92 protein-coding genes and 2 tRNA genes (2 of these 94 running past the window's edge) are annotated in these 115,343 nt (G+C 69.2%); 61 read left to right on the top strand and 33 right to left on the bottom strand.

Annotated elements, in window-relative coordinates:
• Together CAL15_RS11705 and CAL15_RS11700 are read right to left on the bottom strand one after the other, a co-directional pair.
• Positions 1-84, bottom strand: partial view of a Bug family tripartite tricarboxylate transporter substrate binding protein gene (locus CAL15_RS11705; protein WP_086078748.1) — the start only. 900 nt of this gene lie to the left of the window's left edge; only the first 84 of its 984 coding nucleotides appear in the window; the start codon lies at positions 82-84; its stop codon lies off the left edge, out of view.
• Positions 85-169: 85 nt separating this feature from the next.
• Complete coding sequence (locus tag CAL15_RS11700; RefSeq protein ID WP_086078747.1) at positions 170-2,038, bottom strand: putative bifunctional diguanylate cyclase/phosphodiesterase; 1,869 nt, start codon at positions 2,036-2,038, stop codon at positions 170-172.
• A gap of 315 nt (positions 2,039-2,353) precedes the next feature.
• On the opposite strand from CAL15_RS11700, the gene CAL15_RS11695 reads away from it, so the two are divergent.
• The 7 genes from CAL15_RS11695 to otsA all read left to right on the top strand — a co-directional run bounded on the left by CAL15_RS11695 (position 2,354) and on the right by otsA (position 9,390).
• Positions 2,354-2,776 (top strand): HIT family protein, encoded by a 423-nt coding sequence (locus CAL15_RS11695; RefSeq protein WP_086078746.1) that lies wholly within the window; start codon positions 2,354-2,356, stop codon positions 2,774-2,776.
• 332 nt (positions 2,777-3,108) lie between these two features.
• The gene (gene ppk2, locus CAL15_RS11690; protein WP_086078745.1) at positions 3,109-4,020 is read left to right on the top strand and encodes a polyphosphate kinase 2; all 912 of its coding nucleotides are present in this window, start codon (positions 3,109-3,111) and stop codon (positions 4,018-4,020) included.
• Between the two features lie 93 nt (positions 4,021-4,113).
• The gene (locus CAL15_RS11685; RefSeq protein WP_086078744.1) at positions 4,114-4,752 is read left to right on the top strand and encodes a diguanylate cyclase; all 639 of its coding nucleotides are present in this window, start codon (positions 4,114-4,116) and stop codon (positions 4,750-4,752) included.
• Between the two features lie 168 nt (positions 4,753-4,920).
• Positions 4,921-5,238, top strand: coding sequence for a co-chaperone GroES (locus tag CAL15_RS11680; protein ID WP_086078743.1), 318 nt, complete (start codon positions 4,921-4,923; stop codon positions 5,236-5,238).
• A gap of 23 nt (positions 5,239-5,261) precedes the next feature.
• Entirely contained in the window at positions 5,262-6,884 is a 1,623-nt protein-coding gene (groL, locus tag CAL15_RS11675; protein WP_086078742.1) for a chaperonin GroEL, read from the top strand.
• 191 nt (positions 6,885-7,075) lie between these two features.
• On the top strand, positions 7,076-7,882 hold the full coding sequence (gene otsB / locus CAL15_RS11670; protein WP_086078741.1) for a trehalose-phosphatase: 807 nt from the start codon (positions 7,076-7,078) through the stop codon (positions 7,880-7,882).
• Positions 7,883-7,962: 80 nt separating this feature from the next.
• Positions 7,963-9,390, top strand: coding sequence for an alpha,alpha-trehalose-phosphate synthase (UDP-forming) (otsA, locus tag CAL15_RS11665; protein WP_086078740.1), 1,428 nt, complete (start codon positions 7,963-7,965; stop codon positions 9,388-9,390).
• Between the two features lie 67 nt (positions 9,391-9,457).
• Here the strand turns inward: otsA and CAL15_RS11660 are convergent, their stop codons facing one another.
• The 3 genes from CAL15_RS11660 to CAL15_RS11650 all read right to left on the bottom strand — a co-directional run bounded on the left by CAL15_RS11660 (position 9,458) and on the right by CAL15_RS11650 (position 11,638).
• Positions 9,458-10,504, bottom strand: a complete 1,047-nt coding sequence (locus tag CAL15_RS11660) for an NADP(H)-dependent aldo-keto reductase (RefSeq protein WP_086078739.1) — start codon at positions 10,502-10,504, stop codon at positions 9,458-9,460.
• Between the two features lie 176 nt (positions 10,505-10,680).
• Complete coding sequence (locus CAL15_RS11655; RefSeq protein ID WP_086078738.1) at positions 10,681-11,160, bottom strand: hypothetical protein; 480 nt, start codon at positions 11,158-11,160, stop codon at positions 10,681-10,683.
• Positions 11,161-11,386: 226 nt separating this feature from the next.
• Positions 11,387-11,638: a hypothetical protein gene (locus tag CAL15_RS11650; protein WP_086078737.1), complete on the bottom strand. Its 252-nt coding sequence runs from the start codon at positions 11,636-11,638 to the stop codon at positions 11,387-11,389.
• Between the two features lie 255 nt (positions 11,639-11,893).
• On the opposite strand from CAL15_RS11650, the gene CAL15_RS11645 reads away from it, so the two are divergent.
• The 3 genes from CAL15_RS11645 (at position 11,894) to CAL15_RS11635 (ending at position 13,505) form a co-directional block, all read left to right on the top strand.
• The gene (locus CAL15_RS11645) at positions 11,894-12,220 is read left to right on the top strand and encodes an ArsR/SmtB family transcription factor (protein WP_086078736.1); all 327 of its coding nucleotides are present in this window, start codon (positions 11,894-11,896) and stop codon (positions 12,218-12,220) included.
• A 51-nt stretch (positions 12,221-12,271) separates the two neighbouring features.
• Positions 12,272-13,384: an alkene reductase gene (locus CAL15_RS11640; RefSeq protein WP_086078735.1), complete on the top strand. Its 1,113-nt coding sequence runs from the start codon at positions 12,272-12,274 to the stop codon at positions 13,382-13,384.
• Positions 13,385-13,428: 44 nt separating this feature from the next.
• Positions 13,429-13,505: transfer RNA gene (locus CAL15_RS11635), tRNA-Arg, on the top strand.
• Between the two features lie 114 nt (positions 13,506-13,619).
• On the opposite strand, the gene CAL15_RS11630 is transcribed toward CAL15_RS11635, so the two are convergent.
• Together CAL15_RS11630 and CAL15_RS24400 are read right to left on the bottom strand one after the other, a co-directional pair.
• Positions 13,620-14,048 (bottom strand): VOC family protein, encoded by a 429-nt coding sequence (locus CAL15_RS11630; protein WP_086078734.1) that lies wholly within the window; start codon positions 14,046-14,048, stop codon positions 13,620-13,622.
• 111 nt (positions 14,049-14,159) lie between these two features.
• Positions 14,160-14,309: a hypothetical protein gene (locus CAL15_RS24400; protein WP_157666645.1), complete on the bottom strand. Its 150-nt coding sequence runs from the start codon at positions 14,307-14,309 to the stop codon at positions 14,160-14,162.
• A gap of 255 nt (positions 14,310-14,564) precedes the next feature.
• Between CAL15_RS24400 and CAL15_RS11625 the strand changes: the two genes are divergently transcribed.
• Genes CAL15_RS11625 through CAL15_RS11615 form a run of 3 tightly spaced genes read left to right on the top strand, consistent with a single transcriptional unit; the run spans position 14,565 to position 17,530 of the window.
• A complete protein-coding gene (locus CAL15_RS11625; RefSeq protein ID WP_086078733.1) occupies positions 14,565-15,518 on the top strand; it encodes a Bug family tripartite tricarboxylate transporter substrate binding protein in 954 nt (317 codons plus the stop codon).
• Positions 15,519-15,552: 34 nt separating this feature from the next.
• On the top strand, positions 15,553-16,041 hold the full coding sequence (locus tag CAL15_RS11620; RefSeq protein WP_232468188.1) for a tripartite tricarboxylate transporter TctB family protein: 489 nt from the start codon (positions 15,553-15,555) through the stop codon (positions 16,039-16,041).
• A 1-nt stretch (position 16,042) separates the two neighbouring features.
• The gene (locus CAL15_RS11615; RefSeq protein ID WP_086078732.1) at positions 16,043-17,530 is read left to right on the top strand and encodes a tripartite tricarboxylate transporter permease; all 1,488 of its coding nucleotides are present in this window, start codon (positions 16,043-16,045) and stop codon (positions 17,528-17,530) included.
• On the opposite strand, the gene CAL15_RS11610 is transcribed toward CAL15_RS11615, so the two are convergent.
• Positions 17,531-18,343: an AraC family transcriptional regulator gene (locus CAL15_RS11610; RefSeq protein WP_086081054.1), complete on the bottom strand. Its 813-nt coding sequence runs from the start codon at positions 18,341-18,343 to the stop codon at positions 17,531-17,533.
• A gap of 183 nt (positions 18,344-18,526) precedes the next feature.
• Here CAL15_RS11610 and CAL15_RS11605 point away from each other — a divergent pair, with 183 nt between their 5' ends.
• Positions 18,527-19,789: an MFS transporter gene (locus tag CAL15_RS11605; RefSeq protein WP_086078731.1), complete on the top strand. Its 1,263-nt coding sequence runs from the start codon at positions 18,527-18,529 to the stop codon at positions 19,787-19,789.
• Positions 19,790-19,821: 32 nt separating this feature from the next.
• Here CAL15_RS11605 and CAL15_RS11600 read toward each other — a convergent pair whose 3' ends face one another.
• On the bottom strand, positions 19,822-20,976 hold the full coding sequence (locus tag CAL15_RS11600) for an aminotransferase class V-fold PLP-dependent enzyme (RefSeq protein WP_086078730.1): 1,155 nt from the start codon (positions 20,974-20,976) through the stop codon (positions 19,822-19,824).
• A gap of 290 nt (positions 20,977-21,266) precedes the next feature.
• On the opposite strand from CAL15_RS11600, the gene CAL15_RS11595 reads away from it, so the two are divergent.
• The 5 genes from CAL15_RS11595 to CAL15_RS11575 all read left to right on the top strand — a co-directional run bounded on the left by CAL15_RS11595 (position 21,267) and on the right by CAL15_RS11575 (position 36,623).
• Positions 21,267-21,971 (top strand): STN domain-containing protein, encoded by a 705-nt coding sequence (locus tag CAL15_RS11595; protein ID WP_157666644.1) that lies wholly within the window; start codon positions 21,267-21,269, stop codon positions 21,969-21,971.
• Positions 21,972-22,041: 70 nt separating this feature from the next.
• Positions 22,042-22,557 (top strand): RNA polymerase sigma factor, encoded by a 516-nt coding sequence (locus CAL15_RS11590; protein ID WP_086078728.1) that lies wholly within the window; start codon positions 22,042-22,044, stop codon positions 22,555-22,557.
• Between the two features lie 106 nt (positions 22,558-22,663).
• Positions 22,664-23,641 carry a FecR family protein gene (locus CAL15_RS11585; RefSeq protein WP_086078727.1) on the top strand — a complete coding sequence of 326 codons (978 nt, stop codon included), beginning with the start codon at positions 22,664-22,666 and terminating at the stop codon, positions 23,639-23,641.
• A gap of 163 nt (positions 23,642-23,804) precedes the next feature.
• Entirely contained in the window at positions 23,805-36,410 is a 12,606-nt protein-coding gene (locus CAL15_RS11580) for a filamentous hemagglutinin family protein (protein WP_198299207.1), read from the top strand.
• A 136-nt stretch (positions 36,411-36,546) separates the two neighbouring features.
• Positions 36,547-36,623, top strand: a tRNA-Arg gene (locus CAL15_RS11575).
• A gap of 80 nt (positions 36,624-36,703) precedes the next feature.
• Here the strand turns inward: CAL15_RS11575 and CAL15_RS11570 are convergent.
• The 3 genes from CAL15_RS11570 to CAL15_RS11560 form a co-directional block, all read right to left on the bottom strand.
• Positions 36,704-37,090 carry a lysozyme inhibitor LprI family protein gene (locus CAL15_RS11570; protein ID WP_232468187.1) on the bottom strand — a complete coding sequence of 129 codons (387 nt, stop codon included), beginning with the start codon at positions 37,088-37,090 and terminating at the stop codon, positions 36,704-36,706.
• 207 nt (positions 37,091-37,297) lie between these two features.
• The gene (locus CAL15_RS11565; protein ID WP_086078724.1) at positions 37,298-37,717 is read right to left on the bottom strand and encodes a PaaI family thioesterase; all 420 of its coding nucleotides are present in this window, start codon (positions 37,715-37,717) and stop codon (positions 37,298-37,300) included.
• Between the two features lie 17 nt (positions 37,718-37,734).
• Entirely contained in the window at positions 37,735-38,541 is an 807-nt protein-coding gene (locus CAL15_RS11560; protein ID WP_086078723.1) for an IclR family transcriptional regulator, read from the bottom strand.
• Between the two features lie 199 nt (positions 38,542-38,740).
• Between CAL15_RS11560 and CAL15_RS11555 the strand changes: the two genes are divergently transcribed.
• The 9 genes from CAL15_RS11555 (at position 38,741) to CAL15_RS11515 (ending at position 49,481) form a co-directional block, all read left to right on the top strand.
• The gene (locus CAL15_RS11555; protein WP_086078722.1) at positions 38,741-40,288 is read left to right on the top strand and encodes an acyl-CoA synthetase; all 1,548 of its coding nucleotides are present in this window, start codon (positions 38,741-38,743) and stop codon (positions 40,286-40,288) included.
• 57 nt (positions 40,289-40,345) lie between these two features.
• Positions 40,346-41,509, top strand: coding sequence for an FAS1-like dehydratase domain-containing protein (locus tag CAL15_RS11550; RefSeq protein WP_086078721.1), 1,164 nt, complete (start codon positions 40,346-40,348; stop codon positions 41,507-41,509).
• A 54-nt stretch (positions 41,510-41,563) separates the two neighbouring features.
• Positions 41,564-42,739, top strand: coding sequence for a CaiB/BaiF CoA transferase family protein (locus tag CAL15_RS11545; RefSeq protein WP_086078720.1), 1,176 nt, complete (start codon positions 41,564-41,566; stop codon positions 42,737-42,739).
• A 56-nt stretch (positions 42,740-42,795) separates the two neighbouring features.
• Positions 42,796-43,767, top strand: coding sequence for a Bug family tripartite tricarboxylate transporter substrate binding protein (locus CAL15_RS11540; RefSeq protein ID WP_086078719.1), 972 nt, complete (start codon positions 42,796-42,798; stop codon positions 43,765-43,767).
• A 93-nt stretch (positions 43,768-43,860) separates the two neighbouring features.
• Positions 43,861-44,352, top strand: coding sequence for a MarR family winged helix-turn-helix transcriptional regulator (locus tag CAL15_RS11535; protein WP_086078718.1), 492 nt, complete (start codon positions 43,861-43,863; stop codon positions 44,350-44,352).
• Between the two features lie 344 nt (positions 44,353-44,696).
• A complete protein-coding gene (locus CAL15_RS11530) occupies positions 44,697-45,911 on the top strand; it encodes an ABC transporter substrate-binding protein (RefSeq protein ID WP_086078717.1) in 1,215 nt (404 codons plus the stop codon).
• A 35-nt stretch (positions 45,912-45,946) separates the two neighbouring features.
• Positions 45,947-47,932, top strand: a complete 1,986-nt coding sequence (locus CAL15_RS11525) for an ABC transporter permease (protein ID WP_086078716.1) — start codon at positions 45,947-45,949, stop codon at positions 47,930-47,932.
• Positions 47,929-48,708 carry an ABC transporter ATP-binding protein gene (locus tag CAL15_RS11520; RefSeq protein ID WP_086078715.1) on the top strand — a complete coding sequence of 260 codons (780 nt, stop codon included), beginning with the start codon at positions 47,929-47,931 and terminating at the stop codon, positions 48,706-48,708. Before CAL15_RS11525 ends, CAL15_RS11520 begins: the two co-directional genes overlap by 4 nt.
• On the top strand, positions 48,705-49,481 hold the full coding sequence (locus CAL15_RS11515) for an ABC transporter ATP-binding protein (RefSeq protein ID WP_086078714.1): 777 nt from the start codon (positions 48,705-48,707) through the stop codon (positions 49,479-49,481). The genes CAL15_RS11520 and CAL15_RS11515 overlap by 4 nt, the downstream gene beginning before the upstream one ends.
• Before the next feature lie 96 nt (positions 49,482-49,577).
• Here CAL15_RS11515 and CAL15_RS11510 read toward each other — a convergent pair whose 3' ends face one another.
• From CAL15_RS11510 to CAL15_RS11500, 3 genes are all read right to left on the bottom strand, one after another.
• Entirely contained in the window at positions 49,578-52,718 is a 3,141-nt protein-coding gene (locus CAL15_RS11510) for a molybdopterin-dependent oxidoreductase (protein ID WP_232468186.1), read from the bottom strand.
• Positions 52,715-53,194, bottom strand: a complete 480-nt coding sequence (locus CAL15_RS11505; RefSeq protein WP_086078712.1) for a (2Fe-2S)-binding protein — start codon at positions 53,192-53,194, stop codon at positions 52,715-52,717. Before CAL15_RS11505 ends, CAL15_RS11510 begins: the two co-directional genes overlap by 4 nt.
• A gap of 94 nt (positions 53,195-53,288) precedes the next feature.
• A complete protein-coding gene (locus CAL15_RS11500; protein ID WP_086078711.1) occupies positions 53,289-54,446 on the bottom strand; it encodes an FAD-dependent monooxygenase in 1,158 nt (385 codons plus the stop codon).
• Positions 54,447-54,743: 297 nt separating this feature from the next.
• Between CAL15_RS11500 and CAL15_RS11495 the strand changes: the two genes are divergently transcribed.
• From CAL15_RS11495 to CAL15_RS11475, 5 genes are all read left to right on the top strand, one after another.
• Positions 54,744-55,496, top strand: coding sequence for a maleate cis-trans isomerase family protein (locus CAL15_RS11495; RefSeq protein WP_086078710.1), 753 nt, complete (start codon positions 54,744-54,746; stop codon positions 55,494-55,496).
• 29 nt (positions 55,497-55,525) lie between these two features.
• The gene (locus CAL15_RS11490) at positions 55,526-56,350 is read left to right on the top strand and encodes an alpha/beta fold hydrolase (RefSeq protein ID WP_086078709.1); all 825 of its coding nucleotides are present in this window, start codon (positions 55,526-55,528) and stop codon (positions 56,348-56,350) included.
• A gap of 36 nt (positions 56,351-56,386) precedes the next feature.
• Entirely contained in the window at positions 56,387-57,424 is a 1,038-nt protein-coding gene (locus CAL15_RS11485) for a 2,5-dihydroxypyridine 5,6-dioxygenase (protein WP_086078708.1), read from the top strand.
• 70 nt (positions 57,425-57,494) lie between these two features.
• Positions 57,495-58,154, top strand: a complete 660-nt coding sequence (locus tag CAL15_RS11480) for an isochorismatase family protein (protein WP_086078707.1) — start codon at positions 57,495-57,497, stop codon at positions 58,152-58,154.
• Positions 58,093-60,381 (top strand): xanthine dehydrogenase family protein molybdopterin-binding subunit, encoded by a 2,289-nt coding sequence (locus tag CAL15_RS11475; RefSeq protein WP_086078706.1) that lies wholly within the window; start codon positions 58,093-58,095, stop codon positions 60,379-60,381. The genes CAL15_RS11480 and CAL15_RS11475 overlap by 62 nt, the downstream gene beginning before the upstream one ends.
• A gap of 95 nt (positions 60,382-60,476) precedes the next feature.
• Here CAL15_RS11475 and CAL15_RS11470 read toward each other — a convergent pair whose 3' ends face one another.
• From CAL15_RS11470 to CAL15_RS11440, 7 genes are all read right to left on the bottom strand, one after another.
• Positions 60,477-61,676 (bottom strand): acetyl-CoA C-acyltransferase, encoded by a 1,200-nt coding sequence (locus CAL15_RS11470; protein ID WP_086078705.1) that lies wholly within the window; start codon positions 61,674-61,676, stop codon positions 60,477-60,479.
• A gap of 19 nt (positions 61,677-61,695) precedes the next feature.
• On the bottom strand, positions 61,696-64,086 hold the full coding sequence (locus CAL15_RS11465) for a 3-hydroxyacyl-CoA dehydrogenase/enoyl-CoA hydratase family protein (RefSeq protein ID WP_086078704.1): 2,391 nt from the start codon (positions 64,084-64,086) through the stop codon (positions 61,696-61,698).
• A 78-nt stretch (positions 64,087-64,164) separates the two neighbouring features.
• Entirely contained in the window at positions 64,165-65,463 is a 1,299-nt protein-coding gene (locus CAL15_RS11460) for an OmpP1/FadL family transporter (RefSeq protein ID WP_086078703.1), read from the bottom strand.
• Between the two features lie 128 nt (positions 65,464-65,591).
• Positions 65,592-67,628, bottom strand: coding sequence for a 3-hydroxyacyl-CoA dehydrogenase NAD-binding domain-containing protein (locus CAL15_RS11455; RefSeq protein WP_086078702.1), 2,037 nt, complete (start codon positions 67,626-67,628; stop codon positions 65,592-65,594).
• The gene (locus CAL15_RS11450) at positions 67,625-68,950 is read right to left on the bottom strand and encodes an acetyl-CoA C-acetyltransferase (protein WP_086078701.1); all 1,326 of its coding nucleotides are present in this window, start codon (positions 68,948-68,950) and stop codon (positions 67,625-67,627) included. Before CAL15_RS11450 ends, CAL15_RS11455 begins: the two co-directional genes overlap by 4 nt.
• Before the next feature lie 28 nt (positions 68,951-68,978).
• Positions 68,979-71,345, bottom strand: a complete 2,367-nt coding sequence (locus CAL15_RS11445; RefSeq protein WP_086078700.1) for an acyl-CoA dehydrogenase — start codon at positions 71,343-71,345, stop codon at positions 68,979-68,981.
• A 55-nt stretch (positions 71,346-71,400) separates the two neighbouring features.
• Complete coding sequence (locus tag CAL15_RS11440) at positions 71,401-72,084, bottom strand: TetR/AcrR family transcriptional regulator (RefSeq protein WP_086078699.1); 684 nt, start codon at positions 72,082-72,084, stop codon at positions 71,401-71,403.
• Positions 72,085-72,365: 281 nt separating this feature from the next.
• On the opposite strand from CAL15_RS11440, the gene epsC reads away from it, so the two are divergent.
• Together epsC and CAL15_RS11430 are read left to right on the top strand one after the other, a co-directional pair.
• A complete protein-coding gene (gene epsC / locus CAL15_RS11435; protein ID WP_086078698.1) occupies positions 72,366-73,313 on the top strand; it encodes a serine O-acetyltransferase EpsC in 948 nt (315 codons plus the stop codon).
• The gene (locus CAL15_RS11430; RefSeq protein ID WP_420042556.1) at positions 73,310-74,152 is read left to right on the top strand and encodes an NAD-dependent protein deacetylase; all 843 of its coding nucleotides are present in this window, start codon (positions 73,310-73,312) and stop codon (positions 74,150-74,152) included. The genes epsC and CAL15_RS11430 overlap by 4 nt, the downstream gene beginning before the upstream one ends.
• 20 nt (positions 74,153-74,172) lie before the next feature.
• Here the strand turns inward: CAL15_RS11430 and CAL15_RS11425 are convergent, their stop codons facing one another.
• From CAL15_RS11425 to CAL15_RS11415, 4 genes are all read right to left on the bottom strand, one after another.
• The gene (locus CAL15_RS11425) at positions 74,173-75,114 is read right to left on the bottom strand and encodes a hypothetical protein (RefSeq protein ID WP_086078696.1); all 942 of its coding nucleotides are present in this window, start codon (positions 75,112-75,114) and stop codon (positions 74,173-74,175) included.
• Positions 75,115-75,504: a hypothetical protein gene (locus tag CAL15_RS11420; RefSeq protein ID WP_157666643.1), complete on the bottom strand. Its 390-nt coding sequence runs from the start codon at positions 75,502-75,504 to the stop codon at positions 75,115-75,117.
• Complete coding sequence (locus CAL15_RS24395) at positions 75,467-75,895, bottom strand: hypothetical protein (RefSeq protein ID WP_157666642.1); 429 nt, start codon at positions 75,893-75,895, stop codon at positions 75,467-75,469. Before CAL15_RS24395 ends, CAL15_RS11420 begins: the two co-directional genes overlap by 38 nt.
• Positions 75,896-76,348: 453 nt before the next feature.
• On the bottom strand, positions 76,349-77,194 hold the full coding sequence (locus CAL15_RS11415) for an inositol monophosphatase family protein (protein ID WP_086078694.1): 846 nt from the start codon (positions 77,192-77,194) through the stop codon (positions 76,349-76,351).
• A 428-nt stretch (positions 77,195-77,622) separates the two neighbouring features.
• On the opposite strand from CAL15_RS11415, the gene nirB reads away from it, so the two are divergent.
• The 6 genes from nirB to CAL15_RS11385 all read left to right on the top strand — a co-directional run bounded on the left by nirB (position 77,623) and on the right by CAL15_RS11385 (position 85,280).
• Positions 77,623-80,184 carry a nitrite reductase large subunit NirB gene (nirB, locus tag CAL15_RS11410; RefSeq protein ID WP_198299206.1) on the top strand — a complete coding sequence of 854 codons (2,562 nt, stop codon included), beginning with the start codon at positions 77,623-77,625 and terminating at the stop codon, positions 80,182-80,184.
• The gene (gene nirD, locus CAL15_RS11405; RefSeq protein WP_086078693.1) at positions 80,184-80,546 is read left to right on the top strand and encodes a nitrite reductase small subunit NirD; all 363 of its coding nucleotides are present in this window, start codon (positions 80,184-80,186) and stop codon (positions 80,544-80,546) included. Before nirB ends, nirD begins: the two co-directional genes overlap by 1 nt.
• A 65-nt stretch (positions 80,547-80,611) precedes the next feature.
• Positions 80,612-81,457: a formate/nitrite transporter family protein gene (locus tag CAL15_RS11400; protein ID WP_086078692.1), complete on the top strand. Its 846-nt coding sequence runs from the start codon at positions 80,612-80,614 to the stop codon at positions 81,455-81,457.
• 16 nt (positions 81,458-81,473) lie between these two features.
• Positions 81,474-83,216, top strand: a complete 1,743-nt coding sequence (locus tag CAL15_RS11395; RefSeq protein ID WP_086078691.1) for a bifunctional protein-serine/threonine kinase/phosphatase — start codon at positions 81,474-81,476, stop codon at positions 83,214-83,216.
• Between the two features lie 16 nt (positions 83,217-83,232).
• On the top strand, positions 83,233-84,000 hold the full coding sequence (gene cobA / locus CAL15_RS11390) for a uroporphyrinogen-III C-methyltransferase (RefSeq protein WP_086078690.1): 768 nt from the start codon (positions 83,233-83,235) through the stop codon (positions 83,998-84,000).
• A gap of 32 nt (positions 84,001-84,032) precedes the next feature.
• Positions 84,033-85,280, top strand: coding sequence for a nitrate- and nitrite sensing domain-containing protein (locus CAL15_RS11385; RefSeq protein WP_232468184.1), 1,248 nt, complete (start codon positions 84,033-84,035; stop codon positions 85,278-85,280).
• Positions 85,281-85,327: 47 nt separating this feature from the next.
• Here the strand turns inward: CAL15_RS11385 and CAL15_RS11380 are convergent, their stop codons facing one another.
• Positions 85,328-86,806: an NAD-dependent succinate-semialdehyde dehydrogenase gene (locus CAL15_RS11380; RefSeq protein ID WP_086078688.1), complete on the bottom strand. Its 1,479-nt coding sequence runs from the start codon at positions 86,804-86,806 to the stop codon at positions 85,328-85,330.
• Positions 86,807-86,974: 168 nt separating this feature from the next.
• Positions 86,975-88,234, bottom strand: a complete 1,260-nt coding sequence (locus CAL15_RS11375) for a 4-aminobutyrate--2-oxoglutarate transaminase (RefSeq protein WP_086078687.1) — start codon at positions 88,232-88,234, stop codon at positions 86,975-86,977.
• A gap of 134 nt (positions 88,235-88,368) precedes the next feature.
• On the opposite strand from CAL15_RS11375, the gene pdxR reads away from it, so the two are divergent.
• The 3 genes from pdxR (at position 88,369) to CAL15_RS11360 (ending at position 90,614) form a co-directional block, all read left to right on the top strand.
• Positions 88,369-89,868, top strand: a complete 1,500-nt coding sequence (gene pdxR, locus CAL15_RS11370) for a MocR-like pyridoxine biosynthesis transcription factor PdxR (RefSeq protein WP_420042545.1) — start codon at positions 88,369-88,371, stop codon at positions 89,866-89,868.
• 78 nt (positions 89,869-89,946) lie between these two features.
• Positions 89,947-90,192: an AbrB/MazE/SpoVT family DNA-binding domain-containing protein gene (locus CAL15_RS11365; protein ID WP_086078686.1), complete on the top strand. Its 246-nt coding sequence runs from the start codon at positions 89,947-89,949 to the stop codon at positions 90,190-90,192.
• Positions 90,192-90,614: a type II toxin-antitoxin system VapC family toxin gene (locus CAL15_RS11360; protein WP_086078685.1), complete on the top strand. Its 423-nt coding sequence runs from the start codon at positions 90,192-90,194 to the stop codon at positions 90,612-90,614. The genes CAL15_RS11365 and CAL15_RS11360 overlap by 1 nt, the downstream gene beginning before the upstream one ends.
• Positions 90,615-90,625: 11 nt before the next feature.
• On the opposite strand, the gene CAL15_RS11355 is transcribed toward CAL15_RS11360, so the two are convergent.
• Positions 90,626-91,531: a DUF72 domain-containing protein gene (locus CAL15_RS11355; protein ID WP_086081051.1), complete on the bottom strand. Its 906-nt coding sequence runs from the start codon at positions 91,529-91,531 to the stop codon at positions 90,626-90,628.
• Between the two features lie 19 nt (positions 91,532-91,550).
• Positions 91,551-93,506 carry a kelch repeat-containing protein gene (locus CAL15_RS11350; RefSeq protein WP_086078684.1) on the bottom strand — a complete coding sequence of 652 codons (1,956 nt, stop codon included), beginning with the start codon at positions 93,504-93,506 and terminating at the stop codon, positions 91,551-91,553.
• A 193-nt stretch (positions 93,507-93,699) separates the two neighbouring features.
• On the opposite strand from CAL15_RS11350, the gene CAL15_RS11345 reads away from it, so the two are divergent.
• The 7 genes from CAL15_RS11345 (at position 93,700) to CAL15_RS11315 (ending at position 104,201) form a co-directional block, all read left to right on the top strand.
• On the top strand, positions 93,700-95,850 hold the full coding sequence (locus CAL15_RS11345) for an ATP-dependent helicase (RefSeq protein WP_086078683.1): 2,151 nt from the start codon (positions 93,700-93,702) through the stop codon (positions 95,848-95,850).
• Between the two features lie 109 nt (positions 95,851-95,959).
• Positions 95,960-96,967, top strand: a complete 1,008-nt coding sequence (locus CAL15_RS11340; protein ID WP_086078682.1) for a magnesium and cobalt transport protein CorA — start codon at positions 95,960-95,962, stop codon at positions 96,965-96,967.
• A 99-nt stretch (positions 96,968-97,066) separates the two neighbouring features.
• Positions 97,067-97,726: a thermonuclease family protein gene (locus tag CAL15_RS11335; protein ID WP_086081050.1), complete on the top strand. Its 660-nt coding sequence runs from the start codon at positions 97,067-97,069 to the stop codon at positions 97,724-97,726.
• Between the two features lie 106 nt (positions 97,727-97,832).
• Entirely contained in the window at positions 97,833-100,076 is a 2,244-nt protein-coding gene (locus CAL15_RS11330) for an ABC transporter substrate-binding protein (RefSeq protein WP_086078681.1), read from the top strand.
• On the top strand, positions 100,073-101,050 hold the full coding sequence (locus CAL15_RS11325; RefSeq protein WP_086078680.1) for an ABC transporter permease: 978 nt from the start codon (positions 100,073-100,075) through the stop codon (positions 101,048-101,050). Before CAL15_RS11330 ends, CAL15_RS11325 begins: the two co-directional genes overlap by 4 nt.
• A gap of 5 nt (positions 101,051-101,055) precedes the next feature.
• Positions 101,056-102,507 (top strand): ABC transporter permease, encoded by a 1,452-nt coding sequence (locus CAL15_RS11320; RefSeq protein WP_086078679.1) that lies wholly within the window; start codon positions 101,056-101,058, stop codon positions 102,505-102,507.
• 11 nt (positions 102,508-102,518) lie between these two features.
• Positions 102,519-104,201, top strand: a complete 1,683-nt coding sequence (locus tag CAL15_RS11315; protein WP_086081049.1) for an ABC transporter ATP-binding protein — start codon at positions 102,519-102,521, stop codon at positions 104,199-104,201.
• Between the two features lie 21 nt (positions 104,202-104,222).
• Here CAL15_RS11315 and CAL15_RS11310 read toward each other — a convergent pair whose 3' ends face one another.
• Entirely contained in the window at positions 104,223-104,492 is a 270-nt protein-coding gene (locus CAL15_RS11310) for a hypothetical protein (protein WP_086078678.1), read from the bottom strand.
• 213 nt (positions 104,493-104,705) lie between these two features.
• Here CAL15_RS11310 and CAL15_RS11305 point away from each other — a divergent pair, with 213 nt between their 5' ends.
• From CAL15_RS11305 to CAL15_RS11260, 10 genes are all read left to right on the top strand, one after another.
• Positions 104,706-105,662, top strand: coding sequence for an NAD(P)H-dependent flavin oxidoreductase (locus CAL15_RS11305; protein WP_198299205.1), 957 nt, complete (start codon positions 104,706-104,708; stop codon positions 105,660-105,662).
• Between the two features lie 77 nt (positions 105,663-105,739).
• Positions 105,740-106,498 (top strand): enoyl-CoA hydratase/isomerase family protein, encoded by a 759-nt coding sequence (locus tag CAL15_RS11300; RefSeq protein ID WP_232468183.1) that lies wholly within the window; start codon positions 105,740-105,742, stop codon positions 106,496-106,498.
• A 4-nt stretch (positions 106,499-106,502) separates the two neighbouring features.
• A complete protein-coding gene (locus CAL15_RS11295; protein WP_086078676.1) occupies positions 106,503-107,711 on the top strand; it encodes a CaiB/BaiF CoA transferase family protein in 1,209 nt (402 codons plus the stop codon).
• 39 nt (positions 107,712-107,750) lie between these two features.
• The gene (locus CAL15_RS11290; protein WP_086078675.1) at positions 107,751-108,731 is read left to right on the top strand and encodes a Bug family tripartite tricarboxylate transporter substrate binding protein; all 981 of its coding nucleotides are present in this window, start codon (positions 107,751-107,753) and stop codon (positions 108,729-108,731) included.
• 17 nt (positions 108,732-108,748) lie between these two features.
• Positions 108,749-109,528, top strand: a complete 780-nt coding sequence (locus CAL15_RS11285) for an enoyl-CoA hydratase/isomerase family protein (RefSeq protein ID WP_232468182.1) — start codon at positions 108,749-108,751, stop codon at positions 109,526-109,528.
• A complete protein-coding gene (locus CAL15_RS11280; RefSeq protein WP_086078674.1) occupies positions 109,515-111,176 on the top strand; it encodes an AMP-binding protein in 1,662 nt (553 codons plus the stop codon). The genes CAL15_RS11285 and CAL15_RS11280 overlap by 14 nt, the downstream gene beginning before the upstream one ends.
• Complete coding sequence (locus CAL15_RS11275) at positions 111,173-112,150, top strand: hydroxymethylglutaryl-CoA lyase (RefSeq protein ID WP_086078673.1); 978 nt, start codon at positions 111,173-111,175, stop codon at positions 112,148-112,150. Before CAL15_RS11280 ends, CAL15_RS11275 begins: the two co-directional genes overlap by 4 nt.
• Before the next feature lie 51 nt (positions 112,151-112,201).
• Positions 112,202-112,741, top strand: a complete 540-nt coding sequence (locus CAL15_RS11270; RefSeq protein WP_086078672.1) for a MarR family winged helix-turn-helix transcriptional regulator — start codon at positions 112,202-112,204, stop codon at positions 112,739-112,741.
• 141 nt (positions 112,742-112,882) lie between these two features.
• A complete protein-coding gene (locus CAL15_RS11265) occupies positions 112,883-113,629 on the top strand; it encodes a DUF2968 domain-containing protein (protein WP_086078671.1) in 747 nt (248 codons plus the stop codon).
• A 126-nt stretch (positions 113,630-113,755) separates the two neighbouring features.
• Positions 113,756-114,217: a DUF1178 family protein gene (locus tag CAL15_RS11260; protein ID WP_086078670.1), complete on the top strand. Its 462-nt coding sequence runs from the start codon at positions 113,756-113,758 to the stop codon at positions 114,215-114,217.
• A 125-nt stretch (positions 114,218-114,342) separates the two neighbouring features.
• On the opposite strand, the gene efp is transcribed toward CAL15_RS11260, so the two are convergent.
• Both efp and earP read right to left on the bottom strand, forming a co-directional pair.
• A complete protein-coding gene (gene efp, locus CAL15_RS11255; protein ID WP_086078669.1) occupies positions 114,343-114,900 on the bottom strand; it encodes an elongation factor P in 558 nt (185 codons plus the stop codon).
• Positions 114,901-115,150: 250 nt separating this feature from the next.
• Positions 115,151-115,343, bottom strand: partial view of an elongation factor P maturation arginine rhamnosyltransferase EarP gene (gene earP, locus CAL15_RS11250; protein ID WP_086078668.1) — the 3' portion only. Its footprint extends 920 nt past the window's final position; 193 of the gene's 1,113 nt are visible here — the last part of the coding sequence; the start codon falls outside the window, past its right edge; the stop codon is at positions 115,151-115,153.

The raw sequence follows: 115,343 nt of genomic DNA, 5'->3' as shown, positions 1-115,343 counted from the left end.
GGCGGCGTGTGCCCCGGCGGGCAGCACGGCCAGGCTGGCGGCGGCAAGCAGCGGCGCCAGCGCGCGGATGGGGCTCAGATTCATGGTTGTCTCCTGTGTGATTTGTGTGAGGTGACGATGCATGGCGGCGGCATCGCGGCCACGCATCCGGTCGGGCAGCCGCCGCGGCTCAGGCGTGCCGCGCCGTCGGCGGCGCTGCCACCAGCCCATACAGCTGGGCGAACTGCTGTGCCGGAACCGGCCGGCTGAACAGATAACCCTGGCCCTCGGAGCAGCCCGCGTGCTGCAGGGCATCGCGTTGCGCGCGGGTTTCCACGCCTTCGGCCACGGTATCCAGGTGGAAGGTGCGCGCCACGTCCAGCAGCGCGCGGATCACCGCGGCGTCGCGCTCGGACTCGAGCATGCCCTGCACGAAAGAGCGGTCGATCTTGATGCGGGTCAGCGGACAGCGCTTGAGCAGCGACAGCGACGCGTAGCCCGTGCCGAAATCGTCGAACGCGATGGACACGCCCCGGTCATGCAGGCGGCGCAGGATCTCGAGCACGGTCTCGTCGCGGTCCAGCGCGATGTTCTCGGTGATCTCCAGTTCCAGGGCCTGCGGCGGCAGGCCGTGACGGGCCAGGGCGCGCTTCACTTCTTCGGCCAGGTCGCCCACGCGGAACTGCGCGCCGAACAGATTGACGCCCATGCGGAAGTCGGGGGCGCCGTCGCCGCGCCAGCGCGCGGCCTGCGCGCAGGCCTCGTCCAGTACCCAGTTGCCTACCGTGGCCGCCAACGGACCGCCCTCCAGCGCGGGCAGGAAGGCCGCGGGCTCGAGCAGGCCGCGGCGCGGATGGCGCCAGCGTATCAGCGCTTCGGCGCCGACCAGGGCGCCGTCCGCCAGCCGCACCTGCGGCTGGTAGAACAGCACGAACTCCCCCTCGTTGACCGCGCGGTGCATTTCCATGCCATGCAGCCGCCTCGCGGTGGCCTCCATGCGCAGCGCGGGCACGAAGGCGAATGCCTGGCCGCGGCCCAGCGACTTGGCGCGCGCGAGCGCCAGGTCGGCATCCCCGATCAGTTCCAGCGCCTCTTGCGCCTGCAACGGCGCGACGGCCACGCCGCAACTGGTGGCCACCACATTGACCTCGTGGCCGCCGGCGATGATGGGCACTGCCACCGCCGAGATGGCCGCCTGCGCCAGCGCCATGGCCGCGTCGGGCGCGTCCATGCCGGGCAGCAGCAGCGCGAACTCGTCGCTGCCCAGCCGGGCCGCGGTCGCGCCAGGTCCGGCCAGCGCCTGCAGGCGGCGGCCCACTTCGCGCAGCAGCGCGTCGCCCACCGCGTTGCCCAGCGTGTCGTTGATGTCCTTGAACCCGTCCAGGTCGAACATCAGCACGGCGGCCGAGTTCGGTTCGGCCAGTGTTTGTTCGACGCGGCGGTAGAAGCAGGCGCGATTGGCCAGGCCCGTCAGCGGGTCGGTATGGGCCAGCCGCCGCAGCTCGTCCTCTTCATCGCGACGCGCGCCGAGGTTCTGCGGATGCGCGTTTTGCCCGGCCGATATCTCGATGCGCCGCAGTTCCAGGCGATCGGCGGCCATGCGCGCCAACTCGCGCAGCCGCGCCTGGTCTTCCTCGGAGAAATCGTGGTGCGGCCGGTGGTCCATCACGCAAAGCGCGCCCAGCGCATGGCCGGAGGGCGACAGCAGCGGCGCGCCCGCGTAGAAACGCACGTTGGCCGAGCCGGTGACCATAGGGTTGTCGTGAAAGCGCTCGTCCTGCCTGGCATCGGGCACCACCATCACCGCATCCTGGTTGATGGCGTGCGCACAGAACGACAAATCGCGCCGCGGGTCCGCGAGACTGGCGCCCACGCTGGCCGCGAAGAGCACATGGTCGCTGCCGATGAAATTGACCGCCGCCACCGGCATGCCGAACATGCGCGCGGCGATCTGCGCGACCGGTTCGAGACCGGGCGGCGGACGATCGCCGCCGAGACCGTACTCGGCCAATGCCTGGAGTCGTGCGCCTTCTGTTGCCGGAATCTCGGGACATCTCATCGAAGACCTCCGTGGCGCATGCCACCGTGGCGACGGAAAGATCGGGCGCCGGCCGAGCGGCTTGCTGCCTGCCGCGGGCAAGGTACGCCTGATAGTTATAACGTCCGGTAACACTCAGCAGTGGGTACGTCGGTGCCGGCAGCAAGCGTCATGCCCACCCGGTGCACCGGCCGCCCGCCCGCGCCTGGCGCGGCGCGGCGATTGGCTCCTGGCATTCACACCCGGGCCGCCTGTGGCGCGCCCCGCGCTTGATACTATCTGGCATCTCGCGGCGCCTCAAGCCTGCATCCGGGCGCCCATTCACAAGGAGGAGTCATGTCCGGCTACGACGACAGCAATATCTTCGCCAAGATCCTGCGCGGCGAGATCCCATGCCACAAGGTCTACGAGGACGATTCCACGCTGGCCTTCATGGACATCATGCCGCGCACCGACGGCCACACGCTGGTGATCCCCAAGACGCCGGCCCGCAACCTGTTCGACATCGCGCCAGAGGCGCTGTCCGACCTGATCGTGAAGACGCAGCGCATCGCCATCGCGGCGCGCGACGCGATGCGGGCCGACGGCCTGACGCTGCAGCAGTTCTCCGAGCCGGCGGGCGGGCAGGTGGTGTTCCACATCCACTTCCACATCCTGCCGCGCTTCGAGGGCGTGGCCCTGCGGCCGCATACCGGCGAGATGGCCAAGCCCGACGTGCTGGCCGAACAGGCCGCCCGCATCCGCGCGCAGCTGGGCTGAAGCCGGCGCGTGAGCCGCGGCAAGTCGCCGACACGGGCGCCGACGGCGTGATCGGCCCGACGGCATGGTACAAGTGGCCGATAAAAGCGCGCCGTCCGCGCATCAGAGCTAAGGCCTGGGTCTGCAGCCGCCTTGCCGGCCAGGGCTTGTCGGGCCGTGACGGGCCGGCGTGGCGAGATGCCCGCCGGCCGTTTCACAGAGATGTCATCCCGCCGACATAAATTGTGCGCACGCTTCACGCCGCCGGCGGCCGGACAGTCCGGTCCCGGCCGGTATCTGCCGCGCCCGGGGCCTGCGCGCCCGCCCTGGCCTCCACTTGCCTGACGACCATCATGAACGATCGCGACAACCTCTCCGAACAGACCCGCCGCCTTTACGCCGAAATGATCGACAGCCTCGACGAAGAGCTGGAGATGGAACTGGACGACGACCGTCTGGACGAGATGCTCGAGGACGGCGTGTCGTCCGGCGACGTCGACCGCCGCGTGTACTTCCGTGAACTGCTGCGCCTGCAGGGCGAGCTGGTGAAGCTGCAGGACTGGGTGGTGCACAAGAAGCTGAAGATCGTGGTGCTGTTCGAGGGGCGCGACGCCGCCGGCAAGGGCGGCGCCATCAAGCGCATCACGCAACGGCTGAATCCTCGCGTGTGCCGCGTGGCCGCGCTGCCCGCGCCCAACGACCGCGAGCGCACGCAGTGGTATTTCCAGCGCTATGTGTCGCACCTGCCGGCCGGCGGCGAGATGGTGCTGTTCGACCGCAGCTGGTACAACCGCGCCGGCGTCGAGCGCGTCATGGGCTTTTGCACGCCGGACGAATACGAAGAGTTCTTCCGCAGCGTCACCGAGTTCGAGAAGATGCTGGTGCGCTCGGGCATCATCCTCATCAAGTACTGGTTCTCGATCAGCGACGAAGAACAGAACCGCCGCTTCCTGGCGCGCGTGCACGACCCGCTGAAGCAGTGGAAGCTCTCGCCCATGGACCTGGAGTCGCGCCGCCGCTGGGAGGCTTACACCAAGGCCAAGGAAGTGATGATGGAGCGCTCGCACATCCCCGAGGCGCGCTGGTGGATCGTGGAAGGCGTGGACAAGAAGCGCGCCCGCCTGAACTGCATGCATCACCTGCTGGCGCAGGTGCCGTACGGCGACGTCGAGCATCCCGAGATCATCCTGCCCGAGCGCGAGCATCACCCCGACTACAGCCGCCAGCCGCTGCCGGCCGAGATGTTCGTGCCGTCGGTGTACTGACCGCGCCGCACCCGATGGCCGCCGCGCGCGGCTTGTCATGGACTGCCGGTTCGCTCTATGTTTCGGACATCGCTGTAGCGAATCGGAGGTTCCATGCAGATTCTCGACACGATATGCGCGCAGGTCCAGGCAATGCGCATGCCGCTGTACGCGGTGACGGCGGCGGCCGCGGCGCGCGCCGGCACGCCGGTGCTGCTGATCCTGCACTGGCACGGCTTTCGCCGCCGCACGCCGCTGACCCTGCCGGGGCAGACCATTGCGCCGCGGGCGGTGGCCGGCTCGGCCATGCAGCTCAGCCAGCGGTGGGCGTCATTCGATGAACTGGAGGGGGCGCTGGTCGACGCGGCTTGGCAGTTGGGCGCCTGGGACGTCGAGCGCCTGGTGCAGCGGCCCTGGCGCCGCCTGGGGGCGCCCGCCAGCGAGGCGCTGGCCTGCCACCGGGCATTCGGGGCCTATCCCGACGCGTCCGACGAAGAGGGCGTCGTGATGGACGCTCCGGACCGCGACGATCTGCTCGAACTGGCCGCCCGGCGCGGCTACGTGCGCTGGCTGTTCCGGCCGCGCAAGGCGGGCCTGTGGCAGTCGCTGGACGACGAGGATGCCACCCTTGGCCCCGGCGGCGGACGCGCCCTGCCGTGCCCCGTCCCACGGCGCGCCTTCGACGGCCGCATGCCCAGCCGCGTGGTGTACCGGCTGGGGCACGGCGCGCGCCTCGTCTTGCGCGATACATAAAGATACATTGTCGTGCGCCGCAGGCCTCTTGAAGGCGCCGCGCGCCGCCCATAAAAAGCTCTGCGCGATCGACTGCATCGCATCCCGGTGCGCCGCGCGGCCGCCTTGTGCCGGCCGCCGCGCGCCCGATTCCCCTTTCGGTTATCTGCCACTCGTAGGAGATTGATCATGAAGATTCGTCCCCTTCACGACCGGGTCATCGTCAAGCGAATCGAACAGCAGCGCAAGACGGCCTCCGGCATCGTGATTCCCGATTCCGCCGCCGAAAAGCCCGAGCAGGGCGAGGTGATGGCCGTCGGTGACGGCAAGCTGCTGCAGGACGGCAGCGTGCGCGCGCTGCAGGTCAAGGTCGGCGACCAGGTCATCTTCGGCAAGTATGCCGGCCAGGTCGTCAAGGTCGACGGCGACGAGTTGCTGGTCATGCGCGAAGAGGACATCTTCGGCGTGGTCGAGTCCGGCCGCGACGAGCTGAAGAAAGCCGCCTGAATCCATCCCGCAAGGAGCCCAACATGAGTGCGAAAGACGTCAAGTTCCATGACGGCGCCCGCGCGCGCATCGTCAAGGGAGTCAACATCCTGGCCGACGCGGTGAAGGTCACCCTCGGCCCCAAGGGCCGCAACGTGCTGCTGGAACGCAGCTTTGGCGCGCCCACCATCACCAAGGACGGCGTGTCGGTGGCCAAGGAGATCGAACTGAAGGACAAGTTCGAGAACATGGGCGCTCAGATCGTCAAGCAGGTGGCGTCCAAGACCGCCGACGTGGCGGGCGACGGCACCACCACCGCCACGGTGCTCGCGCAGTCCATCGTGCAGGAAGGCATGAAGTACGTGGCCTCCGGCATGAACCCGATGGACCTCAAGCGCGGCATCGACCAGGCCACCGCCGCGGTGATCGAGGAACTGCGCAAGCTCTCCAAGCCCATTTCAACGCGCAAGGAAACGGCCCAGGTGGCGGCGCTGTCGGCCAATGCCGACGAGGCCGTCGGCAAGATCATCGCCGACGCCATGGAGAAGGTTGGCCGGGACGGCGTCATCACGGTCGAGGACGGCAAGTCGCTGGACAACGAACTGGACGTGGTCGAGGGCATGCAGTTCGACCGCGGCTATCTCAGCCCGTACTTCATCAACGATCCGGAAAAGCAGGTGGCCTATCTGGACGACGCGCTGTTGCTGCTGCATGACAAGAAGATCAGCAACATCCGCGACCTGCTGCCCGTGCTGGAATCCGCCGCCAAGGCCGGCAAGCCGCTCTTGATCGTGGCCGAAGACGTCGAGGGCGAGGCGCTGGCCACCCTGGTGGTCAATGCCATGCGCGGCGTGCTCAAGGTGGCCGCCGTCAAGGCGCCGGGCTTCGGCGACCGCCGCAAGGCCATGCTCGAGGACATCGCCATCCTGACCGGCGCCACCCTCATCTCCGAAGAGACCGGCAAGCAGCTCGACAAGGCGACGCTGGAAGATCTGGGCAGCGCCAAGCGCATCGAGGTCCAGAAGGAAAACACCATCATCATCGGCGGCTCGGGCGAGCAGTCGCGCATCCAGGCGCGCGTCAAGGCCATCCAGGCCCAGATCGACCAGGCCACCAGCGACTACGACCGCGAGAAGCTGCAGGAACGCGTGGCCAAGCTGGCCGGCGGCGTGGCGGTGATCAAGGTCGGCGCGGCCACCGAGGTCGAGATGAAAGAGAAGAAGGACCGCGTCGACGATGCGCTGCACGCGACGCGCGCGGCGGTCGAGGAAGGCATCGTGCCCGGCGGCGGCGTGGCGCTGCTGCGCGCGCGCGCGGGCATCTCCGGCCTGAAGGGCGCCAATGCCGACCAGGATGCCGGCATCAAGATCGTGCTGCGAGCGCTGGAGGCGCCGCTGCGCGCCATCGTGGCCAATGCCGGCGACGAGCCGTCGGTGGTGGTCGGCAAGGTGATGGCCGGCAAGGGCAACTTCGGCTACAACGCGGCGACCGGCGACTATGGCGACCTGGTGGAGCTGGGCGTGGTGGATCCCACGAAGGTGACCCGCACGGCCCTGCAGAACGCCGCCTCGATCGCCGGCCTTATCCTGACCACGGATGCGACCGTGGCCGAACTGCCCAAGGAGGAGAAGGCCCCGGCCGCGGCCCCCGCGGACATGGACTTCTGATCGGCCTGCGTCACGCCATGGCCCGCCTGCCCCGCGGCGGGCGGGCCAGGGGAAAAGAAACGCCTCGATACGTCTGGTTGGCTCGCGCGCCGGGCGGGCGCGCTACCCTGAAGTCAGCAGGAAGCTGCCGGCTCGCCGCGCCCGCGGCATGCGCGCCGGTGGGCGGCGGCTTCCTCAGATATGGAGCCGACATGCAGTCATCGCAGTCTCGTCCCGAGGCGCTTGCGGCCGGCGGCCAGGTTTCCGACGGAAGCCCCGAACCGCCGCCGCTGGATCCGGCACGGCATGCGCTGTTCCTCGACGTGGACGGCACGCTGGCCGAGATCTGTCCCGAGCCTTCCCAGGTCGCGGTCCCGCCTGCGACCGTGGCCGCACTTGCCGCGCTGCAGCGTGCCCTGGACGGCGCGCTGGCCATTCTTTCCGGCCGCAGCGGCGCCGCCATCGACCTGCTGCTGCAGCCGCTGCGGCTGCCGTATGGCGCCAATCACGGCGCCGAATTCCGCCGAGCCGACGGGCAGGCGCGACGGCTGGAGCCTTCGGCCGCGCTGCCCGGAATCGTCGCCGCCCTGCGGCAGCGCGCCGCCGGCTGGCCGGGCGTGCTGGTCGAATCCAAGCCGCTGGGCGTGGCCGTGCACTATCGCATGGCGCCGCCGCGCGAACGCGACGTCCACGACTTGGTTCACGAGGTGGCCGCCGCGCATGACGGCCAGTTCGACGTGCTGACCGGCAAGATGGTCTATGAACTGAAGCCGCACGGCGTGGACAAGGGACGCGCGTTGCGTGAGTTCATGCGCGCTGCGCCCTTCGCCGGACGCGTGCCCGTCATGGCGGGCGACGATCTGACCGACGAATCGGCCTTCGCCGCGGCGCAAGAAGCGGGCGGTTTCGGCATCAAGATCGGACCCGGCGACAGCATCGCGCCCTGGCGCCTGTCCGGGCCGCCCGAGCTGGCGCGCTGGCTGCAGGCACTGCGTGCCAAGGCAGGTGCCATCCAGTGACGCAGGCATGCCGCATGCGGGGGTTTTGGCAAGGCGCTACATGCCTTACATCCAATAGAACAATCCAACAGGAGCCCATCATGAGCAGACTGATCGTCGTATCCAATCGCGTGACCCAGGCCTCGGCAGGCAAGGCCACCGGAGGCCTTGCGGTCGGGGTGCACGACGCGCTGCAAGGGTCGGGCGGCATGTGGCTGGGGTGGAATGGCGAGGTGTCGTCCGACGACAATCCCAACCCGCCTTCAGCCAGCGCCACGCACGACGGCATCGACTACTGCACCTTCCCGCTGACGCACCGCGACTACGATCGCTACTACCGGGGCTTCTCCAACGCGACGCTTTGGCCGGCGTTCCATTACCGGGCCGACATCAGCCGCTATCGCCGCGAAGACTACGAAGGCTACCTGCAGGTCAATCGCGACTTCGCGCGGCGCCTGGCGCCGATGCTCAAGCCCGACGACGTCATCTGGGTGCACGACTATCACCTGCTGGCGTTCGGCCGCTACTGCCGCGACATGGGCATCACGAATCGCATCGGCTTCTTCCTGCACATTCCCTTTCCCGCGGCCGAGGTCTTCCGCACCGTGCCGCCGCACCGCGAGCTGGCGCAGGCGATGTGCGCCTACGACCTGCTCGGCTTCCAGACGCAGGCCGACGAACATGCCTTCACCGACTATTGCGTGCGCTTCCTGAACGCCAGCCGCGAGGACCATGGCATGTCCGTGGAGGGCCGGCAGGTGCGCACGGGCGCCTATCCCATCGGCATCGATCCCGACGACGTGGCGCGCATGTCGCGCGCCAATCGCACGCGTCAGGTGGTTGCGTTGAAGTCGGGTCTGGCCGACCGCAAGCTCATCATCAGCGTGGACCGCCTGGACTACAGCAAGGGCATCGTCGAACGCTTCAACGCGTTCGAGCGATTGCTGGAGCACGGCCCTGGCCATCGCGGCTCGGTGTCCTTCGTGCAGATCGCGCCCACGTCGCGATCGGATGTGCTGGGTTATCGCGAGATCCGCCGCGACCTGGAGCGCAGCGCCGGGCGCATCAACGGCAAGTGGGGCGAACTGGCGTGGACGCCGCTGCGCTACATGAATCGCTCATACGAGCGGTCGGTGCTGATGCCGCTGATGCGCGCTTCGCAGGTCGGGCTGGTGACCCCGCTGCGCGACGGCATGAACCTGGTGGCCAAGGAGTATGTGGCGGCCCAGCCGCCCGAGGATCCCGGCGTGCTGGTGCTGTCCGAGTTCGCCGGCGCGGCGTGCGAGATGAAAGAGGGCGCGCTGCTGGTGAATCCCTACGACGTCGAGGGCATGGCCCTGACGCTGGACCGCGCGCTGCGCATGCCGCTGGCGGAAAGGGCGCAGCGCCACGAAGTGCTGATGCGCCGCCTGCGCGCCTACGACCTGGCGCAGTGGCGCGACAGCTTCCTGGCCGATCTGCGCAATGCTGGACAGCATGGGGCGCCGGGAGGAAGGCCGGCGCTGGAGTTGCAGGCGGTGGGGTTGTAGCGGGGGGTACGGCATCGGGTGTGAAGGCCGCCACTCGCGGCCGTCTTTCACGTCTACCGGCAGCGTATCAAGGCGCCGGATTCGGATGCCGCTGATGGATGGCCTCGATGCCCGCCAGTACGTCTTCATCCAGCGTCACCGCCACGCTGTCGATGTTCTCCTTCAGTTGTTCCAGCGTGGTGGCGCCGATCAGGTTGCTGGTGACGAACGGGCACTGGTTGATCCACGCCAGCGCCATCTGCGCCGGCGACAGGCCATGCTCGCGCGCCAGCGCCACGTAGTGGCGCGTGGCCGCGTCGGCCTGCGGATTGCTGTAGCGGGTGAAGCGCGTGAACAGGGTCAGGCGCGCCTTCTCGGGGCGCGCGCCGTCAAGATACTTGCCCGCCAGCACGCCCATGGCGAGTGGCGAATAGGCCAGCAGGCCCACCTGTTCGCGATGCGCGAACTCGGCCAGGCCGATCTCGTAGATGCGGTTCAACAGGCTGTACGGATTCTGGATGGACGCCACGCGAGGCAGGCCGGCCTCGGCATGCTTGAGGAACTGGCCCAGCCCCCACGGCGTCTCGTTCGATACGCCCACGTGGCGCACCTTGCCGGCGCGCACGAAGTCCTGCAGCACCTCCAGCGTCTCGGCGATGGGCACCGTGTGGTCGTCGTCCACCCACGGATAGGCCAGCTGGCCGAACGTGTTGGTGGTGCGATCGGGCCAATGCAGCTGGTACAGGTCCAGGTAATCCGTCTGCAGGCGCTTCAGGCTGGCATCCAGCGCGGCCGTCAGGTTCTTGCGGTCGAGAAAGGTCTTGCCATCGCGGATGTGGCCGGGCCGCTTGGGATCGCGCGCGGGGCCGGCCACCTTGCTGGCCAGCACGATGTCTTTGCGGCGGCCGCTCTTGGCCAGCCACGTGCCGATATAGGCTTCGGTGCGCCCCTGCGTCTCGGCCTTGGGCGGCACGGGGTACATCTCGGCCGCGTCGATCAGATTCACGCCGTGCTCCAGCGCGTAGTCCAGCTGCGCGTGAGCCTCGGCTTCGGTGTTCTGTTCGCCCCAGGTCATGGTGCCCAGGCCGATCAGGCTGACTTCGAGATCGGTACGGCCAAGTTTGCGATATTTCAATGGAGTACTCCGGCTGATGGTTGGGCACGGGCGCAGCGGCAGCTGCGCTTGCCCGGCATCCGCGATGGTACTCCCGTGGTCGCAAACCTACCGCGGTGGCGGCGCGGCGGCCGGCCGCGGGTCGAACGCATCGCTGCTTGGCCGGCGATGCGCATGCGCTTACAGACGTGTCGCCGCTAGGCCGCCATCTGCCGGCGCTGCCGCGCGCTTTCGAAGCCTTCGTCCAGGCCGATGTTCTGCACGCCGGGCACGGAGAAGCGCCGCAGCGTGATCGGCACAAGCGTATCGACGAATTCCATCGGCGGATTGGCGTGTGCGAAGCGGTAGGCCTGCGTGGGCAGCAGGCAATCCACCGAGCCCCAGCCCGCGCCGGCACAGGCGGATTGCATCTGGGCAGGAGGTTGGTATTCGTCCGTCGCGTACTTGTCCACCGCGAGGTGCATGCGGTCGTCCGCGTAGTGGTCGCGCAGCAGGTCGAGCTTGGTCGGGACGATGGAGGCAGCATCGACCAGCGGCGTGACGGCCTTCACCTCGTGGAGCGCGTGGTGCGCGTATACAGGCTGGACGGCTTCCGCCAGCTGCGCCTGCGCAATGCGGCGCACCGAATGCGTGGCACGGACGTAGGGGCTTTCAAGCGCGGCGATCGGGGACAGCACGGTGACCTCCCTGTGATGAATGAGGCGACGACTGGGGCTTGGCCGCCATGTCGTAGCGCGGTTCATGTGCGTCGAGTCGTTTGTGGAAGCCTACGCGGCTGGGCGAACGCCGGGGCGACAAATCCCGTCGATTCGAAAGCGACGGAAACACCGCTTTTTCGGCGACGCTGAGACAGGCTCCGGGACGAATCTACGGGTTGGTAGACAGCGCGTCAATCAGCATGGATCAGTTGCTGTTGATCCAGTCCTGTGTATCCCGGATGAACCAGGGAAGATTCAACCTTTCTCCCTCGCCCGACTGTATGGTCAGCCGCTGGCCGGAGGAATCGGCGTCGCTGTTCGCGTTTCGCGCCGCGGGGGCAGGCCGGCTCCGATAGTCGAGATCGGTTTGCCGAGGCGGGCTATCCGCGCAGGCAGTGATCGACGCGCATGCGATCACGGCAAGAATGGGCCGCAGTGGTGGAGGAAACGCGGTCATGTTGCTCTGGCTCCTGCTGGCGGCACAGGCCGAAGTGCCGGGAAATCAAGGCTTGAACTTACCTTACTCGCAAGACGAGGCTCCGTCAGCCGTTCACACGTTTCCAAGTTTCGTTAGCGGCTTTTGTGGAGCATGAGCTTCGCGCCGGCCATTGCAGCCGGAACTGCGCAGAGAGAATCGGCGACTTCTGATGGGCACGCGATTGAAATATCGACAAATATCGATCTATAATTCGAAAAACGCCGATCTATCGATATGAGCACGCCTACCCCTCCGTCCGCGCCCGACATCGACCCCGACAGCATCCTCAAAGCCCTCGCACACCCCGCGCGCCGCGAGATGCTGAACTGGTTGAAAGAGCCCGAGCAGCACTTCGCCGGCCAGCAGCATCCGCTGTCGCTGGGCGTGTGCGCCAGCATGTTCGAGCGTTGTGGCCTGTCGCAGTCCACGGTGTCCACCCACCTTGCCATCCTGCAGCGCGCCCGGCTCGTCACGGCGCGCCGGGTGGGGCAGTGGGTGTTCTACCAGCGCGACGAGGCCGTCATCGCGGCGTTCCTGGCGCGGCTTGGCCGAGATCTCTGATTTTTCCTGGCGCGGGCCTGCCGCGCCGTTCCTGTCTACACGAGGTAAGCAATGCCCACGCTATTCGAACCGACGACCGCCGGCGACCTGCAACTGGCCAACCGCATCGTCATGGCGCCGCTGACGCGCAACCGTTCGCCGCGCGCCGTGCCGCAGCCCATTACCGCCACCTACTACGCGCAGCGCGCCACGGCCGGCCTGCTGATCACCGAAGCCACCGCCATCTCGCACCAGGGTCAGGGCTATGCCGACGTGCCCGGCCTGTACTCCGAAGAGCAACTGGCGGGCTGGCAGCGCGTGACGGACGCCGTGCATGCGGTCGGCGGCAAGATCGTGGTGCAGATGTGGCACGTGGGCCGCATTTCGCACACCTCGCTGCAGCCCAATGACGGCGCGCCGGTGGCGCCGTCGGCCATCCGCGCCAAGGCCAAGACCTATCTGGTCAATCCCGATGGCACCGGCGGCATGGTCGATACTTCCGAGCCCCGCGCGCTTCGCCTGGACGAGCTGCCCGGCATCGTCGAGGACTACCGCAAGGCGGCCCGCGCGGCCATCCGGGCCGGCTTCGACGGCGTCGAGGTGCACGCGGCCAACGGCTACCTGATCGACCAGTTCCTGCGCTCGGGATCGAACCATCGCACCGATGCCTACGGCGGCTCGATCGAGAATCGCGCCCGGCTGCTGGTCGAGGTGATGGACGCCGTCACGGCGGAAGTGGGCGCGCGCCGCGTCGGTATCCGCATCTCGCCCGTGACCCCGGCCAACGACGCCAGCGACGACCAGCCGCAGCCGCTGTTCGACTACGTGGTGCAGAAGCTGGCCAAGTACGACCTGGCCTATGTGCACGTGATCGAGGGCGCCACCGGCGGCCCGCGCGATTACCAGCAGGGCGCCGCGCCGTTCGACTATGCCGCGCTGAAGGCTTCGTATCGGGCCGCTGGCGGCAAGGGCGCCTGGATGACCAACAACGGCTACGACCGCAAGCTGGCCGAGAAGGCCGTGGCAAGCGGCGAGGCCGACCTGGTCGCCTTCGGCAAGCCCTTCATCTCGAACCCCGACCTGGTGCGCCGCCTGCAAGAGGACGCGCCGCTGAACGAAGGCGACAAGTCCACCTACTACGGCGGCGGCGAACGGGGCTACACCGACTACCCCGCCCTGGCCTGACGGCCGCGGCGTGCGTTTGCGGATTCTGCTATACTTTCGCTTCTGCGCCCGTAGCTCAGCTGGATAGAGTACTTGGCTACGAACCAAGGGGTCAGGAGTTCGAATCTCTTCGGGCGCGCCAGAATTTGCGGTAGAGCGATATACACAGCGGCAATACACACTGCCGCGGCACACGCAGCAGTTTAAAAAAGCGGTTTGAAGGCCATGCCTTCAAACCGCTTTTTCTTTGTGCTGCCTAGAACGTGATGTGCACCGACGGCACACTGCGCTTGGCCGGACCGTGGAACACGGCCTCGACGTTGTTGCCGTCCGGGTCCAGCACGAACGCGGCGTAATAGCTGGGGTGGTAATCGCGCAGGCCGGGTGCGCCATTGTCGGTGCCCCCGTTGGCGAGCGCCGCCTCGTAGAAGGCCTGCACCATGGCCTGGTCGCGCGCCTGGAAGGCGAGGTGCGTGGGGCCGTTGGTCTTGCCCTGCGCGGCCGGACTGTCCGCGGCCGAAATCACCAGTTCATCGGCCCAGAAAAAGCCCTGGTCAGATCCGCCCACCGGAATCTGCAAGGCATCGAGCACGGCTTGATAGAACTTGCGGCTGGCGTCGAAGTCGCGCACCACCAGTTGCAGGTGGTCGATCAGGCGACCCCTGTGCAGTTCGTTGATCTCCATCGGGCACCTCCGTTTGCATGGATTCAGCTGCTGGTCAGCTGGCAGCCTAGCGTACCCCAGAAGCGCGATCTGCGACCGTCGTCCGGGTGCAGCGCCCGGCAGCCGCCCGCGTCACCCGAACAGCCAGTTCAGCCCCGTGCCTGCCGCCACGAGCAGGCAGGCTATGCCCAGCAGCATCAGCAAGGTCTGGCCGTTTTCGTTCTGTGGTTGCTGCCCGGTGACGGGGTAGTCGGAAGCGTCGCTTTGCGAGCGGTCGTTCATCTCAGCTCCTCATCGTTATCGAATGGTGAAAACCCCTTAAGAAACCACCTGGACGCCGCAGGCGTCAAGGCGGAAAAACGGGTTCCTTGTCAAGGATTGTGATGACGCCACGTCCAGCAGCCGCGCGGATTTCATGGCGTGGGCGCGCAAACTTGCTAGCATCTGCCCTGAGCGCCTGCATCACCCATACATAAGCGACAGGCCGGCCCGCAGGACGCACCGATGCAAGGTGCCGGCCCGACGAGGAGACAACGCATGCTACGTATCACGCGAGTTCTGGCTACTCTTGCAATCGCCGCCGCGCCGCTGGCGGCGTGGGCCGCCCCTGCCAAGGTCATGGCGCCGGGCGGGCCCGGAGGCGGGTACGACGCGGCCGCGCGCGTGCCGATGCAGACCATGCAAGAGGCCGGCATCTTCACGGACGGCTTCCAGGTCACGAACAAGGGCGGGGCGGGCGGCACCATCGGCCTGGCCGAGTTCATCAACACCAGCAAGAAGGACGACAACGCCATCATGTCGATGGGCGCCATCCTGGTGGGCGGCATCATCCTGAACAAGTCGCCGGTCAGCCTGGACAGCACCACTCCGCTGGTGCGGCTGATGGACGATGCGGACGTGCTGGCCGTGCCGATGAACTCCCCGATCAAGACCGTGGACGACGTGCTGAAGGCGCTGCGCGAGAATCCCGGTGCGCTGGCCATCGGCGGCGGTTCGGTCGGCGGCGTCGACCACGTGGCGGCGGCGCTGATCGCCAAGGCGGCCGGCGTGCCGCCCACGAAGATCAACTACATCCCCTATCCCAGCGGCGCCGAGCTGGTGCCGCTCCTGGTCAGCGGGCAGATCAAGCTGGCGCTGTCGGGCTATTCCGAGTTCAAGCCCTATGCGCAGCAGAAGCGCCTGCGCATCATCGCCGTCACGTCTGACAAGCGCCTGCCGGGGCTGGACGCGCCCACGCTGAAAGAGTCCGGCGTCGACGTGGTCATCGGCAACTGGCGCGGCATCATCGGATCGCCCGGCATGAGCGCCGAGGGCCGCGCCATGTGGCTCGACCGCTTCAAGAAGCTGCACGATTCGCCGCAGTGGAAGAAGGCCATGGCCGATCGCGAATGGACCGATGCCTATCTGGCGGGCGACGACTTCGCCAAGTTCCTCGCCGACGAGAAAGTGCGGCAGGAGCAGGTGCTGAAAGATCTGGGCCTGGTGAAGTAAGGCCGGCACGGCCGTCCACAAGGAGACCGATGCCATGTCCGAACCGATGCAACGCCGCCGTCCGTGGTGGCTGGGCCTGGCCGTGATCGCGATAGGCGCGGTCTGGCTGCAGCAGGGCCGCGCGCTGCCCGAGATGGGCGGCTATGCCGGGGTGGGGCCCGGCGCTTTCGTGCAGATCGTGGGCCTGGCGCTGATCGCGCTGGGGCTGGTGCTGGTGGCGCAGATCGCGCGCGGCATGTCCTTCGAGCCCCAGGAGGCCGAGGACGCGCAGGCCGACGCGCGTCCCTCCAGGCGAGCCCTGGCCTATGCGGCGGCGGGCGCCGCGATGCCCATGCTGACCATGGCGACGTTGGGCTTTCCGCTGACGGCGATGCTGTCCTTTGCCCTGGTCACGCATGCGTTCGGCTCGCGGCGCCTGCTGATGGATTGCGCCATCGGCCTGGCCCTGGGCCTGGCGTGCTGGTTCGGCTTCGGCAAGCTGGGCGTGACCCTGGGCGGCGCGCTGCCGCTGGCGGGGGTGTGACGTGGACGCCTTCGATTCGCTGATGGCGGGCTTCGGCGTGGCGCTGCAGCCGGTCAATCTGATGTGGGCATTCCTGGGCTCGATACTGGGCACGGCCATCGGCGTGCTGCCCGGCATCGGGCCGGCGTTGACCATTGCGCTGCTGCTGCCGGTAACCGTGCAGGTCGCGCCCACCTCGGCCTTCATCATGTTCGCCGGCGTGCTGTACGGCGCCATGTACGGCGGCTCCACGACGTCCATCCTGCTCAACACGCCCGGTGAAAGCGGTTCGATGATGACCGCGCTGGAAGGCAACAGGATGGCGCGCGCCGGACGCGGCGCGGCGGCCCTGGCCACGGCGGCCATCGGCTCCTTCGTGGCCGGCACGCTGTCCACGCTGGCGCTCACGTTCCTGGCGCCCGCCATCGCCGAGCTGGCCTTCGTGTTCACGCCGGCCGACTACTTCGCGCTGATGCTGCTGTCCTTCACGTCGGTGTCGGTGGTGCTGGGCACGTCGCGCATACGCGGCTTCATCTCCCTGTTCCTGGGGCTGGCGCTGGGCGTGGTCGGCATCGACGGACCCACGGGGCAGGCGCGGCTGGCGTTCGGCTCGCCGGACCTGCTGGATGGCATCGACATCACCGTGGTGCTGGTGTCGCTGTTCGCCGTGGGCGAGATCCTGTACGTGGCCAGCCGCTACAGCAGCGCGCCGCCGGCCATCAATCCGCTGGCGGGCGGCACCTGGCTGACGCGCCAGGACGTGAAGCGCTCGTGGAAGCCGTGGCTGCGCGGCACGGTGCTGGGATTTCCCATCGGCGCGCTGCCGGCCGGCGGCACCGAGGTGCCCACGTTCCTGTCGTATACGGTCGAGCGGCGGCTGTCGCGCCACAAGGAAGAGTTCGGCAAAGGCGCGATCGAGGGAGTGGCCGGCCCCGAGGCCGCGAACAATGCGGCCGCGGCCGGCATCCTGGTGCCGCTGCTGACGCTGGGCCTGCCGACCTCGGCCACCGCCGCGGTGCTGCTTGCGGCTTTCGAGGGCTATGGCCTGCAGCCCGGGCCGTTCCTGTTCATCAACAGCGCCGATCTGGTGTGGGGCCTCATCGCGTCGCTCTATGTGGGCAACCTGATGCTGCTGGTGCTGAACCTGCCGCTGGTGGGACTGTGGGTGCGGCTGCTGCTGGTGCCGCGACCGTATCTGTATGCCGGCATCCTGGTGTTCGCGATGGTGGGCATCTGGGGTGTGGGTACGTCGTGGATGGACCTGGCGCTGATGTTCGTCATCGGACTGGCCGGCTATGTGATGCGGGTGTACGACTTTCCGATCGCGCCGGTGCTGATCGGCCTGATACTGGGCCCCGCGGCCGAGACGCAGCTGCGGCGCGCGCTGTCCATCGGCGAGGGCAGTCCGGCGATCCTGGTGTCCACGCCCTTGTCGATCTGCCTGCTGGTGCTGACCATCGCGGTACTGTTCCTGCCGGGATTGCTGCGCCGGCTGCGGGCACGCGCGTAGCTACCGCGCTGCCTGCCCCGCCATGTACTGTTGCGGGGCCGAGCCCAGCGCCTTGCGGAACATCGCCGTGAATGCGCTGGGACTGCGATATCCCAGCTCGGCGGCCACACGGGCCACGGGCTGGCCCATGGCCAGCCGGTGCAGCGCGTCGGCCAGACGCACCTGCTGCACCCATTGCCGATAGTTCAGGCCCAGCTCGGCCTGGAACAGGCGTATCAGCGTGCGGCCGCTGGCGCCCACTTCGTCTCCCCAGTCTTCCACGCGCCGATTCAGGCTGGGCTGCGCCAGGATGGCGCCGCATATGGCCTGCAGCCGCCGGTCCTTCGGCCACGGAATCTGGATCGGCACGACCGGCGCGTGCCGCAGTTCGGCGAGCAGCAGCGCGGCGATCTGGCTGGCGCGGCTTTGCGGCGCATAGGCGATCGGCTCCGCGACCAGCGCGAGGATCAGTTCGCGCAGCAGGGCCGGCACTTCGATCACGTGGCAGCGGTCCCATAATGCGCGCGCGGCGTCGGCCTGCACGTACAGCGTGCGCATAGACACCGCGTCCAGCATCTCGACGCTGTGCAGTATGCCGGGCGGCACCCACAGCGCGCGCAGCGGCGGCAGCATCCAGAGCCCGTCGGGCGTGGTGACGCGCATCGCGCCGGCCACCGCGTAAATGAGCTGGCCACGCGGATGCGTGTGCGCGCCCGTCGTGGCGCTGGGCACGAATTCCTTGGCCATGGCGGTGACGGCCTGCGGCAGGTCTTGATAGTCGGCCGCGTCGCGGCTGCGTGCAGGATCGGGAGGGAGCAGAGCAGGGCGGGGCATGGGTGCTGGCGCGGCGTCCACGGACAGGCGATACAGCATGTCATTTTAGCGACGAAAGTTGGCACTTCCCCGAGCTTCGGTCTTCCTACACTGGTCGCTTCCTTGCGCGCTCGCGCACGCGCTTTCCTTCGCGCACGCGAGCAAGTGCGGGCCTCTCGCGACCCTTTTTCCATCCGTCATGCCATGACCGCTCAACAAGCCTCCGTCGCCACGCCGCCGCCGTCCTCCGCCACCTCGTTCAAAGTGCTGGGCGCCATCAGCGTCGCGCACATGATGAACGACATGATCCAGTCGATCCTGCTGGCCATCTATCCCATGCTGAAGGACTCGTTCCAGCTGAGTTTTGGCGAGATCGGGCTGATCACGCTGGCCTACCAGATCGCGGCCTCGCTGCTGCAGCCCGTCGTCGGCGCGTATACCGATCGCCGGCCCACCACGTATTCGCTGCCGGTGGGTATGGGCTTCACGCTGGTGGGCCTGGTGATGCTGGCGTATGCGCCGTCGCTGCCGTACCTGCTGGCGGCGGCGGTGCTGGTGGGCACGGGCTCGTCGGTGTTCCACCCCGAGTCGTCGCGCGTGGCGCGCATGGCGTCGGGCGGCCGCCATGGGCTGGCGCAGTCGCTGTTCCAGGTGGGCGGCAACGTCGGTTCGGCCCTGGGGCCGTTGCTGGCGGCGCTGGTCATCATTCCGCACGGGCAGGGCAGCGTGGCGTGGTTTTCGCTGGCCGCGCTGTTCGGCATCATCGTGCTGGTGGGCATCGGCCGCTGGTACGGAGCCAATCGCGCGCTGCTCAAGCCCAGGAAACGCGCCGCGGGCGAGGGCGTCGAGCTGACCCGCGGCCGCGTGCTGGGCGCGCTGGCGGTGCTGGGCGTGCTTATTTTCTCGAAGTACTTCTACCTCGCCAGCCTGAACAGCTATTTCACGTTCTACCTCATCGACAAGTTCGAGCTGTCGGTGCGCAGCGCGCAGCTGTATCTCTTCCTGTTCCTGGCCGCGGTGGCGGTGGGCACGGTGGCGGGCGGTCCCATCGGCGACCGGGTGGGACGCAAGATCGTGATCTGGGCATCGATACTGGGCGTGGCGCCGTTCGCGCTGCTGCTGCCCCATGCCAATCTGTTCTGGACCGCGGTGCTGGTGCTGGTGATCGGCGTGGTGCTGGCTTCGGCGTTCTCCGCCATCGTGGTGTATGCGCAGGAGTTGGTGCCGGGCAGGGTGGGCATGATCGCCGGGCTGTTCTTCGGGCTGGCGTTCGGCATGGGCGGCCTGGGCGCCGCGGCGCTTGGGCATCTGGCCGACGTCACCAGTATCACCTACGTGTACCAGGTATGCGCCTACCTGCCGCTGCTGGGCGTGGTGGCGGTGTTGTTGCCGGATGTGGAGAAGCGCAAGGCGCCGCCCGCGCAGGGCGGCGGACCGCTGCCCACGCAGGCGGCGGGCTCGCGCTGATTGCGGCCGCCTTGCGCGGGGGCGCAGCTTCGTCAGGTCAGCTCGCGCACTCGCGCCAGCAAGGCGTCCAGCTCGTCCTCGGTGTTGTAGAAGTGGGGCGAGACGCGGATGCAGCCTTCGCGGTCCGACGTGACGATACCCGCGTCCAGCAGATGCTGGCGGCACTGCGCGGATGTGCCGCGCGGCGGCACGAAGGACACGATGCCGGCATCGAACGCGCCGCGGTCGGGGCCGCCCCGCAGTTGGCAGCCGGCGCGCAGCAGGCCTTCGGAAAGATGGGCGTTCAGGCGTCGCACGCGCGCCGCGGCGCCTTGTGCGTGCGCCTCGCGCAGCAGGCGCAGGCTGGCCGAGGCGCCGGCAATCAGGTGAAAGGGCAGGATGCCCGTTTCCAGGCGCGCCGCGCCGGGCAAGGGATCCAGCCTGTGGTCGAAGTATGAATCGCCCAGCCTCACGCTGCGCGGCCCGGCAGCCGACAGTTGCAGGCGGTCGCGCAGCGTATCGGCCAGGTACAGCCAGCCTATGCCCTGCGGACCCAGCAGCCATTTGTAGCTGTGCGTGGCCAGCGCATCGACGGGCAGCGCGGACACGTCCACGTCGATCGCGCCGACGGCCTGGATGGCGTCGACAGCCAGCAGGATGCCGCGTTGGCGGCACGCCGTGCCCAACGCCATCAGGTCCAGCACGCAGCCGCTGCTGAACTGCACCCATGAGGCGCACACCAGGCGTGTGCGCGGCGTGCAGGCTTGCAGCAGGCGTTGCGCGTCCACGCGCCCGTCCTCGCACGGCACGCGCAGCACGCGCACGCCGTGGCGCTGCAAGGTCATCCACGGCAGCACGGCCGATGGGAAATCGATGGCGGGCACCACGACCTCGTCGCCTTCCCGCCAGCTCAGGCCGGCGGCCAGCATGCTGAGGCCGCCCGAGGTGTTGGGGGTGTAGGCGATCTGGTCCGCGCGGGCGCCGATGTAGTCAGCGAATTCGCCGCGGCATGTCTCGGCCAGTTCGTGCAGGCCGGCATGTTCCAGCGAGCCGCGGCGCGACTGCGCCTGCAATCTCGCGGCGATGGCCTGCACGGTGCGGGCCGGCATGGGCCCCAGGCTGGCGTGGTCCAGATAGACCAGGTCCTGGGTGATGGGGAATTCGGTGCGCCAGCGGGCGAGGTCGAAAGAGGCGGGGGCGGTGTCCATGGCTCACGTTTACCGCGAAGCGGCGGGGCGGAGCAAGGCGGGGGGCCGCGGCGCTCGTGCGCAGTCGCGTCATGTGGCTGTAACTTTTTGGTCATGGGTCGTCCGTACCATGCGGGGGCTTTCCTTCCCGGCCGCCCGCGCGGCTCTTCCGGCGCACCCCCTATGAACAGACTGCGTATCCTGCCCGCCGAGCCTTTCCGCGTGTCGTGCACGTGCGTGCGGCCGCGCTGATCGCGATGGCGGGAATGGGATTGGCCTGGGGCGCGGTACACGGCGCGTGGGCGGCGCGGATGCCAGTTGGCGCAGAGCCCGCTACGGTCGCGCCAGGCGCCGGGGCGCCGGCCGTCGAACCGCCGGCTGTCGGGTCGCCAGCCGGCGCGGCTTTCTCCCGCGCGGCCACACCGTCGACACCGGCCGCTGACGATGCCTCCGGGACGCAGGTCTACGAGCTGCCCGCCGCCGCGCTGCACGAAGCCTTGCAGCGCTACAGCGAACTGACCGGCCGCTCGGTCATCTATGAAGCCGACATGGCGGCACAGCGCCGCTCGGCGCCGGTGCGCGGCCGCATGAGCGCCGACGATGCGTTGCGTGGCCTGCTGTCCGGGTCGGGCGTGCGCATCGGATACGCCACAGGCCAGGTGTATACCTTGCTGCCCGATCCGCCGGCTGCCGCGGCACGGTCCTCCGCGGCCATCGACGAGCCTGCCCGCCAGCAGTACTACGGCCGGCTGCAGGCGCGCGTGCTGCGCGCCCTGTGCGCCGATCCGCTGCTGCAGACGGGTACGTACCGCGTGGCGCTGCGTTTCCGCATCGACGGCAGGCCGTCCATCGACCGGCTCCGCGTGGCGGCGATCGGCCGGCCCGAACTCGAACCGCGCATCATCGCCGCGCTCAGCGGCCTGCCCGTGCTGGGGCCGCCGCCCGGCCTGGGCCAGCCCATCACCATGCTGCTGAGTCCCGAGGCGGGCCAGGCGGGCGACGGATGCAAGCCATGAATCTCCGGCACTGCCTTCAAGGCGCGCGCGGCCGCGCGGCGGACCGGCATCGCAAGGGACGGGCGCACCCATGAGCGGCAAGGGGCTGGCCCAACTGCGGCACCTGTTCACGCAGCGCTACGACACGCTGCGGCTGCGCGTGGCGCGCCGCCTGGGCTCTGCCGGCGACATGGCCGGCGATGCGCTGCACGAGGCCTATGTGCGGCTGGCCGAGAAGGCCGACCTGGACGAGGTGCGCCATCCGCAAAGCTATCTGCTGAATACCGCGGTGCACGTGGCCATCGACCAGCTGCGCGGCGAGTCGCGCGTGCTGAGCGAGGCCGAAGTGGCGGACTTCCTGGATGTGCCGGACGAGGCCGCCGGACCCGCCGAGATGGCCGAAGCGCGCGGCGAGATGGATCGCATGTTCGCCGCGCTGGCCGAGCTGCCGCCGCGCCAGCGCGACATCTTCCTGTCGGCCCGCGTGCACGGCGTGCCGCGCGCCGAACTAGCCAAGCGCTGGGGCATCTCGCTGCGCCAGGTCGGCCGCGAACTGCAGGCCGCCCACGAGTTCTGCCTGCAGGCGCTGAAGGCCCGCGACGAATGATGGGAAGATTTGCAAGCATTGGTGTCCGCCGGCGCTTCGCGCGTCCGATCCGCGTGTCGCCAAACGTCTATCACAACAACAAGCCCGATTTCACCGGCGCACCAGCATGAATACCGATCCTGTCCACGTCGAACCCAATCCGCCCGACTGGGCCGCCCTTCAGCGGCAGGCCCAGGCGTGGGTGCGCGAGTTCGCCACGGGCCGGCCCACGGCGGCGGACATGGCCCGCGTGCGTCACTGGCGCGCGCTGAGCGCGGAGCACGAGCGCGCCTGGACGCAGGCCTGCAGCGACTGGAAGGCGCTGGGCCGCCACGCGCAGGCCTTCACCGAACAGTATCCGCGCCTGGCCCATCCCCGTCCCGTGCGCGCCGACCGGCGCCTGTTCCTGGGCGCCGCGGCATCGGCGCTGGGCACGCTGGCGGTGGTGGGCATGGTGCGCCCGCCGCTGGGCCTGTGGCCGTCGTGGTCGGAATGGCGGGCGGACTATCGCACCGCCACCGGCGAGCAGCGCGAGTTCGCGCTGGCCGGCCAGATCCACCTGGCGCTGAACACGCAGACCAGCATCGCGGTGCGCGACATGGGCAAGCGGCCGCGCTTCGAGCTGGTGGCGGGCGAGGCGGCGGTGTCCGCCTTGGGCGATACCGCCTGCGAGGTGCTGGCCGGCGATGGCCGCGTCCTGTTGACGCAGGGAGAGGTCGAAGTGCGGCGCCTGCCGGCCGGACAGGTGCGCGTGCGCTGCACCTCGGGCAGCAGCGAGGTATGGCATCCGACCCGGCGCGTCGCGCTGAGCGCGGGCGAGCAGGTCACCTACGATCAGGGCGGCATCGATGACCGCGCACGGCCCGCGCCCGCTTCCGAGTGGCGCCATGGCATGGTGGCGTTCGACGACCAGCCGCTGGCCGACGTGGTGGACGAGATCAATCGCTACCGGCCAGGCCGCGTGGTGCTGATGAACGATGAGCTGGCACGGCGCCGGTTGAGCGCGCGCGTCAGCGTGCACGCCTTGGACGAAGTCATCGCGCACATCCAGCGGCTGTATGGCGCACAGGTGCGCAGGGTGGGAGACCTGGTCATCCTGGCCTGAGGCTGGAGGCTGAGGCTGGAGACGGCCGGCACGGTTGTCAAAAAAAATTCATGCGGCTTCATGGCCGATCGGTGGGGCCCTGATCGACTAGGACAACAGTACGACGCCTTTCCGCATGATCCGCGCGCGGGCGTCACCTTGTTCCCGTCCAGGATGCCACTTCATGTCCATGTCCGCACCCATGCGTTCCCTGTCCTCCCGTGCCGATGCGCGGCGGTTCCCGCCGGCTGCCGGCGCGCCGCGCGCCGCGTCCATGCCCCGTCCCACGCCATTGGCCGCCGCGCTTGCCGCGCTGCTGGTGGCGGGCGGGCTGGCCGCGCCGGCGCAGGCCGGCACCGGGGGCGCGTGGTTCGCGCAGGGCGGGGTGAAGCAGGCGCCCGGCATGAATCCGGCCCTGCGGATGCAGGGCGGCGTGACGGCGCAGGGCCGGTCCACCGCGCAGCAGCAGGCGGCCTCGCGCCAGAAGCTGCAGCGCTCCATCGACAATCTGAATCGCACGGCCGGCGCCATCGCCGCGCTGCACGCGGCGCAGGACGCGGCGCGCCAAGCCGCGGCCCAAGAGCCTGCGCTGCCCGACGGCCTGGCCGACGGCGGCCTGAAGGTCGACGCCGATCCGCTCACCGCGGGCTGGCTGAACGCCCAGGCGCCGATGCAGACGGTCGCAGGCGGCAAGACCACGGTGACCGTGCAGCAGACGGCAGACAAGGCCATCCTGAACTGGGAAACCTTCAACGTCGGCCGCAACACCACGGTGGATTTCCAGCAGCAGGCCGCATGGGCGGTGCTGAACCGCGTGAACGATCCGCAGGCTCGGCCCTCGCAGATCCAAGGCCGGATCAAGGGCGCCGGTACCGTGATGGTGGCCAACCGCAACGGCGTGGTGTTCTCGGGCAGCAGCCAGGTGAACGTGCGCAACCTGGTGGTGGCCGCGGCCCGCATCGACGATGCGCAGTTTCAGAACAACGGCTTGTACGGCGCCGACGTCGACAGCGTCAGCTTCTACGATGCCGCGGGCGCGGTGCAGGTGCAGGCCGGCGCGCGCATCGCCACGCACGAGCCGGGCTCGGTGACGGACGGCGGCGGCTATGTGCTGCTGATGGGCACGTCGGTGGACAATGCCGGCCAGATCGTCACGCGCAGGGGCCAGACGGCACTGGCTGCCGGCGACCGGTTCTACATCCGCAAGGGCATGGGCACCGATGCCAACACGCACGCGACCACGCGCGGCAACGAGGTCGCCGGCGAGCGCGGCGTCGTCGGGTCGGATGAGCAGGGCGATCCCGTCTACAGCGCGTCCGGCACGGTATCCAACACGGGCCTGATCCTGGCGCGCGAAGGCGACGTCACGCTGACCGGCCACGACGTGCGCCAGCAGGGCGCGGCCATCGCCACCACCACGGTGAACACGCGCGGCACGATCCACCTGCTGAATTCGGCCAGCGATGCGCACGGCAGGATCACGCTGGGCGCCAACGCGACCACCGCCGTGCTGCTCGAGGACGATGGCCAGACCGCACTGAACAGCCAGCGCGATGCGCTGATCCAGGAGTCCGGCGCGCAGGACGTGCTGCGTGCACAGGCCGCCGCGGGCCGCTTCGACAACTACTCGAAGCTGACGGACCGGCGCGACCAGTCGCGCATCGAGATCGCCAGCGGCGGCAGCGTCGTGTTCGAGGGCGACAGCCTGACCCTGGCCACCGGCGGCCAGATCGTGGCCGACGCGCGCGGCCGCAGCTACCTGGCCGAACGCGCGCAGGTGGACGTGGCCGGCGCGGTGGGCGTGCGCGTGGCGATGGAATCGAACAACGTGCAGGTCAACGTGCAGGGCAACGAACTGCGCGATGCCCCGCTGAACCGCGACACGGGCCGGCTGGCCAACAGCAACGTGTGGGTGGACCGGCGCAACCTGACGCTGGTGGAGGCCGGGACGAACGGATACGAGTCCGATCGCTGGTACACGGCGGGCGGGCTGCTGGAAGTGGGCGGCTACCTGGGCAACCAGGGCCACACCATCGGAGAGTGGGCGGCGCAGGGAGGCACCGTCACGCTGGCGGGCAGCGAGGTCATCACGCAGGCCGGTTCGGTGGTGAACCTGTCGGGCGGCACGCTGGACGTGCAGACCGGCTACATCAACCTCACCTGGCTGCGCGGCCTGGACGGCCGCCTGCACAATCTCAGCGATGCGCCCGCCGACTTTGTCTATCGCGGGCTGTACCAGGGCTATGAAGCCACGCACGCGCGCTGGGGCGACGGCGCCACGCGCTACTTCTACAACCCGCTGATCGCACCGACCAAGCGGCTGGAGCCGGGCTACACGGCGGGGCGCGATGCGGGGCGGCTGGTGGTCGGCGCCGCGGGCGTGTTCACGAATGCGACGGAACGCACGATGGTCACGGCCGTGCTGCAAGGCGACATCGATGCCAGCGTGTACCAGGGAGCGCGCCAGACCCGGGCGCCGCAGGCGGCGGCCGATGGCTACAGCCAATCGCAGACGGCCGTGGCCCGCCCGGGCGGCCTGGCGGTGCTCACGCCGCTGTCCTCCGACAGCGACACGCCGCTGCGCGATTGGCAGGCGGCCAACGAGGTGATTATCGACGTCGCGGCCGCGCTGCCCGCCGTACCGGCCAGCGCCGAACTCTCCCTCGCCCTCGAGCCCGACACCGTGGGCACGGTCTGGCTGGATGCCGACCGTCTCAGCGCGGCCGGCCTGGGCAGCCTGATGCTGCGCGCCACTGAGCGCGTGGCGATCGAGGCGCCGCTGACCCTGGCGCCGGGCGCCGACCTGACAGCCTACGCCGCGACGATCGACGTGAACGGCGGCGTCACGGCTCCGGGCGGCTCGGTCCTGCTGACCAACTTGCTGGGCGGCACGCTGGGCCAGCTGTCGCCTTCGGACGCCTCGGCGCGTCCCGCCATCACATTGGGGCCGGACGCCCGCATCGACACGCGCGGCCTCTGGGGCAACCTGCAGCGTGATCCCGGCACCGCATGGCGACAGGCCTATACCGACGGCGGCGCGGTGACGCTGCGCAGCACGGGCGACGTGACGCTGGCCGCCGGCTCGCGCATCGACGCGTCCTCGGGCGCCTTCGTCACGCGAGCCGGCACGCTGGATGGCGGGGCGGGCGGCGACATCACACTGGTGGCCAGCCAGACCGCCTTCCTGCTTCCGACGGGCGTATCGGAAGATCCAGGCAACCATGGCGACCTGACGCTGGAGGGCACGCTGGCGTCGAGCGGCTTCACCCGCGGCGGCGCGCTGGTGCTGCAGACGGGCGGCATTCTTTCCATCGGCGGCAGCGTGGAAGGCATGGGCGATACCCTGCAGGCTGGCAGGGCCGCGCCGTACACCCTGTACCTCAGCGCGGACGTTACGGTGCATGCCGGCGCCGAGCTGCCCATCGACTGGACCGCGCGGCTGGATACCGTGCCGGCCGGCGGCACGCTGCCCCGCGACTACTGGTCGTTCGACTCGTACGGCATCCGCGACTACAAGGATTTCGACGGCGACGGCAACACCGAAGACTATCTGGTCACGCAGGCCGAGTGGACCAACACGTCGGCGCCCATGACGGTCAATGCCCCGGCGGGCTACGTCAATCCAATCAGCGGCGCGACCTGCTATTTCGGCTGCTTCGCGCCCGCGGGCAGTACGATCCCGGCCGGTTCCGAGATCATCAACACCCAGTTCTCGTCCAGCGGCGCGACGTTCCCGGCGGCCGTGTTCCCGCGCGGGGTGCCGCTGCGCCAAGAGGGCTATGCCGAGCCGCAACGCACGGTGCCGGTCACCGTGGCCGCGGGCCAGACCGCGCCGGGAGACGTGGTGCTGCCCAGCGGCACGGCCATCCACCAGGGGGTGGTGTCCGCGATCGACCTGCCCGTGGTCGCGATCCGCGCCGACAGCCTGGCGCCTACGCTATTCGAGTCGGGGTTCTCGTCGTACACGGTGAATGCGCAGGCCGCGCTGACGGTCACCGTGGGCACGCAGGTGCGCGCGACGATGCCGGTGCTGCGCCTGACCGATTCGCGCTACGCCGGCCTGGACGGCGCCGCGCTGGCGGGGGCCGTGGAGTCGTGGACGCCGCCGCTCTACCAGGAAGACGCGGCCAACGCGCGACTGGCGCAGCGCGCGGGCGCCGACCTGGTGCTGTCCTCGTCGGCCACGCCCGACGCGGCCGGCGGGGCGCGCACCGGCAGCATCTCGATCGGGCGCGATGCCGCCATCGAAGTCGACCCGGGCCGCTCGGTGCGCATCGCCAGCGGCGGCCAGGTGATCGTGGACGGCCGCATCACCGCGCCCGGCGGCGACATCGCCGTCGTCAACAATTGGTCGCTGGATGCCGTGCCGCTGGATCGGCCGGGCGCGCACCGCAATCCGGGCGCCTTGTCCGTGTGGATCGGCGAGCATGCCGTGCTGGACGCCGCGGGCCGCGCGGTGGTGGCGCGCGATGCGCTGGGCCGCCGTTATGGCGTGGCGCCCGATGGCGGCACCATCACGGTGGGCAGCGAAGGCGGCAAGTACAAGATGTCGACCGACAACGGTGCGGTGGAGAATGGCCTGGAGCTGTCCACCAATGCCTACGTCGTCCTGCGGCCGGGTTCCGTGCTGGACGCTTCCGGCGCGGCCGCGGAATTCGACCTGCCGTTGCGCGGCGTGCCCGTGGGCACGCGTCCGCAAACCCTGGCGGGCGCCGGCGGCGCGATCCGCCTGCGCAGCCATTCCGGCATCCATGCCGACGGCACGATGCTGGCGCGCGCGGGCGCCGCCGGCGTGGCGGGAGGCGAACTGCTGCTGTCGCTGGAGTCGCCGCTGCTGCGCTTTTCGAACGAAGGCGTGCTCGCCTCGCCCGATTTCGTCGCGTTGCGGGCAGGCCGCGCGATCACGGTGCGCCAGCATGCGGCGCCGGCGCTGGACGGGGCGCTGCAGGCGGGCCAGGCCGATGAGGGCCTGGCGCTGGGGCAGGCCAGCCTGGGGCTGGACACACTGGACGCCGGCGGCTTCGATGCGCTGAACCTGCGCGCACGCGACGCCATCGTCTTCGACGGCGACGTCACGCTGGCGCTGGGCCGCAGCCTTACGCTGCAGACCGGGCAGTACGCCAATCTGTCGGCCGGCCGCGTGACGCTGGCCGCGCCGTACGTCAGCCTGCTGGGGCAGAGCCAGGTCACCTCGTACCTGTTCACCCGCGTGCCGGACCTGGGCCGCATCTATACCAGCGACGGCACCGTGCTGGGGGCTCCCCTGGGCGCCACGCTGGACGTGCGTGCGGGGCAGGTGGCCGACCTGAGCGGGGCGCTGCAGTTCACCTACGCCGATACCCGAATCGCCAGCGAGGGCGACCTGCGCCTGCTGTCCGGGGGCGTGTCCATCGTCTACAACCCCGCGGACTGGGCCAACCCGTTCTCGCGCGTCGTGCAGCCCACCCATGTCTACGCCACCGGCGACCTCACGCTGTCGGGCGCGCGCATTTATCCGGAAGCCGGCGCCATCGTCACCGTGGCCGCGGGCCACAGCACCGGCCGCAACAGTGCGAATGGCACGCCTTCGGCCCAGCCGGTGGCCGACAAGGTGCTGACCCTGGCGCGCCCGGAGGGCGCAAGCGGCGCCCCGGCCGCCCCGTACTCGGCTTTCAGCCAGCTGACCCTGATCGGTGCGGAGATCCGCCAGGGCGGCGCGCTGTACGCGCCGTTCGGCTCCATCGCCCTGAACGCCCAGACCATGCAGGCGGGCGGCGTGGCAACCGTCTCGTTCCTGCCCGGCAGCATCACCTCGGTCAGCGGCGCCGGGTTGATGATGCCCTGGGGCGGCACGGTCGACGGCGTCGACTACACCGTGGACGACACGGCGGTTGCTTCGCCCAACCTCGTTACCGGCGCTTTCGGCAATCGCGCCCAGCAGGGCATCAGCGTCCGCGCCACGCACATCCGCAGCGATGACGGCGCGCTCGTCGATCTGTCCGGCGGCGGCGAGCTGCGGGGAGCGGCGTTCGTGCCGGGCCGCGGCGGCTCGGTGGACACGCTGCAGTATGCGCGCCAGGCAGGCGGGCAGGTCTATGCCATCGTACCGGGCGCCGTGGGCCCCGCGCCCACCCAGGCCGGCTATTACACCCAGTGGCGCGGCGACCTGCCCGGCGTGGGCCGGCAGATCACCATCGGCGAGGGCGTGCCGGGTCTGCCCGCGGGCACCTACACGCTGATGCCGGCGAATTATGCGCTCTTGCCCGGCGCCTTCCGCGTCGAGCTGGGCGGACAGGCCGGCGCCATGATGGGCCGCGCGATCGGCCTGCGCGACGGCAGCTGGCGGGCGACGGCCTATCACGGACTGGCCGGCACGGGCGCGCGCGATGCGCTGCCCACGCACGTGCAGATCACGCCGGGAAGCGTGGCGCGCACCTGGTCGCAATACAACGAGACCGGCTATGCGCGCTATCAGCTCGACCGCGCGGCCACGTTCAATACCGACCGCCCCATGCTGGAGGCGGACGCGCGCCGGCTGACGCTGGTCTTCGGCGCGCTGGACGAAGCGCGCGCCGGCGAGGCCGTCGCCGCGCCGGCGCTGGTGTGGGACGGGCTTGCCGACATGACGCCGGCCCAGGGCGGCTATGGCGGCTCGCTGGCCGTGATGGTGGGCGGCGGGCTGGCGCACAACGTATACCAGGACCTCGTCATCACCGGCGACCTGGCCGCGGCGCCGGCACGCACCAGCACGCGGGTGGTGCTGGCGGCCGACGACATCAATGCCTTCGGCGCGCCGACGCTGTACATAGGCGGTGCGCCGCTGAAGAACGACGACACATTGCGCATCGGGCTGGGCGATCCGTTCAGCACAGGCAACGTGCTGAACAACCTGATCCTGTCCGCCGGCGCGCGGCTGACCGGCGGACAGGTGTTCCTGACCGTCGGCGACGGCCTGCTCGCGCTGACCAGCAGCATCCGCATCGAGGCGGGATCCGGGATCGACACGCGCGGCTTCGCCGACGTGCCCCTGATCGATTCCAGCACCGGCTTCATCTTCGGCAACGCAAACCCGATGGTGGTGGTGTCCAACGGCATCATCGACCTCGACGCGCAGACCAACGTGTTCGCGAAGGGCCGCATCACCATGGCCGATGGCTCCTCGCTGTATGGGCGCGGCGGCATCGGCTTCATGGCGGCCTCCGGGGTCAGCTTCGAAGGCACGCCGCGGCTGGGTGCGCCGCGCCTGGAGCTGGCCGGCTCGGCCATCAACCTGGGCAGCGCGGACGGCTTGGCGCAGGCACGCGCCGACGGCACGCTGGTGGCGGGCATCGACCTGGACGGCGACCTGATGGGACGCCTGATCGCGGGCGACTCCGCCGCGGGCGTGGCCGGCGTGCGCGAACTGTCGCTGAAGGCGGTGAACTCCGTCAATTTCTATGGCGCCCTGGACCTCAACCTGCTGGACGCGAGCGGCCGGTCGCTGCTGGATACCTTCACGTTGACCACTCCGGCGCTGTATGGCGCGGGCGCCGCCGGCCAGCAGGCGCGGCTGACGCTGGATACGCTGATCTGGAATACGCCCGAGGGCCTGGTGGCCAATGCGAGCGGCTTCAACAACGAGTACATCAGCGCGCCGCCGGGCGCGACCCTGCCGGGCGGGCCCGGCCATGGCGCGGGCAGCCTGGTGGTGCAGGCGCGACGCATCGAACTCGGCCACGCGCCACGCGCGCGCAGCCGAGACACCACCACGTTCCACCATCTGCTGCTGGGCTTTGCCGACGTCAGTCTGCAGGCCAGCGAGCGCATCGTCACCAAGGGCCATGCCACCCTGTCGGCATGGCAGTCCGGGCCTTCTCCGCAGGCGGGCTTCGATCCCGCCGACTATGCCGGGGTGGGCGGCAACCTGCGCCTGCTCACGCCACTGTTGACCGGCGAGGCCGGCTCGGTGCTGACGGCGCGCACCGGCGGGACACTGGTGCTGGCCGCGCCGCAGGGCGCGGTGGCGGCCGATACGTCGGCCGTCGATGCGCTGGGCTCCGTCGTCAAGCTGCATGCCGACCGCATCGAGATCGGCAGCGCCATTGCGCTGCCCACCGGCAGGCTGACGCTGAACGCCGCAGACGACATCGTGTTCGCCGCAGGCGCGCGCGTCGACCTGTCGGGCCGGCGCAGCGATTTCTTCGACGTCAGCACGTATTCATGGGGCGGCGAGCTGGTGGCCGAAAGCGCCCACGGCAACATCCTGATGGAGCAGGGCGCGCGCATCGACGTGTCGGCCTCGAACAATGATGCCGGTCGCCTGACGTTCACCGCCACCGATGCGGCGGCGGGCCAGGTGCGCCTGGGCGGTACGCTGGCGGGCACGGGCGGCGCGGGGCGAGAGGGCGGCTCGATCGACGTGCGCGCCCAGCACCTGGGGGGCGGCGCGGCCGGCCTGACCGCGGACTTCGCAACCTTGAACACGGGGCTGGACGAGGCCGGTTTCACTGAACGCCGCGCGTTCGCGCTGAAGCAGGGCAACCTGCAGATCGACGGCACGCTGCGCGCGCACGAGGTCGACATCTCGGTGGACGGCGGCAGCCTGGCGGTGGCCGGCCATATCGACGCCAGCGGCGCCGCGCCCGGCATCATCCGGCTGGCCGCGCGCGACGACCTCACGCTGGCCGGCAGCGCGCAGCTGCATGCGCAGGGCACCCAGCAGAACGTGGACGACTACGGCCAGGCCATCGAGGCGAAGAATCGCGGCCAGATCGAACTGACCAGCCGCGACGGCTGGCTGCGCCTGCAGGACGGCGCGACGCTGGATGTCTCCGCGCCGGGCCTGGCCTATGGCCAGGTCGTGCTGAATGCCGGACGCACCGGCGCGGCCAGCGGCGATGCGCGCATCGATGCCGCCGGCACGGTGCGCATCGTCGGCGCATCCAGCATCGCGCTGAACGCGGTGCAGCGCTATGAGTTGCCGGACGGCAGCGTCATCGACCAGTCGCTGCTGGACGGCTACGACGTCGACAGCCGCGGCTTCGTCGATGCCGCGGCGGGCAACGCCGCGCTGCAATCGAGGCTGCAGGGCCTGCGCGCCTACGGCGCCGCGTTCCATCTGCGGCCGGGCGTCGAGATCGTCTCCGATGGCGACCTGTCCACGTCGGGCGACATCGACCTGGCCGGCTATCGCTACGGCCCGGGTGCCGATCGCGACCCGGCTTCGGCCGGCTACGGCGCCGGCGAGCCGATGGCGCTGGTGGTGCGCGCCGCCGGCAACCTGGACATCAAGGGCAGTATCTCGGATGGCTTCAAGGGCGTTGACGGTACCCCCGCCACATACGATCCCCTGACCGACGTCACCACGTCGCCGAACTTCAGGTTCACCGTCAACCGCTACGTGATGAACGGCCTGGCCATGGTCACCGATCCGGCCGGTTGGACGGTGCCGTTCAACATCGTCAACGGCGTCAACACGCCGCTTTCCATCGCGTGGCGGCCGCTGTCCCCGACCAGCGGCTCGTACCAGTCCGGGCAAGTGGTTCCCTACGGCACGCTGCTGACCCGCGTCATCATTCCCATGGCGATCGCCACGCCCGCCGCCACGGCCGGCCTGTCGATCCAGACTTATGCCGGCACGCCTTCGTACTCCGCCATGTCGCCAATGGCCGCCATGCAGGGCGCGGGCAGCCAGTCCGCCTCGCTGCGCCTCGTGGCCGGCGCCGACGTGGGCGGCGCCGACACGCGTGCGCTGCGCGGCGCGAGCACGCTCGGCGGGCGGGGCAACCTGCGGCTGGAAGACCCGCATTTCCAGGGAAGTTCCAACGACATTCCGGTGGCCAGCGTGCTGCGCACCGGCACCGGCAGCCTCGAGCTGCTGGCCGGCGGCGACTTCGCCATGCGCTCGTTGTACGGCGTGTACACGGCGGGCAGCGATACCGGCGCGTCCGGCCTGCCGAGCGGCAGCTACCTGGCGAACGGAGGCGGCGACCTGCTGCTGGCGGCCCAGGGCGACGTCACCGGCTATACGTGGGGCCAATCGAGCGGCTCATCGTTCATCGGGGACTGGCTGGTGCGCGGCGGGGACGGCGAGCATGCCGCGTGGGGCGTGCGCTTCGGCCGTACGACGGTCGATCTCACCAACACGATGCTCTACGGCTTCAGCGGCTTCGGCACCCTGGGCGGCGGCAACGTCACCGTTCTGGCGGGGGGCAATGCCGGAAGCATGACGACGACCTACAGTCCCAATACCAGCGTCAGCACCTACGAGGCGCTGCAGCTGACCGTCGCCGGCGGCGGACGCGTGACCGCGATCGGTCGTACGGATGGCGTGATCACCGGCGGCGCGCTGGTGCAGTCCGGCGGCGGCGACATGGTCGTGCGTGTGGGCGGCGCGTTCAACGGCGGCCGCAACCTGGGCACGCAGGGTCAGTCCGCCACCCCGGGCTCGCACAGCGTGCTGACGAACCTGCGTGGCGACATCGACGTGCGCGCAGGTTCCATCGGCGCCGTGGAAACCGACGCGAACGTCCGGCAGAGCGGCGATCCGCGTCGCATCGAGGACGGCGTGGCGACGGTGGCGCAGGCGCTCGGCGGCATCAGCGTGCTGCCGGGCGACAGCGAGGTTCGTCTGCGCGCGTTGGGAGACCTGGTGCTGGGCGCCGTGGCCGATCCCGGCTCGCTGCCGAGCTCCAGTGCGTCGGATGGCGCCAGCTCCGCCTGGCGGGCGGCGTTCTTCCGGCCCGACGCGACCTCGCTCGACCTGCAATCGGGCGGGGGCAACCTGGTGCCGCTGACCGGCTTCGGGATCGGCTCGTCGGTCCGTGTGGGCTGGACGAGCCCGCGCATGTCGAACGAAGGCTATGTCCTGCTGCCCGCGCGCGTGAATGCCATGGCGCATGGCGGCAGCATCTACTACGGCGGCAACATGGTCATGGAACTGGCGCCGTCGCGAACGGGCCGGCTGGATCTGCTGGGGCGCGGCGGCATCTATGGCGCAGGGTTGGTTTCCACGAGCACGGGCGTGCCTGCGACCGCGCGGCTGAACGTCTCGGGGGGCTCCGCCGCGCCGAACGACGTGGCCAGCCTGTTCCGGCCCGTGTGGAACAGCGGCACGACCGGCAGCAATTTCTTCGCCTGGCAGTCGGGCTCGGTGGAAGGGCTGGCTCACGCCACCGACGGCCATCCCATTCGCCTGTATGCGGTCAATGGCGACATCGTGAATGTGGCCCTGGGACAGACCGCCTCGGTCTACCAGGCCGCCACCAACAGCTATGTCACGTACCATGCGGCCGCGCGGCCCGCCTGGGTGGTCGCCGGGCGGGACATCGTCAACTTCGGCCAGGGCAGCGATACCGGCCGCGCCGATGCGGCGCCGGGGCTGATCCTGAACGTCAGCGAAACCGACGTGTCTCGCATCCAGGCCGGCCGCGACATGTACTACACCAACGTACAGATCGGCGGACCGGGCGTACTCGAGGTGACGGCGGGCGGCACGCTATACCAGGCGGACCGCGGCCAGATCACCAGTGTCGGACCTTTGGCCGAGGGCGATGCCCGCCCGGGCGCGACCATCGCCATCCAGGCCGGCGCGGGTGCGGCGGGCCCGGACTGGGCGACCCTGGCCGCGCTGTACCTGGACCCGGCCAACCAGGCCGACCTGACGCCGGGCCGCCCGCTGGCCGACCAGCCCGGCAAGGTGGCGCATGTCTATGACGAAGAGCTGATGGCCTGGCTGGCCGCGCGCTATGGCTACCAGGCCGCGGACGCCGCCGGCGCCCTGGCGTACTTCAATACCCTGGCCCCCGAGCAGCAGCGCGTCTTCCTGCGCAACGTCTATTACGCCGAACTGAAGGCGGGCGGACGCGAGTACAACGATGCGGCGGGCCCGCGCTACGGCAGCTATCTGCGCGGCCGCCAGATGATCGCCGCGCTGTTCCCCGAGAACGACGCGGCGGGCCAGCCCGTTGCGCGGGGCGGCGACTACGTGCAGTTCGGCGGCTCGGGCGTGCAGACCTGGTTCGGCGGCGACATCCAGGCGTTGGTGCCGGCGGGCCAGATCGTGGTGGGCGTGCAGGGCCAGGTGCCTCCTTCGACCTCGGGCTTCATCACGCAGGGGCAGGGCGACATCAGCCTGTACTCGCAGGGCAGCATCCTGCTGGGCCTGTCGCGCATCATGACCACCTTCGGCGGCAGCATCCTGGCCTGGTCGGCCACGGGCGACATCAACGCGGGCCGCGGCTCCAAGACCACGGTGGTCTACACGCCGCCCAAGCGCGAGTACGACGACGTGGGCAACGTGGCGTTGGCGCCGCAGGTGCCCAGCTCGGGCGCGGGCATCGCCACGCTGAATCCCATTCCGGAGGTCGAACCGGGCGACGTGGACCTGATCGCGCCGCTGGGCACGATCGACGCGGGCGAAGCGGGCATCCGCGTGTCGGGCAACGTCAACATCGCGGCGCTGCAGGTGGTCAACGCGGCCAACATCCAGGTGCAGGGCGAGTCGCAGGGCATTCCGGTGGCGGCGGTGGTGAACACCGGGGCACTGGCCAACGCCAGCGCGGCGGCCACCACCGCGGCCACGGCGGCGCAGGATGCGGTGTCGCGCTCGCGCGCAGCCGCGCAGCAGGCGCTGCCGTCCATCATCAGCGTGCAAATCCTGGGCTTCGGCGAAGGAGCCTCCACGCCTGCCGGCGAGGCGCCCGCGCGTCGCCCGGGCACGCCGGTGTCGAACCGGTCCGGCGGGATGCTGCAGGTGCTGGGCGACGGCGAGCTCAGCCCCGCGCAGCTGGCGCGCCTGTCGCCCGCGGAGCGCGAAAAGCTGGGGCTGTAGCGGCCAGGCGCGGCGTGGCAACCCTGCCGAGGTCTATCCAGACGGGTCGGCCTGGCGGGGCGTCGCCCCATTGCCTCCGTATGACAGGTGACTGGACAAGCAAAAAATCCCTGCTATAATTTCGCCTCTTTACCAAGCGCCCGTAGCTCAGCTGGATAGAGTACTTGGCTACGAACCAAGGGGTCAGGAGTTCGAATCTCTTCGGGCGCGCCAATTCCAAAAAGGGTCTCCATCGGAGACCCTTTTTCTTTGCCGCTGCGGCCTTTCGTTTGCCGTTGTGGCTCGCTGCCTCGCTACTGCGCCGGAACGGCGCAGCTCAGGTCGCCTTCCTCGCACTGCATGTAGCTCTGCAGCGTGTCGACGCGCCGCCGCGTCTGCTGCTCCAGGCACTGGCCGGTCACCAGGGGCTGGGCGGTGCCGCCCGCGGTCCCGGCGCTGACGAATCCGCATTCCGCGTCCCGGAACCCCAGCCACGCCCGCTGCGCCGCGCGCAGCTTTTCGGCGCGCTGCGGATCGTCCTTCAGCCGCGCCATCAGCTTCCCGTAGGCGACGTTCAGTTCCGCATCCGCGGCCTGATAGGCCTGCTGCGCGCACTGGTTGATCTCGCTCTGGGTGGCCGCGTCGTCGCACGATGCGGCCGCCTGCGCCCCGCAGGCAGCGAACGACAACAGCAGTGCCATACTCCAACTACGCTTGCGCATTCCAGGGCTCCGTTCGGTTTGGGTGGCGGCCAATGCAACGGCGATCAGAAGGCGGGCGTGCCAGCGGCTGGTCGCCAGGATCACGCTGCTTCCCGGTGATGAGTCGTTGGTCCGCCGCGGTTCTGGGGGAAACGGAATCGTTGCGGTTCCGACGATGATAACGAACGCGCTCTTGCGCTACGCCGCCTACGCCGGCTTCGCCGGCATCAGGATCTTCACCACGGCCTGGGCCGACGCACAGGCCTGGTCATCCACCGTCATTTCCCCCGACGTGAACATCATGCTTCCTGTTCGATGCTTCACACGTCCTTGCACCACCATCAGCGATCCCTCCTGCACCGGCGCGTAGAACTGCGTGTCCAGCTGCACGGACACGCACGGCACGCGGCCGGCGGCCTCCCATGACAACGCGCTGAGCGCATGGTCCAGCAGCGTGGCGATCATGCCGCCATGCACGATGCCGGCCGGATTGAGATGACGCGACTCGGCACGCATCGCGTAGGCGCGGCCCGACTCGGTGCGGCGCGTGTACAGCGGGCCGACGAGGCCGGCGAAGCCGCCCAGGTCGTGGCGCTTCCAGTCGTTCGACTCGGGGATGTCGGGCATGGTGCGCTCCTTGGTGGTCAGTGCGTCAGCAGGCTTGCCACTTCGGCGGCGCGAGCCTGCATGTCGGCGATAAGCGCGTCGGCCTGCGCGCCATCCATGGTGTTGCTGACGCCGGCGCAGACAATGGTGTGGGTCAGGCGGCCGGTGGAATCGATGATGGGCACGGCCACGATAGTGATGCCGCCGATATAGCCGCCGCGGTCGACGCTGTAGCCCTGTGCGCGCACCGTTTCGAGCTCCTTGCGCCAGGTGTCGATGTCGATGGGGTGCTGCCAGCGCAGCTGGCGGAAGCGCTGTGCGATGGCGTCCCAAGGCTCGTTGCTGTAGGCGGCCACCAGGCGCCCCGTGGCGCTGATCAGCCCCGGGAAGCGGCTGCCCACGTCCACGTGCAGGCTGAAGGGCAAAGGCGAACGCGCCAGTGCCAGCACGACCATCTGATCCAGGCTCGGCGTTTCGACGCCGATGGCCGTGACCTGCCACGTGCGGCTCAATTGGTCCAGGGCGGGCTGCACCACCGTGCGGAAGGAGTTGTGCTCGAGCATGCCTCGCGCCAGCGCCAGCATGCCGGCCCCGGGTCGGTAGCGCTTGGCGGCATCGACGGTGATGACGTCTTCGGCCACCAGCGCGCGCAGTATGTGCAGCGCCGTGCTGGGCACGATGTGCAGCGCCTGCGCCACCTGCTTGGCGCTGAGCGGTTCGCGGGTCTGCGTCAGCAGTCGCAGGATCGCGATGGCCCGCGTGACCGCCGGCACCGGCCGCACGCGGGTGCCGTACGCGGCACGCGCGCTGGGGGATCCGGAATCAGTAGAAGAAGAGTCGGTCATGGAAGGTTCGTGCAGAGGCGTTATCGATGCGACTTTCTACCAGACCGCCGCGTCGCTCGATACACCGAAGCGCGCCTAAAAAATTGTATATATACAATCAAATATTCTATTTGACAATCATAGATGCCGAGCGCAAAGTAACTCCCATGCCGTACCCGTAACGCCCGCTGTCGCGGGCCACGCAAGGAATCCCGCAGCGATGAGCAAACTGACGGACTACACGACGTACGCGGATGCGCAGGCCCGTTGGTCGCGCGAGGCCCTGTGGCGGTTGTTCGACGGCGACCGCGAGCGCCTGAACATCGCCCACGAGTGCATAGACCGGCATGCCGACGCCGCGCATCCCGCCATCGTGCTGGTGCGCGCCCGGGGCGGCGACCAGACCCTGTCCTATAGGGAGCTGGCGCGCGACTCATCGCGCTTCGCCCACTACCTCGAGGCTCGCGGCGTGCAGCGCGGCGACCGCGTGGCCATCATGCTCGAGCCCTCGCGCGCCTTCTACGTGGCCTTGTTCGGCGCCATCAAGCGCGGCGCCATCGCGGTGCCGCTGTTCACGTTGTTCGGGCCGGATGGCGTGCGGCTGCGCGTGCAGGACTGCACGCCGCGGCTGATGATCACCAATGGGGAGAAAGCCGGCGTATGCGAGGGCATCGCCGGCCTGGACACCATCGTGGCCGACGCCGGCTTCGAAGCCGAACTGGCACGCCATCCGGATACGTACCGCGTCGACACGCGCGCCGACGACCTTGCCGTATTCCAGTACACGTCGGGCACCACGCGGGAGCTGCCCGAGGCCGTCAGGCACTCTCACCGGGCGCTCGTCACGCTGATGGTGGCGGCGCTGTACGGCACGGGATTGCGGCCCGGCGACCGCTACATCTGTCCTTCGTCCCCGGCCTGGGGGCATGGCCTGTGGCATGGCACCCTGGCGCCGCTGGCGCTGGGCCTGACGGTGGGCGCCTATGCCGGAAAGTTCGACGCCGCCCGCCTGTTGCAGGCGCTCGAGCAGCACCGCTTCACCAACATCTCGGCCGCCGCCACGCACTACCGCATGATGCGCAACAGCGGCGAAGCCGGCCGCCATCGCTACTTCCTGGACAAGGTCTCGTACACCGGCGAGCCCATCGACGGGGCCACGGCCGAGTTCGTCGAGCAGACTTTCGGCCACGCGCCGCGCAGCATGTACGGCACCACTGAAATCGGCGTGATCCTGGCGAGCTATCCGGGGGCGGCCGACTTCCCGGTGCGCCCCGGTTCGCTGGGCAAGCCGGTGCCGGGCTGCCGCGTCATGGTGCGGGATGCCGGCGGCCAGCCGGCCGCGCCAGGCCAGGTCGGAGAACTGATGGTGTGGCGCCATGATGCGTGGCTGCCCACCAAGGACCTGGCCCGCGTGGACGAGGATGGCTACTACTACCACGCGGGCCGCGCCGACGACGTCATCATCTCGGCCGGCTGGACCATGAGCGCGGTCGAGATCGAGGACGCCATCCTGAAGCACCGCGACGTGCGGGAGGCCGCCGCCATCGGCGTGCCCGACGCGCTGCGCGGGCAGGTGGTCAAGGCCTTCGTGGTGTCACCGCGCGATCCCGACGAGGCCTTCGTGCGCGAGATTCAGGACCTGGTGCGCACGCGGCTCAGTCAGCACGAGTATCCGCGCCACGTCGCCTTCGTCGACGAACTGCCCAAGACCCCGGCCGGCAAGGTGCACCGCAAGAAACTGCGCGAGCAGGAAGCCGCGGGCGCCTGACTTCACCCCTTCGATACCACCCGAGCCCGAACATCGAGAACACCGAGGAGACCCTGCATGTCCATCATCACCGAACGCGCCACCGAGTTCACCGCCGAGCGCACCTTCCCCAAGATCACCGAACGGGATCTCGACGATCTGCGCCGCCGCATCGGCGTGAAGATCGGCGCGACCGCGGAACCGTGGTGCTACGAGGCCACGCGCGACAACATCCGCCACTACGCGCATGGCATCGGCGACGACAATCCGCTGTGGTGCGATCCGGACTATGCGGCCCGCACCGCGCATGGCGGCATCGTCGCGCTGCCCAGCTTCCTGTTCTCCACCAGTCGCATCGTGTCGGGGTATGTGGGAGGCCTGCCGGGCGTACACGCCATGTGGTCGGGCGCCGACTGGACTTGGCACAAACAGGTGCGTCGCAATGACGAGATCTCCACAGAGGCGGTGCTGAAGGACCTGATAGAGCACGAGACCCGGTTCGCGGGCCGCGCCATCCAGCAGATCTATCACGTGGATTTCTACAACCAGCAGGGCGACAAGGTGGCGGAGGCGGACAGCTGGTGCTTTCGCACCGAGCGCGACCATGCGCGCGAGAAGGGCACCAAGTATCGCGAGGTGCGCGCGCGCGCGCCGCGCCGCTACACCGACGAGGAGCTGGCGGAAGCCTACAAGCTGTATGCGCAGGAAGAAGTGCGCGGCGCGCAGAAGCGCTATTGGGAAGACGTGCAAGAGGGCCAGGCGCTGCCGGTGATGTTCAAGGGGCCCATGACGGTCACCGGCTTCATTGCCTACGCCCAAGGCTGGGGCGGCCTGTACATCCGCGCCAACAAGCTGGCGTGGCGCCTGATCGACGCGCACCCGGGGGTGGGCATCAAGAACGGCTTCGGCATCCCGGACGTGCCGGAGCGCGTGCACTGGGAAGAAGACTTCGCCCTGGAAGTGGGTGCGCCGGGCGCGTACGACTATGGTCCCGAGCGCAATTCCTGGCTGACCCATCACCTGACCAACTGGATGGGTGACGACGGCATGCTGCGCAAGTCCGCATGCAAGATCCGCCGGCACAATCCCGCAGGCGACATGCTGTTCATCAAGGGCAAGGTGCTGCGCAAGTACGTGGAAGACGGGCGCCACCTGGTCGAGATCGACCAGCATGCCGAGAATCAGGATGGCGAACTGTCGGTGCTGGGCACAGGCGTGGTGGAGCTGCCCTCGCGCGGCTGATCCCGAATGTCAGCGCGCCGCCTCGCGCGGCGACGCAACGGAGGAGGAGGCAGCATGAACGACACCTCGGGCGCGACGGCAGAGGGTGGGGCGGCCGTTTCGGCCGGCGCGTTGGCGGGCGTGCGGGTCGTGGACCTGTCGCGGGTGCTGGCGGGGCCGCTGTGCACGCAGATCCTGGCCGACCATGGCGCACAGGTGGTCAAGGTCGAGCCGCCCGCGGGCGACGATACGCGGCGGCTCGGGCCGCCGTTCGCGGAGAGCGGCGACGCGGCGTACTTCCAGGCGCTCAATCGCGGCAAGCGTTCGATCGCCCTGGATCTGACGCTCGCGAACGAACGCGAGACGCTGCTGGGCCTGCTGCGCGACGCCGACGTGCTGGTCGAGAACTTCCTGCCCGGCACCATGGAGCGCTGGGGCCTGGGTTATGAGCAGGCGCTGGCCGAGCGCTTTCCAAGGCTGGTGTACTGCAGCATCACCGGCTTCGGCGACGATGGCCCGCTGGGCGGCCTGCCGGGCTATGACGCCGTGCTGCAGGCCATGTGCGGCCTGATGAGCGTCAACGGCACGCCGGACTCCGGCCCGACCCGGCTGGGCGTGCCGGTGGTGGACCACCTGACCGGCTACACCGCGCTGGCCGGCATCCTGATGGCCCTGGTGGCGCGGCAGCGTACCGGCCGCGGTCAACGCGTCGAAACCACGTTGTTCGACACGGCGCTCAGCCTGCTGGTGCCGCACGCGTCCAACTGGTTTCATTCGGGCAAGGCGCCGGCCCTCACCGGCAGCGCCCATCCCAACATCGCGCCGTACGACCAGTTCGAAGCCCGCGACGGCCCGATGTTCCTGGGCATCCTGAACAACGCGCAGTTCGCGCGTTTCTGCCGAGTGATCGGCCGCGAAGGGCTGGCCGGCGATGTCCGCTTTGTGTCCAACGCCTCGCGCGTCGAGAACTCGCCCGACCTGCGCAAAGAGATCGAGACGAGCCTGCGCGAGTTCGGGCGCGAGCGCTTGTGCGCCGAACTGATGGCGGCAGGCATTGCCGCCGGGCCGGTCAACACGGTGCCGCAGGCGCTGGACCAGGCGCATGCGGCGCATCGCGGCATGGTGGTGCGCAGCGGCGCGTATCGAGGACTGGGCGTGCCGATCCGGCTGTCCGCCACGCCCGGTGCGGTGGGTCACGCGCCGCCCGCCCTGTCGGCACACGAAAAGGAGATCCGCGGCGAACTTGAATAGCGGTAACGGGCGGCATCGAAGCAATGCCGTCATCCCATAACGAGGAGACAATCATCATGAATCGCGCCATGCTGTCGGCCGCGGCCCTGTCGGTCGCGGCCTTTTTCAGTCTCAGTCCCCATGCCGCGCGCGGCGCCTATCCCGAGAAGCCGGTCCGTATCGTCGTGGCCTACCAGGCCGGCCAGGGCACCGACGTGGCCACGCGCTATCTCGCCGAGAAACTGTCCGCCAGACTTGGCCAGGCCTTCTACGTGGAGAACCGGGGCGGCGCGGGCGGCAACATCGGTACCGACGTCGCGGCCCGCGCCGAGCCGGATGGCTACACACTGACGATGGGCACCAACGCCACGCACGCGCTGAACGAGTTTCTCTATCCGCAGCTCACCTTCGACGCGAAGCGGGATTTCGTGCCGATCGCGCTGGTGGCCACGTTCCCCATGGCGCTGATGGTGGCCGCGGATTCGAAGCTGCAATCGGTGGGAGATCTGTTGGCCGCGGCCCGTCGCGGCAAGGGCGCGGCCGACGTGGGCATGCCCAGCACCACCGCGCAGCTGGTGCTCGAACTGATGAAGGACCAGACCCAGGCGCCGCTGTTCGGCGTGCCCTACAAAGGGTCGCCCACGGCTGTCAACGACGTGATGGGCGGGCAGATTCCGGTGCTCATCGATACCGTGGCCGTGGCCCGCGCGCAGGTCGCGGGCGGCAAGCTCAGGGCGCTGGCCGTGACGAGCCAGGGACCCAGTGAACTGCTGCCGGGCGTGCCCAGCGTGGCGCAGCAGGGTGTGCCTGATTTCGAGGTGATCGCGTGGAATGCGCTGTATGCGCCCAAGGGCACGCCCAGGTCCGTGGTCGACCGCCTGAACCAGGCCGTCAACCAGATCCTGCACGAGCCGGAGGCGCGCGCCCGGCTGCTTCAGCTGGGCTACGAGCCCGCCGGCGGCACGCCCGAAGACCTGGCCCGCTTCGCCGATGAAGAACGCGCCAAGTGGGGGCCGATCATCAGGAAGTCGGGCATCCGTCCTGGTTGAGGGCCGGGCATCGGTCGGTATACTGCGGGCAGGCCATCGCGCCCGCATCGGCACACGTGCCGTCCCGATACGCTCTCGCCCACGCCATCGTCCATGCCCCGATCCGAGGAAGCATCGCGTCCAACGCCGGGCGCGCAAGCGCCCGACTCTTCCTACCAGTTCTCCGACCAGGTGGGCCATCTGCTGCGCCGCGCGTACCAGCGCCACATGGCGATCTTCCAGCAGACGATTCCCGATTCGCAGTTGACGGCCGCGCAGTTCGTGGTGCTGTGCGCCGTGCGCGACCGGCAGGCATGTTCGCTGGTCGAGGTGGTCAAGGCCACGGCCATCGACCAGGCCACGGTCCGCGGGGTGATCGAGCGTCTGAAGACCCGCGAACTGCTGGCGGTCTCGCATGACCCCGCGGACCGCCGCAAGGTGCTGGTGACGCTGACGGACGCGGGGCATGCGCTGGTGGGCGAGATGGTGCCGTTCGCGCAGCGCATCAGCGAAAGCACCTTCGGCGACCTGAATCCGGCCGAGCGGGTGGCCATTCTGTACCTGCTGCGCAAGATGAGCGAGATGGACGGTGCGCCGGCGCCGTAGTGCGCGACGTCGCGCCCGCACGCCCGCCACTAGGGTAAGTCCTAGTCCGAATTCAGTGACGACGCTCTATTTTTCACGTGCGAGAATGCCCCGGCGCGGGGCATTCCACTGTGAAAACGCTCTACTACAGGGCGTGGAATATTGCCTTAACACGCTGATTTCACGCGAATATCCGGGTAATCCCGTAGGGTTTCGAATATCCATGTCCTGATAATGGTTATGCCTGCCGGATTGCTCGAATGCATGCAGAATTTGAGTGTGTACGCTTTATATAAGCACAGGCCGCGCCATCTGTCCGGATCGCAGCCGACGCACCGACGCCGTCACTCATTCAAGGGGAAAACATGAACGGTCGTATTCGCAGTTTCCGGATCCTCGCGGCCGCCAGCCTGACCTGGTTCGCCGCGACGGCCACGCCCTCGTGGGCGCAGGGCGTCATCAAGATCGGAGAGATCAACAGCTACAAGGCGCAGCCCGCCTTCCTCGACCCCTATCGCAAGGGCATGCAGCTGGCCCTGGACGAGGTCAATGCCGCGGGCGGCGTAAACGGCAAGAAGCTCGAGCTGGTCATCCGCGACGACAACGCCAATCCCGGCGAGGCCGTACGCGCGGCGGAAGAGCTGGTGTCGCGCGAACGCGTCGACGTGCTGACGGGCTCGTTCCTGTCGCACATCGGCCTGGCCCTGACCGACTACGCCAAGCAGAAGAAGGTGTTCTTCCTGGCCAGCGAGCCGCTGACCGACAAGATCACCTGGGAAAACGGCAACCGCTACACGTATCGCCTGCGCACCTCGACCTACGTGCAGGTGGCCATGCTGGTGCCCGAAGCCGTGAAGATGAACAAGAAGCGATGGGCCATCGTCTACCCGAACTACGAGTACGGCCAGTCGGCCGTGGCCACGTTCAAGACGCTGATGAAGGCGGCGCAGCCCGACATCGAGTTCGTCGCCGAGCAGGCTCCGCCGCTGGGCAAGGTCGATGCGGGCAGCGTGGTGCAGGCGCTGGCCGATGCCAAGCCCGATGCCATCTTCAACGTGCTGTTCGCGGCCGACCTGGCCAAGCTGGTGCGCGAGGGCGAAACGCGCGGACTGTTCAAGGGCCGTCCCGTGGTCAGCGTGCTGAGCGGCGAACCCGAGTATCTCGATCCGCTGCGCGACGAAACGCCCGAGGGCTGGGTGGTCACGGGCTACCCCTGGCAGTTCATCGACACGCCCGAGCACAAGGCGTTCCTGAAGGCCTACCAGGACAAGTTCAAGGACTATCCGCGGCTGGGCTCGGTGGTGGGGTACAGCGCCATCAAGTCGCTGGCCGAGGGCATGAAGCGCGCGGGTTCCGCCGACACCGAGGCGCTGATCAAGGCCTTCGCCGGCCTGAAGCTCACCATTCCGTTCGGCCCCATCGAATACCGCGCGCTCGACCACCAGTCCACCATGGGCGCCTACGTGGGCAAGCTGGCCAGGCAGGACGGCAAGGGCATCATGACCGACTTCCGCTACGTCGACGGCGGATCGGTCATGCCGCCGGACGACGAGGTGCGCAAGCTGCGCAAGGGCGACTGAGGCGCCTGCCTCGCTGATCAGGTGGTGTGCTGGCCATGGATTTCACCGGTTTTCTCGCGCAGTTGCTCAACGGCCTGGCCGAGGCGTCTTCGCTCTTTCTCGTCGCGGCGGGGCTGTCGCTGATCTTCGGCGTCACCCGCATCGTCAACTTCGCGCACGGCTCGCTGTACATGCTGGGCGTGTACGCGGCGTATTCCGTGGTCGAGCACATAGGCGGCACGGCGTTGGGCTTCTGGTTCGGGCTGGTCGCCGCCGCGGTGCTGGTGGGCGTGTTCGGCGCGCTGGTCGAGATCGTGCTGCTGCGACGCATCTATCGCGCGCCCGAGTTGTTCCAGCTGCTGGCCACGTTCGCGCTGGTGCTGGTGATCAACGACGCCACGCTGTGGATCTGGGGCGCGGAAGACCTGCTGGGCCGCCGCGCGCCCGGCCTCACCGGCGCCATCGATCTGCTTGGCCGCCAGTATCCGGTCTACAACCTGGTGCTGATCCTCATCGGCCCCGTCGTGCTGGGGTTGCTGTGGCTGCTGCTGACGCGCACGCGCTGGGGCACGCTGGTGCGGGCCGCCACGCAAGACCGCGAGATGCTGGGCGCGCTGGGCGTGAACCAGGCATGGCTGTTCACGGGCGTGTTCGCGCTGGGCGCCATGCTGGCCGGCCTGGGCGGCGCGGTGCAGCTGCCGCGCGAGCCCGCCAGCCTGGGTCTGGACCTGCGCGTCATCGGCGATGCGTTCGTCGTGGTGGTCGTGGGCGGCATGGGGTCCATTCCCGGCGCCTACGTCGCCGCGCTCATCATCGCCGAACTGAAGGCGCTGTGCATCGGCCTGGGCAACATGACCATCCTGGGCATCGACGTGTCGTTCTCGAAGCTGACGCTGGTGGTCGAGTTCCTGTTCATGGCCCTGGTGCTGGTGTTCCGGCCATGGGGCCTGTTCGGCCGGCCCCAGGGCGCCAGCCGCAACTCGGCGCCGGCCGAGGCGCCCTTGCGCCCGTCCTCGGGCGCCTTCCGGGTGTTCGCGCTGGCAGTGCTGGCGGCGCTGGCGGTGCTGCCTCTGCTGGACACATGGCTGCCCTATGCGCCGGTGCTGGCGCAGGACATCCTGATCGCGGCCCTGTTCGCGCTCAGCCTGCACTTCATCATGGGGCCGGGCGGCATGCATTCGTTCGGCCATGCGGCGTACTTCGGCCTGGGCGCCTACGGGGCCGCGCTGCTGCTGAAGGCGGCGTCGCTGCCCATGGAGCTGGCGCTGGCGTTCGCGCCGCTGGCCGCGGCAGCCGGCGCGCTGGTGTTCGGCTGGTTCTGCGTGCGCCTGTCGGGCGTGTACCTGGCCATGCTGACGCTGGCGTTCTCGCAGATCGTATGGTCGGTGGTGTTCCAGTGGGATGACTTCACGGGCGGTTCCAACGGCTTGATCGGGGTGTGGCCGGCCGACTGGCTGTCCGGCAACGCGTACTACTACCTGGTGCTGGCGCTGGCCGCGCTGTCGATGCTGGTGCTGCGCCGCATCCTGTTCGCGCCGTTCGGCTATGCGCTGCGCGCCGGCCGCGACTCGATGCTGCGCGCCGACGCCATCGGCATCGACGTCAAGCGCGTGCAGTGGGCGGCGTTCGTGCTGGCAGGCGTGTTCGCGGGGCTGGCAGGTTCGCTGTTCGTGTTCTCCAAGGGCAGCATCTCGCCCGACGCCATGGCGGTGGGCAAGTCGGTCGACGGCCTGGTGATGGTGCTGCTGGGCGGCATCCAGACCCTGGTCGGTCCGGTGGTGGGCGCCGCGGCGTTCAACGTGCTGCAGGACTACGTCATGCGGCTGACCGAATACTGGCGCGCCCTGCTGGGCGGCGTGATCCTGCTGCTGGTGCTGGCCTTTCCGCAGGGCATCGCCGGGTCGTTCCGGCAGCTCTGGCAGCGAGTGAGCCGCCGCGACGGCCACCGCCGCGACGGCCATCGCCGCGACGGCAATCGCCGCGACGGCAATCGCCGCGACGGCAATCACGGCATCGCCGTGCGCGAGGAGAAGCAGGCATGAGCGCGCTGTTGCAAGTCCGGGATCTGAACAAATCGTTCGGCGGCGTGAAGGCCGTCAATGGCATCAGCTTCGACCTGGCCGCCGGCGAACTGCTGGCGCTGATCGGGCCGAACGGCGCCGGCAAGTCCACCACTTTCAACATGGTGGGCGGCCAGCTGCCGCCCACCTCCGGATCCGTCAGGCTCGAAGGCCAGGAACTGACCGGCATGCGTCCGCGCGACATCTGGCGCCTGGGCGTGGGCCGCACCTTCCAGATCGCGGCCACCTTCGCTTCCCTCACGGTGGTCGAGAACGTGCAGATGGCGCTGCTGTCGCATCACCGGCGCATCTATTCGCTGTGGTCGCAGGCGGGCAGGCAATATCGGGATCAGGCGCTGGACCTGCTCGACCAGGTAGGCATGCGCGACCAGGCCGACCGGCCCTGCAGCGAACTGGCCTACGGCGACGTGAAGCGCGTCGAGCTGGCAATGGGCCTGGCCAACGATCCCAAGCTGCTGCTGATGGACGAGCCCACGGCCGGCATGGCGCCGCGCGAGCGCAATGAACTGATGGCGCTGACCAAGCGCCTGGTGGTCGACCGCCGCATGGCGGTGCTGTTCACCGAGCACAGCATGGACGTGGTGTTCGCCTATGCGGATCGCATGATCGTGCTGGCGCGCGGCAGCCTCATTGCCGAGGGTCGCGCGCAGGAGATCCGCAACCATCCCAAGGTGCAGGAGGTCTACTTCGGCACCGGCAAGACTTTCGAGAAACCTGCAGCAGGAGTGCCCGCATGAGCGCCGTCGCAGAATCCCCCGCGGCCGCCACCGCCAGGCCATCTTCGGACGAGCCGCTGTTGCGGGTCGAGGACCTGAACGCCTGGTATGGCGCCGCGCACATCCTGTTCGACGTGGGTTTCGAGGTGCGCCGCGGCGAGGTCGTAGCCCTGATGGGCCGCAACGGCGCGGGCAAGTCCACCACCATCAAGGCGGTGATGGGACTGCTGGCGCGCCGCACCGGCCGCATCGGCTTCATGGGGCAGGACATTACCGGACGCCAGCCCTACGAGATCGCGCGCCTGGGCCTGGGCTTCGTGCCCGAAGACCGGCGCGTGTTCACCGACCTGACGGTCACCGAGAACCTCGAGGTGGGCCGGCAGGCGCCGCGGCGCTGGCCCGACGGCACGCAGGCCACGCACTGGACGCCGCAGGCGTTGTACCAGCTGTTTCCCAACCTGGGCGCCATGCAGGACCGTCCCGGCGGGCAGATGAGCGGCGGCGAACAGCAGATGCTGACCGTGGCGCGCACGTTGATGGGCAATCCGTATCTGGTGCTGCTGGACGAGCCGTCGGAGGGCGTGGCGCCGGTCATCGTCGAGCAGATGGCGCAGATGATCCTGGCGTTGAAGGCGCAGGGCGCGAGCATCCTGCTGTCCGAGCAGAACGTCCATTTCGCCGAGCTGGTGTCCGACCGCGTCTACGTGCTGGAGAAAGGCCAGATCCGCTATTCCGGCACGATGGCTGAATTGGCGGCCGACGAAAGCGTGCGGCGCGCGTATCTCACGGTGTGATGCCGATGGGGCCGCGCACGGCGGCCTCGTCATGATGGCTCGCGGGCGGGCCGTCGCGCATGCCGCCGGCAATGCGCCGTTCCTGTGTTGCAGGGATCAGTTCACGCCCGCCGGCTGGCGCAAGGCCGCTTCGGGCGGGCTGGCCGACCGTTCTTCGGCGGCGCCGCCGCGCAGTTCGCCCACGCGGCGCGCGACGTCATCCCACCCCGGCCGCTGCGGGGCGAAGCGCGCCCGCATGTATTCCACCAGCTCCGCCACCTGCGCATCGTTCAGGCTGCCGCCGAAGGCGGGCATGTAGCCCAGGCTAGCGCTCGCGGGCTCGGCGATGCCATGCAGGATCACCTGGATCAGGTTGTCGGGCCGGTCGCTGTGCAGGCTGGTGTTCAGCGCCAAAGAGGGCCGCGCGCCGAACAGGGGTGCGGCCTCGCGCGTCTCGTGGCAGGCCGCGCACGCGCCCTGGAAGATGCGCTCGCCATTCTCGGGAAACAGCCGCGCGTCGGGTGCGGCGTCGGCTTCCAAGGCCCGCACCGCGGCGGCCTGCGCGGTGCCATCCTGCGAGACCGGGTTCAGCGATGCCAGGTAGATCGCCATGGCGCGCACGTCCTCGTCGGGCAAGGCCGACAGGCCATGGATCACGGGCGCCATCGGCCCCGCGGCCACGCCGTGCCGCTCGGAGAAACCGGTGCGCAGATAGGCGTACAGGTCGTCTTCGGACCATGCGATCGGCGCGCGCGACAGCGCGTTCAGCGCGGGCGCCTCCCAGCCTTCGGCCTCGCCGCCGGCCAGCAGCGAGGCAATGCCGCGGCGCTCCGCGCCCAACGGATTGCGCGGCGTGTGGCACGCGCCGCAATGGCCCGCTCCCTGCACCAGGTAGGCCCCGCGATTCCAGGCCAGCGATTGCGTCGGGTCGGGACGATAGACCTTGTCGTCATGGAACAGCAGGTTCCATCCGGCCATCAGCGGGCGCAGGTTGTACGGGAAGGCCAGGCGCGTTTCGGGCGGCGTGTGCCGCACGGCCGGCTGCGACATCAGGTAGGCATACAGCGCCTGCATGTCTGCATCCGTGAGCTTGGCGAACGAGGTGTACGGGAAGGCCGGATACAGTTGCCGGCCATCGCGGTGCACCCCTTGCCGCATGGCGCGTTCGAACGCGGCATACGACCAGTTGCCGATGCCGGTTTCCACGTCGGGCGTGATGTTGGTGGTGTAGATGGCGCCGAAGGGCGTATCCAGCGCCAGGCCGCCCGCATTCGGAGCGCCGCCCGGCGCCGTGTGGCACACCACGCAGTCCCCAGCCGCGGCCACCAGCCGGCCGCGCTCCAGTGCCGCGGCCGAGTACAGGCTGAGGTCGGGCGGCGCCACGGGCGCGATCACGCCGCGCCACGGCAGCGCCGACACGATCAGGCCGGCCGCGGCGGCGGCGATGCCGCCCAGCCACGCGTAGGCGGACCGGCGCGCCCGCGCGCCCTTGCCCGCGGCGGCCTGCGCCAAGGCGTGCCGCGTGGTGACGCCATCGAAAGGCGGTTCGCGCAGGCGCACGCCGGTGGCGTGGAAGATGGCATTGGCCACGGCCGCCGCCGCGGGCAGGGCGGCCGCGTCGGACCACGCCACGTCGGTGGGAGCAGGCACCTTGTCGTCCGCGCGGGCCAGCTCGCGCGGCGCGGCCAGGAGGTCGATCGCCAGGTCTCGTGTGCCCGGCCCGGGTTCGCGCGCCGCGTCCGCCGGACTGTCGTCGAATGCGGAAGGCGTCGGCAGCAGGCGGCGCGCGGCATCGCGTATCCGACCAGTCGCAAATGCGGCATCCGGGCTGCCCGCGTCCGTTGAGGCTTCGTCGGCATCATGGCCCACGACGACGCGGGTCAGCGCGACCTGGCCGCTGTCCGGGTCCACCGCCACGTCGGCCACCCACGCCGACCACACGCGGCGCGGCGGCTGCGCGGCATCGTCCAGCACGCAGGCGTAGGCGAAGCCGCGTCCTGTGCGGGTCTCGCCGATCATCGAACCGGTCGTCGAGCCGTTCATTGAGCCGGTCTTGCCTTGCGACGGCGTGCCATCGCCCGCCTGCCACCCCGCTTGCCGCGCCACACGCTCTACCAGGGCCGCGCCGCGCGCGTCGTCCAGGTGGCGCAGGCGATAGGCGACGGGATCGCTGCCGGCGCGCGCGGCGGCTTCGTCCATGAAGGACTCTTGCGCGAACACGCGCGCCGCCTGCGTGGCCGGCCAGGAGGCGGGCGCTGCGTCCAGTGGTGTCGAGGCCGCCATGACTACGCTGGCGTCGGCGTATGCATAGGGCGGCCGCAGATGCATCGCGCGCGTCGCGGGCGTTACGGATTGCCCGACCAGCAGGCGCGCCATGGACGGCCGCGCGATGCCGCTGCCGTCGTCCTGCCAGCACTGGGCGACGATGTCGCCGTGCGCGTCCAGCGTGGCGTGCAGCGTGTGCGAGGCGATGTGCGGACGGGCTGGCGGCGCCGATACGCGTACCGCGCGGCCCACGGCTCTGGATAGCAGTGCCGCGTCCGCGGCAGCGTCCACTGCGCCCGGATGCGGCGCCTGTCCGGTGGGCAGCACGCGCACACGTTCGGGCGGCAGCTGCAGAAGCTGCGCCAGCTCGGCTTGCAACATGGCCGCGGGCGCCCCGGCCCACACGGTGAGTTCATCGGTGCGCCAACTTGCGATGGCCCACGCGGCGCCGTTCGCGGGCGAGGCAGCGCTTGCGGATGCCGATGCAGTCGAATGCGCAGGCCAGCGATAGGTGGCATCCAGAGAGGGCGCGCCCTGCGCGATGTCGCGCTGCTGCGGGTCGTCTTGCCTGGAGCTGTCCTGCTTGCGACCGTCCTGCCCGGGTCGACCCTGGTCGGGCCCATCCTGCTGCTGCCATGCCGTGGTGCTCGCCTCGGACCCGGCAGCGTCATCCCAGTCCAGCACCAGGCGCGCGGCCGCCTGGCGTGCCAGCTCGAGCGTGCCGGCCACCACGCCCACGAAATCGCCTTCGACCACCACGGCCGCCAGACCGGCCATGCCTTGCAGCCCCGAGCGGTCTGCGCCGCGCAGGCGCGGCCCGGTGTAGTGCCGGCCATTCCAGCGAGGCTGCGCGGGACGCAGGACCATGCCATGCAACAGCCGCGCCCCGCCGGGCGGCGCCAGATCCGACGAGCCCGCGGCCAGCGCCGACGAGCGCTCGGCGCCGCCGGCTTCATCTTTCGCGCCGAGGTCGCGGCGGCCCGGCATGCTCATGCCAATCCCCGCGCGGCGGCCGCGCGCACCGCCGCCAGGATCTCCATGTGCGTGCCGCAGCGGCACAGGTTGTACTGCAGCGCCTGGCGGATCTCGGCTTCGGTGGGATGCGGATTGCGCAGCAGCAGGGCCTGCGCGCTCATGATCATGCCGTTCATGCAATAACCGCACTGCGCGGCCTGGTGCTCGATGAAGGCCTGCTGTACGGGGCCGGGCGCGTCGCGCGTACCCAGGCCCTCGAGTGTTGTGATGTCGTGATGTTCGGCGCCGCGCACGGGCAGCACGCAAGAGCGCGCCGCCATGCCGTCGACCAGCACCGTGCACGCGCCGCATTCGCCCAGGCCGCAGCCGAACTTGGGGCCGTTCAGCGCGAGATCGTTGCGCAGCACATACAGCAATGGCGTGTCGGGCGCGGTCTCGACAGTATGCGTGGCCTGGTTGACGCGGAGCGTATACGTGCGCGGTGTTGCGTTCATCGGGATGGGCGGCGATCCAAGCAGGGACTGTATCCGGCGCCTGCCGGCCGGACCACGGGGACTTTCCCTGTGGCCCGGCGCGCAAGGCTCGCGGCTAGGCCGCGTCCTGGCGCGGCGCGCTCTCGACCAGCGGCACGGCGAACACGTCGTAGCCGAAGCACCAGTCGGGGTTCTCGTTGGTGCGCAGCCAGGTGTTGTCGTGCGAGACCTTCTGTACGCGTCCCGCGCGCTCGGTGCGGTTGGCTTCGTACAGCCGGAAGGCGGTCTCGTGGTCGGACAGGCCCGCCTGCTGGAAGATGCGGGTGAGCATGGCCGCATCTTCGATGGCCATGGCGGCGCCTTGGGCCATGTGCGGCTTCATGGGATGGCAGGCGTCGCCCAGCAGCACGATGCGGCCGCGGCTCCACAGCGGCAGCGGGTCGCGTTCGAGCAGCGGCCACTTGGTGACCTCGGGCGTGTGCTCGATGAGCGCCTGAACCGTGGGATGCCAGCCCTCGAACGCGTCGCGCATGGCCTGCACGCTGCTCGGCACCCAGCTTTTGCTCATGTCCCACTCGGCTTCGGGTACGCCCGTAACGTAATAGATCTCGTCGCGCCTGCTGGTGACGAAATACACCATCATGTGGCGGTCGTCGGACCACCACTTCACGCACATGTCGAACGGCAGGGTGCCGCTGTCGATGGGGGTGGGAAATACCGCGCGATGCCCCACGTAGCCCGTGTACTTGGGCGGCTCGGGCCCCAGCAGATGTTCGCGCACGCGCGAGTTCACGCCGTCCGCGCCGATGACGATGTCGGCCTCTTCGATGGTGCCGTCCGCGAACTCGAGCCTGACGCAGTCGCCCTGGTCGTCGATCTTGGTGAGGCGCTTGCCGAACTGCAGCACGCCCGCGGGCAGGGCGGCCGTCATCAGCGCGTGGAAGTCGCCGCGGTGCACGGTGAGATAGCTGGCGCCGTAGTGAGACACCGCGTAGTCGCCCAGCGGAATGCGCGCGAGTTCCTCGCCGGTCTGCCAGTGGCGGCTGTACCAGAAGTCGGGATGCGAGCCCTGGCGATTCAGCTCGTCTTCGATGCCGATGGCGCGCATGATCTTCATCACGTTCGGGCCCAAGTGGATGCCCGCACCCAGACGCGAGAAGGCCGGCGCCTGTTCGTAGAGCCGGACGTTGAATCCGGCGCGCGCCATGAGCGCCGCGCCCGCGGTGCCGCCCAAGCCGGCGCCGATCACTGCGATCCTAGGTTTGCCTTGCACGATGTTCTCCTGGAAGGCCGGCGGCGTGGGCCGGCTGACAATGAAAACAAGTGTACACACTCAAATTTTGGAAGTAAATCGGGTTTTGTTCGCGGTCGTGCCAAGGGGTGGCAAGCCATGTTGCGCGTACGCTATATCCGGAATAACCATCGGTATTTGCTTAGGGTTTTCCCGGAAATGAGTCCTTTGTCGGTATGCGGGAGAAACCCTTGTCACCCGGCTGACAGGTTGCAAGAATAGAGCGTATACATTTAAATTGTCAGGTGGCATAAAAAGCCTGCCCATACGGAGCCTTCCATGTTCAAGACCTACCGCATCGGCCAGATCGTGCCGAGCTCCAACACGACGATGGAGACCGAGATCCCGGCCATGCTGCGCGCGCGCGAGCAGATCCGGCCCGAGCGCTTCACGTTCCATTCCAGCCGCATGCGCATGAAGAAGGTGGTCAAGGAAGAACTGGCCGCCATGGACGCCGAGTCCGACCGCTGCGCGATCGAGCTGTCCGATGCGCGCGTGGACGTGCTGGGCTACGCGTGCCTGGTCGCCATCATGGCGATGGGACATGGCTACCATCGCGTGTCGCAGCAGCGGCTGCAGGGGCACACGGCCGCCAATGGCGGCGAGGCTCCGGTGGTCACCAGCGCGGGCGCGCTGGTCGACGGGCTGAAGGTGCTGAACGCGAAGCGCATCGCGGTGGTCGCCCCCTACATGAAGCCGTTGACCCAACTGGTGGTGGGCTACATCGCTAACGAGGGCCACGAGGTCGTCGACTATCGCGCGCTCGAGATCCCCGACAACCTCGAGGTCGGCCGGCACGACCCCGCGCTGCTGCCCGGCATCGTGTCCCGCATGGACTTCAAGCATGCCGACGCGATCGTGCTGTCGGCCTGCGTGCAGATGCCCTCGCTGGCTGCGATCGCGCGGGTCGAGGCGGCCACCGGCAAGCCGGTCGTCACGGCCGCGGTGGCCACCACCTACGCCATGCTCAAGCAGCTGGGCCTGGAACCGGTGGTCCCGGGCGCCGGCGCGCTGCTGTCGGGCGCATACTGAAACAGCACGTCCCGCATGACGGAGCAAGCATGAGCACCTATCGATACGGCGGCAACGTGCACGCCAACGGCATACGCCAGCATTACCTCCGCTACGGTGGCGAGCAGGCCGGGCGCGACCCGGTCATCGTCGTGCCGGGCATCACCAGCCCGGCCATCACGTGGGGCTTCGTGGCCGAGCGCCTGGGCGAGCAGTTCGACACCTACGTGCTGGACGTGCGCGGCCGAGGCCTGTCGCAGGCCGGCGCCGAGCTGGACTACAGCCTGGACGCGCAGGCGGCGGACCTCGTCGCGTTCGCGCAGGCGCTGGGCCTGGCGCGCTACAGCGTGGTGGGCCATTCCATGGGCGGGCGCATCGGCGTGCGCGCCGCGCGGTCGCGGCCGGCCGGGCTGGCGCGCCTGGTCATGGTCGATCCCCCGGTGTCCGGACCGGGCCGCCGGCCCTATCCGGCCAAGCTGCCCTGGTACGTCGACTCGATGGCGCAGGCGCGCGCGGGCATGACGGCCGAGGATATGAAGACTTATTGCCCCACCTGGACCGAAGCGCAGCGCCAGTTGCGGGCCGAATGGCTGCACACCTGCGACGAGCGCGCGATCCTGGCCAGCTTCGAGGGTTTCCACAGCGACGACATCCATGCCGACCTGCCGCAGGTGCAGGCGCCGTGCCTGCTGATCACCGCCGAACGAGGCGACGTGGTGCAGGACGCGGACGTGCAGGAAATCCAGCGGCTGGCCCCGGGCACGGCGCACGTGCGCGTGCCCGCCGCGGGCCACATGATTCCCTGGGACAACGAGGAAGGCTTCTACGCGGCGCTGGGCGACTTCCTGGGCGCGCCGCTGCGCGCGGCGGCCTGATACGTCAACCCGCATCCCAACCATAGGAGAAGGGCGATGCCGGTAAGCGACTACGAATTGATCCAGGCCTGGCAGCAGGTCCTGAAGCTGTCCCGGCTGCAGGCCGGCCAGACCGTCACGGTGCTGACCAGCGCCGCCACGCATCCGCAGACGCTCGGCGCCGCGCTGATCGCGGCGCAGTCCATGGGCGCGGTGGTCAACCGGCTGGACCTGCCGCCAGTCAATGGCGAGAAGGCCCTCAGCCGCGACTCGCTGGCCTACCTGGGCACCACGCCGCTCACGGGCAACAAGGCCGCCATCGCGGCGTTGAAGGCCAGCGACCTGGTGCTGGACCTGATGACCCTGCTGTTCTCGCCCGAGCAGCACGAGATCCTGGCGGGCGGCACGAAAATACTGCTGGCGGTGGAGCCGCCCGAGGTGCTGGCGCGGCTGGTTCCCACCGAGGCCGACCGGGCGCGCGTGAAGGCCGCGGCCGCGTGCATCGAGGCGGCGCGCGAGATGACGGTCACCTCGCCCGCGGGTACCGAGCTGCGCTGCCCCTTGGGCGAGTTTCCCGCCATCAGCGAGTACGGCTTCGTGGACGAGCCGGGTCGCTGGGACCATTGGCCCAGCGGCTTCGTGCTGACCTGGCCGAACGAGGGCGCGGCGCAGGGCCGCATCGTCATCGACCGGGGCGACATCCTGCTGCCGCAGAAGTCCTATGCCGCCGATCCCATCGTACTCACGGTCGAGAACGGCTACGCCACGAAGATCGAGGGCGGCGTGGACGCCGAACTGCTGCGCGAGTACATGGCCACCTTCGACGATCCCGAGGCCTATGCGATCTCGCACATCGGCTGGGGCCTGCAGCCGCGCGCGCATCGCGGCGTGCTGGGGCTGTACGATCGGGAAGCCACCATCGGCATGGACGCGCGGGCCTACGAGGGCAACTTCCTGTTTTCGCTGGGGCCCAACAACGAAGCGGGCGGCAATCGCGCCACGGCATGCCACATCGACATTCCTCTGCGCGGATGCACGGTGAAGCTGGACGGCGCCGAGGTCGTGCGCGCGGGCAAGGTGCTCGACCAGAAGTAAGGCGGCCGCGCACAGCAACGCGCGCGCCGGCCTCGATTCATAGACGACAAACCCTCCAACGGAAACCCACATGGCCAGGCAGGAAGAACTCGCCACTTATCAACGCCAGGGATTCGGCACCGACCTGCCGCTGCGCGCGCCGTTCGGCTTGCTGATCGTCGACTTCGTCAACGGTTTCGCCGATCCCGCGCAGTTCGGCGGCGGCAACATTCCGCAGGCCATCGCCCGCACGGTGCCGCTGCTGGCGGCGGCGCGAGAGCGGGGCTGGGCCGTGGCGCACAGCCGCATCGTGTATGCCGACGACGACGCCGACGGCAATATCTTCAGCATCAAGGTGCCCGGCATGCTGACGCTGAAAGAGGCCTCGCCCGCCAGCGCCATCGTGCCCGAACTGGCGCCGGCCGCGGGCGAGTACGTGGTGCGCAAGAGCGTGCCGTCCGCCTTCTACGGCACCATGCTGGCGGCCTGGCTGGCGCAGCGCGGCGTGCAGACTCTGCTGGTGGCGGGCTGCACCACCAGCGGCTGCGTGCGGGCCAGCGTCGTCGACGCCATGTCCGCGGGCTTGCGGCCCGTGGTGCTGGCCGACTGCGTGGGCGACCGCGCCATCGGGCCGCACGAGGCCAATCTGTTCGACATGCAGCAGAAGTATGCCGCCGTGATGGCGCGCGATGCCGCGCTGGAGGCGACAGGTGCGATCGACGACGCGTCCGCCCACTACGCCCACGCCTAAGGCGCTGCACCGCGGCCTGCTGGTCGCCAAGGGGGCGCTGCTGGTCGTGCGCGATCCCGCGCCCGGCGTGCGTCCCGCGCCGGGCCAGCCCGGTGCGGCGTCCGACTACGTGCGCGCCACGCCCGACATCTTCGTGGCCGTGCTGCCCGACAGCCGCGTGCTGGCCTTCAACGGCCACGTCGACCTGGGCACCGGCATCCGCACGTCGCTGGCGCAGATCGTGGCCGAAGAACTCGATGTCGATCCGTCGCGCGTCGAGATGGTGCTGGGCCATACCGAGGCCGCGCCCAATCAGGGGCCGACCATCGCCAGCGCCACCATCCAGATCTCCGCCGTGCCCTTGCGCAAGGCGGCGGCGCAGGCACGGGCTTACCTGCTGGCGCGCGCCGCGTTGCGCCTGGGCGCGGACGTCGCCGCATTGACGGTGCGCGATGGCGTCGTCGACGCCCCGGACGGCGGGCGGGTCGACTATTGGGCGTTGCTGCAGGAGGGCGGCGCGATGCTGCGCCTGGCCGACGAGGTGGCGCTGAAGCCGGCGGATCAGTACCGCATCGTCGGCAAGGGCGTGGCGCGTGTCGACATTCCCGGCAAGGCGGTGGGCGAGGCCGTCTACGTGCACGATGTGCGCGTGCCCGGCATGCTGCACGGCAGGGTGGTAAGGCCTCCGTATGCGGGCCGCGATACGGGCGCTTTCGTGGGCCACAGCCTCATCGAGGCCGACGTCGATTCGGCGTCCCGCCTGCCCGGCGTGGTGAAGGTGGTGGTGCTGGGCGACTTCGTGGGCGTGGTGGCCATGCGCGAAGAACAGGCGGTGCGCGCCGCGCGACAGCTGCGTGTGCGCTGGCATCCGGTTCCGCCGGCGCCCGCCCTGGACGACCTGGCCGCCGCATTGAAGACGCAACCCTCTACATTGCGACCCCTGAAGAACGAGGGCGACGTCGATGCGGCCCTGGCGCAGGGCAAAAGCCTCGCCTGCCAGTATGTCTGGCCATACCAGATGCATGCCTCCATCGGCCCGTCGTGCGCCGTCGCGGACTACCGGCCGGACGGCGGCGGCCTGACGGTATGGTCGGGCACGCAGAATCCCCACATGCTGCGCATCGACCTGGACCGCCTGACCGGCCTGGGCGAAGACCGCATCGAGATCGTGCGCATGGAGGCCTCGGGCTGCTATGGCCGCAATTGCGCCGACGACGTGAGCGCCGATGCCGCGCTGCTGTCGCGCGAGGTCGGCGCGCCGGTGCGCGTGCAGCTGAGCCGCGAGCAAGAGCATGCCTGGGAGCCCAAGGGCGCGGCGCAGTTGATGGAAGTGCGCGGCGCGCTGGATGCCGACGGCAACCTGGCGGCGTACGACTTCGCCACACGCTATCCCTCCAACGACGCGCCGCTGCTGGCCCTGCTGCTGACCGGCAAGGTGGCGGCCGAACCGCGCGTGCTCGAGATGGGCGACCGCACGGCCGTGCCGCCTTACCGCTACCCGAACCAGCGCATCGTGTGCCACGACATGCCGGCCATCGTGCGCGCCGCCTGGCTGCGCGGCGTGTCGGCGCTGCCGAACTCGTTCGCGCATGAATGCTTCATCGACGAGCTGGCCGAACGGGCGGGCCGCGATCCGGTCGAGTTCCGCCTGCATCACCTGGACGACGCGCGCGCCGCGGAACTGCTGCGCGCGGTGGCGCGGCGCGCCGACTGGCAGGCGGGCGCGCGCGGCACGCGCGGCGTGCCTGATGCCGACGGGCGCCTGCGCGGCCGAGGCGTGGCCTACGCACGCTACGTGCACAGCCGATATCCCGGGTTCGGCGCGGCCTGGGCCGCGTGGGTGGTCGACCTGAGCGTGGACCCGCGCAGCGGCCGCGTTCGCGTCGACCGCGTGGTGGTGGGGCAGGACACAGGCATGATGGTCAATCCCGACGGCGTGCGGCACCAGATACACGGCAACGTCATCCAGGCCCTGAGCCGCACGCTGAAGGAACGGGTGTCCTTCGGCGCGCACGGCGTCGCCAGCCTCGAGTGGGGCGCCTATCCCATCCTGGGTTTTGCCGAACTGCCGGACATCGACGTGCTGCTGATGCCGCGGCAGGACGAGCCGCCCATGGGGGCGGGCGAGTCGGCCTCGGTGTGCGGACCGGCCGCGCTGGCCAATGCGCTGTTCGATGCCACGGGACGGCGCTGGCGCGAGCCGCCGTTCACCGCGGACCGGGTCCGGCAGGGGTTGCCGGGGCGCTGAAAGCCGCGGCCCGCCGCGGCCTGCAGCGCTCCGAACGGCAGGGCGTCGAACGACAGGGCCGGCGACGACATTGCCGGCAATGACAGGCCCGGCAACTACAGCGCCTCGAATATCCCCGCGGCGCCCATGCCGGTGCCGACGCACATGGTCACCATCCCGTACTTGCCGCCCGTGCGGCGCAGGCCATGCACCACCGTGGCCGTGCGGATGGCGCCGGTGGCGCCCAGGGGATGGCCCAGCGCGATGGCGCCGCCCAGCGGATTGACCTTCTCCGGATCGAGCCCCGTGTCGCGGATGACCGCCAGGGACTGCGCGGCGAAGGCCTCGTTCAGCTCGATCCAGTCCAGGTCCTGCAGGCGCACGCCGGTGCTGGCCAGCACCTTGGGGATGGCCACGGCCGGGCCGATGCCCATGATCTCCGGCGGCACGCCGGCCACCGCGAAGCCGGCGAAGCGCGCCAGCGGCTTCAGGTCGAACTCGCGCAGAATGCGCTCGGAGACCAGCACCACCGCGCCGGCGCCATCGGACATCTGGGAACTGTTGCCCGCGGTGACGCTGCCGCGCGCGGCGAACACGGGCCTCAGGCGCGCCAGCGCCTCGGCCGTGGTGTCGGCGCGCGGGCCCTCGTCGCGGTCGGCCGTGCGTTCGACGCGGCGGGGCTCGCCCGACTCGTCGTCCGGCAGATACGACACCACGGTGTAGGGCGTGGTCTCGTTGCGGAAGTGGCCGGCCTCGATCGCCGCCACGGCCTTGCGATGCGACGCCAGCGCGAAGGCGTCCTGGTCCTCGCGCGAGACCTTCCAGCGCTCGGCCACCTTCTCGCCCGTCAGGCCCATGCCAAAAGCCATGCCGACGTTCTCGTCGTGCTCGAAGATGGCGGGGTTGAGCGCCACCTTGTTGCCCATGATCTGCGGCATGGCGCTCATGGACTCGGTGCCGGCGCCGATCATGATGTCCGCCTCGCCCAGCCGGATGCGCGCGGCCGCGTCGGCCACCGCCTGCAGGCCCGAGGCGCAGAAGCGGTTGACGGTGACGCCCGCCACGCGATCGGGCAGGCCGGCCAGCAGCAGCGCGATGCGCGCCACGTTCATGCCTTGCTCCGCTTCGGGTATGGCGCAGCCCGCGATCACGTCGTCGATGCGCGCCGGGTCCAGCGCCGGCACCTGCGCCAGCGCGCCGCGCAGCGCGGCGGCCAGCATGTCGTCGGGGCGGGTGTGCACGTAAAGGCCGTTGCGCTTGCCTACCGGCAGGCGCGTCGCGGCCACGATGTAGGCTTCCTGCATGCTCTTGCTCATGGTGAGTTCCTTGTTCGCGTCAATTGCGCAGGGGCTTGCCGGTGTCCAGCGTGTGGCGGATGCGGGCCTGGGTCTCCGGCGTGCGCAGCAGCGCCACGAATTCGCGGCGCTCCACGGCCAACAGCCATGCCTCGTCCACCCGCGTGCCCGCGTCGACCTCGCCGCCGCACAGCGCCACGGCGGCGCTGCGGGCCACGCGATAGTCGTGGTCGCTGATCATGCCCCCCTCGCGCATGTTGGCCAGCACCATCTCGAAGTTGGCGATGCCCGTGCGGCCCGCCACCGGGATGCCGCGTACCGGCAGGGGCGGCGTCCAGCCGGTATCGGCCAGCGCCCGCGCCTCGCGCAGCGCCACCCACAGCAGTTCGCCAGGGTGGAACACGATGGGATCCGCCGCGTCGGCATAGCCCATCTCGACGGCCTGCAGCGCGCTCTTGGCCACCTGGGCCGTGGCGATGTTCTGGAACACCGGCTGCAGATAGGGGAACACTTCGTTCGGCGTGGCCGTGGCCGAGGCCAGTGCGGCGGCGCGCGCGGCCAGGGCCTTGCTGCCTCCGCCGGCGGGTATCACGCCCACGCCGGCCTCGACCAGGCCCACGTAGCTTTCCAGCGCCATCACGCGGCGCGCGGCATGCATCATGAACTCGCAGCCGCCGCCCAGGGCCATGCCTTGCACGGCCGCCACGACGGGCACTTGCGCATAACGCAGCGCCAGCGAGGTGTTCTGGAAGGTCTCCACGGTGGCTTCCAGCATGTCGAACTGGCCGGCCCCGCAGGCCTGATAGACCTGCTCCAGGTTCGCGCCCAGCGCGAAGGGCGCGTCGTGCCATAGCACCAGGGCGTCGAAGCCGGCCTCGGCGCGCGCCACGGCCTCGCGGATGCCGTCCAGCACCTCGCTGCCCAGCACGTGGTTCTTGGTGGTCACCGACAGGATGGCCACGCCGGCGTCCACCTCGGGCAGCAGCCACAGCCGGACGCCCGGGTTCTGCCACAGCGTCGTGCCGCGCTCGGGCGCGGTCTCGCCCGCCACGGTCTCGGGAAACAGCTGGCGACGATACACCGCGAGCTGAGAGCGCGGCCGCCACGCGCCGTCGCGCGCGCTGTACGAGCCCTGCGGGCCATGCACCCCCTGGCGCTGCGGTTCGAGCACCCACGCGGGCAGCGGCGCATCGGCCATGGCGCGGCCCTGCTGCACCTCGTCGGCCACGGCCTGGGCGATCTCCTGCCAGCCCGCGGCCTGCCAGGTCTCGAAGGGACCGTGGGTCCAGCCGAAGCCCCAGCGCATGGCCAGGTCGAGGTCGCGCGCGTTGTCGGCTACCTCGGCCAGGTGGTACGCGCTGTAGTGGAACAGGTCGCGGAAGATGCTCCACAGGAACTGGGCCTGAGGGTGCTGCGATTTGCGCAGGGCGGCGAGCCGCCTGGCCGGATCGCGCTCGCGCAGGATGGCCGCGACCTCGTCGGCCACCTTGGCGCCCGAGGCATGGTATTCACGCTTGGCCGCGTCCAGTACCTGTATCTCCTTGCCGACCTTCTTGTAGAAGCCCGCGCCGCGCTTCTGTCCCAGCGCCCCTGCGTCGATCAGGCCCTGCAGCCACTGCGGCGCCTGGAAATGGCGGTGCCACGGGTCGGCCTGCAGGTGTTCGCGCATGGTGCCGATGACGTGCGCCAGCGTGTCCAGGCCGACCACGTCCGCGGTGCGATAGGTGGCGCTCTTGGGACGGCCGATGAGCGGACCGGTCAGCGCATCCACCTCATCGAAGCCCAGCCCCAGGCGCTGCGTGTGGTGCATGGCCGCCAGGATGGAGAACACGCCGATGCGGTTGGCCACGAAGTTGGGCGTGTCCAGCGCCCGGATCACGCCCTTGCCCAGGCGCGAGGTCAGCCAGGTCTCGAGCTGGTCGAGCACTTGCGGCTCGGTGTAGGACGTCGCGATCAGTTCGACCAGACGCATGTAGCGCGGCGGGTTGAAGAAGTGCACGCCGCAGAAGCGCGGCCGCAGCGCCTCGGGCAGCGCATCGGCCAGCGCCTGGATGGACAGGCCCGACGTGTTCGAGGCGATCACGGCGCGCGGATCCACATGCGGCGCGATGCGCGCATACAGCTCGGTCTTCCAGTCCAGGCGTTCGGCGATGGCCTCGACGACCAGGTCGCATCCTGCCAGCCGCGGCAGGTCGTCGTCGTAGTTGGCCGGCGTGATCAGCGCCAGCCTGGCGGCGCCGGCCAGCGGCGGGGGCTCGAGCTTCTTCAGGCCTTCCAGCGCCTTGCGGGCGACGCCGTTGCGGTCGCCCTCCTTGGCGGTCAGGTCGTACAGGGTGACGCGCACGCCCGCGTTGGCCAGGTGCGCGGCGATCTGCGCGCCCATCACGCCCGCGCCCAGCACGGCGGCATGCTTGACGATGATCTTGTCCAAAACAACCTCCTCGTTGGTGGGGGCGGCCCGGTAGGACCGCCCCTGGACCCGCAGCGCGCACGAACGCCGCCGGGCCGGCTAGAACCGCGCGGAGACCTGCAGCCCGAGTATGTTGCCCTTGCTGTCGTAGCTGCCTGCCACCCGCCCCTTGGTCAGCGCGTTGCCGGACGTGGTGTCGATGTCCGTGTCGCGCAGGTACAGATAGGTGTAACCCAGGTCGACGGTGATGTTCTTGGTGGCCTGGTATTGCACGCCCGTCGAGAACCACCAGCGGTCGGTATCGGGCAGCGAGGTCGGGCGGTCGGACGCGCGATGCACCGGCGACTGGTCGAACGCCACGCCGAACTTCCACTTCCACTGGGCCGCGAACTGGTAGTTGGCGCCCAGCGCCACGCGCCAGGTGTCGCGGAAGTCCAGCGGCAGCGAGTCGGTGGGACCGCCGCGGTTCTCGATGTCCAGCGACTTCAGGCTGCTCCATCCCGTCCATGAGATGTCGCCCAGCAGTTCCCATTGCGGATTCAACTGGTGCGAGACGCTGAAGATCAGGCTGTCCGGCAGCGTCACCGACGCCTCGGCCGCGTACGACGCGGCGGTCGTGGCGCCGCCGGGCAGGGCGATGTCGTTGATGTCGGTGTTGCCCTTGGCGGTCTGCTTCATCGTCGAGCGGTACGACACGCCGATGCGCGTGGCCTCGGTGGGCTGCAGCATGATGCCGGCATTCCAGCCCCACGCATCGCCGTGCATCTTCAGCCGCGCGTCGCCGTTGCTGAACCGGCCCGGCGCCAGCGGCACCACGGTCTTCTTGGCGTACTCGGCGTCGATGCGCTGCCAGTTCACCCCCACGCCCAGCGACAGCTGGTCAGAGACCTTGTAGGCCACGGACGGGTTGATGTTGACCGTGGTGATCTCGAACTTGTTCGAATGGTACTGGCCCACCCAGCCGCTGTCGTACTCGGTCATCAGGCCGAACGGCGCGCCCATGCCCACGCCCACCCACCACTTCTCGGCCAGTTGCCAGGACAGATAGGCATTGGGCACCACGCCCAGGTTGCCGGCGTCGCCGCCATTGCCGCCGGTCGGCACGCCGCCGCCCAGCACGCCCGGATTGCGGCTGTTGCCGTTGTCGCGGAACTTGAAGGACGGCTTGACGGCGCTGGCCCCCGCCGACACGTTGCCGCCGGGCAGGTAGGTCATGCCGGCGGGGTTGAAGTAGATGGTGCTCGCGTTCTCGGGGTTGGCCGCCGAGCCGGCATAGGCGTTGCCCAGGCCGCTGGCATTCTGCTCTAGCAGCTGGAAGCCCGCTGCGTGGGCGCCGTTGCCGTAGGCGCCCGCGAGCAGGGCGGATAGGGCGTTGATGGCCACGAGATGTTTGCGCATGTGTCGTCTCCGATGGATGTAGGTTTTATCGTCGGGCTGCCATGAGAAAACCACCGCCTGTTGCCCGATCTCGTTGTGCCTGCGTACTGCTTCGGTACTGCGGCGGGGCATGGGGTTGCCCCGCGGGTCTATTCCGTCGTGCGCGCACCGCGCGCCCGCTCGCCATGCAGCGGCCCGCCCGTGTAGGGCGCATAGCCCGTGCCGAAGATCACGCCCGCATCGGCCAGGTCCGCGTCACTTACCACGCCCGCGGCCAGCTGCTGCCGCGCGCGCGCCACCAAGGGGTCGGTCAGGCGCTGCGCCAGGCCCGGCGGCGCGTCGCCGGCCTTGCCCTTGTCCGCCTTGCCGTCGCGCCATGCATAGAAGCCGCGCCCGCTTTTGCGGCCCAGCTCGCCGCGCTCGACCCTTTGCATCAGGCAGCGCGGCGGCTCGGCGCCTCCGGCGAGCTCGCGACCGGCGGCCAGCGCGATGTCCAGGCCCACCGTGTCGGCCAGCTCGATCGGCCCCATGGGCATGCCGAACGCCGTCATGGCCGCATCGATGGTTTCGGGAGCCAGGCCTTCATCCACGCAGCGCATGGCTTCGAGCAGATAGGGCGCGAGCACGGCATTGACCAGGAAGCCGGGCGCATCGCGAACCGGCAGCGGCAGCTTGCCGATGGCGCCGACAAAGGCGCAGGCGCGCGCCTGCGCGCCGCCGTCGTCAGCCGGGCCGCGCACCACTTCCACCAGCGGCATGCGGGCCACCGGATTGAAGAAATGAATGCCCACCAGGCGCTCCGGCTGCGCCAGTTCCGCGCCCAGGTCCCGCAGCGACAGGCTGGAGGTGTTGGTGGCCAGCAGCGCGCCCGGCTTCAGGCGGGGTTCGATCTGGCGATACAACGTGCGCTTGGCGTCGAGCTGTTCGACGATGGCTTCGATGACCAGGTCCGCGTGGGCGACGCCGTCGCCGCGCGGATCGGGCACCAGGCGGTCGAAGGCCGCGCGCGCCGCGCGGCGGTCCTTCAGCTTGTCCGCGTAGAACTTGCCCGCCCGCCCCAGCGCGGGCGCGATGCGCGCCATGTCCTGGTCCTGCAGCGTCACCTTCAGGCCGCGCAGCGCGCACCAGGCCGCGATGTCGCCGCCCATGGTGCCCGCGCCCACGACGTGCACGTGCGTCACCGGCGCGGCGCCCTCCTGCTTGCCATGGGCCTTCAGCCGCTCCTGCAGGCGGAACACGCGCACCAGGTTGCGCGCCGTGTCCGAGGCCAGGATGGTCTCGAGCAGGGCCGGCGCCCGCAGCGCGTTGCCGTCGTGGTGTTCCCACAGATCGACGATGGCGGCGGGTGCGGGGTAGTGGCCCTGCGGATCCTTGTCGGCGATGCGCTTGCGCGCCTGGCGGGCCGCCAGCGCTTTCAGCGGCGAACGATTCAGCAGCGCGGGCAGGCCCCGGGCGCGACGTCGCGGCTTGCCGGACAGCACGGTGTGGCGCGCGGCCGCGTCCAGCAGCCGCGTCGGCACGCGCGCATCGGCCAGCCCGAGCGCGGCGGCGCGCCGGGCGTCGACGCGCCGGCCGGTCAGCATCATGTCCAGCGCGGCGGGCGCGCCCACCAGCGCCGGCAGCCGCGACATGCCGCCCCATCCCGGGAAAATGCCGAGCATCACTTCGGGCAAGGACAGCGCGGTATCGGGTTCGTCGGCCACCAGCCGATAGCGGCATGCCAGCGCCAACTCCAGGCCGCCGCCCAGGCAGTGGCCATGGATCAGCGCCAGCGTGGGGTATCGCACCGCCGCCAGCCGCGCGAACAGGTCCCAGCCGCGCGCGATCAGGGCACGCGCCTCCTGCGCGCCATTCAGCGCGGCGAATTCGTCGATGTCGGCGCCGGCCGCGAAGCCGGCCGGCTTCGCCGAGCGGATCACCAGGCCGCGCGGCGGCCTCGCATCCAGCGCGTCGAGCATGGACGCCAGCTCGGCCAGCACCGGCGCCGACAAGGTGTTGACGGCGCCGCCGGCGCAGTCCAGCGTCAGCCACGCCACGCCGTCCTGGTCGTGGCGCAGCCGCCAGTTCGTGGTCGTGCCGCCGTGCGGTGGCGCCGTGTCACGTGCGCGGGCGTCGACGCCATGCGGCGCGGCCGCCGCGGTTCCTTGTGCGGCGCCGGCGTCGTCGCGCGGCAGGTCGGTGTTCATGCAGCCTCCTTGGCGTGCGCGTGCGCGGGCTCTGCGTCCACGGTCTCCACCAGCATGGCGCCGCCCTGGCCGCCGCCGATGCAGATGGCCGCCATGCCGCGCCGCAGGCCGCGCGCGCGCAGCGCTTGCAGCAGATGCAGGACGATGCGCGCGCCCGATGCGCCCACGGGGTGGCCCAGCGCGATGGCGCCGCCGTCCACATTGAGACGGTCCTGGTCCAGGCGGCCCCACGCGGCGCTGCCCAGGTGTTCACGGCAGTAGGCGTCGTCCTGCCATGCGGCCAGGCAGGCCAGCACCTGCGCGGCGAAGGCCTCGTTGATTTCCCACAGGTCCAGGTCGTTCAGGCGCAGCCCATGACGCTGCAGGATGGGCGTGGCCGCATGCACCGGCCCCAGGCCCATCTGCGCGGGATCGAGGCCTGCCCATTGGCTGTCGACGATGCGGCCCAGCGGTTGCAGCCGCCAGCGCTCCACCGCGGCCTGCGAGGCTAGCAGCAGCATGGCCGCGCCGTCGGTCACCTGCGAACTGTTGCCGGCCGTGACGTTGCCCCACGGCTTGTCGAACACCGGCCGCAGCTTGCCCAGGCGTTCCGTGGTGGAGTCCTCCCGCACGCCGTCGTCGTGCTCGTACAGCTTGCCGCCGCGCGGGTCCACCAGCGGCGCGATCTCGGCGGCCAGCCGGCCCGCGGCGCGGGCGTCCAGCGTGCGCTGGTGGCTGCGCGCGGCATACGCATCCATGGCGGCGCGATCGATGCCGAAGCGCGTGGCCAGGTTCTCGGCGGTCTGCCCCATCGACAGGCCCACCACCGGATCGGTCAGGCCCTTCAGCAGTCCGATGACCGGCGCCAGCTTGCGCAGCGGAAAACTGCCCAGGGCCGCCAGCCTGTCCATCGCGCCGCGGCCCGATGACCAGCGCCCCAGCCACCGCACCATGTCGTCGGACAGCAGCACGGGCGCGCGCGACAGCGCATCCACGCCGCCCGCCAGCACCAGGTCGTGCCGGCCCAGCTGGATGGACGAGATGGCGCTGTCCAGCGCCTGCATGCCCGATGCGCAGTTGCGCATCACCGTCCAGCCCGGCACGCGATCGCCGCAGCCCAGCCGCAGCGCGATCACGCGGCCGATGTTGACCTCGTCGGGCGAGGGCGCCGCGCAACCCACCACCACTTCGTCCAGCACGTCCGGCGTGAAGGGCTGGCGCGGCAGCAGCGCGCGGCCGGCCTGCACGGCCAGGTCGGCCGCCGCGAATGGGCCGGGAGCATTGCGCGCTTTAAGGAAGGGGCTGCGCGCGCCGTCGACCACGTATACGGGTTGGAAATTCATGCGCCGGTTCCTTGGTGTGGACGCGTCATCATGCGACGCGCGTCTGCGGTTGCGTCGTCGCCGGCCGCGTCGAGGCGGCTTCCCGTTCGGCGCCCAGGTCGAACGGGAAGTCGTCCACCCGCACCACGCGGTCGCGCAATGCGTCGCGTTGACGCAGCAGCCGGTAGTCTTCGTCGGACAGCAGGCCGGCCGACCGCGCGGCCTCCGCCATGTCGCGCACGTTGGCGCGCGGATCGCCGTCCAGCGCGCCGCGCTTTTCGACTTCGCGCAGCCGCGCCTCAGCCGGCTCGGCCGCGATGGTGGCGGCCAGCGCCTGCTCCAGCGCGCCGACCGGCTCATCGACACTGTCGGGCAGATAGCAGCCGGCGGTGAGGCGGTTGCGCGCCGCGCCCGGCGCGATCAGCAGCTGCGCCACCTGCTGGCCCAGCGCATCGCGCGGTTCGGCCTGCGGCAGGCCCCATGGAAACAGCGCCACGCGCAGCAGCGCCGCCATGCCGCGTTGCGGCAGGTTGTCCAGCACGCCGCGCGCCGCCTGCTGCAGCCGGTACAGCGCGTCCTGCATTGCCCAGTGCGCCAGCGGCGCGTCTTCGGCGGGCCGCCCCTGGTCTTCGTAGCGCTTGAGCACCGCGCTGGCCAGGTACAGCTGCGACAGCATGTCGCCTAGCCGCGCCGACAGACGCTCGCGCCGCTTCAGGCTGCCGCCCAGCAGCAGCATGCACAGGTCCGCCATCAGCGAGAAGGCGCTGGCGTAGCGGGTCATGCTGCGGTAGTAGGGCTGCATGGCCGGCGCCGCCTTGTCCGGCGCGCCCGCCAGGCGGCCCGCAGTCAGCGCGTGCCACACGGCGCGTGCGGCATTGCCGGCGGTGAAGCGCACGTGGCCCCAGAAGGCGCGGTCGAACGCGTCCAGGCCGCGGCGCGGGTCGCCGTCCCGCGCCGCGCGCATCTCGTCCAGCACATAGGGATGACAGCGGATGGCGCCCTGGCCGAAGATGATGAGGCTGCGCGTGAGGATGTTGGCGCCTTCCACGGTGATGCCGATGGGCGCCTGCTGGTAGGCCCGGCCCAGGAAGTTCGACGGCCCCAGGCAGATGCCCTTGCCGCCGATGACGTCCATGCCGTCCATCACCACCTGCCGGGCCCGCTCGGTGACGTGATACTTGACGATGGCCGACACTACCGAAGGCTTGGCGCCCAGGTCGATCGCGCCGGCGGTCATCACGCGCGCCGCTTCGGCCAGATAGGTATGGCCGCCGATGCGCGCCAGCGCTTCCTCGACGCCTTCGAAGCGGCCCACCGGCACGCGGAACTGGCTGCGCACGCGCGCATACGCGCCCACGGTCCGCGCCGTGTACTTGGCCATGGCCGCGTTGGAAGAGGGCAGCGAGATCGAGCGGCCCGCCGCCAGGCATTCCATCAGCATGCGCCAGCCCTGGCCGGCGCGCTCGGGTCCGCCGATGATGAAGTCCAGCGGCATGAAGACATCCTTGCCGCGCGTGGGACCGTTCATGAACATCGCGCCCAGCGGCTGGTGGCGCCTGCCCGTCTCGACGCCGGGGTGGTCGTGCGGCACCAGCGCGCAGGTGATGCCGATGTCGATCTCGCCGCCCAGCAGGCGGTCGGGGTCGTACAGCCGGAAGGCCAGGCCCAGCAGTGTGCACACCGGCGCCAGCGTGATGTAGCGCTTGTCCCACGTGACGCGCATGCCCAGCACCTCGCGGCCTTCCCACATGCCACGGCAAACCACGCCGTGGTCGGGAATGGCGGCGGCATCCGAGCCGGCCCACGGGCTGGTCAGCGCGAAGGCGGGTATCTCGTCGCCGTTGGCCAGGCGCGGCAGGTAGTGGTTCTTCTGGGCCTCGGTGCCGTAGTGCAGCAGCAGTTCCGCGGGCCCCAGCGAATTGGGCACCATCACCGACACCGCCAGCGCGGACGAGCGCGTCGACAGGCGTGCGATCACCTCGGAATGCGCATAGGCCGAGAAGCCAAGGCCGCCGTACTCGCGCGGGATGATCATGCCCAGGAAACCCTTTTGCTTCAGGTAGTTCCACAGTTCAGGCGGCAGATCGTGGCGGCGCTGCGTGATGTCCCAATCGTCGGCCATGCGGCACGCCTCGGACGCCTCGTGATCCAGGAAGCGCTGCTCGGCCTCGCTGAGCTGCGGCTTGGGATAGGCGAGCAGCGCATTCCAGTCGGGCCTGCCGCGGAACAGCTCGCCTTCCCACCACACCGTGCCGGCCTCGAGCGCGTCGCGCTCGGTGTCGGACATCTGCGGCAGCACCTTGCGATAGAGGCGGAACACCGGCCGCGTGAGCACCGCGCGCCGCACGGGGCGCACGCCCAGCAGCAGGGCCGGCACTGCCGCGACGGCAAGAAGAATCAGCAGGGCGGTGGTCATGGTGTGTTTGTCTCCGGATATCGTTATGTGGGCTGTGCCGCGCCAGCACGCGGCCTCAGCCGGATGGCGCGGCGAGCGGCGCGAGGGGCGCGCGCAGCCCGCCAAGCAGGAAGCTCATCAGGCGCGGCAACAGCAGCGCCGGGTTGTCGGGCTGCTCGGTCTCGTCGATGGTCCAGTTGGTGACCAGGCGCAGCGTGCTGGTGCCCATGATGGCGTACGAAGTGGCGCCCAGCATGAAGTGGAAGCGCCACATGATCTCGGCGCGCGGCACGTCGGGCAGCGCGGCGAACAGCGCGGTCTGGTAGCGCTCCATCACGTCGGCGTATTCCGACGCGAACAGCGTGCGGATGAAGCCTGTGGGGTCGGTCATGGTGCGCTCGAGCAGGGGCAGGAAGTGCCGTCCGGCATGTTCGGGATCGTTGGCCAGGCGCAGCAGCGTGCCGAAGAAAGCGTCCACGATCTGCGAGGGCTTGAGCGGCTTGCCGCCCGCTTCGGCCTCGAGCTTGTCCAGCACCCGCAGGCGTTCCTGGTTGACCAGCGACAGGCGGCGCTTCAACACATCTTGCAGCAGCGCTTCTTTCGAGCCGAAGTGATAGTTGACCGCCGCCAGATTGACCCCCGCGGCCGCGGTGAGCTGGCGCATCGACGTGCCGTCGTAGCCGTGGTGCGCGAACAGGCCTTCGGCGGCATCCAGGATGGCCTCGCGCGTGGACGAAGGCGGAACGGGCTGTTCTTTCATCGGTTGATTATTCAAACGTTCGTTTGAGTTCGATTATAAGGATAGTCATACGCTTGAAATCCCAGGCTATCCCTGTCAGGGTTTACGCCTACGCGTTCACCGGCCGCGCGCCGCGCCGCAAGACCCCGCCGGCCTGTCGGCGACCGCCCGCCGGCAACGCGCCAGCGGTTACAGTCGGCGGGTGGGCGCGCCCGCGCGCCGTTAAAGTCATTCAAGAGGTTCACCATGTTTGTAGACGTCCGGATCCCTGCCTGTGCGACCGCCGCCCGGAGGGACGTGCGATGAGCCAGGCATCGCGGCTGCCCGCGCAGCACTGGAATCTCGATGCGATCGTCTCGGGCCTGCGGGCCGCGCGCGTAGACTGGCGCGGTCCCCACGGGCGGCTTCGCGAAACCTCCGCCGGCCGCGAGTTCCCTTCGCAGGAAGGCTTGCGGCAGATCGTCGGGCAGCTGTGCGGCGCGCTGTTTCCCATGCGGCTGGGGCCCATCGATCTGCGTGAAGAGGTCGAGGACTTCTACGTCGGGCACACCACGGGCGAGGCCCTGGACGCTTTGCTGCACCAGGTCTACCTCGAGCTGCGGCACCTGAAGCGCGACGAGTCCGAAACGGCCGAGCAGACGCTGGCGCGGGCCGTCGAGATCGTGCGCGCCTTCGGCGCGGAACTGCCCATGGTGCGGCGCGCGCTCGACCTCGACGTGACGGCGGCCTACCACGGAGATCCGGCCGCGCGCAGCGTCGACGAGGTGCTGCTGTGCTATCCGGGCGTGATGGCCATGATCCACCACCGGCTCGCGCATGTGCTGTATCGCCTGGGCGCGCCCATGCTGGCGCGCATCGTGGCCGAGATCGCGCACGCCGACACCGGTATCGACATCCACCCCGGGGCCACCATCGGTCGCAGCTTCTTCATCGACCACGGCACCGGCGTCGTCATCGGCGAGACCGCCATCATCGGCGACCGCGTGCGGCTTTATCAGATGGTCACGCTGGGCGCCAAGCGCTTTCCGCCGGGCGAGAACGGCGAGCTGAAAAAGGGCCTGCCGCGCCATCCGATCATCGAGGACGACGTCGTCATCTATGCCGGCGCCACCATCCTGGGCCGCATCACCATCGGCAAGGGCTCGACCATCGGCGGCAACGTGTGGCTGACGCGCAGCGTGCCGCCCGGCAGCAACGTCACGCAGGCCAGCCTGGTCAGCGACATGCCCAACTGCGGCCTGAGCGGCTGAGCCCGATGCCGGCCTCGCTGCAGGATCTGCGGGCGTTCCTGGACGCCCATCCACGGCTGTTCGTGCTGACCGGCGCCGGTTGCAGCACCGGTTCCGGCATTCCCGATTACCGGGATGGCGACGGCGCCTGGAAGCGCAAGCCGCCCATCGATTTCCAGACCTTCATGGGCGGCGTCCCGGCGCGCGCTCGCTACTGGGCGCGCAGCATGGTGGGCTGGCGCCGCTTCGGCCACGTGCAGCCCAATGCCGCGCATCGCGCGCTGGCCGCGATGGAAGCGGAAGGCCGCGTCGAGCTGCTGGTCACGCAGAACGTCGACGGACTGCATCAAGCCGCCGGCAGCCGCCACGTGGTGGACCTGCACGGCCGGCTGGACGAGGTGCGCTGCATGCAATGCGACTGGCGCGGTTCGCGCGAGGCCTGGCAGCAGACCTTGTACGCGCGCAATCCGCAATGGGTGGCTTTCGACGCGCCCGACGCGCCGGACGGCGACGCCGACCTGGACGGATTGGATTTCTCCACCTTCGACGTTCCGCCCTGTCCGCGCTGCGGCGGCATCGTCAAGCCCGACGTCGTGTTCTTCGGCGAGACCGTGCCGCGCGACCGTGTGACGCGCGTACTGGAAGCCCTGGCCCGGTCCGATGCGATGCTGGTGGTGGGGTCGTCGTTGATGGTGCACTCGGGGTACCGCTACGCGCTGCAGTCCAGTCGCGAGGGGCGGCCCATTGCGGCGATCAACCTGGGCCGTACGCGGGCGGACGATTTGCTGGCGTTGAAGGTGGAGCAGCCGTGCGCCGACGCTTTAGAGGCTTTGCGGCTCGGCGAGGTGCAAAGCAAATAACGCGCCATTTTCAGGCGCGGTCAGCGATGGCAAAGCGTGTCCGGAATGGTGCGATAGAGCCGATGCGCGGGAATCTCTATGGAGACCTGTACCTGTGCATGGTTCGCGCTTTGCTTATCGGCATCGGTGTAGAAAATGCCGTCCGCAGCGGCTTCCGCCGCATAGCTGCCGGCGATGCCGCCAGCCAAACCTCCCACGACGCCGCAGGCCAGCAGCCCCCAGCCTGCGGAGGCCACGCCGAAGATGATGCACCCGGTGGCGGCCATACCGGCTCCTAAGCCACCGCCCACATATCCGCCAAGTTCCTCCGACAGCACCCTAGGCATTTCCTCGTCGGAGGCTTTCCATATCCTTGCGGCCGTCATGTTGATGCCGACGACCAGAACAACTCTTCCGCCGTGCTTCAGGAAGGACGCCCCACGCATGGCGGCCTTATTGACGCCCTCGTTCGACTTCCGAGCGCCATTGATGATCTTGTCGTGTATCGCCTCGCCGGTTAGCTTGTGTTTTTCTTCGTAGCGGCGCTCGATGTTCGGCCAGGTGCGGCCACCGATGCCATACTCGCCCCAGTCCCGGATCGTGTACATGCCGCGAGTAGCGAAATTATTGACGGCGCGCATGTGGCCGACAATGCGGTTTCTTTCCGCGCTCGCCCATCTGGCTACGGACTCTTTCGGTTCTCCCGCCTTGAGACGCCGTTCGAGTTCCGCGACCATGCCTTCAATCTCTCGCTTGTACTGCGCGCGTAGCGCGGGCGCGTTGACGCCGATGCTGCTCAGCGTGCGCCCCATTCCCATCGCATCGCCGCCCAATCCTTCCAAGAACCTCTGCGCGGTTTCGACATTGCCTGCGGGCAAGGGCAGCGAATATTGGTCGACGCCCTGATTATTCAGCACGACGGAAGGAGGTTGCCCGGCAATACGAATGTCTCCGCACGTATCAGGATTCACGCTGTCGCTCATTTATTGCTCCTTGGTGCGCATTCTTGGCAAATAGTCCGGAAGAAACTCTCCTAGCCCAGCGACAGGGAACAAGCGCAAACCTAGCGCCCCGGGGCTTCTCAGCTTCCACGGCATGTTTTCCACAGCCATATCGCGGCGGGGAATGTCGGGGTGCGTCCGAACTAGGTCGTCTATGGCACGTCCGGCGCCCGCAACGAATGGCCCCATGATCCAGAATCTGGCCTTGCCGTGGACGATGTAGAAGTCTTCGTCGCCGTGGTGAATCTCGTCGTCCATGGTGCAGAAGTCGATCTGCGTAATCTCGCTCGCCGGCATCGACCGCGTGATAGCTCCTCTCACCAGTTTCAGCCTATCATCGGAATAATCGACGTAGTTTTTTTCGGCATTCATCAATTTCTCTCCCGGACATCTTGGGTAAACGGCTCAGGGGAAACTCCCCGAATCCTGCTATCGGAAAAAGCCGTACTCCCAATATCGCAGAGCCTCTTAGGCGCCAAGGCAAGGAGATAACCGCCATGTCGCGGCATGGGATATTTGGGTGATCTGTCAGCAGGCTTTTTATAGCGCTGTAGCTCACTCCGATGGTAGGGCCGAGGATCCAGAATCGGGCTTTGCCATGCACAATATGGAATACGTCGTCACCGTGATGAATTTGATCATCCATGGTGCACACGTCGACCTTTTCAACCTCCCCCACGGGCATCGACGCTCTTTCAACGCCTTGAACGATCAGCTTGAGGGAGCTGCCGGAGTATTCCAGGTGATTGGCCTCGGCTTTCATTCCGTGAAACCAGGCATCCCGGCCAGGTGGTTCGATGAGAGCATCAGTTCAGGCATGGTGCATTCAGGCGCCGGTTCAGCGATACGCCACCCCACGCGATTCAGGCTTCCACTCATCACAGATTCCTATTTGGTCCTTGCGGGCGTACGGCGCGCGTTCGAACTCCAAACGTCCCAGTTCGATTTGCGAAGGATATTAATCTGGAAAAATGTATCTTCGGCGCGTCATTTGAAACTGATTCGACTGGGGGAGATGCCACGCAACACGCCCGCCACGAAGCTGCAAGCGCCGGCTGGGGGGTGCTCAGCGACTGTACCGCACTAGCTGCTCCGCTTTCCTTCCCCTATCCGAAGAACCGCCACTTCTCGCCCACCGTCGGGGCGTTCGCGAGTTAGTGGCTGATGTGGTGCGCAAATGGTATTGCGCAACGCGGAGGCCGGCTGGCGGTTGAACTCAGTGCGGTGATTGCTCGCCCAGCAACACCCGTCGCGCCGCATGCCAGCTTCCCGCATCGGGCGCCAGCAGCAGCCCGCCGTCGCGGTGCGTCGGCTTGTACGGGCTGCCGTCGAAATGCGCGGCATAGCCGCCGGCCTCTCGGTGCAGCAGCCAGCCCGCGGCATGGTCCCACGGGGTCAGCTTGTTGTAGAACAGCACGTGACAGTGGCCAGAGGCCGCCATGCGGTACTCGTAGGCGGCGCAGCGCAGCGATGCCGTGCTGCCCAGCTTCGCCAGGTTGCCATTGACCGTATCGCGCAGCGGCTGCGGCAGGTCGCCCGTGGCGATCATGGCGTCCATGTCCTCGGGCGGGACGGGGTCGGCCACCTTCAGCGGCTGGGGCGCCGCGCCCTCGCGCTCGATCCACGCGCCTTCGCCGCGCACCGCCAGCGCGGCCTCGCGCCCGATGGGGTCGTAGATCACGCCGGCGATCACGTCGCCGCGGTGGCATACGGCGATCATCATGCCGAACAGCGGCAGGCCGGCCACGAAGTTGCGCGTGCCGTCCACGGGATCGACGAGGAATGCCAGGTCGGCATCCACCAGCATGTTCAGCAGCGCGGGGTTGCGCGTGGACGATTCTTCGCCGATGAACACAGAGCCGGGGTAGAGCTTGGCCAGGCGCGCGGCGATGTGCCGTTCGGCGCCCTCGTCGGCGTCGGTGACGGGGTCGCGCGGCGATTCCTTGTCGCGTATGGCCTGGGCCGACAGGTTGCGAAAGCGCGGCAGCACTTCGGCCTGCGCGGCTTCGGCGAGGAGGGTGACCAGGCGACGGGTTTCGTCCTTGGAAAAAGTGCGGCTCATGGCGGGGTGGGCGGGCACGGAGGCCGCCCGGCAGGCTTATTGGGCGCCCAATCTAGCACGACGCGCCGGTCGGCGCGATGACGCATCCGGGCGATATCGCCGTCTCGTCTCATCCGCATGGATGCTCCGTCGCGGTGCCTTCCCGCGTGCAGCGTGCACCAGATTTGTGCGCTGCGGCATGAAGGACCGCACGCGCGATGGCCGCCGGTCGGGCTTTCGTCCGGGCCCGCGGAGCCTGGTTTTCATAGGGCGCGCCGCGCGCCGGACGGGATGGCGGCCCAAGTTGGCACGGACTTTGCATAAGCCATGGCAAGGCCCGCGCCCGCGCGGGCCGCCCGACAACGTGTGCAGTTCCGGCAAAGGCGCCTAACGACCATCCGGTCGAGGCGCCTTTTTGTTTTCCGGAAATGCACCGCCACGGAATAGCCATGAAAGACATGAACACATCGAACCCCTTGCAGACGCTGATCGTGGTCGGCAACGGCATGGTCGGCCACCACTGCGTCGAGCAGTTGGTCGCGCAAGGCGCGCTGCAGTACTACCGCATCGTCGTGTTCGGCGACGAGCCGCGCCGGGCCTACGATCGCGTGCACCTGTCCGAGTATCTGTCCGGCCGCGATGCGGAGTCCATGGCGCTGGGCGACGGCGCGGTGTACCGGACGCCGGGCGTGACGCTGCATCTGGGCCAGCGCGTGCAGGAGATCGACCGCGCGCGCCGCGAAGTGGTGACCGCCGACGGCCGCCATGGCTACGACAAGCTGGTGCTGGCCACGGGCTCGTTCCCCTTCGTGCCGCCGATCGCCGGCGCGGAAGAGGGCGCGGCGCGCCTGGTGTACCGCACGCTGGAAGACCTGGACGCCATACGCGGGGCGGCCGCCGGTGCCCGGCGCGGCGTGGTGGTGGGCGGCGGCCTGCTGGGCCTGGAGGCCGCCAATGCGCTGCGCGCGCTGGGGCTCGAGGCGCACGTGGTCGAGTTCGCGCCGCGCCTGATGCCGGTGCAGCTGGACGAGGCAGGCGGACTCGCGCTGAAGGCGCGCATCGAGGCGCTGGGCGTGCAGGTGCACGTGTCGCGCGCCACCGAGGCCATCAAGCCCGGGCACCAGCATCGCTATCGCCTGCGCTTCGCGGGCGGCGATGCCCTGGAGACCGACCTGGTGGTGTTCTCGGCGGGCATCCGGCCGCGCGACGGCCTGGCGCGCGCCAGCGGCCTGGCCGTCGGCGAGCGCGGCGGCATCGTGATCGACGACGCCTGTCTTACCAGCGACCCGGACATCTACGCCATCGGCGAATGCGCGCTGTGGAAGGGATCTGTGTTCGGCCTGGTGGCGCCCGGCTACCAGATGGCTCGCACCGTGGCGGCCGCGCTGTGCGGCCTGGAGGCGCAGCCGTTCCGCGGCGCCGACATGTCGACCAAGCTGAAGCTGCTGGGCGTGGACGTGGGCTCCATCGGCGACGCGCATGGCGCCACGCCCGGCGCGCGCAGCTATCGCTACATGGACGAGGTGAACGCGGGCTACCGCCGCCTGGTGGTGTCCGCCGACGGCAAGCAGGTGCTGGGCGCCGTGCTGGTCGGCGACAACAGCTACTACGACACGCTGCTGCAGTACGTGCAGAACGGCATCGCGCCGCCCGCAGATCCGGCCAGCCTGATCCTGCCGCGCGGCGCGGACACGCCGGTGCTGGGTCCGGCCGCGCTGCCGGCCACCGCCACCATCTGCTCGTGCCACAACGTCAGCAAGGCCGCGGTGTGCTCGGCCATCGACGATGGCTGTACGGACCTGGCCGGCGTGAAGGCCTGCACCAAGGCGGGCACCGGATGCGGCGGCTGCTCGGCCTTGTTGAAGCAGGTGTTCGAGCACGAGCTGGCCGCGCGCGGCGTGGCGGTGGACAAGAGCCTGTGCGAGCACTACGCCTACACGCGCCAGGAGCTCTATCACTTCGTGCGCGTCGAAGGTATCGAATCGTTCGAGGAGCTGCTGGCCCGCCACGGCCGCGGCGCGGTGGGCTGCGACATCTGCAAGCCCGTGGTGGCCTCGATACTGGCCTCGTGCTGGAACCGGCCGATCCAGGACCCGCTGCTGGTGCCGCTGCAGGACACCAACGACACCTTCATGGCCAACATGCAGAAGAACGGCACCTACTCCGTGGTGCCGCGCATTCCGGGCGGCGAGGTCACGCCGGACGGCCTGATCGCCATCGGCGCCGTGGCCAAGAAATACCAGCTGTACACCAAGATCACGGGCGGACAGCGCATCGACCTGTTCGGCGCGCAGCTGCACGAACTGCCCGACATCTGGGCCGAGCTGATCGCCGCCGGCTTCGAGACCGGCCATGCCTATGGCAAATCGACGCGCACGGTGAAGTCCTGCGTGGGCAGCACGTGGTGCCGCTATGGCGTGCAGGACAGCGTGGCCATGGCGCTGCGCATCGAGCACCGCTACAAGGGCCTGCGCGCGCCGCACAAGCTGAAGTTCGCGGTGTCGGGCTGCACGCGCGAGTGCGCCGAGGCGCAAAGCAAGGACATCGGCGTGATCGCCACCGAGAACGGCTGGAACCTTTACGTATGCGGCAACGGCGGCATGCGCCCGCGCCACGCCGAACTGTTCGCCACCGACCTGGACGACGAGATGCTGATCCGGCTGATCGACCGGGTGCTGATGCTGTACATCCGCACGGCCGACAAGCTGCAGCGCACCTCGGTGTGGCGCGAGTCGCTGGACGGCGGGCTGGACTACCTGAAGGACGTGGTCATCCACGACAGCCTGGGCCTGGCGGCGGAACTCGAGGCGCAGATGCAGACGGTGGTGGACCGCTACGAATGCGAGTGGGCCAATGCCATCAACGACCCCGAGAAGCTCAAGCGCTTCCGCACCTTTGTCAACGACAGGCGGGCAGACCCCGACGTGGCCTTCGTCGAAGAGCGCGGCCAGCGCCGTCCCGCCACGCCGGCCGAGGCGCGCCGCATTCCTATCGCTGTGGAGGAGCTGTGATGACCGCAACGACGCTTGCCTCTTCCAAGGCCGAGACCCGCTGGCGCGCGGTGTGCCGGCGCGCCGACCTGGTGGCCAATTCGGGCGTGGTGGCCTGGGTGGACGGCGCGCAGGTCGCCCTGTTCTACCTGCCGCAGGCTGGCGACGCGGTCTACGCCATCGACAACCGCGATCCCAAGTCGGGCGCCAACGTCATCGGCCGCGGCATCGTGGGGCAGCTGGGCGGCTCGCTGGTGGTGGCCTCGCCGCTCTACAAGCAGCACTTTCGCCTGGCCGACGGCAGTTGCGTCGAGTACGCCGACCAGCGGCTGCGCGTGTGGCCGGCGCGCCTGGCCGGCGACGCGGTCGAGATCGCCTTCTGAGCACGGCGCCCGCGCCGCGAACCATTTCTGCAATTCACTTTTGTACTGAAGCTAGGGGAACCGAGATGTCCTATATCGTGCCTGCCGAGTTCGTCACCAAGATGGTGGATGCCGGCGAATCCAAGATCTACATGGCCACCCGCGACGCGCTGATCCGCGCCTACATGGCCGGCGCCATCCTGGCGCTGGCGGCGGTGTTCGCGGTCACCGTCACCGTGCAGACGGGCTCGCCCATTCTGGGCGCGGCGCTGTTCCCGGTGGGCTTCTGCATGCTGTACCTGATGGGGTTCGACCTGCTGACCGGCGTGTTCGTGCTGACGCCGCTGGCATGGATGGAACGCCGGCCCGGCGTCACGCTGGGCGCGATCCTGAAGCACTGGGGCGTGGTGTTCGTGGGCAACTTCGCGGGCGCGCTGACAGTGGCCGTCATGATGGCCATCGTGTTCACCTACGGTTTCTCGGCGCCGGTCAGCAAGGTGGGCGAGGTGATCTCGCACATCGGCGAGAACCGCACGCTGGGCTACAAGGAGTACGGCGCGGCCGGCATGCTCACCATCTTCCTGCGCGGCGTGCTGTGCAACTGGATGGTGTCGCTGGGCGTGGTGGGCGCGATGATCTCCACGTCCGTCAGCGGCAAGGTCATCGCCATGTGGATGCCCATCATGGTGTTCTTCGCCATGGGCTTCGAGCACTCGGTGGTGAACATGTTCCTGTTCCCCTCGGCCCTGATCCTGGGCGGCAATTTCTCGATCATGGACTACCTGATCTGGAACGAACTGCCGGTGGTGCTGGGCAACCTGGTGGGCGGCATCACGATGACCGGCCTGACGCTGTACACGACGCACATGAAGACCGGCCCCAAGCGCAGCCTCGAAGCCGCGTCCATGCAGGCCAAGCGCAGCTTCGGCTGATCGGCGGATCGCGAGCATGGACGGCCCCTTGCCCTCGGACCCGGCCGCCGGCCTGCGCGTCAGCGTCGGCCAGCATTCCGAGGCGGGCCGCAAGCCGCACAACCAGGACTTCCACGGCCTGTGCCTGCCGCGCCAGCCGCTGCTCGGCGCCAAGGGCATCGCGGTCGCGCTGGCCGATGGCATCAGCAGCAGCGACGTGGGCCGCGCGGCCAGCGAGACGGCCGTGGCCAGCTTCCTGGAAGACTACTACTCCACACCCGAGACCTGGTCGGTCAAGCGCTCCGCGCAGCGCGTAATGGGCGCCGTGAATGCGTGGCTGCACGCGCAGACGCAGCGCGGCCCGCATCGCGGCGACCAGGACCGCGGCTATGTGTGCGCCATGAGCGTGCTGGTGCTGAAGTCGGCCACCGCGCACGTGCTGCACGTGGGCGATGCGCGCATCTATCGCCTGCGCGACGATGCCCTGGAGCAGCTGACAGAGGACCATCGCGTCTGGCTGTCGCGAGACAAGAGCTGCCTGGCCCGCGCGCTGGGCGTGGCCTCGCACCTCGAGATCGACTATCAGTCGCGCAGCCTCGCGCCCGGCGACCTGTTCCTGCTGCTTACCGACGGCGTCTACGAATACGTCGACCACGCCCGCATGATCGCCACGCTGCGGGCCCATGACGATGACCTGGACGCGGCGGCGCGCGCGCTGGCGCGGCTGGCCTACGACGCAGGCAGCCCGGACAACCTGACGGTGCAATTGGTGCGCGTGGAGGCGCTGCCGCTGCCCGAGGCCGCCGAGGTGGGCCATCGCGCCCGCACGCTGCCCTGTCCGCCCCTGCTGGCGGCCGGGCAGGTGCACGAGGGATATCGCATCGTGCGCGAGCTGCACGCCAGCAGCCGCAGTCACGTGTACCTGGCCGAGGCGCCCGAGGGCGGGCCCGTGGTGCTGAAGGTGCCTTCGCTGGACCTGCGGCACGACCCCGTCTATCTCGAGCGCCTGCTGATGGAGGAGTGGGTGGCGCGCCGCATCGACAGCCGCCACGTGGCGCGCGCGTGTCCGCCGGCGCAGCGGCACTCGCTGTACACCGTCAGCGAGTACATCGAAGGCCGCACGCTGGCGCGCTGGATGGCCGATCATCCCGACCTGTCGCTGCCGCGGGCGATCGACCTGCTGGAGCAGGTCGCGCGCGGCCTGCAGGCGTTTCACCGGCTGGAGATCGTGCACCGCGACCTGCGGCCCGAGAACCTGATGGTGGACGGGCAAGGCGTGGTGCGCATCATCGACATGGGCTCGGCCGAGGTGGCCGGCGTGGCCGAGGCGGCGGGCGACCGCGGGCCAGAAGTGCCTGGCGCCATCGCCTATGCGGCGCCCGAGTATTTCCTGGGCGAGACGGGCGGCCAGGCTTCCGACATCTATTCGCTAGGCGTCATCGCCTACCAGATGCTGACGGGCCGGCTGCCCTATGGTACGCAGGCCTCGCGCGTGCGCACCCACGCCGATCTGCTGCGCCTGCAGTACGCGCCCGCGCGCCAGGACCGGCAGGGCAGGCCGCTGCCCGGCTGGGTGGACGCGGTGCTGGCGCGCGCCGTGCATCCCGATCCCCGCTCGCGCTACGCCGAACTTTCCGAATTCACTTACGCGCTGCGCCATCCCGAGTCGGTGGCGCGGCGCGCGTCCGTGCCCCTGCTGGAACGCCATCCCGTGCTGTTCTGGAAGGTGCTCAGTCTCATCCTGGGCGGCGCCTTGCTGGTGCTGCTCGCCTATCGCTGAACAGGAGCGCGTGCTCATGGAAACCAACGTATGGTTGATCGGCGCCGGCCCCGGCGATCCGGAGCTGCTGACGCTGCGCGCGGTCAAGGCGCTGCGCCGCGCCGAGGTCGTGCTGATGGACGACCTGGTCAATCCGGAAGTGCTCGAACACTGTCCGCAGGCCCGCGTGATACGCGTGGGCAAGCGCGGCGGCTGCCGCTCCACGCCGCAGGACTTCATCCAGCGGCTGATGCTGCGCTATGCGCGCCAGGGACGCCGCGTGGCGCGCCTGAAGGGCGGCGATCCGTGCATTTTCGGCCGCGGCGGCGAAGAGGCCGAATGGCTCAGCCGCCATGGCGTGGCCTGCGAAGTCGTCAGCGGCATCACCGCCGGCCTGGCCGCGGCCACCGGCAGCGGCATTCCGCTGACCCTGCGCGGCGCCGCGCGCGGCGTCACGCTGGTGACGGCCCATACCGAGGACGGCAGCGAGCCGGCCTGGGAGGCCCTGGCGCGCAGCGGCACGACGCTGGTGGTGTACATGGGGGTGGCTCGCCTCGAGGCGGTATCGGCCGCCTTGCTGGCGGGCGGCCTGCCGGGCGATACTGCGGTGGCAATGATCGAGCGCGCCTCGCTGGCCGACCAGCGCGAATGCCGCTCGACGTTGGCGGCGATGGCGGCGGATGCGCGCGCCTTCGGCCTGAAAAGCCCCGCCATCCTGGTGATCGGCGCGGTGGCGGCGTGCCGCATGTTCGGCATCGCGCCGCAATCGGTCGAGGCGTCCGCGCCGGCGCGCAAACAGGCGTAGATGCAAGAGGGTGTTCCATGACGAGAGGGGCCATGCGGCCGGCCTTGAGGTTCCTGCTGGCGGCGCGGCAGTCCGAGCTGCACGGGCTGGAGCAGTTGGCGCACACCTGCCGGTTCGTGTCGCTGGTCGGCGAACTGGTGCACGCGCTGCAGAAAGAGCGCGGCTATTCCAACCTTTACCTGTGCCGCGATCAACCTTCGCTGTTGCCTGCCCTGGATACGCTGACGCGCAGCGCCGAAGCCAGCGAGGCGCGCGTGCGCGGCTTTCTGGACAGCGCGCTGGCCCGCGGCGAACAGCCCGGCCGCGCCAGGCTGTATGGCTGCATCGCCCACGCGCTGTATCGGCTGGATGAACTGCCCGACCTGCGCTGGCGCGTGCGGCAGCGCAGGCTGGGTGCGCAGGAAGCCGGCGCGGCCATGACCCGGCTGATCGGCAGCCTGCTGGCGGTGGTGTTCGAGGCCGCCGATGCCTCGCTGGACGCCGGCATCACCCGCATGCTGGTGGCCCTGTTCAACTTCATGCAGGGCAAGGAACTCAGCGGCCAGGAACGCGCCTATGGCGTGATGGGCTATACCGCGGGGTACTTCACCGACGCGCAGAAGGCGCAGATGGCGGAACTCGCGGCCAGCCAGCAGCGCTGCTTCGAGACCTTCGAACACTACGCGCCCGACGACGTGCTGACGGCGTGGCGGCAGGCGCAGCCGCACGCGGAACCCGTGCATCGCCTGCGCGACATGGCGCGCCACACTCACGCGGGGCAGCCGCTGGACCCGGGGCTGGCGGAGTTGTGGTTCGAATTGTGCACGGCGCGCATCGACGCCATGCATCCGGTAGAGCGCGAGCTGGCCGAGTCCCTGGCCCGCCAGTGCGCGTCGCGCATCGAGGCGGCGCGCGCCGACCGCGACAATCACCGCGAGCTGCTGGACCAGTTCGCGCAGCACGTAGGCGGCGACGCGCCGGCCCTGGTGTTCAACGTGCAGCGCCGCGTGCTCGACGTGCCGCCCGCCGATGGCATGGCCGGCGGCATCGAGCGCTCGATGCTCGACATCCTGCAGGCCCAGGCCGCCCGCATGCGGCAGGCCGACGAGGCGCTGGAGCAGGCGCGCGGCGCGCTCGACGAGCGCAAGCGCATCGAGCGCGCCAAGTGGCTGCTGGTGCAGCGGCACGGCCTGTCCGAACCGGCTGCGCATGAGCGCCTGCAGCGCGCCGCCATGGACGGCGGCGTGTCGCTGGGCGAGGTGGCCCGCCAGTTGCTCGAGCAGGACGCCCGGCGCCGCTGAGCGCACTCAGGCGCGCGGCCTTCCGCGTAGCGGCGCTGGACGCAAGATCAGCCCTTGGCGCCCAGATCCAGGCACAGGTACTTGGTCTCGAGGTATTCCTCGATGCCGTACTTCGAGCCTTCGCGGCCCAGGCCCGACTGCTTCACGCCGCCGAACGGGCCCACCTCGTTCGAGATGATGCCGGTGTTGATGCCGACGATGCCGTACTCCAGCGCTTCGGACACGCGCCACACGCGCGCGTAGTCTCGCGTGTAGAAATACGCGGCCAGGCCGAAGATGGTGTCGTTGGCCATCTGGATGGCCTCGTCCTCGGTCTTGAAGCGGAACAGCGGCGCCACGGGGCCGAAGGTCTCTTCGGACGCCACCTTCATCTGCTGCGTCACGTCGCGCAGGATGGTGGGTTCGAAGAACGTGCCGCCCAGCGCATGCGGCTTGCCGCCCGCGATCACCTTGGCGCCCTTGGACGTGGCGTCGGCGATGTGCTCCTGCACCTTCTCGACGGCGGCCTTGTCGATCAGCGGGCCCTGGGTCACGCCCTTTTCGAAGCCGTCACCCACCTTCAGCGCGCTGCCCACCTTGTCCACCAGGCGCCGCGCCAGCTCGTCGTAGATGCCGTCCTGCACGTAGATGCGGTTGGCGCACACGCAGGTCTGGCCGGCGTTGCGGTACTTCGAGGCCAGGATGCCGTCCACCGCGGCGTCCAGGTCGGCGTCGTCGAACACCAGGAAGGGCGCATTGCCGCCCAGTTCCAGCGACAGCTTCTTGATGGTCGGGGCGCACTGTTCCATCAATGTGCGGCCCACTTCGGTGGAGCCGGTGAAGCTCAGCTTGCGCACCGTGTCGCTTTCGCACAGGGCCGCGCCGATGTCGCGCGAACTGCCGGTGATGACGTGGAACACGCCGGCCGGGACGCCGGCTTCCTCGGCCAGCACCGCCAGGGCCAACGCGGTAAGCGGCGTCTGCTGCGCGGGCTTGACCACCATCGTGCAGCCGGCGGCCAGCGCGGGGCCCACCTTGCGCGTGATCATCGCGGCGGGGAAGTTCCACGGCGTGATGGCTGCGGTGACGCCGATGGGCTGCTTCAGCACCAGCAGGCGCTGGCCGGCCTTGGGGCTTTGCAGCACGTCGCCGTCGATGCGCTTGGCTTCCTCGCCGAACCACTCCAGGAAGGACGCCGCATAGGCGATCTCGCCGGCGGCCTCGGTCACGGGCTTGCCCTGTTCGGCGGTCATGATGGCGGCCAGGTCCTGCTGGTGCGCCATCATCAGGTTGGCCCATTTCAGCAGGACGGCCGCGCGCTCCTTGCCGGTCTTGGCGGCCCAGGCGGGCAGGGCGGCCGCGGCGCTGGCGATGGCCTGCTCGGTTTCCTTGCGGCCCAGCTTGGGCACCGACACAATGGTCTTGCCCGTGGAGGGGTTGTCGACCGGAATGCTGGCGCCGCCGCCGGCCGGCACCCATTCGCCGTTCAGGTAGCAGGCATCGCGCAGCAGGTCGGGGCGCTTCAGGGAGAGGGAAGACTGGGCCATGGAAACTCCTTGGGAATCGGGGCGGGCGGCGCGCCAACGCGCGGCCGCCGGAAAAGGAACGGGCACAGCAAAGGCCGTGCCCGGACGATGCGGCCTGAGGCCGGGTCTGGGCCGGTCGACACTACTAGATCGCTTCCGCGACCGCGCGTCAACCGGCCGTATGTCGCGTCAGCCTTGCAGGGCGTCGGCCAGGATGTCCAGCGCGCGCGCGAACTGCGCGTCGGGGATGGTCAGGGGATACAGGAAGCGCAGCACGTTGCCGTACACGCCGCAGTTGAGCAGAATCAGGCCCTGCTGCAGCGCACGCTGCTGCACACGCTTGACCGCCTCGGCGTCCGGCTTGCCGGTGGCCGGATCGACCAACTCGGCCGCGACCATGGAACCCAGGCCGCGCACGTCGGCGATGGCGGGCACCTTGGCGCGCAGGCCGTTCAGGTGCGCCTTCAGCTTCTCGCCCAGCTGGGCCGAGCGCGCGCACAGCTGATCTTCCTCGAACACGTCCAGCACGGCATGCGCCGCGGCCACCGCCAGCGGGTTGCCCGCGTACGTGCCGCCCAGGCCGCCGGGGGCCGGGCCGTCCATCACTTCGGCGCGGCCGACCACGCCCGAGATGGGCAGCCCGCCGCCCAGGCTCTTGGCAATGGTCATCAGGTCGGGGCGCACGTCGTGGTGCTCCATGGCGAACAGCTTGCCGGTGCGGCCGAAGCCGGTCTGCACTTCGTCGGCGATCAGCATGATGCCGTGCGCGTCGCACAGCTTGCGCAGCGCCGTCATCAGTTCGGGCGGCGCGACGTTGAAGCCGCCTTCGCCCTGCACCGGCTCGATGATGATCGCGGCCACGCGCTGCGGATCGATGTCGGTCTTGAACAGCATTTCCAGCGCCTTCATCGACTCGGCCACCGTGACGTCGGCGCCGGGGAAGGGCACGTGGAAGATCTCGCCCGGCATGGGGCCGAACGACAGCTTGTAGGGAGCGACCTTGCCGGTCAGCGCCATGCCCAGCATGGTGCGGCCATGGAAGGAACCGCCGAAGGCGATGACGCCCGAACGGCCGGTGTACGAACGGGCGATCTTGACGGCGTTCTCGACGGCTTCGACGCCGGTGGTGAAGAAGGCGGTCTTGGCCGGGCCTTCGATGGGGGCCAGCGCATTGATGCGCTCGGCCAGCGCCACGTAGCTTTCGTACGGCACGATCTGGTAGGCCGTGTGCGTGAACTGCTGCAGTTGCGCGGCGACGGCGGCCTGCACCTTGGGATTCAGGTGGCCGGTGTTCAGCACCGCGATGCCGCCGGCGAAGTCGATGTATTCCTTGCCCTCGGCGTCCCACAGCGTGGCGTTCTCGGCGCGCACGGCGTAGAAGTCGCACATCACGCCCACGCCCCGCGGGGTGGCCTGCGCGCGGCGGGTATTCAGGTCTTGGTTCTTCATCGTCATTCTCGATAGGGAAATAGGCCGTAGCCACAGCGGATTGCCGGCGCGTACCGACACGCCCGGGATGGAGAATATTTAATGCTAAGATGGCCCCATCCCGAGGAACCACTTCCGCTTATCAGGTAGAACCATTGAGGTCCATCGTCGGCGACCTGTTGCTGCTGCGTCTGGGCGACGCCTCCGACGGGCCCATGAACCAGCGGCTGTACCGCGGCCTGCGCGAAGCCATCCTCGACGGCACCATTCCGGCCGACACGCGCCTGCCCGCCACGCGCGACCTCGCCTCCGAGCTGGGCATCGCGCGCAACACCGTCGTGCACGTCTACAGCCAGCTGCAGGCCGAGGGCTATACCCGCAGCCGCCAGGGCAACGGCACCTTCGTCGCCCACACCCTGCCCGAGTCATACCTGGCCAGCGGCCGCAGCGCGCGCCGCACGCCGCCCGCACCCAGCCGGCCGGCGCTGTCCGAGCGCGGCGCGCGCATCGTCGACGGCGTATCGGCCTCGCCCTATCAATGGGGCGCCTTCATGCCGGGCGTGCCCGACGTCACCGAGTTTCCGCACCAGAAGTTCGGCCGCATCGTCAGCGGATTGTGGCGCCGCCCCACGCCGGACATGCTGACCTATTCGTACGGCGGCGGCCTGCCCGCGCTGCGCGAGGCCCTGGCGCAATACCTGGCGCTGATGCGCTCGGTGGACTGCGATCCCGAGCAGATCCTCATCACCGAGGGCTCGCACCAGGCCATCGACCTGGCCACGCGCATCCTGGGCGGCGCGGGCGACGTGGCGTGGATCGAGAACCCTGGCTACTGGGGCGCGCGCAGCGTGCTGTCGGCCAACGGCATCCGCATCGAACCGCAGCCCGTGGACGAAGAGGGCATGCGCCTGCCGGCCGATCCGGTCGAGGTGCCGCCGCGCTTCATGTTCGTCACCCCCTCGCACCAGTATCCGCTGGGCCCCGTGATGTCGCTGGCGCGACGCCGGCAGTTGCTGGCCCTGGCGCGGCGCTGGGGCAGCTGGATCATCGAGGACGACTACGACAGCGAGTTCCGCTTCACCGGACGGCCTATCCCATCGCTGCAGGGCCTGGAGCCGGATGCGCCTGTGATCTACCTGGGTACCTTCAGCAAGACCATGTATCCCGGCCTGCGCCTGGGCTACCTGGTGCTGCCGCGCGCGCTGGCCCCGGCCTTCCAGGCCGCGCATGCCGAGCTGTATCGCGAGGGGCATCTGATGACCCATGCGGCCGTGGCGGCCTTCATCGCCGAGGGCCACTACGCGGCGCACGTGCGGCGCATGCGCATGCTGTACGGACGGCGGCGCGCGATGCTGGTCAACCTGATCGACCGCCGGCTCGGACCGGATTGGCTGCATCGCGATTCCAGCGATGCCGGGCTGCACCTGGTGCTGAACCTGCCGGACGACCTGCCCGATCAGCGGGTGGCGCAGGCGGCGCACGAACGCGGTGTGCTGACGCGGCCGCTGTCGCGGTATTACGCGGGCGACGAGCCCGCGCGGCAGGGGTTGCTGCTGGGATATGCCTGCGTGCCCGACAATCAGATCGCGCGCAAGTTCGAGGTGGTGGTGGACAGCCTGGCGGCGGTGGCAAGGCAGGGGAAGGGACGATCCTGACATCCTGGCCCGCCTGTTCCATCGGTCCGAAGGGTTATAGAATGGATATCCGAATTCAGATATCCATGAGGTGCGAAGATGGACCTGCTGGTGGCGAAGTGGGGCAATAGCCTTGCGTTGCGCATCCCCGCTGACTATGCACGCAGCACCGGCCTGAAAGAGGGCGATCGCGTCGAGGCCAGCTTGACGGTCGATGGCGGAATCAGCCTTCGCACCGCCAAGTGGAACCGCAAGGCGTTCGCCCTGCAATTGCAGCAGATGCGCGAGTCGATGCCCGAGGGCGAGTCGGTCATCGACGAATTGCGCCGTGGCGGGCGCTACTGATGATCTACGTCGACACCAGCGTATTGGTCGCGCTGTGCGTCCCCGAGCCGAAGAGTGGCGCCGTGGGCCGATGGTACGCGGGTGTTGCCGGCGAGTTGGGTTCCGCCGCATGCTGCGTGACCGAGTTCGCCAGTGCTTTGGGCATCAAGCAGAGAACGGCGCAGATCACAGCAGAGCAGGGCGCCGCCGCGTGGCAGGCCTTCGAACGGCTCTGCGCCAGTGATTTATATCTTTTGCCGGTAGACCCCCCGGTATTTCACCGTGCCGCGGTGCTGACGCTGGACGCTGCATCGGGCTTGCGCGCCGGCGATGCGCTGCATCTGGCGGTCGCCCTGGATGCCAAAGCCAGGGGCATGGCGACCCTGGATGACGTACTGGCTCGCAGCGCGAAGCGTCTGAAGATCAAGCCTCTGACGTTCTAGCCGTAGCGGCGTCAGCGCGGCGTCAAGGCCGTGTCCAGCGCAGCCGCCAGTCCCGCGGCGTTGCGCATGCCCTGGTCTTCGTAGTTGGTGTTGAACAGGGCCTGCGTGCGCTTCGTTTTCCTGGCCAGTTTCTTGATGCGGGCCGCCAGCTCGGCCAGTTCCTCGGGCGTGTACACGTACTGGAAGCGCGAAGACGACGCGGCGCCGGAGGCGTTCCAGGAAGCGGCGTTGCGGCCGTGCAGGCGGACGACGGCCAGGTCGGGATGGGTGGCTTCCCAGATGGCGGGCACCGTGTTCTCCATGCCTTGCGGCGCGTCCACCACGGTGTGCACCACGCCCAGTTCGCGCTGCAGGGCCAGCGTGGCGTCGGTGGCGGCGGGGCCGTCGAACCAGCTGTGGTGGCGGAACTCGGCCGACATGGTCAGGCCTTGCATGCGGCTCGCGCACTCGCGCACGCGGGCGATGCCGCGCGCATCGCGCCGCACCCACGGCGGAAACTGGAAATGGATGGCGCCCAGCTGGTCCGTCATGCGCAGCGGTTCGACGGCCAGCATGAAGCGATGCCACAGTTCATCAATCCAGGGCTCGGGCAACTGGTTGTCGAACAGTGTGTCGGGCGCGTCGGGCCAGTCGCGCCGCAGGTCTTCCGGCAGCGCCTTCAACGGGATGCGATGGCCGGTGAAGGCGCGAAAGGCCTTCATGTTGAAGACGAACCCCGGCGGCGTGCGCTGGGTCCACAGATAGGCCGTGTAAGGATCGGGCAGGGCGTAGTAGCTGGAATCGACCTCGACCGTGTCGAAATGGTCGGCATAGAAGCGCAGGCGCGATTCGGCGTCTTTGGCGTGCGGTGGATAGAAGCGGCCGCACGCCAGCAACGTGGGATCGGTCCAGGACGCGGTGCCGACCAGCAGGCTCATGATCATTCCGACCCGCGCGCTACGGCACGTATCGCTCCACGGACCCCATGACGGAGCCTGCATCGGATCCGCCCAGCACCACGGCCTGTCCGCCAGGCAGGGGCGCCGCGGCGGCGCGGTGCCTGCCCGCGGTCAGGCTGCCGGCGGTCGTCCAGGCATTGACGTCGGGGTTGTAGATCTCGGTGGAGTTCAGGAGGGCGGCGGTGGCGTCGCGCCCCGCGGCGACCAGTACCCGCCCGTCCGTCAACAGCGTCATGGTGGCCAGCCTGCGGACTTGGTTCATGGTGCTGGTCGTCCAGCTCGAATCCGCCGGGTCGTACAGCCAGGCGGTACTGCTGCCGTCGGCGATGGACAGGATCTTGCCATTTGCCAGCGCAACGCTTTGCGTGGTGGGATTGCCCGCCATGCCGCCCACGGCCATAGGCGTCGTCGGAGTGACCAGGTCCGTGGGAAACAGCTCCGCCGATTGCAGGAGCGCGCTGCCGTCGATGCCCCCTGTCACCAGCACGGCGCTGCCGTCCGCCAACAGTGCGGCGCCGTGCTGCGCGCGCGGCCCCGAAAGCTGACGGGGCAGCAGCGTCCACACGCCCGTGGCCGGATCGTAGATTTCCGCCGTAGCGTGGGCCTGGATCGAGCCGTCGTTGGTGGTACCGCCTATAGCCAGCACCCGTCCGTCGGGAAGGCGCGTCGCCGTATGGCTTTGCCTAGGCTCGTTCAACCAGCCGGTCGCGGTCCAGGTGTTTGCCACGGGATCGTAGAGCTCGGAATGGTTCGTCGCGGGGGAGGACGGCAGAGGCGAGCCCCCTGTGACGAGCACGCGTCCGTCGGCCAGCAGCGTGGCGGTGTGACCCGAGCGTGGCACCAGCATCGGCGCGGCCGCGGTGAATGAATCGCTGGCCGGGTCGTATATCGTCGCGTCGCCGATGGGGCCGGTTGGGCCATAGCCGCCAGCGAGCAGGACACGGCCATCGTTCAGGGCAACGGCCGTGGCGTCGCGGACGGGCGTCGGCAGCGCGGCGGAAATACTGGTCCAGGCGCCTCGTCCCGTCACTGTGATGCGCACCGACGACTGCGCGCTGCCGGCATCGTTGTATGCCGTGATGGTGTACGGCGCCTGTGCCTGCAGGGCGGACGGCATGCCGGAAATGACGCCGGTCGTCGCGTTGAGACTCAGGCCGGCCGGCAGCGCGGGGCTGACGGAGTAGCCTGTCGGCGCGCCGCCGGTGACGTGCGGCGTGTTCGCAGGAATGGCCTCACCGGATACGTACAGCGGCTCGGCCGCGTCGTAGCTCAGGCTGGCGGGCGCCTGCAGTGCCGGCTGCACCGAGATGTCGAGCGTCGTGCCGATGCTGCCCGCGGCGTTCGTGCCGGTGACGGTGTAGGTGGCGACAGGCGTCTCGGCCTGGGGCGTGCCGCTGATCACGCCGGTTTCCGGATGCAGGTCCAGTCCGGCGGGCAGCGCGGGGCTGACCGTGTAGCCGGCAATGGGCCCGCCCGTGCTGGTGGGCGTGTTGTCGGGTATGGGCGTGCCCACGGTATAGGCGACGGCGCTGTCTCGGTAGCTGAGGCTGGCCGGCGCGGCGATGCGCTCGCGCACTTCGATCTCGAGGCGCGCCGTGGCGCTACCCGAGGCGTTCTGCGACGTCACGACATAGATTGCCGCGGCGCTGGCGGCGGTAGGCGTACCGGAGATCACGCCGGTGGCCGCATCCATCCCCAGGCCGGCAGGCAGGGCCGGCTCAATCGTAAAGCTGTCAACGGCCCCGCCGCTGACGCGCGGCTCGTTGGGCGCGATCGCGACCCCTGTCTCGTAGATGGCCGACGTCATCGCATAGCTCAGTCCCGCGGGCGCGTCGGGATCGTCGTCCCCACTGCCGCCGCATGCCGACAACGAGAACAGCACGATGCCGATGAGCAAGGTGTAGAAGCCGCCACGGGCGCGGCGTGCCGCGTCTGGTGTCCGAACGGAAATCATGGGGTATGCCCTTCTTTTTTGAAGCGGGTTTGCGAGCTTGACCGGGTGGGAAACGCGACGCCTACGCTGAACCGCGAGCCGTCGCGCCGCTAACTATACCCGCCGTTTCCGGGCGGTGTGTTACTTTTTCCTGTTCAAATATCCAGTAATCTCTCCGGCTGGTTTCCGCGCAATTCCGTCTTTGCCTATCCCCATGTCCGATCCCGACTCCAGCCACGCCGATGCGGGGCGCGCCTTCACGGACCGTTCCTCCGAAGCCGGGCGTGCCTCGACGGCCCGCCCCGACCCCTTGGCCGATCTGAATCCCGCGCAGCGCGAGGCTGCCGAGTACGGCGCGGGGCCAGAAGGCCCGAGTCAGGCGCTGCTGGTCATCGCGGGGGCGGGCTCGGGCAAGACCAGCACGCTGGCGCATCGCGTGGCGCACCTCGTCCTGCGGGGCGCGGATCCGCAGCGCATGCTGCTGCTCACGTTCTCGCGCCGCGCCGCGCAGGAGATGGAGCGGCGCGTGGGCGGCGTGCTGCGCCGCGCGATGAACCTGGGCGCCGGCCAGTCGGCGCCGCCGCTTCCCTGGTCGGGCACCTTCCACAGCGTGGGCGCGCGGCTGCTGCGCGAATATGCCGCGCGCATCGGCCTGTCCGACTCCTTCACCGTGCACGATCGCGGCGATGCCGAAGACCTGATGGGCATGGTGCGCCACGAACTGGGCCTGTCGGCCACCAGCGAGCGCTTTCCCTTGAAGGGCACGTGCCTCGCCATCTATTCGCGCGTGGTCAACAGCCAGGCGCCCATCGCCGACGTACTGGCGCAGGTCTTTCCATGGTGCGCCCAATGGGAAGACGAATTGAAGCGCCTGTTCCGCGCGTACGTGCAGGCCAAGCAGGCCCAGCAGGCGCTCGACTACGACGATCTGTTGCTGTACTGGGCCGAAATGATGCGCGACCCCGGCCTGGCGCGCGAGACCGGCGAGCGCTTCGATCACGTGCTGGTGGACGAATACCAGGACACCAACCGGCTGCAGGCCGACATCCTGATCGCGCTCAAGCCGCAGGGGCGCGGACTGACGGTGGTGGGCGACGACGCGCAGGCCATCTATTCGTTCCGCGCGGCCACGGTGCGCAACATCCTCGACTTCCCGCGGCAGTTTCCCGATGGCGCGCATGTGGTCACGCTCGAGCGCAACTACCGCTCCACGCAGCCCATCCTGGACGCGTCCAACGCGGTGATCGGCCTGGCCCCCGAGCGCTATGCCAAGCAGCTGTACACCGATCGGGCCTCGTCGCAGCGGCCCGAACTGGTCACCGTGTCGGACGAGGCCGGCCAGGCGCGCTGGGTTGCCGACCAGGTGCTGGCGCTGCGCGAAGGCGGCGCCACGCTGAAGTCGCAGGCGGCGCTGTTCCGCGCGGCCAGCCACAGCGTCGCGCTCGAGCTCGAGCTGACCCGCCGCAACATCCCTTTTGTGAAGTTCGGCGGGCTGAAGTTCCTCGAGGCCGCGCACGTCAAGGACCTGTTGTCCATCCTGCGCTGGGCCGAGAATCCGCGCACGCGCATGGCCGGGTTTCGCGTGGCGCAGCTGCTGCCGGGCATCGGCCCCGCCACCGCGGGACGGCTGATGGACGAGCTCGCGCAGGCCTCCGAGCCGCTGGACGCCATGCGCGCGTTCAAGCCCGGGGCGGGCGCGCGCGACGAGTGGACGGCTTTCGTGCAGACGTACGCCGCGCTGCGCGCGCCCGGCCACCACTGGCCCGCGGACGTCGAGATCGCGTTGCGCTGGTACGGCGACCAGATCGAACGCCTGTACGACGGCGACGCCACCATGCGCCGCGCCGATCTCGAGCAGCTGGCTCGCATCGCCATGGGCTATCCCACGCGCGAGCGCTTTCTCACCGAGCTGACGCTCGATCCGCCCAACGCCACCAGCGACGAGTCCGGCGCGCCGCTGCGCGACGAGGACTACATGATCCTGTCCACCATCCATTCCGCCAAGGGGCAGGAGTGGCGCGCGGTGTACGTGCTGAACGCGGTGGACGGCTGCATCCCTTCGGACATGAGCACGGGTGACAGCGAAGAGATCGAGGAAGAGCGCCGCCTGCTGTACGTGGCCATGACGCGCGCGCGCGAACGGCTGCAGATCATCGTGCCACAGCGCTTTTACGTGCACCAGCAGAACGGCATGGGCGACCGCCACGTCTATGCCTCGCGCACGCGCTTCATTCCGCAGCCGCTGCTGCCGCTGTTCGACCACCTGCCCAAGCCGCCCGAGCTGCCTCATGGCCGCGGCGAGCGCGCGGCGCAGTCCGCGCCGGTGGTGGACCTGGCCAGCCGGATGCGCGGCATGTTCTCGTAGCGCGGCCGCGCCGCGCCTGTGCCCGGCGGCGAATGCGGCGCGGCACTATCATGGTGGCGGCGGGGCGATACCAGATCATGCCTGCCGCAGCATTCATAGAGGAGCAACCATGTCCCAGGACGTCCCGCCCGCCGCCCAATTCGACCAGACCACCGTGGTGGCTTCCGTCGCCTATGTCGATGGCCGCCGCGACCACGACGTGCCGTTGGAAGAGGTGCACCGGTACGCGGGCCAGGAGCACAGCCTGCTGTGGATGGGCCTGCGCAATCCGCCTGCGGACCTGCTGTCGCAGGTGGTGCGCGCGCTGGGCGCCTGCGAGAAGAACGTCGAGGAAATGCTCGAGCCGCACCGGCGCGCCAAGATCCTGGACTACGGCAACATGGTGCTGGTGGTGGCGCCCACGGTCGAGGTCGAATCCGAACGCCCCTTGTTCGGCGAGACCCAGCTGCTGATCGGCGAAGGGTTCCTGGTCACCGTGCGGCGCGGCGCCGTCGCGCCCCACACCTCGCTGCGCGAGCGTCTCGAGGCCGTGCCGGACCTGCTGCGGCGCGGCAGCGACTATGTGGCCAGCGAGCTGCTGGACATGCTGGCCGACCGCTATCTCGCGGCCGTCACCAAGCTGGAGACGGTGGTCGAGAACGCCGAACAGAAGCTGCTGATCCGCGGCGCCAAGGACGCCGACATCCGCCGGCTGTACCGGCAGCGCCGCGACCTGCTGCGCATGCACACCGTCATCTCGCCCATGACCGAGATCTGTCGCCGCCTGGCCCGCGTCGAGATGCCGGCGGTGGACATACATGCGCGGCCATACTTCGGCGAGGTGGCCGATCGCATCCAGCGCATCGACGAACTGATCAACGCGCTGCGCGAGGCCCTGGCCTTCGCGTTCGAAGCCAGCCAGATGATCGCGCAGGCGCAGCAGAACGACACCACGCGGCGCCTGGCCTCCTGGGCGGCCATCCTGGCGGTGCCGACCGCGGTGGCCGGGCTTTACGGCATGAACTTCGAGTACATGCCCGAGCTGAAATGGGAGTGGGGCTATCCGCTGACGCTCTCCATGATCGGGGCGGCCTGCGGCGTGCTGTATTGGCGATTCCGCCGCTCGGGCTGGCTGTAGGGGCGATTGCGGCATGCGCGCGGCAAGAGCGCGCTCGGGCCGCCAGGCTTGTGGCAAACTGCCGGCCACATGAGTGACGCGGAGTCTGTCTTGTCCAGCATGTTCGTAAGGCCTCGGCGCGGCGGGCAAGCGCGCGGCGCCCGCCGACGCGGCGCCCGCCGCCTCGGCGCCGGCATCGCCGCGCTGGTGCTGGCCGCGGCCGGCGTGCTGGTGCAGCGTTATCTGCCTTTCGGCGAACCTTCCGACGGGCCTTCGGGTCCGCCGGCCGGACGCGACGCCGCGCAGCGTGGCGAGCCCTACGAATTGCGCGGTCGCATCGTCGACGTGGCCGACGGCGACACCGTCACCATGCTCACCTCCGACGGCCAGCGCCGCATCCGCCTGGACAGCATCGATGCGCCCGAGGCGGGCAACGGCGCCAACCAGCCGGGCCAGCCTTATGCCGAGGCCTCGCGCAAGCACCTGGCCGGCCTGGTGGCGGGGCGCTACCTGCGCGCCCAGTGCCACGAGGCCGACCAATACGGCCGCGACGTCTGCACCGTGCGGCTGGACGACGGGTCATCGGCCAACCGGGCACAGGTCTCGGCCGGCTATGCCTGGGCCTACACGGCGCGCCGCGGCGCCTACCTGCGCGATACGGCCATGCCGGGCCTGCAGCGCAACGCGCGCGAAGCGCGCCAGGGCCTGTGGTCGCAGCCGGGCGCGGTCGAACCCTGGAAGTGGCGCTATGAATGCTGGCGGCAGCGCAAGTGCGGCTGACGCGCATGCGGTCATGCCGATACGCGCGCAAGCGGGCGCAATCCACCATTGTGCGAGAGGCAGCGTTTGCTATTCTGTGCGGCTGCAAGGTCTTGGGGGCATTTTCATGATCGGACGGTTGTGGCGATACACCGCTGCGGTGCTGCTGGCGCTGCTGATGGCCGCCTGCTCGCGAGAGGATCCCATCAACAGCCCCTATACCGCCGACGCGCTGGCCGAGAACGCCCTGTACACGGCCTTCGTCAGCCGCTCGCCCAAATACCTGGATCCGGCCAGCTCTTACTCGGTGGACGAAACGCCGTACACCTACAACATCTACGAGCCGCTTTACGGTTACCACTACCTGAAGCGACCCTACGAGCTGGTGCCGCGCGCGGCGGCCTCCATCGACCCGCCTCGTTACGTCGACGCCCAGGGCCGAGAGCTGCCCGCCGACGCGCCGGGCGAGCTCATTGCCGAAAGCGTCTACGACATCAAGCTGCGTCCCGGCATCCGCTTCCAGCCGCACCCCGCGTTCGCGAAGAACCCGGACGGCAGCCACGCCTACTTTCCGCTGGCCGCGGGCGAGCTCGACGACAAGTTCGCCATCCCCGACTTCCCTCAGACCGGCACGCGCGAACTGACGGCATCCGATTACGTCTATGCGTTCCGCCGCCTGGCCAGCCCGCGCGTGGTGTCGCCCATCTATACGCTGCTGGCCAATTACGTGGTGGACATGCAGGAATACGGCGATGCGCTGCGCAAGCGCGACCAGGCCGAGCGTGCCGGCCTGCCGCCGGGCGGCCGCGACCTGCCATGGCTGGACCTGCGCGAGGGGCAGGGCTTCGAGGGCGTGCAGGCGCTGGACGACCACACGCTGCGCATCCGCATCAAGGGCAAGTATCCGCAGTTCAAATACTGGCTCGCCATGACCTTCACCGCGCCGGTGCCGTGGGAGGCCGACCGCTTCTACAGCCAGCCCGGCATGGCCGAGCACGACCTGTCGCTCAACACGTGGCCGGTGGGCACGGGGCCATACATGCTGGCCGAGTCCATCACCAATCGCCGGCACGTGCTGGCGCGCAATCCCAATTTCCATGGCGAGCCCTACCCCTGCGAGGGCGAGCCCGCCGATCGCGACAAGGGCCTGTTGGCCGACTGCGGCAAGCCCACGCCGTTCATCGACCGCATCGTCTTCAGCATCGAGAAAGAGGCCGTGCCGCTGACCGGCAAGTTCCTGCAGGGCTACTACGACGTGCCGCAGGTCGAGCGCGGTGAGTATGGCGTGGCCATGCGTGTGGCCGCCGGCGACTCCGCCGAGAAGGCCGAGCTGTACCGCGACCATGGCATCCAGCTGCCGTCCACGGTGGAGACCTCCAACTGGTACATGGGCTTCAACTGGCTGGATCCCGTGGTGGGTCGCGGCGACACGCCGGCCCAGCAGGAGAAGAACCGCAAGCTGCGCCAGGCGATCAGCATCGCCTTCGACTGGGAAGAATACGTGGCCGTGTTCGAGAACAGCCAGGCTGAAGTGGCGCACGGTCCGGTGCCTCCCGGCGTGGTCGGCTTCCAGGAGCTGCCGCAGGGCTACAACCCCGTGGTGTACGACCTGGTCGACGGCAAGCCGGTGCGCAAGTCGCTGGACGTGGCCAGGCGCCTGCTGGCCGAGGCGGGCTACCCCGACGGCCGCAATGCCGAGACCGGCCAGCCGCTGGTGCTGTACTACGACGCCATGAGCGGCGCGGGCGGCAATCCGCAATTCGACTGGATGCGGCGCCAGCTGGCCAAGATCGGCATCCAGATGGATGTGCGGTCCACCGACTACAACCGCTTCCAGGACAAGATGCGGCGCGGCTCGGCGCAGATCTTCTACTGGGGCTGGAACGCCGACTACCCGGACGCCGAGAACTTCCTGTTCCTGTTGTACGGTCCCAACTCCAAGGCGAAGGAGGGCGGCGAGAACGCCGCCAACTACCAGAATCCCGAGTTCGACAAGCTGTTCGAGCAGATGAAGTACCTGGACGATGGTCCCGAGAAGGCGCAGCTGGTCGCACGCATGGTCGAGGTGGTGCGGCGCGACGCGCCGTGGATGTTCGGCTATTTCCCGATGTCGGGCGGCGCCTATCAGCAGTGGGTGGGCAACGCCAAGCCCACGCAGATGGTGCGCAACACCCTGCAGTACCTGAAGATCGATCCGGCCCTGCGGGTGCGCAAGATCGATGAATGGAATCGTCCGGTCTGGTGGCCGCTGCTGCTGGTGGCCGCGCTGTTGGCGCTGGCGGTGTGGCCGTCGCTGGCCGCGCTGCGCCGGCGCGAGCGCCAGACCGCGCTGCAGGCGGCCGGCGCCGCATCCCAGGAGTCCCGTCCATGATCGCCTACGTCATCCGCCGCCTGCTGTACGGCGCGCTGATCCTGGTCGGCGTCAACCTGTTCACCTTCGTGCTGTTCTTCGCCGTCAACACGCCCGACGACATGGCGCGGCTGGCCATCGGCGGCCAGCGCATCAGCCAGGACGCCATCGAGAAATGGAAGGTGGACCGCGGCTACGACAAGCCGCTGTTCTTCAACACCGAACAGGAAGGCGCGCGCCGCTACACCGACACGGTGTTCTACCAGCGCTCGGTGCCGCTGCTGGCGATGGAGTTCGGCGCGTCGGACGGGGGCCGCGACATCGGCCGCGAGATCCGCACCCGCATGTGGCCCAGCCTGGCGCTGGCCATCCCCACCTTCGTGCTGGGCCTGCTGGCCAGCGTGGCGTTCTCGGTCATGCTGGTGTATTTCCGCGCCACGCGCCTGGACTTCTGGGGCGTGGTGCTGTGCGTGGTGATGCTGTCCATCTCCAGCCTGTTCTATATCATCGCGGGGCAGTGGATGTTCTCCAAGCTGCTGCGGCTGGTGCCGTACTCGGGCTTCTCGGGCGGGCTGGACGTGGTCAAGTTCCTGGCGCTGCCGGTGCTGGTGGCCATCATCGCGCGGCTCGGCCCCGAGGCCCGCTTCTACCGCACGCTGTTCCTGGAAGAGATCGGCAAGGACTACGTGCGCACCGCGCGCGCCAAGGGCCTGACCGAGCGCATGGTGCTGTTCCGCCACGTGCTGCGCAATGCCATGCTGCCCATACTCACCGGCACGGTCTCGGCGATTCCGCTGCTGTTCATGGGCAGCCTGATCGCCGAGTCGTTCTTCGGCATTCCGGGCCTGGGCAGCTATACCATCGACGCCATCAGCGCGCAGGACTTCTCCATTGTGCGCGCCATGGTGTTCCTGGGTTCGGTGCTGTACATCGTCGGCCTCATCCTGGCCGACATCTCGTACACGCTGGCCGACCCGCGCGTCCGTTTCGAGTAGCCGCCATGCCGCTGATCGTATTCCTCTGGACCGACGTCGCCCTGTTCCTGATGCTGGCGGGCGTGCTGCTGTACGCATGGCACGTGTCGCGCAGCCCCACGCTGCGGGCCACCTGGGGCAGGGTGGCGCGCGACGCGCCCGCCATGTGCTCGGCCGTGGTGCTGCTGGCCTTCGCGCTGGTGGGCCTGCTCGACTCCATGCACTACCGGCCGCTGCTGCCGCCCGCCGCCGACGCGCCCGCCGGCGCGCCGCCCGCCTATGCGCCGGCCGTGCGTTCGGCGCTGGACGGCCTGCTGGACGGCACGGTGCTCAACCGTCCCGAGAAGACCTATTCCGCGCCGCTGGCCTCGCACCAGTTCACCAAGGAAACCATGCTGGTGGACGGCAAGCCCGTGCGCGATTTTCCGCGCCTGCGCAGCGGCGGGGCGCACCTGGAGGACCCATCCACCGAGACCGTGCCCGACATCCTGCGCCGGCTGGCTTTGGGCCTGGCGGGCGGTGCGGCCGTCGCACTGGCGGCGGGCGCGCTGGCGGCGGCCATGCTGGCGCGCCGGCACGGCGGCTGGGTGCGCGCGGCCGCCAGCGTACTGCGCAACCGCACCGACCTGCCATGGCGCGCCATGCTGCTGACGTTCGCCATCATGAGTCTCGTGGTGGGCGCCATGGCGGGGTTGTCCAGCGGCTATCACGTGCTGGGCACCGACCGCACCGGCAACGACGTGCTGTGGCAGTCGCTCAAGAGCATACGCACCGCACTGGTCATCGGCAGCCTCACCACCATCGCCATGCTGCCGCCCGCCATCGCGTTCGGCATCGCGTCGGGCTATTTCAAGGGCTGGGTGGACGACGTCATCCAGTACATCTACACCACGCTCACCTCCATTCCCGGCGTGCTGCTGGTGGCGGCCTGCGCCCTGATGATGCAGGTCTACATCGACGCCCATCCCGACCTGTTCGACACCTCGGCCGCGCGCGCCGACCTGCGCCTGTTCCTGCTGTGCATGATCCTGGGCCTGACGGGCTGGGCCGGCCTGTGCCGCCTGCTGCGCGCCGAAACGCTCAAGCTGCGCGAGCTGGAATACGTGCAGGCCGCGCGCGCCTTCGGCGTGTCGCACTGGCGCATCATGCGGCGCCACCTGTTGCCCAACGTCATGCACATCGTGCTGATCACCGTGGTGCTCGAGTTCTCGGGCCTGGTGCTGTACGAAGCCGTGCTGTCCTACCTGGGCATCGGCGTCGATCCCAGCATGAATTCGTTCGGCTCGATGATCGACCGTGCTCGTCTCGAGATGTCGCGCGATCCCATGATCTGGTGGAACCTGCTGGCCGCCTTCGCTTTCATGCTGGCTTTGGTGCTGGCCGCCAATCTGTTCGCCGACGCGGTGCGCGATGCCTTCGATCCGCGCGCGCGGCGCTACCGGCCCGCCACGGCGCCGGCCGTCGGAGGAACGCCGTGAACCTGCCCGTGATGCAAGCACGTACCGCCGGCTCGCTGCTGGAGGTCACCGGCCTCAGCGTGGACGTGGCTGGCGAGTCCGGCCTGACGAATGCGGTCAAGCGGCTGCAGTTCGCCATCGCGCACGGCGAAACCTTCGCGCTGGTGGGCGAGTCCGGCTGCGGCAAGAGCATGACGGCCATGGCGCTGCTGCGCCTGTTGCCCGATGCCGGCCGCATCGTGGGCGGCCAGGTCCGCCTGGCGGGCGAAGACCTGAACCAGCTGCCCGAAAGCGCCATGCGCACCGTGCGCGGCGGCCGCATCGGCATCATCTTCCAGGAGCCGTCCACCAGCCTGAACCCGGTGATGCGGGTGGGCGACCAGATCGTCGAGACCCTGGTGCAGCACACGCCATTGCGCGGCGCCGCGGCGCGCGAGCGCGCCATCCACTGGCTGCGGCGCGTGGGCATTCCCGAGCCGCAGCGACGCATCGACGACTATCCCTTCCAGTTCTCGGGCGGGCAGAAGCAGCGCGTCATGATCGCGATCGCCCTGGCGGCCGAGCCCAGGCTGCTGATTGCCGACGAGCCCACCACGGCGCTGGACGTGACCGTGCAGGCGCAGGTGCTGGAGCTGCTGGCGGACATCCAGCGCGAGCTGGGCATGGCCATGCTGCTGATCACGCACGACCTGGCCGTCGTCAGCAAGGTGGCTCACCACGTGGCGCTGATGCGCGGCGGCGAAATCGTCGAAAGCGCCGCCGCCGCCGACTTCTTCGCCGCGCCGCGGCATCCGTACGCGCGCGAGCTGTTCAACGCCATTCCCACCTACGCCAAGCGCGGCCGTCCGCTGTCGGCCGCCGCCCAGGCCGCGCCGGCGCGCCAGCCGCATCCCGTCGCCGGCGAGGTGGTGCTGGACGTGCAGGACCTGCGCGTGCATTACCCCGTGCGCAAGGGCGCGCTGCGCCGCACGGTGGGCTGGGTCAAGGCCGTGGATGGCGTCACCTTCACGCTGCGCGCCGGCGAGACGCTGGCGCTGCTTGGCGAGTCAGGCTGCGGCAAAACCACTACCGGCAAGGCGCTGCTTCGCCTGGTGGAGGGCGCACAGGTTTCAGGGCGGGCGCTGTTGAATGGCGAGGACCTGCTGACGGCCTCGCGCGCCGACCTGCGGCGCCTGCGCCGCGACATCCAGATCGTCTTCCAGGACCCGTTCGCGTCGCTGGACCCGCGCATGCGGGTGGGCGACATCCTGGACGAGGGCATCGCCGCGCTGCGTCCCGACATGTCGGCGGCAGAGCGACTGGCGCGCGTCCAGAGTCTGTTGGCGCGGGTTGGCCTGCCGGCCGACACCGCAACCCGCTATCCCCACGAATTCTCGGGCGGGCAGCGCCAGCGCATCGCCATCGCGCGCGCGCTGGCGGTGGAGCCCAAGGTGCTGATCTGCGACGAGCCCACCTCGGCACTGGACGTGTCGGTGCAGGCGCAGATACTGGACCTGCTGCGCGAGCTGCAGGCGGAGCTGGGCATCGCCTATCTGTTCATCACCCACAACTTCAGCGTGGTGGAATACCTGGCCGACCGGATCGCGGTGATGGCAGGCGGCCGCATCGTCGAATGCGCGCAGGCGGATGCGGTGCTGCATGCGCCCGAGCACGAGATGACGCGGCGCCTGCTGGACGCGGTTCCCCGCTTGACGTTCGGCACACAGGATCGCTAGCGGACCGCGGCCAATGGCGCGCTAGCTCTGCATGACGATGCGGATCAGCGCGTAAAGAAAGAGGCCCAGCCCGATCGCCAGGCAGCAGGGCCACCATCGCGCCTTCAGCACGCCGCCTTTCAGCGCGGACAGCTCGGCACGCCGGCCGCCGTCCTTGTCGGAAGCGGCATGCCTTTCGAGCCAACGGATGCGCATGCGCATCTCTGGCAGGGACGGCAGTCCGAGCCTGTCCACCAGTAGACACAGCCCCAGCATGATCAGGCCGACTCCGGCCTGCCCGATGAGTTCCATTGGGTGCTCCTTCCCAAGCGTGCCACCTCAATATGCCAACCCGCGCAGCCATGGTCAATATCCCCGCGCACCGGATGCATGGGATGGTGTCATGCATTTAGTTGATTTTGTCCACTAAGTAGTTTACGCTGACAACTACTTTGGCCGTGTCGTACGGTCATGCCGCCCGGCCGCGCCGTACGGCCATGCCGTGTCCCAATGTCGTTCCATTCCATGCAAACCGCCATCACCCGCATGCTCGGCATCGAGCACCCCATCATCCAGGCCGGCATGAGCTGGGCATCGTCCAGTGCCGCATTGCCCGCGGCGGTGTCCAGTGCGGGCGCGCTGGGCGTGCTGGCGGCGGGCCCCCTGCGCACGGCCGATTTCGAGCGCGAGCTTCGGGCGCTCGCCGCCGCCACCTCCAGGCCGTACGCGGTCAACATCCCGCTGTACCGGCCGGGCGCGGCCGAGATCCTGGACATCATGCATGCCCGGCGCGTGCCGGTGGTCATCGCGTCGCAGGGCGGCCCCAAGGCGCACCTGCCGCGTTTTCGCGATTACGGCGCCATCTGGATCCAGGTGGTCTCCACACTGGAACACGCCAGGAAGGCCGCGGACGCCGGCGTCGACGCGCTGGTGGTGATCGGCGGCGAAGCGGGCGGGCATCCGCCCGCCAACGAGGTCAGCACGCTGGTCACCGTTCGCCGCGTGCTGCAGGAGGTGCGCATCCCGGTGATCGCCGGCGGCGGCGTGGCCGACGGTTGGGGCATTGCCGCATTGCTGGCGCTGGGAGCGGACGCCGTACAGCTGGGCACGCGTTTCCTGCTTACCGAAGAGGCGGCCGTGCATCAACGCTACAAGCAGGCCGTGCTGGCCGCCGACGTGCACGACACCGTGCTGATCGGCCGCCGCGGTCTGCCCGTGCGCGGTCTGCGCAATGCCTTCGCCCAGGCGATCTTCGATGCGGAACGCGACCATATCGCGCAGGAGGACTACGACGCGCTGTTCAAGAACAGCACGCTGAAGCAGGCCGCACTGGATGGCGACGTCGAGTGGGGCAAGGTCGAGCTGGGCCAGTCGGCCGGCCTCGTCTCCCGCATCCAGCCTGCCGCCGACGTCGTGGCTCAGCTGGTGCACGAACTGCGCGAGGCGCAGGCGCGCCTGCGCGCGATGGCGGCGGAAGCCTGATCGAAGCGCATAGCACGCCACAACGCGCACAGCGCAGCGCAACACAGCATACGTACAACGACGGAGACCAACAGCTCATGCCCGACCTGAAACACCTGCTGATCGAGGACCGCGGCGCGGTGCGCATCCTGACGCTGAACCGCCCCGAGAAACACAACGCGCTCAACACGCTGCTGACCCAGGAGCTGCTGGACAGCCTGCGGGCGGCCGATCGCGACCCGGCCGTCAACGCCGTCGTGCTGACCGGCGCAGGCAAATCCTTCTGCGCCGGCGCCGATACCAACGAGTTCTCGGCCCTCACGCCCGAGGACCCGCAGGCCGTCACCGCGCGCGCGGACCTGACCACGGCGCTGCATCTGGTCTTCTCGCAGATGAACAAGCCCGTGGTGTCGGCCGTGCGCGGCAACGCGCTGGGCGGCGGCGCGGGGCTGGCCATCGCGTGCGACCTGTGCGTGATGTCCGAGACCGTGCGCTTCGGCTACCCCGAACTGAAGCACGGCATCGTCGCCGCGGTCGTCATGGCCAATCTGGTGCGCCAGGTGGGCCGCAAGCAGGCCTTCGAGCTGGTGGCGCTGGCGGAGCCGCTGGATGGCGCGGGCGCGCGGGCCTCGGGCCTGTGCAATCGCGTGGCGCCCGATGCCGAGGTGCTCGACGCCGCGCTGCAGCTGGCCGCTCGCATCGCCGCCTGGAGCCCCGTCGCCATGGCGACCACCAAGCGCAGCTTCCACCGCGCCGCCGATCTCGGCCTGGCCCAGGCGTTGGAAGTCGGCCGCGACGCCAACGTGATGATGCGCGGCTTCCGCAAGGCCGCTTCCGCGGCAGACAGGGCGGAGTAAAGCGATGCGGCCGTTGCAGGGCATCACCATCCTCGACCTGTCGCGCGTCCTGGCCTGCCCGTTCGCGTCCATGATCCTGGCCGAGCTCGGCGCCGAGGTCATCAAGGTCGAACAGCCGGGCACGGGCGACGAGACCCGAAGCTTCGAGCCCATGGCCCGGGGCGAGGTGCAGGGAGAAGCCGATGAGGTCTCGGCCTATTACATGGCCTTCAATCGCAGCAAGCGATCGATCACCGTCAACCTGCGCAGCCCGCAGGGGCAGGACCTGGTGCGCAGGCTGGCCGCAGGCGCCGACGTGCTGCTCGAGAATTTCCCCGTCGGCACGCTGGCCAGGTACGGCCTCGACTATGCGGCGCTGTCGCCGCTGAACGAGCGGCTGGTGCACGTCAGCTGCACGGGCTTCGGCCAGACGGGACCCTATCGCAAGCGCAAAGGCTACGACACCGTGTTCCAGGCCATGGCGGGCATCATGAGCCTGACAGGCGAGCGCGGCGGCGGCCCCGTGAAGCCGGGCCTGCCGATAGCCGACCTCAGTTCCGGCCTGTGGGTGGCCATCGCCATCCTGGCGGCGCTGACCGGCCGCGAGAAAACCGGCCGCGGCAGCCACGTCGACTTCTCGATGTTCGATGGCCAGGTGGGCCTGCTGTCGCTGGCCGCCGCCCGCTGGTTCGCGTTGGGCGAGGTGCCGGCGCGGCTGGGCACGGAACATCCCGGACGCATTCCGTCCGCCGCCTTCGTGTGCGCGGATGGCAGATGGGTGCAGATCACCGGCAGCGACCAGCACTGGGCGCCGCTGTGCAACCTGCTGGGCCTGGAAGACTGGGCCGCCGACGCGGCGCTGGGCCGCAATGCCGAGCGCCTGGCGCGGCGCGAAGAGGTCATGGCGCGACTGCAGGCCGCGATCGGCAAGCTGGACCGCGACGAACTGTGCCGTCGCTGCGACCTGGTCGGCGTGCCCGCGGGGCCGATCCTGCAGGTGGATGAAGTCATGGCCAACGAGCACGTGGCCGCGCGCGGCATGGTGGTCGAGTTCCCCCATCCGCGCATCGGCAGCTTCAAGGGCTTGCGGGTGCCGCTGCGCTTCCAGGGCCTGGACGATCCGCAGGTGGGACGCCCGCCGCTGCTGGGCGAGCACACGGAAGAGGTACTGCGCGAGAAGCTCGGCATCGACGAACAGGCGCTGCAAGACCTGCGCCAGGCGGGCGCCATCTAGCGGCTCGATTTCCATTCAAAAAACCAGGAGACAGACATCATGAAAACCTTACGCCGCATCATCGCCGGCGCGCTCGCTTTCGCCTCGACCGCAATGGCTGCCAATGCCCTGGCCCAGGACGACTACCCGTCGCGGCCGATCACGCTGGTCAATCCGTATGCCGTGGGCGGTCCCGCGGACCTGCTGGGCAGAGCCCTGGCCAAGGCGCTGGGCGACGCGCTGGGCCAGCCCGTCATCGTCGAGAACAAGGCGGGCGGCGGCGCCTCGATCGGCGCGGCCTACGTGGCCAAGGCCGCGCCCGACGGCTACACGCTGCTGATCGGCACGGCCGCGGCCCACACCGTGACGCCGGCCGCCACCAAGGTGCCGTATGACGGCATCGCCGACTTCGAATTCGTGGGCATGGTGGCCAACGTGCCGAACGTGCTGACCGTTCATCCCTCGGTGCCCGCCAAGAACGTGAAAGAGTTCATCGCGCTGGCCAAGTCTCAGCCCGGCAAGCTGAACTATGTGTCGGCCGGCCTGGGCAGTTCGCCGCACATCGGGGCCGAGATGTTCAAGCACGCGGCCGGGGTCGACCTGGTGCACGTACCCTACAAGGGCGCGGCGCCGGCGGTCAATGACATGGTCGCGGGCACCGTCCCCGTCGGTTTCCTGAACATCTCGGCCAGCCTGCCGTTCATCGAGTCCGGTCGCCTGCGGGCCCTGGCGTATGGCGGCGCCAGTCGCTCGCCCGACCTGCCCGATGTGCCGACCTTTGCCGAAGCCGGCCTGCCCGATCTCGAGATGGGCAGCTGGTATAGCCTGGCGGTGCCCGCGAAGACGCCGCAGGCCGTGGTCGAAAAGCTGGCGCAGGCCCTGCAGTTCGTGCAGGCAGACGCCGAGTTCAAGCAGCTGCTGGCCGCCCAGAACGCCGAGGTGATGCCGCAGATGAAGACGCAGGCCACCGAGTTCGTCCGCGCCGATGGCAAGCGCCTGGCCGAGCTGGTGCGGGCCTCCGGCATGAAACTGAAAGACTGAGCGCGAGGCGACGATCCATGCAGACATATCCCGAATTCACCATGCTGCGGCTGGCCATGCAGGGGCCGGTGGCCACGCTTTGGCTGGCGCGGCCGGACAGCCGCAATGCCTTGAACCTGGCCATGTGCCGCGAACTGACGGCCGCGTGCGAAGCGCTGGATGCCGATGAGGCCGTGCGCGTCATCGTCGTGCGCGGCGAAGGCGTCGCGTTCTGCGCCGGCGCCGACCTGAAGGAACGGCAGGGCATGAGCCCGGCCGAGATGGTGGCTCGACGCGTGGAGGGTTTTACCGCCTATGCCGCGCTCGAGGCGCTGTCCAAACCCGTCATCGCAGCGGTGCACGGGCCGGCGTTCGGCTCGGGATGCGAGATCGCCGCTGCCTGCGACTTCGTGCTGGCCACCACCGGCGCCGCCTTCAAGTATCCGGAAGTCGGCTGGGGCACCGTCGGCGCCACACAGCGCTTGCCGCGCATCGTGGGCCGGCGCATGGCCAAGGAGCTGCTGTACACCGGCCGCGTGGTCGATGCGAACGAGGCCCTGCAGCTGGGCCTGGTCAATCACGTCTACGAACCGGATGAGTTCGACGCACGCCTCGCCGAGATGACCGAGCGCATCGCGGCGGCCAATCCGCTGACGGTCAGCCTGACCAAGCGCAGCATCGACGGCGGGCTGGATACTACCCGTGAAGGCGCGATGGCCGTCGAACTGCTGGCCATCCAGGAGAATCTGCGTCACAGCGATTGGCAGAAGGCCATCGCGGACTTCGGCAGGAAGGAGGGCGGCAATGCGGCTGCTTGACGATGCGTTCGTGCCGGTACAGACGACGCTGTCCCGGGTGCTGGACGCCACGGTCGAGGCGCGGGGCGCGCACGAGGCCTATGTGGGGCCTGGCGAACGCCAGACCTGGTCGCAGACGCTGGCGCAAAGCCGCCGCATCGCCGCGGCCCTGCACGCGGCGGGCATCGGCCGAGGCGACCACGTGGGGCTGCTGCTGGGCAACTCGGGGCTGTGGATCGCCGCGTTCTTCGCGTGCGCGTCCATCGGCGCGGTCACCGTGCCGGTGAACACGCGCTTCAAGGCCGACGAGTTGCTGTTCTGCCTGAAACAGTCGGACGTGCGGCTGCTGATCCATGCGGACAGCTTCCTCGGCATCGACTTCACCGGCCTGCTGCGCCAGGTCGAACCCGCCGTCGACCGCCATCTGCCCGGTGCGGAGCTGCCGGAGCTGCGCACGCTGGTCACGGTGGGCAGCGGCGCCGTGCCCGCCGGCGCAATCCGCTTCGACGAGTTCCTGCAGCGCGGCACTGCAGTGCCCGGCAAGGCGCTCGACGCGCTGGCGGCAAGCGTGCAGCCGGACGACGTGCTGCTGATCCAGTACACCTCGGGCACCACGTCGTTTCCCAAGGGCGTGATGCTCAGCCATGCCAACATGTTGGGCGATGCGGCATCGGTGGCCCGCCGCATGGGCGTGGCCGTGGATGACCGCTACTTCAGCATCCGGCCGTTCTTCCACGTGGCCGGCAGCACGCTGTCGATGCTGGTTTCGCTGGTGTCGGGATGCTGCCTGCTGAGCATGCCGAAGTTCGACGTGGCGCTGGCGCTGAAGACGCTGCAGGACGAGCGCTGCACCCTGACCTCGGGCAACGACACCATCTTCCTGATGCTGATGGGTCATCCCGATTTCGATCCTGCCCGCCTGAGCCTGCTCGGCGGCTGGGCGGCGGCCGGCCCCGAGGTGATGCAGAAGATCCGCGACGTGATGCAGGTGCCGCACATGTGCAACGCCTACGGCCAGTCCGAAGCCTCGCCCAACGTGCTGCTGAGCGACCGCGACGATGAATTCGAGCTGCGCCGCGACGGGTTCATGCTGCCGCACCCGGGCGTGCAGGTGCGCATCGCCGACACCGAGAGCGGCGCCGTGCTGGCGCCGGGCGCGGGGCAGGGCGAGATCCAGGTTCGCGGCTGGAATGTGATGCGCGGCTATTACCGCATGCCCGAACAGACCGCAAAGGCGTACACCGACGATGGCTGGCTGCGCACCGGCGACATGGGAGAGCAGCGCGCCGACGGCAGGGTTCGCATGGTTGGGCGCCTGAAGGACATGTACCGGGTCGGCGGCGAGAACGTCGCGCCGGCGGAGGTCGAGGAAGTGCTGCACGCGCACCCGGCCGTGCAGCAGGCCCAGGTCGTCGGCGTGCCCGATGCGCGGCTGGGCGAAGTGACGGGCGCGTTCGTGCTGCTGAAGGCGGGGCGGCACGCCAGCGGCGAGGAGCTGGTGGCCTGGTGCAAGGCGCGCTGCGCGAACTTCAAGGTGCCGCGCTACATCACCCTGGTCGACTCTTTCGAGAACATCGGCATGACCGGCAGCAGCAAGGTTCAGAAGAACAAGCTGCGCGAGCATGCAGTGAGGCTGTGGAACATACGCTCGGATACGGTGGCCCCATGAACGACGACAAACCCATCTCGCCGGAGGACGACGGCCGCGACGTGGTGTTGTGCGAATGCTTCGCACGCGACGGCCTGCAGCACGAGACGCGGATGTTGCCCACCACGGCCAAGGTCGAGCTGGTGCGGCGCTTCGCCGACCTGGGCTTCGCGCGCGTCGAGGCGACGTCGTATTCCAACCCCAAGGTGGTGCCGCAGTTCGGCGATGCCAGCGAGCTGCTGCGCGCGCTGCCGCGACGGCCGGGCGTGCACTACAAGGCCACCTGCGCGAACCTTCGGGCGGTGCAGCGGGCTTTGGCCGACGCCGATGCGGGCTTCGGCGCCAACGAGATCAGCCTGCTGGTCTCGGCGACCGATACGCATTCGATGAAGAACCTGGCGCGCAGCCGGGCCGACCAGTGGCTGAACATCGCCGAGATGGCTTCGGCCGCCGCTGGGCGCTTCAGGCTCATCGGCACCATCTCCATGGCCTTTGGCTGTCCCTTCGAGGGCCACGTCGATCCCGACGACGTGCTGGCCGACGTGGGACGCTTTCGCGCCGCTGGCGTGCGCCACATCACGCTGGGCGACACGACCGGCACAGCCACGCCGCATACGACGCGCGCCCTGTTCGGCCGCATGCGCGAAGCCTATCCCGACGTCGTGCCCATTGCGCATTTCCACGATACGCGCGGCACGGGACTCGTGAACTACGTCGCGGCGCTGGAGGCGGGCGTGCGCCACTTCGATTGCGCGCTGGGCGGCGTAGGCGGGCACCCGACCAAGGTGAAGTACGGCGGCGGCCATACCGGCAACGTCAGCAGCGAAGATCTCGTCGACCTGTTCGAGAACATGGGGGTCCACACCGGCATCGACATGGATGGCCTGCTGGATGCCGTCGCGGCCTGCGAGGCCGCGCTGGGCCGCGAACTGCACGGCCGTGTGGCCCGCAGCGGCCTGAATCCCCTGCGCACCGCGCCGGCCCCTCGCTTGTAGGGGTATCGGATCTGCGGGAAACTATCGACACGTATCTGTTCCACTCACCTCATGCCTTCCTCCGTATCCCCTGCTACCGATCCCGCATCGCCCGGCAAGCCCGAGGCGCGCCATTTCAAGGAACTCGTGTCGTTCCGCATGAACATGCTGGCCAGCACCTGGAGCCGCTTGGCGGCCGAGTCCAACGAGCGCGACTTCCAGCTCGATGCGCGCGAATGGCGCATCATCGGCATGCTGGGCACGCAGGCGCCGATGTCGCTGCAGGGCCTGGCCAGGGAAGTGAATGTCGACAAGAGCCAGGCCAGCCGCTCGGTATCCGCGCTGATCGAGCGCGGCCTGCTGCAGCGCGACTCCGATGCGACCGATGGGCGCGGCGTGCAGCTCAGCCTGACGCGCCAGGGGCTGCAGCTCTACCGCAAGGTGTTCCCCAAGGCGGTCAAGCGCAATGAAGAACTGTTGTCCGTGCTCAGCGCGGAGGAAAGGGCCGTGTTCGACCGCGCGCTGGATCTGCTGACCGCGCACGCGCAGGCCACCCTGGCCCGTTCGCGCGAGGTCGGCAAGCGCGCCCAGCCGCGCAAAAGCGCCGCCTGAAAGAAGACAACCAACGCAGGCGCACGCCTTCATCCGGGTCTTGCGGACGGGTTGGTCGTGTGCGTCCGACCCGTACCCGATATAGGTGCGAAACGCATCAATAAGTTGCTATAGTTGATGGATTATTGCTAAGAGGAAGGCATGGATATCCAACAACTCGGTTCCGCCTTGCGTCTGGCCGCCGCCAGCGCGGCCCTGGCCAGCCTTGCCGCGTGTGCCAGCGCGCAGCAGCCGCAGGAAGCGCCGCGGCCGGTAGCCAAGCAGGTAGAAGACAGCAAATCCGCCACCGCGCCGGTGGAACCGCCTGCCGCGCAGCCCGATGCTGCGGCGGCGGCCGCCGCCAGCCAACCTCCGGCGGCCAGCACCGTCGCCGAGTTGCAGTCCCTCATCGAACAGCGCCAGGTTGCCGAATTGCGCACCACCTACAACGGCACGTACGGCGCCAGCTTGTTGTTCAAGGGTGAGGATCTGCTGTACTACGTTGCGTTGTTCCAACAGCGCGATTTCTGGCGCGTGGTGAAGACGGCGTCGCAGTCCCAGGCCGAAGCCACCTACCGCGCGTTCGCGGCACAGTCAGCCGAACTCGCCGCGGTCGACCTGCGGCGCATCCGCCTGCAGGCCGAATATGCCGCCGCCGAGAAGCAGCTCGCCGCCCGCACCCGGCAGTTGAATACCCTGCAGGCCGACCAAAGCCTGCGCCAGCAGCAGGAGCAGGCCGTCGCGGCGCGCCAGGAACAGCTGCGCCAGGAAGCCAGCGCGTTGGCTGAACAGCGGCAGGACGTGCGCGCGCAGCTCAACGCGCTGCAACGCCAGATCGACGCGCTGCAGGCCGAGCAGAACAGCGTGGCCAGGAAGAAAAGCGCCAGCCAGCGCCACGCCGCCAAGTAGGCCGGGCAGGGCGCCGGCAAAGGCTGCCGGCGCCGCGCTTCCCGAATTCCGCCATCCCGGTCGCCGGCCGGCGCGTGCAAAGGACCGGCATCTTGTATTCTTGCGGGTCGGCACCATATACCCGCCATGGCTCTCAAAGTTTTCGACCTCCAGTGCGACCACGGCCACGTCTTCGAGGGCTGGTTCGGTTCGCACGATGATTACGACGCGCAGCGCTCGCGTGGCCTGGTGTCGTGCCCCGTCTGCAATTCCACCGAAATCGTCAAGCGCCTCTCCGCGCCGCACCTCAACGTGGCGCACCTGCACCAGCCGCCCGCCGCGCCCGTGTCCGCCGCCCGGCCGCAGGGCAACGACGCTGCCATGTCGGCCCTGCAGGCGCAGGTCATGCGCCAGGTGCGCGAACTGATCCGCCGGACCGAGAACGTCGGGTCGCGCTTTGCCGAAGAGGCCCGCCGCATTCATGACGGCGACGCGGACGACCGCCCCATTCGCGGTATCGCCACGCCCGAAGAGCGCGCCGCGCTGGCCGAGGACGGCATCGACGTGCTGGCCGTGCCGGCATTCCTGGACGACGAACGGCTGCAATAAGTGCCTCGGCCGCCGTCCGCCATCGGTACGGCGCCGGCGATGCAAGCAAAAAGCCCTGGGACCATACGGCCCAGGGCTTTCGTGTTTCTGCCGGGCCCGCTGCGCGGGCGCAGGCGGAGTGTCGGTCAGTTGACGCGGCTGCGGTACTCGTTGGTGCGCGTGTCGATTTCGATCTTGTCGCCGATGGCGCAGAACAGCGGCACGTTCAGTTCGTAGCCGGTGTTGATCTTGGCGGGCTTGAGCACCTTGCCCGAGGTGTCGCCGCGCACGGCCGGCTCGGTGTAGGTGATTTCGCGAACCAGGATGGTGGGCAGTTCGACCGAGATGGCGCGGCCTTCGTAGAACACGACCTCGACCGGCATGGCCTCTTCGAGGTAGTTCAGCGCGTCGCCCATGCTGTCGGCTTCGATCTCGTACTGGTTGTACTCTTCGTCCATGAAGACGTACATCGGGTCGCCGAAGTACGAGTACGTGCACTCCTTGCGCTCGAGCAGGACCACCTCGAACTTTTCGTCGGCCTTGTAGACCGATTCGCTGTTCGAGCCGTTGAGCAGGTTCTTGAACTTCAGCTTGACCACGGCCGCGTTGCGGCCGGATTTGTTGTATTCGGCCTTCTGGACCACCAGCGGGTCTTTGCCCACCATGACCACGTTGCCGACCCGCAATTCCTGAGCGGTTTTCATCGATTAAAACTCCGGGGGGTAAACATGCACTCTCCGTGCTTGCGCGTCGGGGCTACACGCCGGCCGCCGCTGCCGGTTGCTGCGCCGCCTGCTGGCTGGCGCGCATCGGGCCGATGGCAACTCGTGTTCGCACTTTCCGCGCCCCGGGAGGCTATGAAACAGTGACTATGAAACGATGTATGAAAAGACGAATTCAAGCGCCAGCCGTGGGTGCATCCAACGGGCAAAGCAACTTGGAAAACCATATATTCTAGCGTGTCTTGGCTAGTTCTGCGCAGAAATTGGCCAGGTTGTCGGCCAGGTCGGGGCGGCTGGCCAGGTCGGCATCCCACTGGCGCGCCGCCTGCCGCCATGCGCTCCAGGCGGGTTCCGCCAAGGCCTGCGCGAGCGCCCGGGGCACGGCCGCGGCATCCGCGTTCCAGGCCCGCACCAGTTCCTGAGCG

Origin of the sequence: Bordetella genomosp. 13, assembly GCF_002119665.1 — a bacterium.
Taxonomy (GTDB): domain Bacteria; phylum Pseudomonadota; class Gammaproteobacteria; order Burkholderiales; family Burkholderiaceae_B; genus Bordetella.
The sequence above is the reverse complement of the archived record's forward strand: the minus strand, read 5'-3'. Positions and strand labels throughout refer to the sequence as shown.

Coding starts and splice junctions, on each gene's coding strand:
- CAL15_RS11700 (WP_086078747.1), bottom strand. CDS start 2,038: ATGAGATGTCCCGAGATTCCGGCAACAGAAGGCGCACGACTCCAGGCA.
- CAL15_RS11695 (WP_086078746.1), top strand. CDS start 2,354: ATGTCCGGCTACGACGACAGCAATATCTTCGCCAAGATCCTGCGCGGC.
- ppk2 (WP_086078745.1), top strand. CDS start 3,109: ATGAACGATCGCGACAACCTCTCCGAACAGACCCGCCGCCTTTACGCC.
- CAL15_RS11685 (WP_086078744.1), top strand. CDS start 4,114: ATGCAGATTCTCGACACGATATGCGCGCAGGTCCAGGCAATGCGCATG.
- CAL15_RS11680 (WP_086078743.1), top strand. CDS start 4,921: ATGAAGATTCGTCCCCTTCACGACCGGGTCATCGTCAAGCGAATCGAA.
- groL (WP_086078742.1), top strand. CDS start 5,262: ATGAGTGCGAAAGACGTCAAGTTCCATGACGGCGCCCGCGCGCGCATC.
- otsB (WP_086078741.1), top strand. CDS start 7,076: ATGCAGTCATCGCAGTCTCGTCCCGAGGCGCTTGCGGCCGGCGGCCAG.
- otsA (WP_086078740.1), top strand. CDS start 7,963: ATGAGCAGACTGATCGTCGTATCCAATCGCGTGACCCAGGCCTCGGCA.
- CAL15_RS11650 (WP_086078737.1), bottom strand. CDS start 11,638: ATGACCGCGTTTCCTCCACCACTGCGGCCCATTCTTGCCGTGATCGCA.
- CAL15_RS11645 (WP_086078736.1), top strand. CDS start 11,894: ATGAGCACGCCTACCCCTCCGTCCGCGCCCGACATCGACCCCGACAGC.
- CAL15_RS11640 (WP_086078735.1), top strand. CDS start 12,272: ATGCCCACGCTATTCGAACCGACGACCGCCGGCGACCTGCAACTGGCC.
- CAL15_RS11630 (WP_086078734.1), bottom strand. CDS start 14,048: ATGGAGATCAACGAACTGCACAGGGGTCGCCTGATCGACCACCTGCAA.
- CAL15_RS24400 (WP_157666645.1), bottom strand. CDS start 14,309: ATGAACGACCGCTCGCAAAGCGACGCTTCCGACTACCCCGTCACCGGG.
- CAL15_RS11625 (WP_086078733.1), top strand. CDS start 14,565: ATGCTACGTATCACGCGAGTTCTGGCTACTCTTGCAATCGCCGCCGCG.
- CAL15_RS11620 (WP_232468188.1), top strand. CDS start 15,553: ATGTCCGAACCGATGCAACGCCGCCGTCCGTGGTGGCTGGGCCTGGCC.
- CAL15_RS11610 (WP_086081054.1), bottom strand. CDS start 18,343: ATGCCCCGCCCTGCTCTGCTCCCTCCCGATCCTGCACGCAGCCGCGAC.
- CAL15_RS11605 (WP_086078731.1), top strand. CDS start 18,527: ATGACCGCTCAACAAGCCTCCGTCGCCACGCCGCCGCCGTCCTCCGCC.
- CAL15_RS11600 (WP_086078730.1), bottom strand. CDS start 20,976: ATGGACACCGCCCCCGCCTCTTTCGACCTCGCCCGCTGGCGCACCGAA.
- CAL15_RS11595 (WP_157666644.1), top strand. CDS start 21,267: ATGCCAGTTGGCGCAGAGCCCGCTACGGTCGCGCCAGGCGCCGGGGCG.
- CAL15_RS11590 (WP_086078728.1), top strand. CDS start 22,042: ATGAGCGGCAAGGGGCTGGCCCAACTGCGGCACCTGTTCACGCAGCGC.
- CAL15_RS11585 (WP_086078727.1), top strand. CDS start 22,664: ATGAATACCGATCCTGTCCACGTCGAACCCAATCCGCCCGACTGGGCC.
- CAL15_RS11580 (WP_198299207.1), top strand. CDS start 23,805: ATGTCCATGTCCGCACCCATGCGTTCCCTGTCCTCCCGTGCCGATGCG.
- CAL15_RS11570 (WP_232468187.1), bottom strand. CDS start 37,090: ATGGCACTGCTGTTGTCGTTCGCTGCCTGCGGGGCGCAGGCGGCCGCA.
- CAL15_RS11565 (WP_086078724.1), bottom strand. CDS start 37,717: ATGCCCGACATCCCCGAGTCGAACGACTGGAAGCGCCACGACCTGGGC.
- CAL15_RS11560 (WP_086078723.1), bottom strand. CDS start 38,541: ATGACCGACTCTTCTTCTACTGATTCCGGATCCCCCAGCGCGCGTGCC.
- CAL15_RS11555 (WP_086078722.1), top strand. CDS start 38,741: ATGAGCAAACTGACGGACTACACGACGTACGCGGATGCGCAGGCCCGT.
- CAL15_RS11550 (WP_086078721.1), top strand. CDS start 40,346: ATGTCCATCATCACCGAACGCGCCACCGAGTTCACCGCCGAGCGCACC.
- CAL15_RS11545 (WP_086078720.1), top strand. CDS start 41,564: ATGAACGACACCTCGGGCGCGACGGCAGAGGGTGGGGCGGCCGTTTCG.
- CAL15_RS11540 (WP_086078719.1), top strand. CDS start 42,796: ATGAATCGCGCCATGCTGTCGGCCGCGGCCCTGTCGGTCGCGGCCTTT.
- CAL15_RS11535 (WP_086078718.1), top strand. CDS start 43,861: ATGCCCCGATCCGAGGAAGCATCGCGTCCAACGCCGGGCGCGCAAGCG.
- CAL15_RS11530 (WP_086078717.1), top strand. CDS start 44,697: ATGAACGGTCGTATTCGCAGTTTCCGGATCCTCGCGGCCGCCAGCCTG.
- CAL15_RS11525 (WP_086078716.1), top strand. CDS start 45,947: ATGGATTTCACCGGTTTTCTCGCGCAGTTGCTCAACGGCCTGGCCGAG.
- CAL15_RS11520 (WP_086078715.1), top strand. CDS start 47,929: ATGAGCGCGCTGTTGCAAGTCCGGGATCTGAACAAATCGTTCGGCGGC.
- CAL15_RS11515 (WP_086078714.1), top strand. CDS start 48,705: ATGAGCGCCGTCGCAGAATCCCCCGCGGCCGCCACCGCCAGGCCATCT.
- CAL15_RS11510 (WP_232468186.1), bottom strand. CDS start 52,718: ATGAGCATGCCGGGCCGCCGCGACCTCGGCGCGAAAGATGAAGCCGGC.
- CAL15_RS11505 (WP_086078712.1), bottom strand. CDS start 53,194: ATGAACGCAACACCGCGCACGTATACGCTCCGCGTCAACCAGGCCACG.
- CAL15_RS11495 (WP_086078710.1), top strand. CDS start 54,744: ATGTTCAAGACCTACCGCATCGGCCAGATCGTGCCGAGCTCCAACACG.
- CAL15_RS11490 (WP_086078709.1), top strand. CDS start 55,526: ATGAGCACCTATCGATACGGCGGCAACGTGCACGCCAACGGCATACGC.
- CAL15_RS11485 (WP_086078708.1), top strand. CDS start 56,387: ATGCCGGTAAGCGACTACGAATTGATCCAGGCCTGGCAGCAGGTCCTG.
- CAL15_RS11480 (WP_086078707.1), top strand. CDS start 57,495: ATGGCCAGGCAGGAAGAACTCGCCACTTATCAACGCCAGGGATTCGGC.
- CAL15_RS11475 (WP_086078706.1), top strand. CDS start 58,093: ATGCCGCGCTGGAGGCGACAGGTGCGATCGACGACGCGTCCGCCCACT.
- CAL15_RS11470 (WP_086078705.1), bottom strand. CDS start 61,676: ATGAGCAAGAGCATGCAGGAAGCCTACATCGTGGCCGCGACGCGCCTG.
- CAL15_RS11460 (WP_086078703.1), bottom strand. CDS start 65,463: ATGCGCAAACATCTCGTGGCCATCAACGCCCTATCCGCCCTGCTCGCG.
- CAL15_RS11455 (WP_086078702.1), bottom strand. CDS start 67,628: ATGAACACCGACCTGCCGCGCGACGACGCCGGCGCCGCACAAGGAACC.
- CAL15_RS11450 (WP_086078701.1), bottom strand. CDS start 68,950: ATGAATTTCCAACCCGTATACGTGGTCGACGGCGCGCGCAGCCCCTTC.
- CAL15_RS11445 (WP_086078700.1), bottom strand. CDS start 71,345: ATGACCACCGCCCTGCTGATTCTTCTTGCCGTCGCGGCAGTGCCGGCC.
- CAL15_RS11440 (WP_086078699.1), bottom strand. CDS start 72,084: ATGAAAGAACAGCCCGTTCCGCCTTCGTCCACGCGCGAGGCCATCCTG.
- epsC (WP_086078698.1), top strand. CDS start 72,366: ATGAGCCAGGCATCGCGGCTGCCCGCGCAGCACTGGAATCTCGATGCG.
- CAL15_RS11425 (WP_086078696.1), bottom strand. CDS start 75,114: ATGAGCGACAGCGTGAATCCTGATACGTGCGGAGACATTCGTATTGCC.
- CAL15_RS11420 (WP_157666643.1), bottom strand. CDS start 75,504: ATGAATGCCGAAAAAAACTACGTCGATTATTCCGATGATAGGCTGAAA.
- CAL15_RS24395 (WP_157666642.1), bottom strand. CDS start 75,895: ATGAAAGCCGAGGCCAATCACCTGGAATACTCCGGCAGCTCCCTCAAG.
- CAL15_RS11415 (WP_086078694.1), bottom strand. CDS start 77,194: ATGAGCCGCACTTTTTCCAAGGACGAAACCCGTCGCCTGGTCACCCTC.
- nirB (WP_198299206.1), top strand. CDS start 77,623: ATGAAAGACATGAACACATCGAACCCCTTGCAGACGCTGATCGTGGTC.
- nirD (WP_086078693.1), top strand. CDS start 80,184: ATGACCGCAACGACGCTTGCCTCTTCCAAGGCCGAGACCCGCTGGCGC.
- CAL15_RS11400 (WP_086078692.1), top strand. CDS start 80,612: ATGTCCTATATCGTGCCTGCCGAGTTCGTCACCAAGATGGTGGATGCC.
- CAL15_RS11395 (WP_086078691.1), top strand. CDS start 81,474: ATGGACGGCCCCTTGCCCTCGGACCCGGCCGCCGGCCTGCGCGTCAGC.
- cobA (WP_086078690.1), top strand. CDS start 83,233: ATGGAAACCAACGTATGGTTGATCGGCGCCGGCCCCGGCGATCCGGAG.
- CAL15_RS11385 (WP_232468184.1), top strand. CDS start 84,033: ATGCGGCCGGCCTTGAGGTTCCTGCTGGCGGCGCGGCAGTCCGAGCTG.
- CAL15_RS11380 (WP_086078688.1), bottom strand. CDS start 86,806: ATGGCCCAGTCTTCCCTCTCCCTGAAGCGCCCCGACCTGCTGCGCGAT.
- CAL15_RS11375 (WP_086078687.1), bottom strand. CDS start 88,234: ATGAAGAACCAAGACCTGAATACCCGCCGCGCGCAGGCCACCCCGCGG.
- CAL15_RS11365 (WP_086078686.1), top strand. CDS start 89,947: ATGGACCTGCTGGTGGCGAAGTGGGGCAATAGCCTTGCGTTGCGCATC.
- CAL15_RS11360 (WP_086078685.1), top strand. CDS start 90,192: ATGATCTACGTCGACACCAGCGTATTGGTCGCGCTGTGCGTCCCCGAG.
- CAL15_RS11355 (WP_086081051.1), bottom strand. CDS start 91,531: ATGAGCCTGCTGGTCGGCACCGCGTCCTGGACCGATCCCACGTTGCTG.
- CAL15_RS11350 (WP_086078684.1), bottom strand. CDS start 93,506: ATGATTTCCGTTCGGACACCAGACGCGGCACGCCGCGCCCGTGGCGGC.
- CAL15_RS11345 (WP_086078683.1), top strand. CDS start 93,700: ATGTCCGATCCCGACTCCAGCCACGCCGATGCGGGGCGCGCCTTCACG.
- CAL15_RS11340 (WP_086078682.1), top strand. CDS start 95,960: ATGTCCCAGGACGTCCCGCCCGCCGCCCAATTCGACCAGACCACCGTG.
- CAL15_RS11335 (WP_086081050.1), top strand. CDS start 97,067: ATGTTCGTAAGGCCTCGGCGCGGCGGGCAAGCGCGCGGCGCCCGCCGA.
- CAL15_RS11330 (WP_086078681.1), top strand. CDS start 97,833: ATGATCGGACGGTTGTGGCGATACACCGCTGCGGTGCTGCTGGCGCTG.
- CAL15_RS11325 (WP_086078680.1), top strand. CDS start 100,073: ATGATCGCCTACGTCATCCGCCGCCTGCTGTACGGCGCGCTGATCCTG.
- CAL15_RS11320 (WP_086078679.1), top strand. CDS start 101,056: ATGCCGCTGATCGTATTCCTCTGGACCGACGTCGCCCTGTTCCTGATG.
- CAL15_RS11315 (WP_086081049.1), top strand. CDS start 102,519: ATGCAAGCACGTACCGCCGGCTCGCTGCTGGAGGTCACCGGCCTCAGC.
- CAL15_RS11310 (WP_086078678.1), bottom strand. CDS start 104,492: ATGGAACTCATCGGGCAGGCCGGAGTCGGCCTGATCATGCTGGGGCTG.
- CAL15_RS11305 (WP_198299205.1), top strand. CDS start 104,706: ATGCAAACCGCCATCACCCGCATGCTCGGCATCGAGCACCCCATCATC.
- CAL15_RS11300 (WP_232468183.1), top strand. CDS start 105,740: ATGCCCGACCTGAAACACCTGCTGATCGAGGACCGCGGCGCGGTGCGC.
- CAL15_RS11295 (WP_086078676.1), top strand. CDS start 106,503: ATGCGGCCGTTGCAGGGCATCACCATCCTCGACCTGTCGCGCGTCCTG.
- CAL15_RS11290 (WP_086078675.1), top strand. CDS start 107,751: ATGAAAACCTTACGCCGCATCATCGCCGGCGCGCTCGCTTTCGCCTCG.
- CAL15_RS11285 (WP_232468182.1), top strand. CDS start 108,749: ATGCAGACATATCCCGAATTCACCATGCTGCGGCTGGCCATGCAGGGG.
- CAL15_RS11280 (WP_086078674.1), top strand. CDS start 109,515: ATGCGGCTGCTTGACGATGCGTTCGTGCCGGTACAGACGACGCTGTCC.
- CAL15_RS11275 (WP_086078673.1), top strand. CDS start 111,173: ATGAACGACGACAAACCCATCTCGCCGGAGGACGACGGCCGCGACGTG.
- CAL15_RS11270 (WP_086078672.1), top strand. CDS start 112,202: ATGCCTTCCTCCGTATCCCCTGCTACCGATCCCGCATCGCCCGGCAAG.
- CAL15_RS11265 (WP_086078671.1), top strand. CDS start 112,883: ATGGATATCCAACAACTCGGTTCCGCCTTGCGTCTGGCCGCCGCCAGC.
- CAL15_RS11260 (WP_086078670.1), top strand. CDS start 113,756: ATGGCTCTCAAAGTTTTCGACCTCCAGTGCGACCACGGCCACGTCTTC.
- efp (WP_086078669.1), bottom strand. CDS start 114,900: ATGAAAACCGCTCAGGAATTGCGGGTCGGCAACGTGGTCATGGTGGGC.